Raw genomic sequence first — 112,779 nt, 5'->3', positions numbered from 1 at the left:
CCTCGCGTGACGCTTTATCACGATGTTCGCATTGGCAAGCGTGTGGTCATCCAGTCGGGCGCAGTGCTGGGCGGCGAAGGCTTCGGCTTTGCCAACGAGAAGGGCGTCTGGCAGAAGATTGCCCAGATTGGCGGTGTCAGCATCGGTGATGACGTGGAAATCGGCGTCAACACGGCGATCGATCGTGGCGCGCTGGCCGACACCCGGATCGGCAACGGCGTGAAGCTCGACAACCAGATCCAGATTGCCCACAACGTCCAGATCGGTGATCACACCGCAATGGCCGCCTGTGTCGGTATTTCGGGAAGCACGAAAATCGGCAAGCACTGCATGCTGGCTGGCGGTGTAGGTCTTGTGGGGCATATCGATATCTGTGATGGCGTATTCATCACCGGTATGACCATGGTTACCCACTCGATTACCGAGCCTGGCTCCTATTCTTCCGGTACTGCGATGCAGCCAGCCGGCGAGTGGCGCAAGAGTGCAGCGCGCATTCGCAAGCTCGACGACATGGCGCGTCGGCTGCAGAAGCTGGAAAAGATCGTCGAGACAGTGACCTGTAACGGTAATGTTTCATCTGATGGCTGATACCTTTTTCATATCAAGTGTGTACAGGCGATAAACTGCCATCCTTGATGCAGAGGAGTGTTGCGTAGTAGCGACGCACTCCCAATCTTTACTACAGGCTTCCCCTCGAAATGATGGACATTAAAGAAATTCGCGAATACCTGCCTCATCGTTACCCGTTTCTGTTGGTAGATCGCGTGACAGAGCTGGATATCGAGAATAAAAGCATTCGCGCCTACAAGAATGTCAGCGTCAACGAGCCCTTTTTCAACGGCCACTTCCCTGATCATCCCATCATGCCAGGGGTCCTGATCATTGAAGCGATGGCTCAGGCTGCCGGTATTCTTGCCTTCAAACTGCTCGACTCCAAACCTGCCGACGGCACGATTTACTATTTCGTGGGTTCGGACAAGTTGCGCTTCCGCCAGCCGGTGCTTCCGGGCGACAAGCTGGTTCTGGAAGCGAAGTTTCTGAGCAGCAAGCGCCAGATCTGGAAGTTTGAATGCCAGGCCACGGTCGACGGTAAGCCTGTATGCTCCGCAGAAATCATCTGTGCGGAACGCAAGCTATGAGTTTGATTGACCCTCGCGCAATCATCGATCCGACGGCTGTACTGGCCGACAATGTTGAGGTCGGCCCGTGGTCGATCATCGGAGCCGGTGTGGAAATTGGCGAGGGTACGGTCGTTGGTCCGCATGTCATCCTCAAGGGGCCGACGCGGATCGGCAAGCATAACCGCATCTACCAGTTCTCTTCGGTAGGTGAGGACACTCCCGATCTCAAGTACAAGGGCGAAGACACTCGCCTGGTGATCGGCGATCACAACGTGATTCGCGAAGGGGTGACGATTCACCGCGGTACCATTCAGGACCGCGCTGAAACCACTCTGGGTGACCATAACCTGATCATGGCCTACGCCCATATCGGGCATGACAGCGTCATCGGCAATCACTGTATTCTGGTCAACAACACGGCGCTGGCCGGCCACGTGCATGTGGACGACTGGGCGATCCTGTCCGGATTCACCCTGGTCCATCAGTTCTGCCATATCGGTGCTCACAGCTTTTCAGGCATGGGCACGGCGATCGGCAAGGATGTACCTGCCTTTGTCACGGTGTTTGGCAACCCGGCCGAAGCTCGCAGCATGAACTTCGAGGGCATGCGCCGTCGTGGTTTCTCCGAAGAAGCCATTCATGCACTGCGCAAGGCCTACAAGACTGTCTATCGTCAGGGGCTGACCGTGGATCAGGCGATTGCCGAGCTGGCTGAGCCTGCTTCGTTGTTTCCCGAAGTCGCGATCTTCCTCCAGTCAATCCAGACGTCGACCCGCGGTATCACCCGCTGATCATGGCCGGTTCATTGCGCATCGCTCTGGTAGCTGGAGAGGCATCCGGCGATATTCTCGGTTCGGGACTGATGCGTGCCATCAAGGCACGTCATCCCGATGTAGAGTTCATGGGTGTCGGTGGCCCGTTGATGGAAGCCGAGGGCATGGTTTCCAGCTTTCCCATGGAGCGCCTGTCGGTCATGGGGCTGGTGGAAGTGCTGGGCCGTCTGCGAGAGCTGCTGGCACGACGCAAGTTGCTGGTCCAGACGCTCATCGACGAGAAGCCCGATGTGTTCATCGGTATCGATGCACCTGACTTCACCCTCAATATCGAACTTCAGCTGCGGCGTGCCGGGATCAAGACCGTGCATTACGTCAGCCCTTCGGTATGGGCCTGGCGTCAGAAGCGTGTCCTGAAGATTCGCGAAGGCTGCGATCTGATGTTGACCCTGCTGCCGTTCGAGGCCCGTTTCTACGAAGAGAAGGGCGTGCCGGTGCGTTTTGTCGGGCATCCGCTGGCCGATACTATTCCTCTTGAGTCCGATCGTCCTGCTGCACGCGCCGAGCTTGGCCTGGCTGATGGCCCGGTGATTGCGCTGATGCCCGGCAGCCGTGGCGGTGAAGTCGGTCGCCTGGGGAGCCTGTTCTTCGAGACTGCCGAACGCCTCCTGGCTCAGCGTCCGGATTTACGTTTCGTCCTGCCTTGCGCGAGCCCTCAGCGTCGGGCGCAGGTCGAGCAATTGCTGCAAGGTCGTGATTTACCGGTCACGCTGCTCGATGGCGGTTCCCATACCGCATTGGCGGCTTGCGATGCGGTCCTTATCGCTTCCGGTACCGCGACCCTGGAAGCCTTGTTGTACAAGCGGCCGATGGTGGTTGCCTACCGTCTGGCGCCGCTGACTTTCTGGATACTCAAGCGGCTGGTCAAAAGTCCTTACGTTTCCCTGCCGAACCTGCTGGCCCAGCGCCTGCTGGTGCCTGAACTGCTGCAGGATGATGCAACCCCCGAGGGGCTGGCCCGGACTTTGCTGCCGCTGCTCGATGACGGGCAGGCGCAGACGGCAGGTTTCGACGAGATTCATCGCACCCTGCGCCGTGACGCCTCCAATCAGGCTGCCGATGCGGTGCTGAGCCTGCTTTGCCATTCGCCTTCACTGTGAGTTCCCGAGCAATGCAAATAGGTTTGGATTTCAATCTGGTCGAGGATCTGGTCGCGGGCGTCGATGAAGTGGGCCGTGGTCCGCTCTGTGGCGACGTGGTGACCGCGGCGGTGATTCTGGATCCTGCGAGGCCGATACTGGGCCTCAATGACTCCAAGAAACTCACCGAAGCCCGTCGCGAGAAACTGTACGACGAGATCTGCGAGAAGGCCCTGTGCTGGTTCGTTGCCCGCGCCGAAGTCCATGAAATCGACGAATTGAACATTCTGCATGCCACCATGCTGGCCATGAAGCGTGCCGTGGAAGGCCTGAGCATCACGCCAAAACTGGCATTGATCGATGGCAATCGTTGCCCGCAACTGTCGATTCCCTGTGCGCCGGTGGTGCAGGGTGATGCCAAGGTGCCGGCTATTGCCGCCGCATCGATTCTGGCCAAGGTCACCCGGGACCGGGAAATGGCCGCTTTCGAGCTGATGTACCCCGGTTACGGCATGGGCGGGCACAAGGGCTATCCGACCGCCGTGCATCTGGAAGCCCTGTCCCGCCTTGGGCCGACGCCTATTCATCGTCGTTCCTTCGGGCCGGTACGGGCGGCCTGGGAAGCGCGTGAGTCCATCTCGATTGCTTCGTCCTTCAGCTCGAATGGGTTGTTGCAGGACTGACGTATCGGCCAAGGCTCGCTACAATCCTGACCTTCGTTTTTTGTGTTTTCGCGCTATAGGATCACCATGCCGGCTTCTTTCGTTCATCTACGCCTGCACACCGAATACTCACTGGTCGATGGTCTGGTCCGGGTCAAACCACTGATCAAGGCCCTGGCCGGTATGAACATGCCTGCCGTGGCGGTGACCGATCAGAACAACATGTGTTCGCTGGTCAAGTTCTACAAGGCGGCCCAGGGCGCAGGCATCAAGCCGATCTGCGGTGCCGACCTGTGGCTGGCAGGCAAGGACGAAGACGCCCAGCTCAGCCGTATCAGCCTGCTGGTGATGAATCCCCAGGGCTATCGCAATCTGACCGAACTGATTTCCCGAGGCTTTATCGAAGGCCAGCGCAACGGCTTGATCATCGTCGAGCGTGAGTGGATCGCCGAAGCCAATGAAGGGCTGATTGCCCTGTCTGCGGCCAAGGAGGGCGAAATCGGCATGGCCCTGCTCGGCGGCAATCCGGGTGAGGCCGATGAGCTGTTGCGCGAGTGGATGGCGATTTTCCCTGATCGTTTCTACATCGAATTGCAGCGCACCAACCGGACCAACGACGAAGAGCATCTGCATGCTGCCGTTGCCCTGGCCGATCGTCATGGCGCACCGCTGGTTGCGACCAACGATGTGCGTTTCATCAAACAGACTGATTTCGAAGCACATGAAACCCGTGTATGCATCGGTGAGGGCAGGGCGCTGGATGACCCGCGCCGCTCCCACAACTACAGCGATCAGCAGTACCTGAAAAGCCCCGAGGAAATGGCCGAGCTGTTCAGCGATCTGCCCGAGGCGCTGGAAAATACCGTCGAAATCGCCAAGCGCTGCAATATCGACGTCAAGCTGGGCACGCACTTCCTGCCTAACTTCCCGATCCCCGATGGCATGACCATCGATGAATATTTCCGCAAGGTGTCGTTCGAGGGGCTGGAGGAGCGTCTGTCGGTTCTGCTGCCCAAGGACACGACCGAAGATTATGAGGCCAAGCGCCAGGTCTATGTCGACCGGCTGAATTTCGAGCTGGATATCATTATCCAGATGGGGTTCCCCGGTTACTTCCTGATCGTTATGGACTTTATCCAGTGGGCCAAGAACAACGGCGTGCCGGTAGGGCCGGGTCGTGGGTCGGGCGCCGGGTCGCTGGTGGCCTATGTGCAGAAGATCACGGACCTGGACCCGCTGGAATACGACTTGCTGTTCGAGCGCTTCCTCAACCCGGAACGGGTATCGATGCCCGACTTCGACGTCGACTTCTGCATGGATGGTCGCGACCGGGTGATCGATTATGTGGCCGAGAAATACGGCCGCAATGCGGTAAGCCAGATCATCACGTTCGGTTCCATGGCCGCCAAGGCTGTGGTGCGTGACGTGGCGCGGGTGCAGGGCAAGTCCTACGGGCTGGCTGATCGTCTGTCGAAAATGATTCCGTTTGAAGTGGGCATGACCCTGGAAAAAGCCTACGAGCAGGAAGAGATCCTGCGCGACTTCCTCAAGGTCGACGAGGAAGCGGCTGAAATCTGGGAAATGGCCCTCAAGCTTGAAGGGGTTGTGCGTAACGTCGGCAAGCACGCCGGGGGCGTGGTTATTGCACCGACCAAGCTGACGGACTTCTCGCCGATCTATTGCGATGAGGCGGGCGACGGTCTGGTGACCCAGTTCGACAAGGACGATGTCGAGGCGGCGGGGCTGGTGAAGTTCGACTTCCTTGGGCTGCGGACGCTAACCATCATTGACTGGGCGCTCAAGACCATCAACCGCGACCGCGCCAAGGTCAACGAAGAGCCTCTGGACATCGCTTTCATCCCGCTCGACGACATGCCGACCTACCAGTTGTTGCAGCGGGCAGAAACCACCGCGGTATTCCAGCTTGAATCCCGCGGCATGAAAGAGCTGATCAAGAAGCTCAAGCCCGACTGCCTGGAAGACCTCATCGCACTGGTGGCCCTGTTCCGTCCGGGGCCTTTGCAGTCCGGGATGGTGGACGACTTCATCAACCGTAAACACGGTCGTGCAGAGCTGTCCTATCCCCACGTCGATTACCAGTACGAAGGCCTCAAGCCGGTACTGGCACCGACCTACGGCATCATTCTGTATCAGGAACAGGTGATGCAGATCGCTCAGGTCATGGCGGGTTATACCCTCGGCGGCGCCGACATGCTGCGCCGTGCGATGGGTAAGAAAAAACCCGAGGAAATGGCCAAGCAGCGCGGCGGTTTCATCGAAGGCTGCAAGACCAACAATATCGACCCGGACCTGGCGGGTAACATTTTCGACCTGGTGGAGAAATTCGCCGGTTACGGCTTCAACAAGTCCCACTCCGCCGCCTACGGTCTGGTGTCCTACCAGACCGCATGGCTCAAGACCCATTACCCGGCGCCGTTCATGGCGGCCGTGTTGTCTGCGGATATGCACAACACCGACAAGGTCGTGACCTTGATCGAAGAAGTGCGGACCATGAAGCTGCGCCTCGATGCGCCGGACGTGAACATTTCCGAGTTCAAGTTCACGGTGAGCGACGATGGCCGGATTCTTTACGGGTTGGGCGCGATCAAAGGTGTGGGTGAGGGGCCGGTGGAGGCCATTACCGAAGCCCGTGCGGCCGGTCCGTTTAAGGACCTGTTCGATTTCTGTGCCCGCGTCGATCTCAAACGGGTCAACAAGCGGACGCTGGACGGCCTGATTCGCAGTGGCGCCCTTGATCGTCTCGGTCCTTACTTCGAGCAAGAGCCAAAAGCCTATCAGGCCAATATCGACCGCAACCGTTCAGTGCTGCTGGCGGCGCTCGAAGAGGCGATCCAGGCTGCCGAGCAGACTGCCCGTAGCCGTGACAGCGGGCACTCGGACCTGTTTGGTGGCCTGTTCGTCGAAGAGGATGCCGACGTCTATGCCAACCATCGCAAGACCCGCGAGCTGAGCCTCAAGGATCGGTTGCGTGGCGAGAAGGAAACCCTGGGGCTCTACCTGACCGGGCACCCGATCGATGAGTACGAAGGTGAGATCCGACGTTTCGCCCGCCAACGGATCATCGACCTCAAGCCCGCACGCGATACCCAGACCATCGCGGGGCTGATCATTGCCCTGCGGGTCATGAAGAACAAGAAGGGCGACAAGATGGGGTTCATTACCCTGGACGACCGCTCGGCACGAATTGAAGCTTCACTGTTCGCCGAAGCGTTCCATTCGGCGCAATCGCTTTTGCAGACCGATGCTATGGTGGTAGTCGAAGGCGAAATCAGCAACGACGATTTTTCCGGTGGCCTGCGCCTGCGCGCCAAGCGTGTCATGAGTATCGAGGATGCACGTACCAACCTGGCAGAAAGCCTGCGCCTGACCGTGCATTGCGATGCGCTCAAGGGCGACCGGCTACGCTGGCTGGGCGATCTGTGCAAGCGTCACCGGGGTGCGTGCCCTATCACGCTGGATTACACGGGACCTGATGCCAAGGCATTATTGCAGTTTGGCGAGGAGTGGCGAATTGATCCGGCAGACAGCTTGATTCAAGCTCTGCGTGACCAGTTCGGACGTGAGAACGTCTTTCTCCAGTATCGCTGAACGACTAGGCTCAGCCTGAACTTTTAATCTCGACCGGAACGCGCTCTTTCCATGGGACAGGGCGCTGACGGATCAACCGGCCGGCCTCTTGGCCGTCGACCCAAGACGGATGCCTATGAACCCGAATTTTCTTGATTTCGAACAGCCTATCGCTGACTTGCAAGCCAAGATCGAAGAACTGCGTTTGGTCGGTAATGACAACTCGCTGAACATCAGCGATGAAATTGCCCGGCTGCAAGACAAGAGCAATACGCTCACCGAAAGCATCTTCGGCAATCTGACCAGCTGGCAGATCGCGCGCATGGCGCGTCACCCACGTCGTCCTTACACCCTGGACTACATCGAACACATCTTCACCGAGTTCGATGAGCTGCACGGCGACCGTCATTTCTCTGATGACGCGGCCATTGTTGGCGGTATTGCTCGTCTGGAAGACCAGCCTGTCATGGTGATCGGTCACCAGAAAGGCCGTGAAGTCCGTGAAAAGGTGCGTCGCAACTTCGGTATGCCGCGTCCTGAAGGCTATCGCAAGGCCTGCCGTCTGATGGAAATGGCCGAGCGTTTCAAGATGCCGATCCTGACCTTCATCGATACGCCGGGCGCCTATCCGGGCATCGACGCCGAAGAGCGCAACCAGAGCGAAGCCATTGCCTGGAACCTGCGGGTCATGGCGCGTCTGAAGACGCCGATCATCGCTACCGTTATCGGTGAAGGCGGTTCCGGTGGTGCGCTGGCCATTGGCGTGTGCGACCAGTTGAACATGCTGCAGTATTCGACCTATGCGGTCATTTCCCCGGAAGGCTGTGCGTCGATTCTGTGGAAAACTGCCGAGAAGGCTCCGGATGCTGCCGAGGCCATGGGTATCACTGCCGAGCGCCTGAAGGGCCTGGGTATCGTTGATAAAGTGATCAGCGAGCCTCTGGGCGGCGCGCACCGTGACCCGGCTGCGGCGTCTGCCACCATTCGTGCAGAGCTGAGCAGCCAGTTGGCGATGCTCAAGAAGTTGGATAATGATGCCCTGCTGGCACGTCGCTATGAGCGCCTGATGAGCTACGGCCTCTGATATAGCGTTGCTTTATTCGCGGATGAATCCGCTCCTGCCAATTCCTGTAGGAGCGAATTCATTCGCGAAAAGCATTGTATCCGGCGATATGAATGGCGCTTTCGCGGATGAATCCGCTCCTATAGGGCTGCGACCTTTCTGTGTACAAGCATGACGGTCACTATCTTCCCGTCAGACTACTTCAAGTCCTGGCTCCCTGGCGTCACGCGCCTGTCTGGCATGTCGGTTTCTCCGGTGGCCTGGATTCCACTGTATTGCTGCACCTCCTGGCTGAGCTTGCTACGCGCGAGCGCTTGCCGCCTCTGAATGCCATCCATGTTCACCACGGCCTGCAGGCCGCTGCCGATGCCTGGCCGGAACATTGTCGACAGGTCTGCCTGAAACTGGGCGTTTCCTTTCAGAGCGTGGCGGTGCAGGTGAAGCCTGGCGCAAGCATCGAGCAGGCGGCCCGTGAGGCGCGTTATGCGGCTTTCACTGAATTACTGGGTGAGGGCGATCTGCTGCTGACGGCGCAGCATCGTGACGATCAGGCCGAGACATTGATGTTTCGTCTGTTGCGAGGTGCCGGTGTTCGGGGGCTTACCTGCATGCCGCAGCTGCGGGCCATAGGCAAGGCGCAGATGTTACGGCCGCTGTTATCGGTTTCCCGTGGGGAGCTTGAAGACTATGCCCGGCAGCATGGCTTGAGCTGGGTCGAAGATCCCAGCAATCAGGATCAACAACTCTCCCGCAATTTTCTGCGCAGCCAGGTCATGCCTTTGCTGGCATCGCGCTGGCCGCAGGTGTCCGCCAGCATGGCGCGTACTGCCGAGCACATGGGCGAGGCCGAGCAGTTGCTGGGTGAACTGGCGGAGCAGGATCTTGCCAATGCCCGACCCGAAACGGCCTTTGTCTGGTTAGGTAGGCCGGTGCTGGCCCTGGAGCCGCTGGTCAGTCTGTCCGCCGCCCGGCAACGCAATGCGCTGCGCCACTGGCTGGCACCGCTGACCCGTCTGCCGGATACCGATCACTGGGCTGGCTGGGAAACCTTGCGCAATGCAGCCGACGACGCACGTCCCCTGTGGCGGCTGGCCGACGGTGAATTGCATCGGGCTGACGGGCATGTCTGGTGGTTATCGGGCAACTGGTTACAGTCTCCTGGCGAAATGTCGCTCTGGCCTGATGCATCCAGTCCATTGAATCTGCCCGGTAACGGTCATGTGTGGATCGAAGGTGACGGGCCTGCCGGTCCCTTGCAGATCCGCTACCGTCAGGGCGGCGAAGTCATGCAGTTAGAAGGTCGTGGCCATCGCGATCTCAAGCGGCTGCTCAATGAACGTAGCGTGCCGCTGTTCGTGCGCGGCAGATTGCCGCTGCTCTATCGTGACGATGAACTGTTGGCCATCGCTAACCTGCCGGGGCTGGACGGCGCATCCCATGGAAACTGGCGCTTGCACTGGATTGCACCGACGAGCGACCAAAGTTTGAGCTGAAAGGCCCTTTCAGGTAGACTACGCTCCCTTCTTGATACAGCTTCTGTTGGCTCTTTTGAACCAACGCAAGTTGCCGGTTACCAACCAGTGTTTACTGGGCGATTCTTAAAATGTGGCGCCAATGGACAAGCTTCTGGCATGTCGGTTCAAACGCAGCAGTTTCGGGAGTGCACCGTGAATTTTGTCGGTAATCGGGGGCTTCGGCCTTCCTTCGCTTTCCCCGGCGGCTCTGACCGCTTTAACGCAGACTTCTAGGGTTTTTCATGACGCGCTACATCTTCGTCACGGGCGGTGTTGTTTCTTCATTGGGGAAAGGCATTGCCTCGGCTTCATTGGCGGCCATCCTGGAGGCGAGGGGACTTAAGGTCACCATGCTCAAGCTGGACCCCTACATCAACGTGGATCCGGGGACCATGAGTCCTTTCCAGCACGGTGAAGTGTTCGTCACCCACGACGGCGCAGAAACCGACCTGGACCTTGGCCACTATGAGCGGTTCATCCGCACGACCATGACCCAGAACAACAACTTCACCACTGGCCGTGTGTACGAACACGTCCTGCGCAAAGAGCGCCGTGGTGATTATCTGGGCGCGACCATCCAGGTCATCCCGCACATCACCGACGAAATCAAGCGCCGTATCATCAAGGGCGCCGGTGATGCCGACGTCGCGCTGGTCGAGATCGGCGGCACCGTGGGTGACATCGAGTCGCAACCGTTTCTGGAAGCCATCCGCCAGTTGCGCGTCGAAATCGGTGCCAAGCGCGCCATGCTGATGCACCTGACGCTGGTTCCGTATATCGCCACCGCTGGCGAAACCAAGACCAAGCCTACCCAGCACTCGGTCAAGGAACTGCGCTCCATCGGCCTGCAGCCTGACGTGCTGATCTGCCGCTCCGACCACCACGTCGATGTGTCCTCGCGCCGCAAGATCGCGCTGTTCACCAACGTTGAAGAGCGTGCGGTCATTTCCCTGGAAGACGCCGACACCATCTACAAGATCCCGGGCATGCTGCACGCCCAGGGCCTGGACGATTTCGTCGTCGAGCGTTTCGGCCTGCAATGCAACGGTGCCGACCTGTCCGAATGGGACAAAGTGGTCGATGCCAAGCTCAACCCGGAGCACGAAGTCACCATCGCGATGGTCGGCAAGTACATGGAACTGCTCGACGCCTACAAGTCGTTGATCGAAGCCATGAGCCACGCCGGTATCACCAACCGCACCAAGGTCAACCTGCGCTACATCGACTCCGAAGACATCGAGAACCAGGGCACCAGCCTGCTCGAAGGTGTGGATGCGATCCTGGTTCCTGGCGGTTTCGGCCTGCGTGGTGTCGAAGGCAAGATCACTGCCGTGCAGTTCGCTCGCGAGAACAAGGTGCCTTACCTGGGTATCTGCCTGGGCATGCAAGTGGCCGTTATCGAGTTCGCCCGTAACGTGCTGGGCTGGAAGGATGCCAACTCCACCGAGTTCGACCGTACCAGCGCTCACGCTGTCGTCGGCCTGATCACCGAGTGGGAAGACGCTACCGGTGCTGTGGAAACCCGTACCGAAGCTTCCGATCTGGGCGGCACCATGCGTCTGGGCGCGCAGGAATGCCAGCTCGAAGCCGGCTCCCTGGTTCACGATTGCTATGCCAGCGACGTTATTGTCGAGCGCCATCGCCATCGTTATGAAGTGAACAACAACCTGCTGCCGCAACTGATCGAAGCCGGCCTGAAGATTTCCGGTCGTTCCGGTGACGGCGCGCTGGTCGAAGTGGTTGAAGCTCCGGATCATCCATGGTTCGTCGCGTGCCAGTTCCACCCCGAGTTCACTTCGACGCCTCGCGACGGCCATCCGCTGTTCAGTGGTTTCGTCAAGGCTGCACTGGCTCAACATCAGAAGAACGCCTGACAGGGATATCAGAACATGGCTCAGAAAATCATCCGTGTAGGCTCCATCGAGATTGCCAACGACAAGCCAATGGTCCTGTTTGGCGGCATGAACGTGCTGGAGTCCCGGGACATGGCCATGCAGGTCTGTGAAGAATATGTGCGGGTTACCGAAAAACTCGGTATCCCTTACGTGTTCAAGGCCAGCTTCGACAAGGCCAACCGTTCTTCGGTCACGTCCTACCGTGGGCCGGGCCTGGAAGCGGGCATGCGCATCTTTGAAGAGATCAAGAAGACCTTCAATGTTCCGCTGATCACCGACGTGCATGAGCCTGAGCAGGCGGCCGTGGTTGCCGAAGTCTGCGACATCATCCAGTTGCCGGCCTTCCTGTCGCGCCAGACCGATCTGGTTGTGGCGATGGCCAGGACCGGCGCCGTGATCAATATCAAGAAAGCCCAGTTCCTCGCGCCTCAGGAAATGAAACACATCCTGACCAAGTGCGAAGAGGCCGGTAACGATCAATTGATCCTGTGCGAGCGTGGTTCCAGCTTCGGTTACAACAACCTGGTCGTGGACATGCTCGGCTTCGGCATCATGAAGCAGTTCGACTATCCGGTGTTCTTCGACGTGACCCATTCCCTGCAAATGCCGGGTGGTCGCGCCGATTCGGCCGGTGGCCGTCGCGCCCAGGTTCTGGAGCTGGCCAAGGCCGGCATCAGCCAGAATCTGGCCGGCCTGTTCCTTGAAGCGCATCCAGATCCTGACAATGCCAAATGCGACGGCCCTTGTGCTTTGCGTCTGGACAAGCTGGAGCCGTTCCTGGCTCAGCTCAAGGCTCTGGATGAACTGGTCAAAAGTTTTCCTGCAGTCGAGACCGCTTGAGTCCGGTTCTCCGGTAAAGTGCCGTTCCCCCGTCCTTGTGTCGGGGGTTGTCTCATTCAGGCCTGCCTCGTTTCTTGCCTGACAGCGGTAATCGTTTTTTCCCAGCTGCGTCGTTTTCGTCAATCTTGGAGTGTTTACAACAATGGCAAAAATCGTCGACATCAAAGGTCGTGAAGTTCTCGACTCCCGTGGCAATCCCACCGTGGAAGCAGATGTGCTCCTCGATAACGGCATCATCGGTACCGCATGCGCGCCGTCGGGTGCTTCAACCGGCTCGCGTGAAGCGCTCGAGCTGCGTGATGGCGACAAGAGCCGTTACCTGGGCAAAGGTGTTCTCAAGGCTGTAGCCAACATCAATGGTCCGATCCGCGACCTGCTGCTGGGCAAGGACCCGGTTGACCAGAAGGCGCTGGATCACGCGATGATCAAGCTGGACGGTACCGAGAACAAGGCAAGCCTGGGCGCCAACGCCATCCTCGCTGTCTCCCTGGCTGCCGCCAAGGCCGCTGCGCAGGATCAGGATCTGCCGCTCTACGCTCACATCGCCAACCTCAACGGTACACCGGGCGTCTACTCGATGCCGGTTCCGATGATGAACATCATCAACGGTGGCGAGCACGCCGATAACAACATCGACATCCAGGAGTTCATGGTTCAACCGGTTGGCGCCAAGACCTTCTCCGATGCGCTGCGCATGGGCACCGAGATTTTTCACCACCTCAAGGCTGTTCTGAAGGCTCGTGGCCTGAACACCGCAGTGGGTGACGAAGGTGGTTTCGCACCTAACCTGGCTTCCAACGAAGACGCCCTGGGCGCTATCTCCGAAGCGGTGGCCAATGCCGGTTACAAACTGGGCACCGACGTGACCCTGGCGCTGGACTGTGCAGCGAGCGAGTTCTACGAAGACGGCAAATACAACCTGTCGGGCGAAGGTCACTCCTTCGACGCAGCCGGTTTTGCCGACTACCTGGCTGGCCTGGCCAACCGTTACCCGATCATCTCCATCGAAGACGGTCTGGACGAGTCCGACTGGGCTGGCTGGAAAGTCCTGACCGACAAGATCGGTGACAAGGTTCAACTGGTCGGTGACGATCTGTTCGTGACCAACACCAAGATCCTGAAAGAAGGCATCGACAAGAAGATCGCCAACTCGATCCTGATCAAGTTCAACCAGATCGGCACCCTGACCGAAACCCTGGAAGCCATCCAGATGGCCAAGGCTGCCGGCTACACGGCCGTGATCTCGCACCGTTCCGGTGAAACCGAAGATTCGACCATTGCCGATCTGGCAGTCGGTACTTCGGCGGGTCAGATCAAGACCGGTTCGCTGTGCCGCTCCGACCGCGTTTCCAAGTACAACCAATTGCTGCGTATCGAAGAGCAACTGGGTAGCAAAGCCGTGTACCGTGGTCGCGCAGAGTTTCGCGGCTGAGTCGTAGATGGTAAAAGACAGGTGCTGCAGAAAAAGCCGGTCATGCCGACATATTTGCAGCCCTGATGCGGACGCTCCGCTGTAATCAGGAGTGATTGAGCCTGGCTTATGTCAGGCTCAATGCCCTCAGTCGATTGTTCATATTGCTGGCTCTGCAGTCTTTTTTACTGGGTACCTGATATTTCATGCGCAGTCCTAACTGGTTGTTCCTCATCCTGATCCTGCTGCTAGGTGGTCTTCAGTATCGCCTGTGGGTAGGTAACGGAAGTCTGGCGCAAGTGGCCAGCCTGACCGAGCAAATTGCAGAACAGCATGCCGAAAACGAAGTCCTGCTCGAACGAAATCGCGTTCTGGATGCTGAGGTCATGGAACTGAAAAAGGGCCTTGAAACCGTTGAAGAACGTGCCCGTCATGAGTTGGGTATGGTCAAGGACGGCGAAACTCTCTATCAGTTGGCGCAATGAAAAACTCTCTTCCTGCCTTCTGGGCAGTGATTCCTGCAGCGGGCGTTGGTGCTCGCATGGCAGCAGACCGTCCCAAGCAGTACCTGCAACTGGGCGGCCTCACTATTCTTGAACACAGCCTGCTTTGCTTTCTCGATCACCCGCGCCTCAAGGGCATGGTGATCAGTCTGGCTGTGGATGATCCTTACTGGCCAACCCTGCCGTGTGCGCTGGATTCGCGTATCCAGCGTGTGGATGGCGGCAAGGAGCGTTCGGACTCGGTGCTCAATGCCTTGCTGCACCTGCATGCCCAGGGCGCCAGCGATGACGACTGGGTGCTGGTTCACGATGCGGCACGTCCCAACCTTGCCCGTAGCGATCTGGACAACCTGCTGGGCGAACTGGCGGACGATCCGGTAGGCGGCCTGCTGGCGGTACCGGCTCGCGATACCCTCAAGCGCGCCGACGAACATGGCCGTGTGGCGCAGACCGTCGATCGTAGTCTGATCTGGCAAGCCTACACGCCGCAGATGTTCCGTCTCGGCGCCTTGCATCGGGCGCTGGCGGACAGCCAGGTGTCGAATGTCAGCATCACCGATGAAGCTTCAGCCATCGAGTGGGCAGGGCAGTCGCCTCGTCTGATCGAAGGGCGCTCCGACAATATCAAGGTGACCCGTCCCGAAGACCTTGAGTGGCTGCGTCAGCGCAGGTCCATGGGCAACTAGATTCTGTACTCTTCCCGCACAGCCAGACCTTCCTTGAGGTAATCGACCAGCTTGCGCACCTTGGGCGACAAGTGGCGCTGCTGCGGGTAAAGCGCCCAGACGGCGGTGTTAGGTGGCTGGTGCGCTTCGAGCAGGGAAATCAGGTTGCCGTTCTTCAGGTGTTCCTGCACGTAGTAGTCCGGAAGCTGGCACAGACCAACACCCTGCAATGCGGCATCCAGTACCGCCTGGCCGCTGTTGCAGCGCCAGTTGCCCTGGACCCGTTGTGAAAACTCCCTGCCGTTCTGCTGAAGCAGCCAGGTGTCACTGCCACCGATCAGGCAGTTATGACGACTCAACTCGGAAAGACTGTGCGGCCGACCGTAGCGCTCCAGATAGGAAGGCGATGCGCACAGGTACATGCGTCGCGGCGCCAGCCTTGCGGCGACAAGACGCGAATCCTGTAGCCGACCCAGGCGAATCGCCAGATCCATCCCTTCGTGAACCAGGTCCAGCGTGTCGTTGCTCAGCTCGATATCGACTCGCAGTTGCGGATACAGATCCATGAAGCGCGTGACCAGTGGCGTGATGAAGCGCTCGCCGTAGGCCACGGCGCAGGTCATGCGCAGCAGGCCTTTCGGTTCGCTGGTCAGATCGCCCACGGCGCGCAGTGCTTCCTCGCGTCCATCCTGCAAACGCTGGCAATGATGCAGAAATGTCTGACCGGCCTCGGTCAAGGCTACACGTCGTGTGCTGCGGTACAGCAAACGGGTTTGCAGGCGTTCTTCAAGGCGCACGATCTGGCGACTGATATGGGAGGAAGATACACCCAGGCGCTGGGCGGCCGCAGTGAATTGCCCGCATTCGGCCACCGCAACGAACTCGTCCAGACCTTCCCAGCGATTCGCGTACATCGATTATCCCTGTATGGCAATAATGTTTTGCTTTTGTCTGGATTATTAACTGAAAGGCACTGTACTACACTCCAGACCTTGTTTTTATCCTGCTGGAGAAGATCGATGATCAAGTCGCGTGCTGCTGTTGCCTTTGAAGCCAAGAAGCCATTGGAAATCGTTGAAATCGATGTCGCCATGCCCAAGGCGGGAGAAGTGCTGCTGCGGGTCGTGGCTTCGGGCGTTTGCCATACCGATGCCTACACGCTCTCCGGTGCTGACCCGGAAGGTATCTTCCCGGCGATTCTGGGCCACGAAGGTGGCGCGATTGTCGAAGCCATCGGCGAGGGCGTGACCTCGGTTGCAGTGGGCGATCATGTGATTCCGCTGTACACCCCGGAATGCCGCCAGTGCAAATTCTGTCTGTCGGGTAAAACCAACCTCTGCCAGTCGATCCGTGCGACCCAAGGCAAAGGCCTGATGCCGGATGGTACTGCGCGCTTTTCCTACAAGGGTCAGCCGATTTTCCACTACATGGGTACGTCGACCTTTTCCGAATACACAGTCCTGCCGGAAATCTCGGTCGCCAAAATCCAGAAAGACGCCCCGCTGGAGAAGGTCTGCCTGCTGGGTTGCGGCGTCACCACCGGTATCGGTGCGGTGCTCAATACCGCCAAGGTAAAACCAGGTGACACCGTGGCCATCTTCGGTCTGGGCGGCATCGGCCTGTCGGCGGTCATCGGTGCGGTCAAGGCCAAGGCGGCGCGCATCATTGCCATCGACATCAACCCGGCCAAGTTCGAAATCGCCAAGCAACTGGGTGCAACCGATTGCGTCAATCCGAAAGACTTTGATCGTCCGATCCAGGAAGTGATCGTGGACATGACCGATGGCGGCGTGGACTTCTCCTTCGAGTGCATCGGCAATGTGCAACTGATGCGTGCTGCTCTGGAATGCTGCCACAAAGGCTGGGGTGAGTCGGTCATTATTGGCGTGGCCGGTGCCGGCCAGGAAATCGCCACCCGTCCATTCCAGCTGGTGACCGGCCGCGTCTGGCGCGGTTCGGCATTTGGTGGCGTACGTGGTCGTACCGAGTTGCCAAGCTACGTCGACATGTCGCAAACCGGCGAAATCCCGCTGGATACCTTCATCACCCACACCATGGGGCTGGAAGACATCAACAAGGCATTCGACCTGATGCACGAAGGCAAAAGCATTCGTTCTGTCATTCATTTTTGAGGGGCAGCTTCAAGCGGCAAGTGACAAGCTGCAAGCGGGCGTACGGCTCTCTTCTTGCAGCTTGAGGCTTGAAACTTGAAGCTCAGGAGCTTCGTCCATGACACTGGAAAATATTTCCTGCCAGAAAAGCTTCGGCGGCTGGCTCAAGCGTTACAAGCATCATTCTGCCGTGCTGGGTTGTGACATGGTGTTTGCGGTCTACCTGCCGCCACAAGCAGAGCAGGGCGGCAAGTTGCCGGTGCTGTACTGGTTGTCCGGCCTGACCTGCAATGATGAAAACTTCATGCAGAAAGCCGCTGCCCAGAGGGTGGCTGCGGAACTGGGGTTGATCCTGGTTGCACCCGACACCAGCCCCCGTGGCGCGGATGTGCCGGATGATCCGGATGGTGCGTGGGACTTCGGGCTCGGGGCCGGATTTTACCTGAATGCCACGGCGCAACCCTGGGCCAAGCACTACCGGATGCACGACTACGTGGTCGATGAGCTGCCGGCTCTGGTCGAGGAGCATTTCCCGGCTTCCACGGCGCGTAGCATCAGCGGTCATTCCATGGGGGGACACGGTGCTCTGGTCTGTGCCTTGCGCAACCCGGGTCGCTATCAGTCGGTTTCGGCGTTTTCGCCGATCACCAACCCCATGGATTGCCCTTGGGGGCAGAAGGCGTTCTCCCGTTATCTGGGCGAAGATCGTTCACGCTGGCGCGAGTGGGATGCCACGGTACTGATTGCCGAAGCCAGTGAAAAACTGCCGATCCTGGTGGATCAGGGTGACCGGGATGACTTTCTGGTCAATCAGCTCAAGCCCGAAGCACTGGTCCAGGCGGCAAAGGCCGCTCAGCACCCGCTGACCCTGCGAATGCAGCCCGGCTATGATCACAGCTACTTTTTCATTGCCAGTTTCATCGAGGACCATCTGCGTCATCATGCCCAGGCTCTGAGCGGATGACTGTCAGCGACAGGCCCTAACTTGCGCCAAAGCAGGTAGAATCACGCCCTGACTTTTTTCAGGGCGTTTTTCTATGCGTATTGGCCATGGCTATGATGTGCACCGTTTCGCTGAGGGCGATTTCATTACCTTGGGCGGCGTGCGGATTGCACACGGTTTCGGCCTCCTGGCTCATTCCGACGGCGACGTTCTGCTGCATGCGCTGAGCGACGCCTTGCTGGGAGCTGCTGCGCTGGGCGATATCGGCAAGCACTTTCCGGACACTGATCCGCAATTCAAGGGCGCGGACAGCCGTGTACTGCTTCGCCATGTGCTCAAGCAGGTACAGGGCAAAGGCTGGAAAGTCGGCAATGTCGACGCCACCATCGTGGCCCAGGCACCCAAGATGGCTCCGCATATCGATGCGATGCGCGCTTTGATAGCCGCAGATCTCCAGGTTGAGTTGGATCAAGTGAACGTAAAAGCCACGACTACGGAAAAACTCGGCTTCGTCGGCCGTGAAGAAGGCATCGCGGTGCATGCCGTCGCGCTGTTGCTGCGCGCATGACCGAACTGGAGCTGCTGGGCCAGCGGGCCTATGGTGAAGCGCTGGGCAGCGCTGTTCTCAAGGCGACGGCCGAAGATTTTCAGGTTGATGAAGTGCTCGATATTCCCTTGTCCGGGGATGGCGAGCATCTCTGGCTGTGGGTCGAGAAACGCGGCCTCAATACCGAGGAAGCGGCCCGTCGTCTGGCCCGTGCCGCTGGCGTGCCGTTGCGTACCGTCAGTTATGCCGGCCTGAAAGACCGTCAGGCTCTCACTCGCCAGTGGTTCAGCCTGCAATTGCCGGGCAAGGCCGATCCGGACCTTTCAGCGGCCCAGGACGAAACCCTGCTGATCCTCAAGAGCAGCCGCCACAAGCGCAAGTTGCAGCGCGGTGCTCATGCGGCCAATGGCTTCACCTTGCGCCTGACACAATTGAATGCCGATCATGACGCGCTGAATCGGCGCCTTGAAGCCATCGCCCGCCAGGGAGTCCCCAATTACTTCGGTGCACAGCGTTTTGGCTATCAGGGTGGCAATCTGGGCGAGGCCCGGCATTACGCCGAGCGCAAGGCCTTGCCGGAGCAGCGCAATGTCCGTTCCCGGTTGCTGTCCACGGCCCGCAGCTACCTGTTCAACCGCGTGCTGGACGCCCGGGTAGCCGATGGCACCTGGGAGCGTGCCCAGCCCGGCGACCTGCTGGCGTTTACCGACAGCCGGAGCTTTTTCCCGGCTGGTGTTGCCGAGTGCAGCGATCCCCGGCTCGACATTCTGGACCTGCATCCCACTGGTCCGCAGTGGGGTGAAGGGCCTTCCCCGGCCAGCGGCGCAACCGCCGAACTGGAAAACCGCATTGCCGCTGAGCAGGCGGCTCTGTGCGAATGGCTGATAAAGGCTGGAATGGAGCACGAACGTCGCATACTGCGGCTGCCCATTGGCCGTTTGACGTGGCATTATCCCGAGCCTGACATTTTGCAACTGGAATTCGTCCTTCCGCCCGGATGCTTTGCCACTGTATTGGTGCGCGAACTCGTCGATCTGGTGCCGGTTGGGCAGACGGACAGCCCATGCGTATTCTGATTTCAAACGATGATGGGGTAACTGCACCCGGTCTCGCGGCGCTGTATGCGGCGCTGGCGGATTATGCCGACTGTGTGGTTATCGCTCCCGATCAAGACAAAAGCGGCGCCAGCAGCTCGTTGACACTCGACCGGCCTTTGCACCCGCATACGCTGCCCAATGGGTTCATCGGCCTCAATGGCACGCCGACCGACTGCGTGCATCTGGGGCTCAATGGGCTGCTGGAGCACGAGCCGGACATGGTGGTCTCGGGCATCAACCTGGGCGCCAATCTCGGGGATGATGTCCTGTATTCCGGTACGGTTGCCGCAGCCCTCGAAGGACGTTTTCTGGAACGCCCTTCGTTTGCCTTTTCGTTTCTGTCGCGCCAGCCGGACAACCTCGCGACTGCAGCGCATTATGCGCGCCTGCTGGTTGAGGCCCATGAGCAGTTGGACCTGCCGCCGCGTACGGTACTGAACGTCAATATCCCGAATCTGCCCCTCGACCATATCCGGGGGATTCAACTGACCCGCCTTGGCCATCGTGCCCGCGCTGCCGCTCCGGTGAAAGTCGTCGACCCTCGTGGTCGTGCCGGCTACTGGATCGCTGCTGCCGGCGATGCTGAAGACGGCGGGGCAGGCACCGATTTTCATGCGGTCATGCAGGGTTATGTTTCGATTACCCCGCTGCAACTGGATCGAACCTATCAGAACGGCTTCAGCAGCCTGAATACATGGCTGGAGGGACTGATCTGATGTCACGCGAGCAAGATGATCTGTTACGTCGCGGGATCGGCATGACCTCGCAGCGTACTCGCGAGCGACTGATCCAGCGCTTGTATGAAGAAGGCTTGTCCAATACCCGTGTGCTGGATGTCATCCGCAAGACGCCGCGGCATCTGTTCGTCGATGAAGCCCTGGCCCACCGTGCGTACGAAGACACGGCTTTGCCGATCGGCCACAACCAGACCATTTCCCAGCCTTATATGGTCGCACGCATGAGCGAGCTGCTGCTGGCAGCCGGTCCGCTGGACAAGGTGCTGGAAATTGGCACCGGCTCGGGCTATCAGACCGCTGTGCTGGCGCAACTTGTCGAGCGGGTCTTCTCGGTCGAGCGCATCAAGGTGCTGCAGGACCGGGCCAAGGAGCGCCTGGTGGAGTTGAACCTGCGCAACGTGGTCTTTCGCTGGGGCGATGGCTGGGAGGGCTGGCCTGCGCTGGCGCCTTACAATGGCATCATCGTGACGGCCGTGGCGACCGACGTGCCTCAAGCCTTGCTTGATCAACTGGCACCGGGAGGCAGGCTGGTGATTCCAGTCGGTTCCGGTGAGGTCCAGCAACTGATGCTGATCGTGCGTGAGGAAAACGGTTTTTCCCGGCATGTACTGGGGGCTGTGCGATTCGTGCCATTGCTCAACGGGCCTCTGGCCTGAAACGTTAATGGAACTTCAAGTGAATTCTGAGCACACTCATCGGTCTACTTACCCGGTATGGCAGCATGGCATCACTTCACCAAAATGATTCATGCATGACAAGGGCTTGGCATTGTTAATTACTGGCTGCCCGCCGTTGTTGCGGCACAATAGGCATCTTTCGAATTCAGTCACCAGTAAAGGGAGTGGCGGGTGAGTCACAGAGTCATTCGGCAGCTAAATTGTTCAACAAGTTATCAGCGTCTGGTGATTGGCATTGTGCTCAGTGTCCTCTTGGTCGGCTGCGCCAGTTCTCCGTCGGGCGGTGTTCGTGTCGTTGATCGCAACGGCAACGTAACGTCACAGCGTCCTGCCGTCACGACCGGACAATATGTCGTGCGACGTGGCGACACGCTCTTTTCCATTGCATTTCGTTACGGCTGGGACTGGAAAGCACTCGCTGCGCGCAACCAGATCCCCGAGCCCTACACGATTAAACCCGGTCAGACGATTCGCTTTGACGGGCGTTCAAATTCAACATCCGAGGCTGTGGCTTCCGCTCCTGTCGTAGCACAACCGGGTCCGGTGACCTCGTCTACATCCACCCGTACCAGCAGCTCCGGCTCGGTGAAAACGACGGTCCTCTCCAAACCGGTCGCGGTTACACCTGTGGTTATACCTCCCGCTGGTGATACTCCCGTGGGCGTTGCGGGTAAGTCCCCGACAGGTTGGGCATGGCCAGCAAGTGGTATTTTGATAGGAAAATTTTCCTCAAACGGCAGTTTGAATAAAGGAATTGATATCGCAGGTGATTTGGGACAGCCTGTTTTAGCCGCGTCTGATGGATCAGTTGTATACGCCGGAAGTGGATTACGGGGCTACGGCGAATTGATAATCATCAAACACAGCGATACCTACGTCAGTGCCTACGGTCACAACCGCAGGCTTTTGGTACGGGAGGGGCAACAGGTCAAGGCGGGACAGACAATTGCCGAGATGGGGTCCACAGGAACTGACCGGGTGAAGCTGCATTTCGAGATTCGCCGCCAAGGAAAGCCTGTAGATCCATTGCAGTTTTTGCCACGTCGTTGATAGTTGTCAGCCTGTTCCTGACGCAGAGGGAATGGGCTCAAGCGTTGCCACGGATATAGGCGGCGCTGAGCTTGAGGTCGAACTCACCAAAGGACTATAACAATGGCTCTTAGCAGCGAAGCGCCGGAGTTTGACATCGATGATGAAGTGCTCCTCATGGAAACCGGCATTGTCCTGGAGGACAACTCGAACGAGAAGCAGCCGTCTACTGCCGCATCGGATCGAACGAAAGCCAAGCACAATTCATCGCTCAAACAACATAAATATATTGATTACACTCGGGCGCTCGATGCTACCCAGTTGTATCTCAATGAAATAGGGTTCTCACCCCTGCTGTCCCCGGAAGAGGAGGTCCACTTTGCGAGATTGTCGCAACGTGGGGATCCGGCTGGACGCAAACGCATGATTGAAAGCAATCTGCGGCTGGTGGTCAAAATTGCCAGGCGCTATGTCAATCGTGGGTTGTCATTGCTTGATTTGATCGAAGAAGGCAACCTGGGCTTGATCCGGGCTGTTGAAAAATTCGATCCGGAGCGCGGTTTCCGCTTCTCGACTTACGCAACATGGTGGATTCGTCAGACCATCGAGCGTGCAATCATGAATCAGACCCGGACCATCCGGCTGCCGATTCATGTGGTCAAGGAGCTGAATGTCTATCTGCGTGCCGCTCGTGAACTCACACAGAAGCTCGATCACGAACCCTCTCCCGAGGAGATCGCCAACCTGCTGGAAAAACCCGTCGGCGAGGTCAAGCGCATGCTTGGGCTCAACGAGCGTGTTTCCTCGGTGGATGTTTCTCTGGGGCCGGATTCGGACAAGACGCTGCTCGACACACTGACTGATGATCGCCCTACGGACCCCTGTGAGCTTCTGCAGGACGATGATCTCTCCCAGAGTATTGACCAATGGCTGTCCGAGCTGACCGACAAGCAGCGTGAGGTGGTGATACGCCGCTTTGGTTTACGCGGGCATGAAAGCAGTACGCTCGAGGATGTAGGTCTCGAGATTGGTCTTACCCGTGAGCGTGTGCGTCAGATTCAGGTCGAAGGTCTGAAGCGTCTCCGTGAAATCCTCGAAAAGAATGGTCTTTCGAGCGAGTCCCTCTTCCAATAATCCTCTCCCTCTGCGTGCGAAAGGCCGATGTAAACATCAAATGTTTGCATCGGCCTTTTACATGATTACCATCCTATAAAGTTGTCTGATCTCTTTGCTATTTCTTCAGGGGAAGAGTCATGGGAGGCTCTACAGGTCTTTGCCAGAGATATGCGCAAGATGCGTAAGCCTTTGCTTACCCGTGTCGTAAGTTATCAAGGGTTTATTGGGGCGGATAAAAGATTTTTCTGTACAGGAGTTCTGCTACTTCAATGAATTTAAAAGAGTTTTATTTTTTATACGGCGCCGTAAGAAATGTTTTTGCGATTTTTTGGGTGTTGCCCACGGCCTGAAAATCACTAATATCAGAACTGTGCCAACGGACAGGCACAGGCAGTCAAGGAAGACAGTCAAGGACATCGCAAGAAGCGATTCATCAGGATGATGAAAAGGATTACAGGGATTAGGGAAGAAATGTGGGCGGGTCATACCGCCCCTTTTTTTTGCCCATGAAAAAGGCCCCGAAGGGCCTTTCTGGCAATGCCGGAACTCAGCGTTCCAGATCTGCGATCTTGCCTGTCTTCCCGTCCCATTCTTCTGCGTCGGGCAGTGCATCTTTTCTTTCGGTGATGTTTGGCCATACTTCAGCGAGTTCGGCGTTGAGCTCGATGAAGTTTTCCATGCCGGCAGGAATCTCATCTTCCGAGAAGATGGCTTGCGCAGGGCATTCAGGCTCACAAAGCGCGCAATCGATGCACTCATCCGGGTGAATCACCAGGAAGTTCGGGCCTTCGTAAAAGCAGTCCACCGGACAGACTTCTACGCAGTCGGTGTACTTGCACTTGATGCAGTTGTCGGTGACGACGAAGGTCATTTCTAATTTTCTCCTCAGGCGGCTGCGGCATCGCCCTTCCAGATAGGGGCTGCCAGGTTCGGGGCGTTTCCCGGCCTTGTGAAAAACACGTGCTTGGAGTGAGCGGCATGACTGTATTGTCTTCCGCTCGATCCTTGGTTCGCTGCGTTTTCACGCGGCTCGATTAGCTGCCCAACCAGGCTAAAAGCTGAGAGCATCCCAAACCGCGCGGGATTCTAACAGCTTGTATCACTTCGCGTCAGATCCGAGTTTGCAATGAATACAGCAACTCTAGTGCCTGACGAGGTGTCAGGTCGTCGACTTTCACCTTCGACAGTTCTTCCAGTACCGGGTGAGGCAGGCTGGCAAACAGGTCACTTTGCATCGGCGCCGCCGGTTTTCCGGGTTTTGGCCGTGGTTGTTCGTGGGGCAGGCTGGTGGTTTCCAGCCGTTGCAAATGCTCCTTGGCGCGAGTGATGACCTTGCCTGGAACCCCCGCCAGTTGTGCCACAGCCAAGCCGTAGCTCTGGCTTGCCGGCCCCGGAAGAACCCGGTGCAGGAACACGATCCGCTCGTTGTGCTCGGTGGCATTCAGATGCACGTTGGTGACCAGTGGTTCACTCTCGGGCAATACCGTCAGCTCGAAATAGTGCGTGGCGAACAGGGTGTAGGCGCGCAATTGGGCGAGACATTCTGCCGCAGCCCAGGCCAGGGAAAGACCGTCGAAGGTACTGGTGCCGCGGCCGACCTCGTCCATCAGCACCAGACTGCGATCAGTCGCGTTATGCAGGATATTGGCGGTTTCGCTCATTTCCACCATGAAGGTCGAACGTCCACCCGCCAGATCATCGCTGGAGCCGATACGGGTGAAGATCCTGTCCACCAGAGACAGCTCGCAACTGGCAGCCGGTACAAAGCTGCCAATGTGGGCCAGCAATACGATCAAGGCGGTCTGACGCATGTAGGTCGATTTACCGCCCATGTTCGGGCCGGTGATCACCAGCATGCGGGTGCTGTCATCCAGAGACAGGTCGTTGGCCACGAAAGGCGTGGACAGCACTTGCTCGACGACCGGATGACGACCCTGGTCGATGCGCATGCACGGCTCGCTGACAAAACGCGGACAGTTGAGGTCCAGATTCAGTGCCCGCTCGGCCAGGTTGCTCAGGACGTCCAGCTCGGCCAAGGCCGCGGCGGTGTCCTGCAGCGGTGCCAGATGGCCGATCAGGTCTTCCAGCAAGGCCTCGTAAAGCATTTTTTCCCGGGCCAGGGCGCGGCTCTTGGCCGACAGTGCCTTGTCCTCGAACTCTTTGAGCTCGGGCGTAATGAAGCGCTCGGCACCTTTGAGGGTCTGGCGACGGATGTAGTCGGCGGGCGCCTGTTCGGCCTGTTTGCTGGGCAGCTCGATGAAGTATCCGTGTACGCGGTTGTAGCCGACTTTCAGGTTGGCCAGGCCGGTACGGGCCTTTTCACGGGCCTCCAGGTCGATCAGGAACTGGCCGGCGTTCTCGCTCAGCGATTGCAGATCGTCCAGCTCGGCATCGTAGCCGGTCTTCAGCACGCCGCCGTCGCGGATCACCGCAGGCGGGTTATCGATGATCGCCCGTTGCAGCAGGTCTGCCAGTTCCGGGTAGGTGCTGGTGGTTCTGGCCAGTTGTTGCAGGTGCGGCGCTTCCAGGCTGGTCATCGCTTCTTGCAGTGCCGGCAGGGCGCCCAGTGCGTCGCGCAGGCGAGCCAGATCGCGAGGACGGGCGTTGCGCAGGCCGATACGCGCCAGAATGCGTTCGATATCGCCGATTTCCTTGAGCTGCGGTTGCAGGCTCTCGAAGCGGTAGCTTTCCAGGAAGCAGCCGATGGAAGTCTGGCGCGCCTGGAGAACGGTCAGGTCACGCAGCGGACGATTGAGCCAGCGAGTCAGCAGGCGCGTGCCCATGGCAGTCTGGCAGCGGTCCATGACCGATTGCAGGGTGTTGTCGCGACCTCCGGCCAGATTGGTGTCCAGCTCGAGGTTGCGGCGGCTGGCGGCATCCAGCACCACGGTATCGTCCAGACGCTCGTGACGCAGGCTGCGCAAGTGCGGCAATGCGGTGCGCTGGGTTTCCTTGGCATAGCTCAGCAGGCAGCCTGCGGCACCGATGGCCAGTGTCAGGTTTTCACAGCCAAAGCCTTTGAGGTCCTGAGTCGAAAACTGCTGACACAGGCTTTTATGTGCCGAATCACGCTCGAAATCCCAGGGCGCGCGACGGCGAGAGCCACGACGTTTTTCTGCCGGAAGGCCTTGAGGCCAGTCATCGGGGATCAGCAGTTCGACAGGGTTGATACGCTCAAGCTCGGCCAGCAGGTTTTCCCAGCCCTTGATTTCAAGCACGCTGAAGTTGCCGCTGGTGATGTCCAGCACCGCCAGACCAAACAGACGTTCGTCACCCAGCACGGCGGCGAGCAGGTTGTCCCGGCGCTCGTCCAGGAACGCTTCGTCACTGATGGTGCCCGGCGTGATGATACGCACGACCTGACGTTCCACCGGCCCCTTGCTGGTTGCCGGATCGCCGACCTGCTCGCAGATCACCACCGATTCGCCCAGCTTTACCAGCTTGGCCAGATAGCCTTCGGCGGCATGGTAGGGAATGCCGCACATGGGGATGCTCTGGCCTGCTGACTGACCGCGTGCAGTCAGGGTGATATCCAGCAGCTTGGCGGCTTTTTTTGCGTCTTCGTAGAAAATTTCATAGAAGTCGCCCATGCGATAGAACATCAGTTGATCGGGATGCTGGTTCTTCAGCTTCCAGTACTGCTGCATCATCGGGGTGTGCGAAGAGAGATCGGAAATTGCTTTATTCATCAGTAGGTTAGGCAAGTTCGTTAGAAGGGTGGGGCAAATTTCAGGGGGCGACATGGGCTCCCTCTCGTGCCGAGGGTTGTCTGCCGTGTCTTTGCGATGGGCGCAAGGTTACCACGCACACCTCCACAACGCAGGCGCGGCTGACACTTCCTGTATCGTCACCGAAGGTTTCAGGGCGCCCAAGGGTGCGGATGGCCTGTATAGACTTCCAGCGTCGCCGCTCGATAACGGGCGGCATCTTATAAAAAGGGACTTTTATATGAAGAACAAACGAGCAAGGGATTCCGGTAACGGGCGCTTCATTACGGTGGATGAAGCCAGGCGCAGGCCCAAAGAAACAACCGTTGAGACGATCCGCAAACCCTCTCCCAGGAAAAAAGAGTCATAGTTGGCTTATCTGGCTGGCGGTTGCCCAGGTAACCGCTTTGCCCGCTTCGTTCGGTTGGTACAGGAAAAGATCGTGGATGAAATAACCCGGCTTGCTGCCTCTCTCGGCAAGCATCTGCAAGCCATCAAGGCTCAGGTGACGACCGCCGAGTCCTGCACGGGCGGCGGGATTGCCGAAGCCATTACCCGTATCGGCGGTAGCTCTGCCTGGTTTGAGGCAGGCTATGTAACCTATTCCAATACTCAGAAAACCCGCCAGCTCGATGTGCCTGCCGAGCTGTTTGTGACGCATGGTGCAGTCAGCCAGCCCGTCGTGGAAGCCATGGTGCGTGGTGCGCAGGAGAAAAGTGGTGCTCGTTTCGCCGTTGCCGTCAGTGGCGTGGCAGGGCCTGGCGGTGGTTCGGTTGAAAAGCCGGTCGGCACTGTATGGCTGTCCTGGGGCATGGGAGAGACGCTTGTCGCTCAGCGTCGACAGTTCGACGGCGATCGCGATGAAGTGCGCCGACAAACGGTGAAGGCCGCGCTAGAGGGGCTGATACAGCTTGCTGTTGGAGAAATGCCAAAACAGGGGTAGGCGAGCGCTCATCGCTGTGGAATAATACTGTCTACTTATACAGGTGTTCTGATCGCTCAGGCCCTAAATTGAATTTGATTACGTGAGGACTTCAATGGACGACAACAAGAAGAAAGCCTTGGCTGCGGCCCTGGGTCAGATCGAGCGTCAATTCGGTAAAGGTGCCGTAATGCGCATGGGTGACCATGACCGTCAGGCTATTCCTTCTATTTCCACCGGTTCGCTGGGTCTGGATATCGCGCTGGGTATCGGCGGCTTGCCTAAAGGCCGGATCGTTGAAATCTACGGTCCAGAGTCTTCGGGTAAAACCACGCTGACCCTTTCGGTCATCGCTCAAGCCCAGAAAGCAGGTGCAACCTGTGCGTTCGTCGATGCCGAGCACGCACTGGACCCTGAATACGCCGGCAAGCTGGGCGTCAATGTCGACGACCTGCTGGTTTCGCAGCCGGACACCGGTGAGCAGGCGCTGGAAATCACCGACATGCTGGTGCGCTCCAATGCCGTTGACGTCATCGTCGTCGACTCCGTGGCTGCACTGGTACCCAAGGCCGAAATCGAAGGCGAAATGGGTGACATGCACGTGGGTCTGCAGGCTCGCCTGATGTCCCAGGCGTTGCGCAAGATCACCGGTAACATCAAGAACGCCAACTGCCTCGTCATCTTCATCAACCAGATCCGTATGAAGATCGGCGTGATGTTCGGCAGCCCGGAAACCACCACCGGTGGTAACGCCCTGAAGTTCTACGCCTCGGTACGTCTGGATATTCGCCGTACCGGCGCCGTGAAAGAAGGCGATGAAGTGGTGGGTAGCGAAACCCGTGTCAAGATCGTGAAGAACAAGGTGGCTCCGCCGTTCCGTCAGGCAGAGTTCCAGATTCTTTACGGCAAGGGCATCTACCTCAACGGTGAGATCATCGACCTGGCTGTGTTGCATGGCTTTGTCGAGAAGTCCGGCGCGTGGTACAGCTACCAAGGCAGCAAGATCGGTCAGGGTAAAGCCAACTCGGCCAAGTTCCTGGCGGATAACCCGGAAATCGGTTCGGCACTTGAGAAGCAGATTCGCGACAAGCTGCTGACTCCAGGCGTCGACACCAAGGCTGTAGGCTCCCGTGAATCAGCCGATGCCGATGACATGGCTGAAATCGACGCCGATATCTGATCAGCCTCATGCCAGTTGTGCTCGATACCACTGTCGCTGTACGACGAACCGCAATGGACCTGCTCGCTAGGCGCGAGCACGGTCGAGTCGAGCTGACGCGCAAATTGCGTCAGCGCGGCGCTTCTCCAGAGCATATCGAGTCCGCCCTTGATCGTCTGGTCGAGGAAGGTCTGCTCTCTGAATCCCGCTACCTTGAAAGCTTCGTTTCCTCCAAAGCGCGTTCTGGCTATGGGCCTTTGCGTATCCGTGAGGAACTGGGGCAGCGTGGCTTGCAGCGTGGGGATATTGAAGAAGCGCTCAGAGAGTGCGGTGTCGACTGGCAAGCCCGCTTGTACGAAACCTGGCAGCGCAAGTTCGCTGGCAGGTTGCCTGCTGATGCGCGAGAGCGTGCCCAGCAAGGCCGCTTCCTGAGTTATCGCGGGTATCCGCTGGATATGATCGGCCGCTTGTTGAGCGGCCGAGGTGAGGATGATTAGCCAGGTATCCAGTACGGATATCAGGCTTTTCGGGCAAGGCTCTCCGGCAGGTTGATGTAGTCGATCAACTCGCGAAGCCGGCCCTGATTACGCCCTGTGAATGCGAAGGCGAGGCGTGTCAGGTTACTGAATTGCGCTTCGTCGTGCTCTTCCCCCTGATAACTGTGCTGATGGAAGTCCTCGCTGCTGCAGATATCGGCAAAGGCTTTCTGGATGTGCGCCATTGCCTGCTCGCTGAGCGGGTGATGCATGCGAATCACGAACGTGTTCTTCAGCCAGCGACTGGAGTGGAAGTTGCTGTAGAACCGGTTGATTTCTTCGACTGCTTCATCGGTGCTGTAAACCAGCCGCATCAGTTTCATGTCGGCTGGCAGAATGTAGTGGTTGTCCTCCAACTGATTCTTGATGAAGTCCAGTGCGCTCTGCCAGAAGTTTCCGCCCGGTGTATCCAGCAAAACCACAGGCACCAGCGGGCTTTTGCCGGTCTGGATCAGTGTCAGCACTTCAAGTGCTTCGTCCAGAGTGCCGAAGCCGCCCGGGCATAGCACCAGCGCATCGGCTTCCTTGACGAAGAACAGCTTGCGGGTAAAGAAGAAGTGGAACGGCAGGAGGTTTTCAGTGCCTTCCACCGTCGCGTTGGCATGCTGCTCGAAGGGCAGGGTGATATTGAAGCCCAGGCTGCTGTTACGTCCGGCACCTTCATGTGCGGCAGCCATGATGCCGCCACCGGCACCGGTGATGACCATCATGTCGGAACGCGCCAGCTTTTCCCCCAGGTTTCTGGCCTGTGCATACAGAGGATGTTCCACCGGCGTGCGTGCCGAGCCGAACACCGTCACCTTGCGGCGCCCCTTGAAACGTTCCAGCACCCGGAAGGCTCTGTCCAGTTCGCGCAGGGTTTGCAGCGTTATCTTGGCGTCCCAGCGATTTCGGCCATCTTCGGCCATGCGTAGTACGGTGAGGATCATGTCCCGATAAAGGGGCAGGTTGGGACTGTCGGGAGCGACCTGCTTGATGTGCTCTTCGATCTTGCTGGTGATATCCAGACCATTGCTCTGAAAGTGTTGCGATAGAACATCGTTAGGTACATACGGCATTCAAGATTTCTCCTCCTGCAGAATGATTTGATCCTGACAAGACTCGTCCCAGGATCGCAAAGCATCGTACGTTGCCGATGATTGAAGCTCTCTTCAGGTTATATGATGGCTCGATAATGTCCCGCTTTCCTCTAAAAGGCTATCGATTATCGGTTGGTGGCAAGGGGCTGGAAGGGGGCTTTGCGAAGGAGCGCGCCGCCTTCAGGGCTGCGCGCAATGAAGCGAGGGAGTTGCTTACTTGCCGGATTTCTTGACCGCGCAGTCCGAAGCCTGGAATGTCTGGCTGATGACCGGACGATTGGTCTTGTATTCAGTGAATTGATATTTCAGCACGGCACCTTTGGTCATCAACTGACGATAACCGTTGTTGTGGCAAACGCTGTTGCCCAGCTGGCTGCGGACGGCGTCCGGATTGGCACGCATCTGCTGCGCCTGGCCTGCACGCACGCTCAGGTGGTTGATCAACTCCTTGCCGTTGACGGTGTAACCCTGGTCCAGGATGTCTTCGTTGATTGCCCGTGGCGTGCCGACGCTGCTTTCCTTCGCGACTTTTTCCAGCATGGTGCTGAGTTCGAATTCCTGCTTTGACGCTGCCTGCGCGGCCAGAGGGGCGACGAGCAAAAGCGTAAGGGTTGGGGCGATGAGGCGCAGCATCAAACTCTCCTGATTCAGTGGCTGGCGGTTTTGACCAGCGACTTCAACGTGTGTTCCGGATAACCTGCCCACGGCGCGGCTCCAATGGCGCGCCAGTATAGGATAGGAGCAGTCGGCTCGAAAGCAGGTTGAACCGCCGGGGCTCTGGTAAACTGCGCGGACTTTTTACCCCTGTCGAGTTCTTGCTGTGTCGATGCCTTTCTTCAGCGGGCGTGTCTTTCCATGAGCCATGCTGTTTCCCGCCTGCGCGATCAGCGTCTGGCCCGTAGCACCAAGCCCTTCATTGCCCGTGGTTCCCGGGCACCACGCTGTCCGGATTGCCGGGTGATTTCCAGCTATTGTCTGTGTGGGTGGCGGCCTAAAGTCGCGGCAACCTCGGGCATGTGCCTGCTGATGTATGACACCGAGCCGTTGAAGCCGACCAACACCGGCTGGCTGATCGCTGATGTCATCGAGGACACCCACGCCTTTGGCTGGTCGCGCATCGAAGTCGACGAGCAATTGTTGGCCTTGCTGGATGACCCGCAGTGGCAGCCCTATATTGTCTTTCCGGGTGAGTTCGTCGCCAAAGAGCGGGTCGTGACCCGTGTGGCTCTTGAAGAGGGCAAGCGTCCGCTGTTCATTCTGCTGGATGCGACCTGGACCGAAGCGCGCAAGATGTTCCGCAAGAGCCCTTACCTTGAGCGGTTTCCGGTACTGAGCCTGGAGCCGGAGCAGATTTCGCGTTACCGGTTGCGTCGTTCCCGTCGCGATGACCATTTCTGTACGGCCGAGGTCGCCGCGCTTTGTCTGGAGCTGGCTGAAGACACCAGTGCCAGCAGTGTGCTGGATGCTTATCTGGACGTATTCAGCGCCCATTATCTGGGTGCCAAGTTCCAGAGACCGATCGATCCGGACGATGCCGCTCACCGTTATCTGAAGGCTTTTCTTTGAGGAGCCGAGTGCCTGTCGTGCGGATAGAGGCCGATTGCCATTTCGGATTGGGCTCAAGGCAGTATCAAGCTTGACCACCATTGCCGGGCTGGGCATGCTTGGCGCCGCCTGAGCGCTGAACTTGCTGGTCTGGCGTGAATGTGCCCCGGGCGCTCACTATAAAAACAGGATCAAAAAATGACCTACGACATCCTGATCGCCGATGATCATCCGCTGTTTCGTAGCGCGTTGCATCAGGCGTTGAGCATCGGCCTGGGGCCTGATGTGCGGCTGGTCGAGGCAGAGAGCATTGCCCAGATCGAATCTCACCTGGCGCAGAAGACTGACTGGGATCTTGTCCTGCTGGATCTGAACATGCCGGGTGCCTATGGTTTTTCCGGGCTGGTCTTGCTGCGGGGTCAGTATCCGCAGATTCCGGTGGTCATGATTTCGGCCCAGGAAGAGGCTTCAATCGTGGTGCGCTCCCGTGAGTTCGGCGCCAGCGGCTTCATTCCCAAGTCCAGTCCCCTGGAAACCATCCAGCAGGCGGTACGCACCGTGCTTGAGGGGGATGTCTGGTGGCCGCCGCAAGTCAATGAAGTGGTCAGTGTGTCGGATGAAGCCAAGGCGGCCAGTGCCGGCCTTGCCAGCCTGACGCCGCAGCAGTTCCGCGTATTGACCATGGTCTGTGAAGGCTTGTTGAACAAGCAGATCGCCTATGAGCTCAGCGTTTCCGAAGCAACCATCAAGGCTCATGTCACGGCGATTTTCCGCAAGCTCGGCGTTCGCACGCGCACTCAGGCTGCGTTGTTGCTGCAACAGCTGGAATCGGTTTCGGCCAATTGAGCATCGGTTCTTCACGCTTTTTTGACCCGTGTTGCCTTAGATTTCCTCACCTTTCGACACAGTAGTCTATCCATGCCTTCACCCTTCAAGGGCCAGACCGGCCTGAAACGTATCCTCAATGCTGCAGGTTATTCCTTTGACGGTCTGTCGGCCGCCTTCAAGGGGGAAGCGGCCTTTCGTCAACTGGTGCTGCTCAATGTCGTGCTGATTCCGTTGTCCTTCGTGATCAACGTCAGCCGTGGCGAGCATGCCCTGTTGATTGCCGTATGCCTGCTGGCCCTGATCGTCGAGCTGCTCAACTCGGCAGTCGAAGCGGCCATTGACCGCATTTCTCTGGATCTGCACCCGTTGTCCAAGAACGCCAAGGACATGGGCAGTGCCGCCCAACTGGTCGCGCTGAGCATGATCGCCGTGGTCTGGGGAGTGATCCTGCTCGGCTGACCTTCTCAGTACAGGCTGGGTATCACGATTTCGTCGCTGCGCTGGACCCCGGCGGTAAAGGCGCGGCACAACTCGAGAAACTCTCGCATGGCAGAGGTCTGGTACTTCTGCTTGTGCCAGATGAAGTAGAACTGCCGCGACAGATCCAGTTCCGGCGTATCCAGAGCCACGAGGCTGCCACGTCGAAACGCATCGCGCAGGGCCAGCCGGGAAATACAGCCGATGCCCAGCCCCGATTCCACCGCTCGCTTGATGGCTTCGGTGTGTTCCAGCTCAAGACGCACATTCAACCCGTTACGGTGATGACGCATGGCCTGATCAAAGGTCAGCCGTGTGCCCGAGCCCTGTTCACGCAGAATCCAGGCTTCACGTGTCAGTTCCGCCAGGCTGGCATGGCCGCGTTTGGCCAGTGGATGCTGGGGAGCGCAGAACACCACCAGCTCATCTTCGACCCAGGACTGCACTTCGATATCGGGGTGGCTGCAATCGCCTTCGATCAGACCCAGATCAATTTCGTAATGCGCCACCTGCTGCACGATATGCGCAGTGTTCTGGACATGCAGCTTGACCTGGCTTTCCGGGTGACGCTGCATGAACCCGCCGATCAGCAGGGTCGCCAGGTAATTGCCGATGGTCAGTGTGGCGCCGACTGCCAGTGAGCCGAAGCCGGACTTGCCGTTCAGCAGGTCTTCGATTTCCTTGGCCTGATCCAGCAGAGCCACCGCCTGGGGCAGTAACTGGCGTCCGGTCGCGTTGAGGCTCAATCGCTTGCCGGCGCGATCGAACAACTGGCAGCTGGACTGGCGCTCCAGCTCGGTGATGGATGTGCTGGCCGCCGATTGCGAGAGAGAGAGCATGACCGCTGCCCGGGACACGCTTTCCTGCTGGGCAACGGCGACGAAGACTTGAAGCTGACGAAGAGTAAATCGCATATCTATATAACCGATAACCCATATCTTGATAATTAATTTAACAGATATTGTGTCTGCCACTAGAATGTCGCGCAATAGCGCTTATGCCCAGCGCAGAAGAATTTTTCAGGAGTTCCCACGTACATGAGCAACATGAACCACGAGCGTGTCCTCAGCGTCCATCACTGGAACGACACTCTCTTCAGTTTCAAGTGCACCCGCGATCCGGGTCTGCGTTTCGAGAACGGTCAGTTCGTGATGATCGGTCTTCAGCAGCCTAACGGTCGTCCGCTCATGCGCGCCTATTCGATTGCCAGCCCGAACTGGGAAGAGCATCTGGAATTCTTCAGCATCAAGGTGCCTGATGGTCCGCTGACCTCGCAGTTGCAGCACCTCAAGGAAGGCGACGAGATCATCATCAGCAAGAAGCCTACGGGCACTCTGGTTCTGGATGACCTCAAGCCTGGCAAGCATCTGTACCTGCTGAGCACCGGTACTGGTCTTGCGCCGTTCATGAGCGTCATTCAGGACCCGGAAACCTACGAGCGTTTCGAGAAGGTCATCCTGTGCCACGGCGTACGTTACGTGAACGAAGTCGCTTACCGCGAATTCATCACCGAGCACCTGCCGCAGAACGAGTTCTTCGGTGAAGCGCTGCGCGACAAGCTGATCTACTACCCGACCGTTACCCGTGAGCCTTTCGAGAACGAAGGCCGCCTGACCGATCTGATGCGCAGCGGCAAGCTGTTCAGCGACATCGGTCTGCCACCGATCAATCCTCAGGACGATCGCGCCATGCTGTGCGGTAGCCCGAGCATGCTTGATGAAACCAGCGAAGTGCTGAACAGCTTCGGCCTGACAGTCTCCCCACGCATGCGTGAGCCGGGCGACTACCTGATCGAGCGTGCATTCGTCGAGAAGTAAGTTGTTTTGATAAAAGCCGCCTCCCTCTTCCTGAGCGAGGCGGTTTTTTATTGGGCGGGATTTTTAGCTGGCACAACCTCAAGCACCCGGATCATCCCCGGCTGCGGATAATGCCAGCGCACGTCCATATCCCAGAACTGCGCGCCGTAGCGACGTTCCGGCGCAGGCACCTGATAGGCCGGACGCGGGTCCTGAGCCAGGCATTGCTCGATCAGTTCCACCAGTGGCTCGTCAAGGCGTTGTGCGTGCTCACGGGCTTGCAGCAGCGCGCTGTCCTCCCAGTGAACAGGGATCAGTTCCGGTGCCGCACTAGCAATGCGGTTGCTTGCATGGGGCAGGGCATCGGCATAAGGCACATAGGGCTTGATATCCAGCACCGGCGTGCCGTCAAGCAGGTCGATACCGGAAATCCAGAGCCGCCCCGCCTCGACCTTGTCCAGCCTGACCACGGATTGCCCGATGCCATTGGGCCGGTGCGTTGCACGGGTGGCGAACACGCCCATGGACTGGTTGCCACCCAGGCGTGGCGGACGCACCTTGAGGCGTGGCTTGTCTTCCAGAGCCTGATGGAACAGAAACAGCAGCCACACATGGCTGACCTGTTCCAGGCCTTGTACGGCTTCACCCTGATCAAAGGGCGCAACCAGCTCCAGGCAGCCACGGGCGGCGGGAGCCAGTTGTGGCTGGCGCGGAATCGCGAATTTCTCCTTGAAGCAGGAACGCACGAAACCGACAGGAGAGACGTTGTAGGTCACGAATCAGCCGCGTACGCGCAAGGTCAGGCCCTTGAGGAAGTTGCGCAGCAACTGGTCGCCGCATTCGCGGTAGTTGTTGTGGCCGACCTTGCGGAACAGGGCACTGAGCTCCGGTTTGGACACCGGGAAGTTCACGGACTTGAGGATGTCGTGCATGTCGTCTTCCTTGAGTTCAAAGGCGACACGCAGTTTCTTGAGCACGATGTTGTTGGTGATCGGCAGTTCGATGGGCTGTGGTGGACGGCTGTCGTCCTTGCCGCGCTTGAAGATCACCAGTCCATCGAGAAAATGGGCCATGATTTCATCGCTGCAATCGAGGTAGCCTTCTTCCTCTTCCTTCTTGGTGAAAGCGATCACGTCGTTTTTGGTGATTTCAAAGCCGGTGAGCCTGGTGATCTCGACAATCTTGTTGTCGCTGATATCCAGCATATAGCGCACGCTGCGCAGTACATCGTTGTTCATCATGAGGCGTGAGTCCTGGTAAGTCGTTGTAACGGCGCACGAGTTGTCGTGCGCTGCAAAAAATGAAGGTTAGAATTTTTCCTTGGCCGTCATGTAGCGCCACTGGCCCTCAGGCAGTTTGCCCATGGAGACGCCACCGATGCGGATGCGCCGGACTGCGACGATCTTGAGGCCCACGGCCTCGCACAGTTGGGCAATAATGCCGGGCTGCGGGTTCTTCATGGCAAAGCGCAGGCGGTTCTCGTTCTGCCAGCTGGCTTTGACGGCAGGCAGTTCCTTGCCTTTGTAGCTAAGGCCATGGTTCAGACGGTTGAGGCCATGGGCAACCATCTCGCCCGAGACTTCCACGACATATTCCTGCTCTATCTTGCTGCGGTCGTCGGTGAGCTTGCGCAGGATTTTCCAGTCCTGGCTGAACACCATCAGGCCGCTGGCATTGGCTTGCAGGGTCGAAATCGCTTCAAGGCGCAGGAAGTGCCCCTTGAGCGGGCGCTTGCCGAAGCTGTGTTCCTGGGAAAGGGTACCCGGGGTAATCATTTGCAGCGCGCTTTCGACACTGGCCGAGGCCGGTTTGTGCAGAATGATCGTGACGGCTTCCGGGGTTTCGGCCCTGGCGTCGGGGCTGAGTTCGACCTTCTGGTTTTCGACCTTGAACTGCGGCTCTTCGACCACCTCGCCATCCACGGTCACCCAGCCGCCCTCGATATACAGTTCAGCCTCGCGACGGGAGCAGCCGACCAGTTCGATAAGGCGTTTGGAAAGGCGAATGGGGTCTGTCATGAAAAAGAAGCCGTTACTGATGGGAAAGACGCCATTGTACCTGCGCACGCCTGATAATCGGTGCGAATAATTAATGGATGCCTTGTCGCGGCCAGGGCTTTTCCCGCGTTTGGTGGATCAACTCAAGCAGGGTAGCGCTTCTAGCGCCGCATTCTCAGGATCGGATAAGGTTGCCCAAGCCCGTCCAGTTCGCTGCGGTGGATCACCTCGAAACCTTGCCTGCGATAAAACCCCAGGGCTTGCGGGTTTTGTTCGTTGACGTCCAGCTCGTTGATGTTGAAATACTCGATGGCATGGTCAAGCAGGTACTTGCCCAGGCCCTGACCGCGATGTTCGGGATCGACGAACAGCATTTCCAGCTTGTACAGGCTGATGCCTGCAAAGCCTGTGATCTTCAAGTGTGCGTCGCGGGTGCAGAACAGGGTGACCGAACCCAGGTACTGCGTGAGCAGCAGCTCTTTGAGCATGGCGATGTAGCTATCGGGCAGGAAGTCGTGGGTCGCACGTACCGAGCGTTCCCAGAGGTTGGCCAGTTCCTGAAAGTCGTTTTGCTCGGGCGTGTACAGGTCCATTTCGATGGGCTCTTGTGGTGGGCTGCATGAGTAGACAACCCGGACCGATAAAAAAGCCCCGCCGTTTTCAAGGGCGGGGCTGATTCGGTTTCAACTTCAGTCGATGATTTCGGCCCACAGATCGTATTCGTCGGCGTCTGTCACGCGGCACATGATCTTGTCACCGGGTTTGACCGGACTGTCGTCTTCAAGACCGATATAGACGTTGCCGTCGATTTCCGGCGCATCGAAGAAGCAGCGGCCTACTGCACCGCGCTCGTCCACTTCATCGATCAGGACTTCGATGTCCTTGCCGATCTTCATCTGCAGACGGGCAGCGCTGATTGCCTGTTGATGCGCCATGAAGCGATCCCAGCGATCCTGCTTCACGTCGTCCGGTACGATTTCTGCGTCCAGCAGATTGGCAGGCGCGCCTTCAACCGGCGAGTACTGGAAGCAGCCGACGCGGTCGAGTTGTGCTTCGGTCAACCAGTCCAGCAGGTACTGGAAGTCTTCTTCGGTTTCGCCGGGGAAGCCGACGATGAAGGTGGAGCGGATGATCAGGTCCGGGCACTGTTCGCGCCAGTTCTTGATGCGCGCCAGGGTCTTGTCTTCAAAGGCCGGGCGCTTCATGTTCTTGAGCACTTTCGGGCTGGCGTGCTGGAACGGGATGTCCAGGTACGGCAGGATTTTCCCGGCGGCCATCAGCGGGATCAGCTCATCGACGTGCGGGTACGGATAAACGTAGTGCAGACGAACCCAGACGCCCAGGGAGCTGAGAGCCTGGCACAGTTCGGTCATGCGGGTCTTGACCGGCTGGCCGTTCCAGAAACCGGTGCGGTATTTGACGTCGACGCCGTAGGCGCTGGTGTCCTGGGAAATCACCAGCAGCTCTTTCACGCCGGATTTGACCAGACGCTGGGCTTCATCGAGCACATCGCCTACCGGACGGCTGACCAGTTTGCCGCGCATCGACGGGATGATGCAGAAGCTGCAACTGTGGTTGCAGCCTTCGGAAATCTTCAGGTAGGCGTAGTGACGTGGCGTCAGCTTGATGCCTTGTGGCGGTACCAGATCGATCAGCGGGTTGTGGTCCAGCTTCGGTGGCACGACCTGATGCACGGCATTGACCACCTGCTCGTATTGCTGAGGGCCGGTGACCGACAGCACGCTCGGGTGCACGTTGCGAATGACGCTTTCGTCCACGCCCATGCAACCGGTCACGATCACCTTGCCGTTTTCGGCAATGGCCTCGCCAATCACTTCCAGGGATTCCGCCTTGGCGGTATCGATGAAGCCGCAGGTGTTGACCACAACCACGTCAGCATCTTCATAGGTCGGAACGACTTCGTAACCTTCCATGCGCAGTTGGGTCAGGATGCGCTCGGAGTCGACCAGAGCTTTCGGGCAACCCAGGGAAACGAAGCCTACCTTGGGGGCGGACGGCGTGGTGACGGTGGACATGGCAAACCTCGGCGTGAAGGGTGCCTGGCTCAATACGCGGGCACCGATTGGGCGCTTGGTGCGCCTCTGATCAAAAAGTGCGCAATTCTAGCGATGAGTGCGTGCGATGACCAGTGTTAAACAGAGAATTACGACGAGTGCTGCGCTATGCTTCGCGGCATTGCGCCAACGCATGTCAATAATTGGCGCGATCGGAATTGTTACGTGGTGTGAAGTTCATAGTGCTTTGGGCCTCAAGTCTTGTTTCAGGAGTATTGGATGAGTCAGGCAAGCAGTCATGCTGAGACTGGAAGCACTGCAAAACCCTTGGGGCTGCTGATTGCGGCTGTGGGCGTGGTGTATGGGGATATCGGTACGAGCCCGCTGTATACGCTCAAGGAGGTCTTTCAGGGGGGATATGGGGTTGATGTCACCCATGACGCGATACTGGGCATCCTGTCGCTGATTTTCTGGTCGTTGATCTGGGTGGTGTCCTTCAAGTACATGGCCTTCATTCTGCGCGCCGATAACCAGGGCGAAGGCGGGATCATGGCCCTCACGGCTCTGGCGCGACGCGCAACGGCTCACTACCCCAGGCTGCAAATGCTGATGGTGGTATTCGGTCTGTTCGGCGCGGCTCTGTTCTACGGCGACAGCATGATTACCCCGGCGGTGTCGGTGCTGTCGGCGATGGAAGGGCTGGAACTGGCCTTCGACGGGCTTGAGCACTGGATCGTGCCCATGGCGCTGGTGGTGCTGGTTGGCCTGTTCCTGATCCAGAAGCACGGGACGGCACGCATCGGCGTATTGTTCGGGCCGGTGATGGTGACCTGGTTTCTGGTGCTGGGTGCGCTCGGGATCTACGGCATCATGCATTCGCCTGAAGTGCTCAATGCCGTGAATCCGATGTGGGCGATCCGGTTCTTCATTCTGCATCCGGGTATCGGAGTCGCCATTCTCGGTGCCGTCGTGCTGGCACTGACCGGTGCCGAGGCGCTGTACGCCGACATGGGGCACTTCGGGCGCAAGCCTATCTCAAGGGCCTGGTTCATCCTGGTGCTGCCTGCGCTGCTGCTCAACTACTTCGGGCAGGGCGCGCTGGTGCTGGAAAACCCCGAGGCGGTGCGCAACCCGTTCTATCTGCTGGCACCGGGCTGGGCGTTACTGCCGCTGATCGGGCTGTCGACACTGGCAACGGTCATTGCTTCCCAGGCGGTGATCTCCGGTGCGTTCTCCATGACCTTGCAGGCCATTCAGCTCGGTTACATCCCGCGCATGTACATTCAGCACACTTCCAGCGATGCACAGGGCCAGATCTATATCGGTGCCGTGAACTGGGCGTTGATGGTGGGTGTGGTGTTGCTGGTGATCGGCTTCGAGTCTTCCGGCGCGCTGGCTTCGGCTTATGGCGTTGCCGTGACCGGCACCATGCTCTGCACCACGATTCTGGTGTCTTCGGTGATGCTGCTGTTGTGGAAGTGGCCAGCAGTGCTGGCGGTTCCCTTGCTGCTGGGCCTGTTGCTGGTGGACGGCCTGTTCTTTGCTGCCAACGTGCCGAAAGTCGTGCAGGGCGGTGCCTTCCCTGTGCTGGCGGGTGCGGTGCTGTTCATCCTGATGACCACCTGGAAGCGTGGCAAGCAGTTGCTGGCCGATCGTATCGACGAGGGCGGCCTGCCGCTGCCGATCTTCATTGGCAGCATTCGTGTGCAGCCGCCGCACCGGGTTCAGGGCACTGCCGTGTTCCTGACGGCGCGCAGCGACGCGGTGCCCCATGCGCTGTTGCATAACATGCTGCACAATCAGGTGCTTCACGAGCAGGTGGTATTGCTGACCGTGGTCTATGAAGACCGGCCAAGGGTCCCGGCCCATGAGCGTTTTGAAGTGGAGTCCTACGGCGAAGGTTTTTACCGGGTGATCCTGCACTTCGGCTTTATCGACGAGCCGGACGTACCGGCTGCGCTGGCGCTGTGTCATCTGGACGATCTGGATTTCAGCCCGATGCGCACCACTTACTTCCTGAGCCGCGAAACCGTCATTCCGTCCAAGATGATGGGTATGGCGCGCTGGCGTGAAGCCCTGTTCGCTTTCATGCTCAAGAACGCCAACGGTAACCTGCGCTTCTTCAAGCTGCCGTACAACCGGGTGATCGAACTGGGTACCCAGGTCGAGATGTAGCGTTTCTCCTGGTGTACAAAAAATCCCGGTCACCTCGCGGTGCCGGGATTTTTCATGTCTGCCTATCAGGACTTATTGAGCGGCAGGCTTGCCTTGCCATTTGTTGATCGCATTGATCAGACGCTTGGCCAGTGCCGGGTAGTTCTCATCGAAGTGATGGCCACCCGGTAGCTCGATCACTTCACCGACTGCGGTGGTATCGGTGCAGCCGCTGGTTTTCTTCTCTTCCAGGCCATAGACGCACAGCACTTTGGAAGCTGGCAGCTTGGCCATTTCCTGGCCTGTAGTCGCTTCCTTGCCTGCATTGCCGAGCCAGCCGTCTACGTGAATCTCGAAGCTGCCGGAGCGTGCGAAGGCCAGCAGAATGATCCCGTCGATACGGTTCTGGTCTTCCGGTGCGAGGCGGTTATAGACCGCAGGCATGACATCCGCACCGAAGGAGTAGCCAGCCAGGATGAAGCGCTTGGTGCCCCATTTCTGACGGTAGTGATTCATCAGGTCGGTGAGGTCGATAGCGGTCTGTTCCGGCGTCTTGTGCTCCCAGTAATAGCGCAGCACATCGATGCCGACCACCGGATAACCCATCTTCGCCATATCGCCAGCCACGACCTTGTCCAGATCGCGCCAGCCGCCGTCACCTGACATGAACAGGGTTACGGTGTCGGCGCTCTGGTTGGCTGCCACAGGCACTTCAACCGTCGGGATGCCCAGGCCGCCTGCGTCATTTTCACCCAGCAGCAGGTGACGAAGCTCGGTGTTGAGCACTTGCGGCAGAGAGATGTCGTAGTCGCTGATGCTGGTTTCGGCGTTCGTCTGATCGCGTACGAAAGCAGCGCTCGGATCGTCCGGTGCGTCGTTCCAGGCGGCCAGCCAGTGGCCGTGTGGTGCCTTTTGCGGCAGCGGTACGTCGCAGATCTGCGGCGGGGTTTCATCCTCTTCCACCACCGGAGGAGGGTTGGAAACATGCTCCAGGGCAAAACCGACCGAGATGGCCTGGGCCTTGTCGTCCTTCTGTTCGGCCAGCCAGCGCCATGCCAGCGTAGCGCCCGGGCCAATGCCGCCAACAACCAGAGGCGCACCCTCAAGCTTTTGCAGGGCGTTCTGGAACGTCTTCTGTTGCAGGACGCAGTCATCCTTGGGCAAGACCACTTGAATGATGCGCGCCGAGGCGTCCTTGCTGATGGCCAGCAGTTGCTTGTCAGTCAGCATTTCTTCAGCGGTCACGGCCAGGGCAATCCGGGTCTTGACCTTGGTTGCCGGTGTGACGCTGGTCAGTGGCGTGCCATCGTCAAGGCTCAGGCGTTCAAGGCTGGCAGGTGGAGCAGGGCGGGTCCATAGCCAGAAGCCGAGTGCCGCCAGCAGAACAACACCCAGAGCAGCAAGCAAATAGCGCGAAAAGCGTCGAATCATCAGCGTTTCACCAATCCAGTCAGGCCGCCCGCAATCAGGGCGGCGGTGTCAGCCAGTGCCACAAGCGGATCGAGTCCGGCAGGCACGGCCATATAGCGAGGTTCCCAGTCCGGTTGGAACTTGTCCTTGAAGCGGCGCAGACCCTGGAAGTTGTAGAGCTGTTCGCCACGGCGGAACACCATCGAGCCCAGGCGCTGGGTCAAGGGGGCGCCGCGTCTTGGCTGCAGGCCTGACAACGGCACCATGCCCAGGCTGAAGCGTGCATAGCCCTGCTGTTTGTAATGCAGGATCAGGCCGACCATCATGAACTCCATGGTCAGCTTGGGGGCGTCCGGGTGTGAGCGCATCAGGTCCAGGCTGGCGAGTTCGAGGCTGGAGGTTTCCAGCAGGTTGGCAAACGCCACCGGCTTGCCTTCAAAGTGGATAATCGCGATGCGGAAATACTTCAGGTACTCAGGGCTGAAACGGCCCAGGGAGAAGCCTTTTTCGCGCACATTCTTGCCGGTCAGCCAAGCATCGGAAATAGCTTTCAGCTCATCCAGCGGCGCCTGACCGGCTTCGTAGATCTCCAGCGACAGACCGTCGCGGCCACCCCGGTTCCAGGTGTAGCGCAGGTCTTTCATTTCCTTGCCCTTGGCGTCGATGTCGAAGCGCCGCAGGTCTACCCGTGCTTCCTCGCCCAGCTTGATCGCTGTCAGCCCGATGTCCATGTAGTACGGCAGGTTCTCTGCACGGACCTGATAGAACACGGGGCGGGCATGGTGAACGTCGCACAGGTCACGGAATTGCCAGATCAGTTCGGCGCGCTGCTGAGTCGGGCCGATCGGGTCATACAGGGCCACGAGGCTGCGTCCGCGATGGGAGTACATCAGGAAAGCGTTTTCGTTGGGGTGGAACAGAATCGCCTTGTCACCGGTCAGCACCAGTCCGCCATCGGGCTGGCTGGAGGCCTTGAGGATTTCGGCAGCCTTGTCCAGCTCGGCGGCGTTCGGTAGCTTGATGACCGGGCGAGCGGTGCGCAGCAGCCAGGTCAGGGACACGACCACCAGCAGCACCGCACTGCCCAGAGCGGAGCGCAGGCCCCGTGGAGCATCGGCGTCGAGGGTGAACTGCCACCAGAGCTGATGGCTGTAAGGCACGTCCTGATAGGCAAACAGCAGCAGCCAGATCGAGGCGCCTACCACGCAGGCACTGGCGATCAGGTAAAGCGGCGAGAAGGGCAGCTCAAGCAGGCGGCTCGGACGGTAGAAAGAGCGGCGGAAAGTAGCCAGCAGAGCGGCTGTCAGCAGCAACAGGCTGGCTTCTTCCCAGTCGAAGCCCTTGAGCATCGACAGGACTGCGCCCACCAGCAGCAGAATGACCGTCAGCATCCACGCCGCCGACAGGCGACGCCGCAAGCCTTGAGCCAGCAACAGGCACAGCACACCTACCAGACTGGCGCCAAAGTGCGAGGCGTTGATCAGGCGATGGGGAATCATGAAGCCGACGTTTTCCAGGCGGGTGTCGATTTCCGGTGTGGCGCCGGAGAACAACAGCACAACACCTGACAGAAATACCAGCAGCGCCAGGATCGGCGCGGCGAGCCCGGAGGCTACGCGCATGGCCTGGCGGGTGGGCAGCAGGCGCTGGGCTTCGGTAAAGAGCAGCGTCAGGCATGCCAGCAACAGTGGCAACACCACGTAGATCAGGCGATACAGCAGCAAGGCAGCCGCCAACGGCGCGGCGCCCAGTTCGTTGGCGAAGGCTGCCAGCAGAATCGCCTCGAAAACCCCTACGCCGCCCGGTACATGACTCAGTACGCCTGCGGCCAGGGCCAGCAGGTAGATGAGGATGAAAGCACCCAGCGGCGGTGCTGACGGCAGCAGCAGGTAAAGCACCATGGCTGCGGCGACCACGTCCAGAGCGGTGATGACCAGCTGTATCAGCGTCAGGCGCAGGTCGGGAAGACGCAAGGTGCGTCGGCCGGCCCTGACCAGAATATTGTGGGGAATGGTCTGTTCCGGCAGACGACGGCGATAGACCGCAACCGCCAGCAGAACGCTGGCGACCAGCACCGCGGTAGCGATAACGGCCAGTACATCCACCGGCAGTTTCAGTGCCAGTGACGCGCCGGACAGGTTACTCAGGGTTGCTACTGCTGCCAGTGGTGGCAAGGCGCAGCCCAGCGACAGGCTGGCGAACAGGGTCATGCGGGCGATTTCCATCGCCCCGATGCCATGACGCGAATACAGTCGGTAACGCACCGATCCGCCGGAGAGCATGGAAAGGCCCACGGCATTGCCAATCGCAAAAGAGGTAAAGCCCCCAAGCAGCAAGGTGCGGGTCGGCAGGTTGACGTTGGCGTAACGGCTGGCGGACAGCTCGTAGCCCATCAAGATGACGAAGCCGATGATCGCAGCCAGCAGAGCGCCACCCAGCGATGGAAGGGGCACGGCGAACAGCGAGTCGCGCAGCGCAAAGAAGTCCATCTCGATCAGCATGTGTCGACAGGCGATCAAGGCCATGCCGAAAAGCAGCAGCATGACGGCCAAACCGATGGGTTGCCGGTACTTGCTGAGCAGTTCCAGCCAGCGGAAGCGGACAGGTTTTATCGAACTATTTGCAGCAACTGCTTCGTTGGTATCTGACGGGTTGTCGCGCATCAATCACTCCTTGGATCGTGCGCGACAGGATGGAGGTATGCAGCCAAGTTACCAATCCCTACGCAAAAAATATTTCGAGATGTTATCGCGTCAACGTCTCATGGGCGAACTGCTAATGGCTTGAGCGGGTACCGTTCAGCTTTGATTCAGCTTAGGCGTATGTAACAAAAATGACTACGTTGTGTCATGCCGTATTGAAGAGTGACTGGGGCGCCGGGCATGACGATCGCGTGCCGATCTTTCCTACTACGTCTCGTAATGATTCTATCGGCAGCCCATCGAAAAACTGTCGGACACAGAAATATTACGTTACGTACGTGATGATAGGGTTTCAGGGGGGAGGGGAAATAGTCTTTTTTTGTCAGACAGTTAGCATGGCTGGTCCCATGCTTTTTCAGCAGGCACAAAAAAGGCCAATCTTTCGATTAGCCTTCTTTGATGTTGGTTGCGGGAGCCGGATTTGAACCGACGACCTTCGGGTTATGAGCCCGACGAGCTACCAGGCTGCTCCATCCCGCGTCTGTGTGGCGGCATTCTACAGCCGAATCCAGAAGTGTCAACCTTTAATGCAGAAAACATGAAAATTAATACTGTTTGCTGCTGGTTGACGGATGTTGGCATCAGAATGCAAAAGGCCCGCTTTGTGGGCGGGCCTTCTACTTTACTGCATTTGGTTGCGGGAGCCGGATTTGAACCGACGACCTTCGGGTTATGAGCCCGACGAGCTACCAGGCTGCTCCATCCCGCGTCTGATAGGGCGGCATTCTACAGGGGAAGCTGATCCTGTCAATCATTAGTTTCAAAAAATGCTTTTTTCTTCAAATGGTTAGCGCTGTAAGGCCAGTGCTACAGGGGATATGACGGTTTGTCTGACAATCCGAAAGGGCAGTGGTGTAGGGAGCGCACGCTTTTCTGATGCATTCATTTGGCGTCATGAGTGTCACTTCCTGATACCAGTGCGATACTGCACGACCATTGATTGCAAATCGCCGTTCATGACTCAGCGCAAAATCATCCACATCGATTGTGACTGCTTCTATGCAGCCATCGAAATGCGAGACGACCCGAGCCTGGCCACCAAGCCGCTGGCTGTCGGCGGGTCGCCGGACAAGAGAGGGGTGATTGCGACCTGTAATTATGAAGCACGAGCCTATGGGGTGCGTTCGGCGATGTCCTCGCGTCACGCCTTGAAGCTGTGCCCGGAGCTGACCATCGTCAAGCCGCGCATGGATGCCTATAAGGAAGCGTCCCGGGAAATTCAGGGCATCTTTCGTGATTACACCGACCTGATCGAGCCGCTGTCGCTGGACGAGGCGTTTCTGGATGTCTCCGATGCCAGTCATTTTTCCGGCAGTGCGACCCGTATCGCCCAGGATATCCGGCGTCGGGTTTCAAATCAGTTGCACATCACGGTCTCGGCTGGCGTTGCGCCCAACAAGTTTCTTGCCAAGATTGCCAGTGACTGGAAGAAGCCCAACGGTTTGTTCGTGATTACTCCGGATCAGGTCGAGGATTTTGTCGAATCCCTGCCGGTCAGCAAGTTGCACGGCGTCGGTAAGGTGACGGCTGACAAGCTGGGACGGCTGGGGATCATTACCTGCATGGACTTGCGTCGCTGGAGCAAGCTGGCGCTGGTGCGCGAGTTCGGCAGCTTTGGTGAGCGGCTCTGGAGTCTGGCGTTCGGGATCGATGAGCGTCCCGTGCAGACGGACAGCAGGCGTCAGTCCGTGAGCGTCGAAAATACCTACGATACGGATTTGCCCGATCTGGCCAGTTGCCTGGAAAAACTGCCAGCCTTGCTGGAGACCCTGGCTGTGCGCATGGAGCGAATGGCCGGGCAATATCGCCCCGGCAAGCCATTCGTGAAAGTGAAATTCCATGATTTTACCCAGACCACGCTGGAGCAGTCGGGGGCAGGGCGGGATCTGGCCAGTTACGAGCAATTGCTGACCCAGGCTTTCGCACGTGGTGCCAAACCGGTGCGATTACTGGGTATCGGCGTGCGCCTGCATGATTTGCGTGGCGCTCATGAGCAACTGGAGCTGTTTACCCAATAGTTGCAGGCTCCTTGCAAGGAGCCTGGTTGTCATTCGCTATCAGGTTCTGTGGCGGGTGCCACAAGGCGGCCAGCATCCTTGGCCAGAGACTTCAGAAACTCGTTCTGCAGTTGTGGGTCGTTGCGTGTCAGCTCGATCAGGCTCTGCTCCAGTTCGCTGGCTTCTTCTTCAAGACCCAGTTCTGAAAGACGCTTGACGCGATGCACCCACTGTTTGACTTCATCGTCTTCCAGGTCGTCGTAGATCAGCTCGTGAGCTTCGAGCAGCTTGCCCCGCAGCGACTGGCTGATCGGCAGGCTGGCATTGGCGTGAGCATTGTCCTGATCGTCCTCGATGTTGAGGTACAGGCGCGTGACCCGGCTCAGGTCCTGTTCGGCAAACGGGCTGTCGAGCAGGTTGAGGCGCAGAATCCCGTTGCGATCGGTATTCAGCTCATGGGTTTCGTTACCCGCTTTCACCATGACCGGACGCTCGTTCCAGGGCAGGGTGGAGTTCTCGATTCTCTTGTCCTTCTGGACTTCATCGATACTGGCCAGGTTCTGCTGCGCACGGCCATGGGACGGTGCGTTCATGAACGGGTTGAGGCCTGCCACGCCGTAATTGATCCAGTCCTTGGTCACGCTGTCCGGCAGGCTGCCGAGAGTGAAGACGTTGACCACGTTGGCGCCGATGCCGGCGACCACTGCGACTGCTCCCAGCGGAATCTCATAGATTTCCCGCCAGGGTTGATAGGGGGTGTAACGGTCGTAATGACGGGTTACTTCAAAGTCGGTGACCTCGAAGGATTTATGCTCGTGAATCCGCACCCGGCGTTGTGGCAGCTCAAGGGTCTTGGGCTCGCCGATATCGATCTGCAGGGTGTGTTCCAGCAGTTTGCGCTCTATGCGTTCTTCGTGCTCGCTGCGCTGTGACAGCTGATTGGCACAACCGCTGACGAGGAAGGTGCCGCACAGAACGGCGCTGCCGAGGCTTAGGGTGCTTCGTCTGAACATGGGATCTCTTGATGCAGATTGGGGCGTGTGATGAGTGGCGCGCCCGCACAGCGAGCGCGCCTTTGACTCAGCGTTTCACGCGACCCTGGATGAACGACAGCACGTCGGCGACCGCAATGGCTTGCGGTTGCGACTCGGTTCGGCTCTTGTATTCCAGATTGCCTTCGGCCAGACCACGATCACTGACCACGATGCGATGCGGAATACCGATCAGCTCCATGTCGGCGAACTTGATGCCCGGGCTGGTTTTCTTGTCGCGGTCATCGAGCAGGACTTCAAAGCCCGCGGCAGTCAGTTCGGCATACAGCTTGTCGGTCGCTTCGCGAACGGCGTCCGTTTCATAGCGCAGTGGAACCAGGGCGATATGGAAAGGCGCCAGGGTATCGTTCCAGATGATCCCGTTTTCATCGCTGTTCTGCTCGATGGCAGCCGCCACGACGCGGGAGACGCCGATACCGTAGCAACCCATGGACAGGTTGACGGGTTTGCCGTTTTCGCCCAGCACCTGGCACTTCATGGCTTCGCTGTACTTGGTGCCCAGCTGGAAGATGTGGCCGACTTCGATGCCGCGCTTGATTTCAAGCGTGCCTTTGCCGTCCGGGCTCGGGTCGCCGGCGACGACGTTGCGCAGGTCGGCAACGGTCGGTACAGGCAGGTCGCGTTCCCAGTTGACGCCGAAGTAGTGCTTGTCATCGATGTTGGCGCCGACCGCGAAGTCGCTCATCAGCTCGACCGAACGGTCGATGATGCACGGCAGTGGCAGGTTCAGCGGGCCCAGGGAGCCTGCGCCTGCGCCGATGGCGTCACGCAGTTCGGCTTCGGAGGCCATCACCAGCGGATTGGCGACCTGCTCCAGCTTGGTGGCCTTGATTTCGTTGAGTTCGTGGTCGCCACGAATGATCAGCGCGATCAGCTTGCCTTCTTCGGCAGCGTGGACAACCAGCGTCTTGACCGTCTTCTCGATAGGCAGGTTGAAGCCTTCGACCAGTTGCGCGATGGTCTTGGTGTCAGGTGTATCCACCAGACGCAGCTCTTCGGTTGCAGCACCGCGAGCCTTCTCGCGAGGTACGGCTTCGGCCTTCTCGATGTTGGCGGCGTAGTCGGAGCCATCGCTGAACACGATGTCGTCTTCACCGGAATCTGCCAGCACGTGGAATTCGTGGGAGCCGGCACCGCCGATGGAGCCGTTGTCGGCTTCTACAGGACGGAATTTCAGGCCCAGACGGGTGAACACGTTGCTGTAGGCCTGATGCATGCGGTCGTAGGTTTCCTGCAACGAAGCATGATCGGCGTGGAAGGAGTAGGCGTCCTTCATGACGAACTCGCGGCCGCGCATCAGGCCGAAGCGTGGGCGGATCTCGTCACGGAATTTGGTCTGGATCTGGTACATGTTGATCGGCAACTGCTTGTAGCTGTTGAGCTCGTTGCGGGCCAGATCGGTAATGACTTCCTCGTGGGTCGGGCCCAGGCAGAAGTCACGGTTGTGGCGGTCGACCAGGCGCATCAGCTCGGGGCCGTACTGCTCCCAGCGGCCGGATTCCTGCCACAGTTCAGCGGGCTGGATGCCCGGCATCAGGATTTCGAGTGCGCCGGCAGCGTCCATTTCTTCGCGAACGATGGCTTCGACCTTGCGCAGCACGCGCAGGCCCATGGGCAGCCAGGTGTAGAGGCCGGAAGCCAGCTTGCGGATCATGCCAGCGCGCAGCAGCAGCTGATGGCTGACCACGACTGCATCGGAAGGGGTTTCTTTCTGTGTGGCGAGCAAAAATTGACTGGTGCGCATGGTTGGCCGTTGTCTGTTGCTGGGACTGGAAATGACCCGGCATTGTACGGTGGTGTGCCGGTCGCGTACAGGGCGCGGCTGGCGCTGAGTCACAGGGAGGTGCTTTTCGGGCGCATGAAAAAGCCCGGCATTTGGCCTGCCGGGCTTTTTGAGTAGCCGATACCTGAGTTGCGGTTACAGAACCGAAATCGGGTAGTCGACGATCAGGCGGAACTCGTTGACGTCGCCGTCTCCCTGGGCAGTGTCGCCACGGTGCCATGCTTGACGGATACGGAAGGACAGGTCCTTGGCTGGGCCGGCCTGTACGACATACTTGGCTTCAAAGTTGGTTTCGTGGTGTTTGCCGTCTTCGCCATAGATACCAGCATATGAGCTGCCAGCTGGAGTCTTGGTGCCGTCGATGTCATAGCCGCGCAGGTAGCGAGTCATGAAACTCAGGCCGGGCACGCCGTAAGGAGCCATGTTCAGGTCGTAGCGAACCTGCCAGGACTTCTCGTTAGGGGCGTTGAAGTCGGAGTACTGAACGGAGTTGTTCAGGAAGATCGAGTCGCCACCGCGGTTGTTGTCGCCGATACCGATATAGTCGAACGGAGTATCACCGTCGACCTTCTGGAAGGCCAGCGTTACGGTATGTGCCGCTGCGAAGGAGTAAGCAACCGAGCCGGAAGCGGTGGTGTTATTGATTGAGCCTGCTTCTGCGCTGCCTTCATCGAGTGTGCGATAGATATTGGCATCAAATGCCAAGGACTGGTCGCCGCTCAGAGGCAATGCGTAGTTCACGTTGGCGTAGTACTGGTTCCAGATGTCTTCCAGCTTGGAAGCGTAGAACGCAACACCCAGGTTATCGGTGATGGCATATTTGCCGCCAACGAAGTCAGCGCTGTCAGACTCTACGAAAGCGTAGTTCGCATAAATCTTGCCGCTACGGTTGGTCTCATCTTGGCTAGTGCCAGAGTAGTAGTGACCTGCTTCCAGATCCAGGCCTTTGAACTCGCTGCTTTGCAGGCTGATACCGCTGGCAGTTTGAGGCAGAAGGCGGCTACCGCCGACTGCAAATACAGGGCTGGTAGGTTGCAAGTCGCCTACTTTCAGCTCAGTTTTCGAGATGCGGAATTTGACTGCGCCGCCACCTTTGCCAAAGCTGTCTTCGTTGGAGCCGTCGGAACTGGTCACCAGGTTGCCGGAGCCGGAGTATTTTTTCTGACCGTCCAGTTTCAGGCCGAAGTAGCCGAATGCTTCTACGCCCACACCAACGGTGCCTTGGGTGTAGCCGGAGCTGTAGTTGACCCACAGACCTTGAGTCCAGTCTTTATCATCGCGACGGTTAGGGCCGGTGGTGTTTTTCTTGTCACGGTCGTAATAGTAGTTGCGCAACTTCAGGTCAAGAGTGCTGCCTTCGACAAAGCCCTTGGCTTCAGCCTGGTCACTAACAAACGGTGCTGCTGTTGCCATCTGGGCGCTGGCTGCAGTAACTGCCAGTGCGATTGCGCTCCACTTCATCACTCTCATCGTGATTGCTCCTTTGGTTTTAAGAAGTTTCAGGCCGTCCCACCTGTTTTTTATCTGGGCGGCTCTTTCTTTTTTTGTCGGCGAAAATCTATATCACGCTGACCGTGGTTACGATAGTTGCAAACCTGTCTTTCCGAAATCTTTACGGCGATGTCGTTAAACGTTTCGCACAGGTCGCATGTGCATCATTCCTTATCTCACCCTCAGCCTCGATACCATTGAAATCTCGTATCCGGTTTGCAACAAAACGGCTACAGAGAGGCTTCAGGGTGTGTGCTCGAAGCTGCGAGCTGTTGCTTCCCTTGGTCCTGATGCCTGTGTTTTCCGCCAGAAGCATCGTGACCATGCTGAGGGTTAAAGCAACAAGCGTGCACAAAGTTCAATTTTTTCGAAAAAAAATGTGAAATTTCAGTTTTTACCGGGTGTTATGACCATAACCTCATGATTTTGATCGGGTTGTCCGAGCAGATGAAAACGATGGTGTGCAAGCTGCTGGACAATCGCTCGAGGGGTGAGATGCAATAAAATGTTACTGCCTGCACCGGGATTTGAGTAAATCCCGTGTCATTGCTCCGGTTGGTATACCAAAGTGTTTCTTTTTGGTGCATTGACTCGCAGCGCTGCCACAACCTGGATCTTGGTTTTCATCTGCCAATAGGGTTGGCATGAGGTTGTTTCATTTTTATGTCTGTGTGTCGTTTTTTGCCGCTTTTGCGTATCGAAGGCAAGCTCACAGGGCTGGCCGGTGAGTGAGGTGGGTGGATCAAGTTGGTGCAATTGCCAGGGGCGAGTGAGCAAGTTGGTGCGCAGGTCCTGAAGGCGTGCTCGTCGCTTCGCGATAAAATGCATCCAGCAGGGTGAAGCATGGCTCGATCCTGCGTATCCTGCGTGGCAGACATTCAACCTGGGAGCTTTATCGTGTTCGTTCTGGATTCACGTCTCAAGCAGGACACCTTGCCTGTCGGCGATTTCCCGTTGTGCCGGCTGTTGCTGTCTAATGATTCCCGTTACCCATGGTTCATCCTGGTGCCGCGTCGCCCGGAGATCAGTGAAGTCTTTCAGCTTGAGGCGCAGGATCAGTTGCAGTTGTGGCAGGAAACCACCGTTCTGTCTCAAATCCTGAAGGGCGTGTTCGACGCTGATAAACTCAATGTCGCGGCGCTGGGTAATGTTGTCAGCCAGCTTCACATGCACGTCATTGTTCGCAAGCGTGACGATGCTGCCTGGCCAGCGCCTGTATGGGGCAAACATCCGGCTCTTCCTTATACGGACGAGCAGTTCGCAGCGGTTCTCGAACGCTTGAGGCCGGTGTTGACGCAAGACTTTCGATTTGAGGGTGAATGACCATGAATCTTGAAGAGCGAGTCATGGAGCTGGAAAGCCGCCTGACCTTTCAGGAGGATACGCTTCAGGCGTTGAATGATGTGCTGGTGGTGCAGCGACGTGAGCTGGATCGTCTGCAATTGCAAATGAGCGCGATGCTCAAGCGTCAGGAAGAAATGGGCAGTCAGTTCGATACGTTCGTCGAAGACGCTCCGCCACCTCATTACTGAGGGTTGCTGCATAAAAAAACCGCGCTTTCCCGGAGGAAGGCGCGGTTTTTTATTGGGCGGCAGAAATCAGCGGCGTGGCAATGCGGCGATGACGTCTTCGGCCTGCAGGCCTTTGTCGCGGTTCATTACGGAGAATTCGACACGCTGGCCTTCGACGAGTACGCGATGACCTTCGCCGCGAATGGCGCGAAAGTGCACGAAGATATCGTCGCCCGAGTCACGGGAGATGAAGCCGAAGCCCTTGGACGTGTTGAACCACTTCACGGTGCCAGTATCGCGATTGCCCAGATCCTGGCTTTGAGGTGCTGGAGAAGGAGAGGATCTGTAGAAGCTCACTCCCAGGTGCAGGGCAACGGCAGCAACAGCGACAATCAGGCTGATCATGACGGCTGGTAGACCGGCGATTCTATCGAGCGGAACGAGCAGGGTGAGAATTTGGATGATGACGGCAAGAACAAGCAGAGCACTGACCAGATTTTGCAGGTTGTGACGTGGTCCCCGGTTCCAATAGGGGATCACAGGAGCGAGTACAAGATTGAGCAGTCCGAAGAAAGCGAGATAAAGCGCATCGGGCTGGAGCATTTCACTACGCAGGCTGGGTATGAGGGACAACAGCAGGGCTGCTGCTCCTGTTACCAGATGGACGATTTTCAACATTTTTAAAAAGCTCACATTAAGAAGGATCACAAGGAAATAGCTGGTAGCGCCCGGTACGCTTCTGAAAAAGTGGAGGCGTGATGCACGAGCGATGGTCCAGCCTATGCGCTACAGCCGGATGGCAGGATCGGTAGCGACACGCGGTGTATTTAACAGCAAAGCCGAACTCTACTCAAATCAAGTACCTGTGAGGCCTCGCCGGTTTTGTTGGCGCCAGTAAAACGTCTGCTTCAATGGCCGCTGGCGGCCTTGAGCCAGAGCCCCTGGCTGGCCTTTGACGAATTCATGGAACTCGTTTTGTCGGGGCGGGGTCAGACAGGCTTGACGATTCAGGCGCTACTTTCCTGTATGGATGTGCCTATTTGAGCGAGTGCACCAATAGAAGGCTGCGCCCGTTGGCGTCTCTTGATAAAGTAGCTCTGTTACTGCTTTCCAATCCTCATTAAAAGGGCATGAAACATGGCAATCGATATCGGTATCAGTGAAGAGGATCGCAAATCGATCGTAGACGGTCTTTCGCATCTGCTTGCGGATACTTATGTACTTTACCTCAAGACTCACAACTTTCACTGGAACGTCAGTGGGCCGATGTTTCGCACGCTGCACCTGATGTTTGAAGAGCAATACAACGAACTGGCACTGGCCGTCGATTCCATTGCCGAGCGTATTCGTGCTCTTGGCTTCCCGGCGCCAGGTACATATTCGACTTATGCTCGTCTGTCTTCGATCAAGGAAGAAGAAGGCGTGCCGAGTGCTGAAGATATGATCAGAAGTCTGGTTCAGGGCCAAGAGGCTGTTGTCCGAACGGCTCGTAGTCTTTTTCCTCTGCTGGATAAAGCAAGTGATGAGCCGACTGCAGACCTGTTGACCCAGCGCATGCAGGTTCACGAGAAGACTGCATGGATGTTGCGCTCGATGCTCGAGTCCCGCTGACAGCAGGGCTGTTGCCCTTCTGCCCGGAGCGCGTTGCCGTCCCCCCTGGCAACGCGCTGCAGTCGAGCCTTCCTGCGTTCGACCTGATGCTGCACTTGCAGCCCGTTTTTAAAATGTAAAAGTATAAATATTAAACACATTGGCGAACTTTTCTTAAGTTATAGCGTTTTTGGTGTTTCCTTATTCTGTATTCTTTTGTAGTCATCTCCTACAGAAACAAGGTAATGGTTCCGCTGGATATAAGATCTTTAATCGGGCCTTATAGGAGTCGCATTTATTTATTTTTAAATGTTTCTTATCGGGATTCGAATTGATTTTGTAGAGGTGGAATAGCCATGGTCAGAGGTGTTGAGCGTGAGGTCAAAGATTTAAGCAGGCATTCGTCCATACGCAATGATCCTTTTGTCGAGGATTTCAATATGAATCTGGCACAGCCGCACTCCAAGTCGGTACGCCTTAATGGTCTGGCGACGTGTCTGCGTCTGGAAAAGGTCTACTGGAATATATTGTCGGCGATTGCCCGATCCAATAACTGCTCCGTGAATGCAGTGCTTTCCTATATCGACAGGGAGGTTCATCTGCGTTACGGCGGTGTGAAGAACTTCAGCGGGCTGATCCGCGTCGTGTGTGTTGCGCACCTTTTGAAGGCTGATCGCCTTGAGCAGGTTCAAGCCTGATATTTCTCCGGACTCGCTGCTGACGGGTCCTTTCGAGCAGTGTCGCAAGCCTGTTGCCCGGCACTAATACGAACTTATCCAGACAGGATGAGTTCGTTCGGCTGCACGGCCTCGATTAACTCTATATAATCCTTCGCCTTGCTGACGGGCATGGCTCCGCGTGGCAGGGACTGGCTTGAACTGGAGGCCGGTGCCTTGCACTATTGAGCGGCCAGGAGCGAAAGCCCCCACCGAATTTCGAATTACGAGAAGTGAACACACCATCATGATGCGCAGCCATTATTGCGGCCAACTGAACGAAAGTCTGGAAGGTCAGGAAATTACCCTTTGCGGATGGGTCCACCGTCGTCGTGACCACGGAGGCGTGATATTCCTCGATATCCGCGACCGTGAAGGCATGGCCCAGGTGGTGTTCGATCCCGATCGTGCCGATACCTTTGCCGCTGCCGACCGTGTGCGCAGCGAGTATGTCGTCAAGGTCGTCGGCAAGGTGCGTGCCCGTCCGGCCGGTGCCGTCAATGCCAACATGGCTTCCGGCGCCATCGAAGTGCTGGGCTACGAGCTGGAAGTCCTGAACGAGTCCGAGACTCCGCCGTTCCCGCTGAACGAATACTCCGACGTCGGCGAAGAAACCCGCCTGCGCTATCGCTTCATCGATCTGCGTCGTCCGGAAATGGCCGAGAAGCTGCGTCTGCGCTCGCGCATCACCAGCAGCATCCGTCGCTACCTCGATGACAACGGCTTTCTGGATGTCGAGACTCCGATCCTGACTCGCGCCACGCCTGAAGGCGCTCGCGACTATCTGGTACCAAGCCGCACGCACCCTGGCAGCTTCTTTGCCTTGCCTCAGTCGCCTCAACTGTTCAAGCAGTTGCTGATGGTTGCCGGCTTCGACCGCTACTACCAGATTGCCAAATGCTTCCGTGACGAAGACCTGCGTGCCGACCGTCAGCCTGAGTTCACTCAGATCGACATCGAGACCAGCTTCCTCAATGAAGAAGACATCATCGGTCTGACCGAGAAGATGGTTCGTCAGTTGTTCAAGGAAGTCCTGGACCTGGAATTCGGTGAATTCCCGCACATGACCTTTGAAGAAGCCATGCGCCGCTATGGTTCCGACAAGCCTGACCTGCGCAACCCTCTGGAACTGGTCGATGTTGCCGATCAGCTCAAGGACGTCGAGTTCAAGGTCTTCAGCGGTCCTGCCAACGATCCGAAGTGCCGGATTGCCGCATTGCGCGTTCCAGGCGGGGCAAGTATTCCGCGCAAACAGATCGACGATTACACCAAGTTCGTCAGCATCTACGGTGCCAAGGGCCTGGCGTACATCAAGGTCAACGAGCGCGCCAACGGCGTTGATGGCCTGCAATCGCCTATCGTCAAGAACATCCCGGAAGCCAACCTCAATGTGATCCTCGATCGCGTTGGCGCGGTTGATGGCGATATCGTGTTCTTCGGCGCGGACAAGGCCAAGATCGTCAGCGAGGCCTTGGGCGCGCTTCGTATCAAGGTGGGTAACGACTTCAAGCTGCACACCTGCGAGTGGGCACCGATGTGGGTTGTGGACTTCCCGATGTTCGAAGAGAACGACGACGGCAGCTTCAGCGCGTTGCACCACCCCTTCACGGCGCCAAAGTGCACCCCTGAAGAGCTGGAAGCCAACCCTGGCAAGGCGCTGTCCCGCGCTTACGACATGGTGCTCAACGGTACCGAGCTTGGCGGCGGTTCGATCCGTATCCACCGCAAGGAAATGCAGCAGGCTGTATTCCGCCTGCTGGGTATCGCCGAAGACGAGCAGCAAGAGAAGTTCGGCTTCCTGCTCGACGCACTGAAATACGGCGCACCACCCCATGGTGGCCTGGCTTTCGGTCTGGACCGTCTGGTGATGCTGATGACTGGTGCCCAGTCGATTCGTGAAGTGATTGCCTTCCCGAAAACCCAGAGCGCTGCCGATGTCATGACCCAGGCTCCTGGCGTCGTTGATGCCAAGGCTCTGCGTGAACTGCACATTCGCCTGCGCGAGCAGCAGAAGGCCGAGTGATGCGGGGCAGGGCGCATTTTTGATGCGCTCTGCAGTGTGCCTGTCGAGTAAAAAGCCTTTTGCCCGTTTACGCGGGTAAAAGGTGACGGTGTTTCAAAAAGAATCTGGAGCGAGAAATGGCAGGTCATTCTAAGTGGGCGAACATCAAGCACCGCAAAGAGCGTCAGGATGCCAAGAAAGGCAAGATTTTCACCAAGTGGATTCGTGAGCTGACTGTCGCTGCCCGTCAGGGTGGTGGTGATCCAGGTTCCAACCCGCGTCTGCGTCTGGCGCTGGACAAGGCGCTTGGCGCCAACATGACCCGCGACACCATCGACCGTGCTGTTGCACGTGGCGTCGGTGCCGACGATGGCAACGATGTCGAGGAGCTGGGTTACGAGGGCTACGGCCCCGGTGGCGTTGCCATCATGGTTGAAGCCATGACCGATAACCGCAACCGTACCGCCGCTGCCGTTCGTCATGCGTTCACCAAGTGTGGCGGCAACCTGGGTACTGACGGTTCCGTGGCTTATCTGTTCGATCGCAAGGGGCAGATCTCCTTTGCGGCCGGTGTCGATGAAGACGCACTGATTGAAGCGGCTATGGAGGCTGATGCCGACGATGTCGTGAGCAACGAAGATGGCTCCATCGACGTGTTCACCTCGTTCGCCGGTTTCTATGCCGTGCGTAACGCACTGGAGGCGGCGGGCTTCAAGGCTTCTGACGCGGAAATCGTCATGTTGCCCACTACCAGTGCCGTGCTCGATCTGGAAACCGCTGAAAAGGTGCTCAAGCTGATCGATATGCTTGAAGACCTGGATGACGTGCAGAACGTCTACTCCAACGCGGAAATTCCGGATGACGTTCTGGAGCAGCTTGGCTGATTGCAGGCTGCTTCGCTGTACATTGGAGGCCGGAGGCAGGAAGCGGTGATGATCACGCCGCTATCGGCCTCCGGCTTCTGCCTTTATGCTGCATCAATTGTTTTGCGTTACTTTTCAAGTTGCGGGCGTTATGACTCTTATTCTTGGCATCGACCCCGGTTCGCGAATCACCGGTTATGGCGTTGTGCGTGATACCGGGCGCGGCTGTGTCTATGTGGCTTCGGGTTGCATTCGCACGGGAGCCGGTGAGCTGCAAGAGCGGCTGCAGATTGTGTTTCGCGGTGTGCGTGAAGTCATCCAGACTCATGGTCCTGTCACCATGGGGATCGAAAAGGTCTTCATGGCGCGCAATGCCGATTCTGCGCTGAAACTGGGCCAGGCCCGGGGCGCGGCCATTGTGGCGGGTGCCGAGGAAGGGCTGGAGATTGCCGAATACACGGCCACTCAGGTCAAGCAGGCAGTTGCCGGCACGGGTGGTGCCAACAAGGAGCAAGTGATGATGATGGTCATGCATTTGCTCAAGTTGACCCAGAAACCCCAGATCGACGCCTCCGATGCACTGGCCATCGCGCTGTGTCATGCGCACACGCGCTCAAGTCTTATTCCCCATGGTCTGGGGACTGCACGCAGTCGCGGTGGTCGGCTGCGTCTCTGACTGCATCATCCGCACGCATATTTTTGCTTGCAGGTCTGGCTACTCCTGTGATGATGGTGTTCATATTTTTGCACTGGCGACGCCAGCGATGGGCAACACGAAAGGATCTGATACGTGATTGGACGTTTACGTGGCTTTCTCGCCGAGAAGCAGCCACCGCATCTGGTACTGGACGTCAATGGCGTCGGCTATGAGCTGGAAGTACCCATGACAACGCTTTATCGTTTGCCGCATGTGGGTGAGCCGGTGACTTTGCATACCCATCTGGTGGTTCGCGAAGATGCGCATCTGCTCTATGGTTTTTACGAGAAGCGCGAGCGTGAGCTGTTTCGTGAGCTGATTCGCCTCAATGGCGTCGGCCCGAAACTGGCGCTGGCGTTGATGTCGGGTCTTGAGGTCGATGAACTGGTACGTTGCGTCCAGGCGCAGGATACTTCGGCCCTGACCCGGATTCCGGGGGTCGGCAAGAAGACCGCCGAGCGTCTGCTGGTCGAACTCAAGGATCGCTTCAAGGCCTGGGACGCGCTGCCGGGCACGTTTGCTCTGGTTTCCGATGGCCCGAATCAGGCCGAACCTGTGGTATCTGCCGAGTCCGATGCGGTCAGTGCGCTGATTTCTCTGGGCTACAAACCTCAAGAGGCGAGCAAGGCCGTCTCTGCGATCAAGGAAAAAGGCTTGAGCAGTGCAGATCTGATCCGACGTGCTTTGAAGGGGATGGCGTAAGTGATTGAAGCGGATCGCCTGATTACCGCCAGCAGTGGCCGTGATCGTGAGGAACAACTGGACCGTGCCATTCGTCCTCTGAGCCTGGCTGACTACATCGGTCAGCCGACCGTGCGCGAGCAGATGGAGTTGTTCATCCAGGCTGCGCGTGGGCGCAACGAATCCCTGGACCACACCTTGATCTTCGGCCCGCCGGGGCTGGGCAAGACCACACTGGCCAATATCATTGCCCAGGAAATGTCGGTGTCGATCAAGAGCACGTCCGGCCCTGTGCTGGAGCGTCCGGGTGACCTGGCGGCGATTCTGACCAATCTCGAACCTCACGACGTGCTGTTCATCGATGAAATCCATCGCCTGTCGCCTATCGTCGAAGAAGTGCTGTATCCGGCCATGGAAGACTTCCAACTGGACATCATGATTGGCGAAGGTCCTGCCGCACGCTCCATCAAGCTCGATCTGCCTCCTTTCACCCTGGTGGGGGCGACGACTCGCGCAGGCATGCTGACCAACCCGCTACGTGACCGTTTCGGGATCGTTCAGCGTCTGGAGTTCTATAACATCGCCGACCTGTCGACCATCGTGTCACGCTCCGCCGGTATTCTGGGGCTGGCCATCGAGCCGGAAGGGGCTTTTGAAATTGCTCGTCGCGCTCGTGGCACTCCCCGTATCGCCAACCGCTTGTTGCGACGCGTGAGGGATTTCGCCCAGGTTCGCAGTAATGGCCACATCACCCGGCAAACGGCCGACAAGGCACTGAACCTGCTGGATGTCGACGAGCACGGTTTCGATCATCAGGACCGGCGTCTGCTGCTGACCATGATCGAGAAGTTCGACGGCGGTCCTGTTGGCGTAGACAGCCTGGCGGCTGCCATCAGCGAGGAACGGCACACCATCGAAGACGTGCTGGAGCCCTATTTGATCCAGCAAGGCTATATCATGCGCACACCGCGTGGACGGGTCGTTACCCGGCATGCCTACCTGCATTTCGGGTTGAACATTCCTTCGCGAATGGGCGAAATGCCAGCACCGGAGGACTTTGCTGATGGCTCGACGTATTAATAGTGGCCATCAGCGACTTATTTGCACTTTTGGTGGTCAGACTGCCAGCGTGATGGCAGAAGCCATCAATAAGTGGCCAAACCATGAAAAACAGTTGCCTGACCCGATTGGCAACCCGAGGAGTAAGCACTAGAGTATGCGCGCGCAAAACGGGGCTCCGTCGTTCGCACATCGCTGTCGCGTTTATTACGAGGACACCGATGCAGGCGGCATCGTCTACTACGTCAACTATTTGAAATTCATGGAGCGGGCTCGTACCGAGCAACTGCGAGAGCTGGGTTTTGCCCAGTCCGAGCTTGCGAAGGAGGACCTGCTGTTCGTCGTGCATTCCAGTGAGGCTCGTTATCACAAGCCTGCGCGTCTGGACGATGAGCTGCTGGTAAGCGCTGAAGTAATCGAATTGAACCGTGTCAGCCTGCGCTTCAAGCAGCAGGTCAGGCTGGCTGCGGATGCAACGCTGCTCTGTGAGGGGCAGTTTTTGGTGGCGTGTGTACGCGCCGATAGTTTGAAACCCCGGGCCATTCCCGAAGCTTTGCGAGCGGCCTTTGCCGACCAGAGCGGCGCGGGCATACATTCAGAGCAGGAGATAAAGCGTGGAAGCTAACGTAGTCGACCATTCCTCCATGTGGAGTTTGGTCAGCAATGCCAGCATTGTTGTTCAGTTGGTGATGCTGATGCTTGTGGCTGCTTCAGTCACTTCGTGGATCGTGATTTTTCAGCGCGGCAACATGCTGCGTGCCGGTCGACGCGCACTGGACAGCTTCGAGGAGCGTTTCTGGTCGGGCATCGATCTGTCCAAGCTGTATCGCCAGGCGGGCAGCAACCCTGATCCGGATTCCGGCGTAGAGCAGATCTTCCGTGCCGGCTTCAAGGAATTCTCCCGTCTGCGTCAGCAGGCTGGCGTCGATCCAGATGCCGTGATGGAAGGCGTGGCTCGTGCCATGCGCGTTGCGATCTCCCGTGAAGAAGAAAAGCTGGAAGCCGGCCTGCCGTTCCTGGCTACCGTAGGTTCCACCAGCCCTTATATCGGTCTGTTCGGTACGGTCTGGGGCATCATGAACTCTTTCCGCGGTCTGGCGACTGCGCAGCAGGCAACCCTGGCTACTGTGGCTCCCGGCATTGCCGAGGCATTGATCGCAACGGCCATCGGCCTGTTCGCGGCAATCCCTGCTGTTATCGCTTACAACCGTTTTGCCGCTCGCAGCGAGACTCTGATCAGTCGTTACTACACGTTCGCCGACGAATTCCAGGCGATCCTGCACCGTAAAGTGCATACCAGCGAAGAGTGAGCAGGTAATTCCCCATGGCTTTAATCGCTCGAGATCGTCGCAGAAAACGCAAGCCGGTCGCCGAAATGAACGTAGTGCCATACATCGACGTGATGCTGGTGCTGCTCGTCATCTTCATGGTGACCGCTCCCATGATCAATCAGGGCGTGAAAGTCGACTTGCCCAAGGTCTCCAGCGAGGCTTTGCCGCAAGACAACAACAATCAGGTCCTGACCATTTCGATCAAGGCTGACAAGACCTACTACTGGAACCTTGGCAGCGAAGTCGATACCGACAAACAGATGGACAAGGCAATGACCCTGCCGCAATTGACCGCTGCCGTGACCAAGATAGTCGCTGCCGGTCGTGATGCCGGCAAGCAGACGCAGGTGTTCATTCGTGGTGACAAGACCGTTGATTACGGTTCTGTCATGGGCACGATGGGCGGGCTGCAGAAAGCTGGTGTAGGGAATGTTGGCTTGATTACTGAGGCCCCCTGATGCAGCCGATTCGAGAGCCGTCTGCCTCGGAAAGCTACTTCTGGCCCTCTGTCTGGGCCGTTGGCCTGCATATCCTGATTTTTGGCATGCTTTTCGTGAGCTTTGCCATGACTCCCGAGTTGCCGGAGGCCAAACCTGTGGTTCAGGCTACTCTGTATCAACTCAAGTCCAAGAGTCAGGCGACGACCCAGACCAACCAGAAGATTGCCGGCGAGGCAAAGAAAGCCGCTGCACGACAGACTGAAGTCGAGCAGCTGGAGCAGAAGAAGATCGAGCAGCAGAAACAGGAAGCTGTAAAGGCTGCGGAACAAAAGAAAGAAGAGGCTGCTCAAAAAGCCGAAGAACAGAAGGCTGCTGACGAGGCCAAGAAAGCCGAACAGAAAGCCGAGGAAGCCAAAAAGGCCGATGACGCCAAGAAAGCTGCCGATGCGAAAAAGGCCGAAGAGAAACAATTGGCTGATGTAGCCAAGAAGAAAGCCGAAGAAGAAGCGAAGAAAAAAGCCGAGGAAGACGCCAAGAAGGCCGCCGCCGAGGAAGCCAAGAAACAGGCTGCCGATGAAGCGAAGAAAAAAGCGGCTGAAGACGCGAAGAAAAAGGCTGCCGAGGACGCCAAGAAGAAAGCTGCTGCCGACTCAGCCAAAAAGGCTCAGGAAGCTGCGCGCAAGGCTGCCGAGGACAAGAAGGCACAGGCTCTGGCTGACCTGCTTTCCGACAAGCCTCAGCGTCAACAGGCTCTGGCCGATGAAGTGGGCGATGAGGTAGCGGGTAACTTCGATGACCTGATTCGTCTGCGTGCATCCGAAGGCTGGGCTCGCCCACCATCGGCGCGCAAAGGCATGGCAGTGGTATTGCAGATCGGCATGTTGCCGGACGGCACAGTGACTTCGGTGACTATTGCCAGGTCCAGTGGTGACGGTCCGTTCGACAGTTCGGCAGTGGCAGCGGTCAAGAATATTGGTCGTTTGACAGAAATGCAGGGTTTGAAGCCAGCGGACTTCGCTCCCTATCGTTCATTCAAGATGACATTCACACCTGAGGATCTAGCCTTGTGATTAACCTTCTTCGAGGACTGCTTTTGGTTCTTTGCTGTGCGGCGGGCTTAGCCGTTGCGGAAGAAAAGAACATCATGGTCACCAGCGGAAGTGACCGCGCCACTCCGATTGCCGTGGTGCCTTTTGGCTGGCAGGGCGGCAATGTGCTGCCTGAAGACATGGCCGATATCGTGAGTAACGACCTGCGCAACTCGGGTTACTACTCGCCGATTCCAAAACAGAACATGATCAGCTTGCCGACCCAGGCAAGCGAAATCATCTTCCGTGACTGGAAGGCCCTGAATGCGCAGTACGTCATGGTCGGTAACATCGTCCCGGCGGGCGGTCGTCTGCAGATCCAGTACGCTCTGTTCAACGTTGCCACCGAGCAGCAGGTCCTGACCGGCAGCGTGTCGGGCACCAATGACCAGTTGCGGGACATGGCGCACTACATTGCCGACCAGTCGTTTGAAAAACTGACCGGCATCAAGGGCGCGTTCTCCACCCGCATGCTGTACGTGACTGCCGAACGTTTCTCTGAAAGCAACACCCGTTACACCCTGCAACGTTCGGACTACGACGGTGCGCGTGCTGTAACGCTGCTGCAGTCCCGCGAGCCGATCCTGTCGCCACGCTTTGCGCCGGATGGCAAGCGTATCGCCTACGTATCGTTCGAGCAGAAGCGTCCACGTATTTTCGTGCAGCACATCGATACCGGTCGTCGTGAGCAGATCACCAACTTCGAAGGCCTCAACGGCGCGCCTGCATGGTCGCCCGATGGCGGCAAGCTGGCGTTCGTACTGTCCAAGGATGGCAACCCCGAGGTTTACGTGATCAACCTGGCTTCCCGTCAGCTGACTCGCGTGACCAACGATTCGTCCATCGATACCGAACCGTTTTTCGGCAAGGACGGCTCTACGCTGTACTTCACGTCGGACCGTGGCGGCAAGCCACAGATCTACAAGACCAACATCAATGGCGGTGGTGCCGAGCGTGTAACGTTCGTGGGTAACTACAATGCCAACCCGAAATTGTCAGCCGATGAAAAGACGCTGGTAATGATTCACCGGCAGGACGGCTTCACTAATTTCAAGGTAGCTGTACAGGATTTGGCTCGCGGAAGTGTAAAAATCCTCACAGATAGCAACCTTGATGAGTCGCCTACTGTTGCGCCCAACGGCACCATGGTAATCTACGCCACCCGCCAGCAGGGCCGGGGAGTCTTGATGCTCGTGTCCATTAACGGACGCGTAAGGCTCCCGCTTCCTACCGCTCAAGGCGAAGTCAGAGAACCTTCCTGGTCCCCTTACCTGAACTGACGCGGCGCTACACGATTTGCTTAACACACTGGGGTTCATTAGGAGTTTCAAGATGGAAATGTTGAAGTTTGGTAAGTTTGCTGCGCTGGCTCTGGCCATGGCTGTAGCTGTTGGTTGCTCGTCCAAAGGCGGCGATAACGCTGGCGCTGGCGCTGTTGACCCTAACGCTGGTTACGGTGCCAACACTGGCGCTGTAGATGGCAGCCTGAGCGAAGAAGCTGCTCTGCGTGCAATCACCACCTTCTACTTCGAATACGACAGTTCGGATCTGAAGCCAGAAGCACTGCGTGCTCTGGACGTGCATGCCAAGGACCTGAAAGCAAACGGCGCTCGCGTCGTTCTGGAAGGCAACACCGACGAGCGTGGTACTCGTGAGTACAACATGGCTCTGGGCGAGCGTCGTGCGAAAGCCGTTCAACGCTACCTGGTTCTGCAAGGTGTTTCCCCAGCTCAGCTGGAACTGGTTTCCTACGGCGAAGAGCGTCCAGTTGCTACCGGCAACGACGAGCAGTCCTGGGCTCAAAACCGTCGCGTCGAACTGCGTAAGTAATTTGACATGCGAACGTGCCGACGTGCTCTAACCGTTTTGGCCCTCACCCTCCCGCTTTCAGCGTGGGGTGCGGTTCCTGTGGTCGATGACAATTCTGGCTCTGGCAGCAGCAGTTATCCGCCAGCTGGTTATGGCACGTCCGGCGCCTATGCCGGGGGAGGGGTTTCGGCCCCGACCTCGGCAAATGGTCAGCTGTTCATGCAATTGCAGCAAATGCAGGAAGAAATCGCGCGCTTGCGTGGTCTCGTTGAAGTCCAGCAGAACGATATTCAGCGCATGAAGCAGGAAGCGCTGGAGCGTTATCAGGATCTCGACTCGCGTATCTCCAGTGGCGCAGCCGCTGCAGCTACCAATAATTCCCAACCTTCTGGCGGCAGTATCGACGCCAGCGGGACGCCTTCAGCCCCAGCGGCTCAGGCTCCGGCAGCAGGCACAGAGCCTCCTGACCCGGCGAAGGAAAAGCTCTATTACGAAGCTGCCTTCGATTTGATCAAGGCCAAGGATTTCGATAAAGCCAGTCAGGCTTTTACCGCTTTCCTGCGCAAGTACCCAAACAGCTCGTATGCGGGCAACGCCCAATACTGGCTGGGTGAAGTGAATCTGGCCAAAGGCGATCTTCAAGGCGCTGGTCAGGCATTTGCCAAGGTCAGTCAGTTGTACCCAAAGCACGCCAAGGTACCTGATTCGCTTTACAAGCTGGCCGATGTCGAGCGTCGCCTCGGCCACACCGACAAGGTCAAAGGCATCCTGCAGCAAGTCGTGGCCCAGTATCCGGGCACTTCGGCTGCACAATTGGCACAGCGGGATCTTCAGCGTCTCTGATGCCTGAGCCCGCCATTCAAGAAAGCCGCGCTTGTCGCGGCTTTTTTCGTTAGAATTTCGCACCCGAAATTCCGGTAATCATTACGCTTCACTGGATTCTGCGAGTGCAGGGTGCCTTGAAGTGCCTGACGGAGGCGGACGGCCTGTTTAGCTGTTACGCCCGTGGCCCATATGCAAGACACATTACGTATCACCGAAATCTTTTACTCGTTGCAGGGTGAAACTCGTACGGCTGGGCTACCCACCGTATTCGTGCGCCTCACGGGTTGTCCGCTGCGCTGCCAGTATTGCGACAGTGCCTATGCATTCAGCGGCGGAAAGATCCTGTCGCTGGAAGACATCCTTGAGCAGGTCGCTGCCTATCGTCCGCGTTATGTCTGTGTAACCGGTGGTGAACCGCTTGCCCAGCCCAATGCCATTCCCTTGCTCGAGCGCCTGTGTGATGCCGGTTACGAGGTTTCGCTGGAAACCAGTGGTGCCCTGGATATCTCGGCTGTAGACAGTCGTGTCAGTCGCGTCGTCGACCTGAAGACCCCAGGCTCCAAGGAAGTTGCTCGCAATCGCTACGAAAACATGGAATTGCTGACGCCCAACGATCAGGTCAAGTTTGTGATCTGTTCCAGGGACGACTATGACTGGGCTGTGTCCAAGCTGATTCAGTACGGGCTGGACAAGCGCGCTGGTGAAGTGCTGTTTTCTGCCAGCCACCATGAGCTGAAAGGCCGTGATCTGGCCGACTGGATCGTGGCAGACAACCTGCCGGTCCGCTTGCAGATGCAGTTGCATAAAATTCTTTGGGACGACGAGCCGGGGCGCTGAAAATGAGTGAATTGACCATGACCGAGAAACGAGCCGTAATCCTGCTGTCCGGCGGGCTTGATTCAGCCACTGTCGTTGCCATGGCTCGTGCCGAGGGCTACGCCTGTTACACCATGAGCTTCGACTATGGCCAGCGCCACCGCGCAGAGCTGAACGCTGCTGCACGTGTCGCACGGGACCTGGGCGTCATCGAGCACAAGGTCATCGGCCTTAACCTCAATGGCATCGGTGGATCGGCATTGACCGACAGCTCCATTGCCGTTCCGGAGGCACCGACTGAAGGCATCCCGGTCACCTATGTGCCCGCGCGCAATACCGTCTTCCTGTCCTTGGCCCTCGGCTGGGCAGAAGTGCTGGAAGCACGCGACATCTTTATCGGCGTCAATGCCGTGGACTATTCGGGTTACCCGGATTGCCGCCCCGAGTTCGTCGAGTCGTTCGAGCGCATGGCCAATCTGGCGACCAAAGCCGGTGTGGAAGGGCAGGGCTTCACCATTCGTGCGCCGCTGCAAAACCTCAGCAAGTCCGACATCGTCAAGGCGGGTGTTGCTCTGGGCGTCGATTACGGACTGACCGTTTCCTGCTACCAGGCCGATGACGAAGGTCGTGCCTGTGGCAAATGCGACAGCTGTCGTCTGCGCGCAGAAGGCTTCGCCGCCGCCGGTATTGCAGACCCGACACGTTATTTTTAATCTTTTTACAAAAAGGTGTTGAATTACTGATAAAAATCAGTAATATACGCGCCACACAACAGAGGGTCGTTAGCTCAGTTGGTAGAGCAGTTGGCTTTTAACCAATTGGTCGTAGGTTCGAATCCTACACGACCCACCATTTTTCTGGCCTTGAGCGACATGCTCAAGGCCTGTCAAAAAGATACAGATCACTCGATCTGATACGAAACAAAATCCTTCTAGCACTCTTCAATGAAAGCAAAATCTCTGCTTTAGATGCTATAGGTTTGCCTGCAATACCTCCAACCCCGATCTTTTTGCAGCTTGCAGCTTGCAGCTTCGCCAGACTCACAAGCCTGGCGAAGCGTTAGCTTCAATTGCCGGCGTTGCCGCCATGAGCTTTTGCCAGCTCTTTCGCATGAACGAGATGCTCCTTCAGCTTGGGCAGCGTATCTGCAGCGAAAGCCTTGAGTTCGGCATCCTCACCGTTTGCCGCTTCCTCCTCGAAGAGAGCGATGGCTTCCTCATGGGCCTTTACCTGGTTGTTGGCGTAGGCCTGGTCGAAAGACTTGGCGCTGCGTAGCTCCAGCACCATCGACTTCGCTTTGTCCATCATTTGCGCGTCGCTGGAAACCTCCAGATTCTTGCTTTCGGCCAGAGCCTTGAGCTTATTGTTGGCTGCCGTGTGATCTTTGATCATCTTGTCTGCGAAGCTTTTCACATCGGCAGAGCTGCCTTTTTCCTGCGCAAGCTTGCCGGCTTCCACTTCGGCAATACCTTTGGCAGAAGCATCCTCCACGAAATCGTCGCTATCCTGAGCGGCGAGGGCCGTCTGGCCAGCCAGGGAAATCAACAGTGCGAGTGCGGATGTTTTGATTAGGTGAGCCATTTGATCCTTCCTTTTATCAGTCTTATGGGGCGTGTATTTACGGCTTGTATGAGTTCGGACTGAGGGCTTTCCCGATTCGTTCAGCCTTTTTCCCGAAGTGCATGTGCCTGACCGGCCCGGTTTCATGCCTGCTGTTCCCTGTCTGGCAGAAAGTCGAAACCTGTCGGTGTGCGAGGGTTCTCAACCTTGTTGCCGTCACCGGTACGACCTCGAACGGTCAGGGAGGGGAAGATGAAGGGTTTCAATTGGCGTATAGCGCTGGAGTGTTCAACCGTTTCGCTGTGTCTGGGGATGTTGCTGGCATGTGGCGAGAGCAATACAGAATCTGCAGTGGTGGCGCCGGGGGAAGCCAAGGCGCCGCTGACCCAGGCTCTTGATGTCGGGGCGGATGCGTTGCAGAGCCGTCCGCCCATCAATGAGCTGAATGCCTACCTCAACGGCTTCCATTTTTACAATGGCCGCATGCAAGACCAGATGGAAGCCCATCATTACTGCTCGATCCTCAATGAAGAGGTCATTCAGTGCGCGATTTTCGACGGCAACATGAAAGATGCCAAGTTGATGGGCGTGGAGTACATCATCAGCGAGCAACTGTTCACCACGCTTCCCGAGCAGGAAAAGGCGCTCTGGCATAGCCATGCGCACGAGGTCAAATCAGGACAGTTGTTCGCGCCGGGTATCCCGCAGCCGGCAGAGCATGCTTTGATGGAAAAGCTTGTGGGGACCTACGGCAAGACTTGGCATACCTGGCATACCGATATGGATAAGCAACTGCCGCTGGGCGTTCCTCAATTGATGATGGGCTTTACCGCTGATGGCCAGGCAGATGAGAGGAGGGTGTCAGAGCGTGATGAGCGGTTTGGCATCAGGAGTGCTGAACGAAAGGCTGCCAGGGACGATATCGTCGCGCCCGCGGTGTTGCCGGGCGCTGATGCGTGGCGCGAAGGGCGGGTGATACAGATTCAGGACCCGACGGTTAACCAGTCTCACAAACCAGGCTCGCCTGGGCCGAAAAAGTAAGAGATGTGCCCGACCAGCGCTTCGACGGGCCGAGTAGTGCTGGCCGGTTTCATGAAAATTCAGGTTTTCCTATAGCACATGTGCACTATGGAGTGATCTTTTTGCTGCTGATAGCCTTGCCCGCTTGCGTCGAATTCCTGAATCTCCTCACGAACTCTTCTCTGATTGCCATGAATGGACTCACTCTCGGCAAGACGCCGACCCATGGCGGCAATATGGACATCTGACGATGTTTCGCCGCTGACGAATGACGAGTTCCATAAATCGAAATGACCATGCTCAAGACTTCCCTTGGCCTCACCGTTGCACTTGTATCGACTCAACTGCTTGCGGGAGGCTTTGCCCGAACCGAACAAAGTATCAGTGGCATGGGGATCGGTCAGGCCGGGCGTGCGTCGGCGGCTGAAGAGGCCAGTACGGTCTATGGCAACCCCGCCGGCATGGCTCGTCTTGAAGGCCTGCAAATCACGGCGGGTGCGGTTTTCATCGATGCGTCCACTGACATCAGCCATGTCAGCGGCCGCTCCAGTGGCAGCAATGACGGCGACATGGTGCCGTTCAGCAGCGTTCCGTTCGGTTTCTATACCCGGCAACTCGATGAGCACTGGGCGTTCGGCTTCGGGGTCTACGCGCCGTTTGGACTGTCGACCGATTATGAAAACGGTTTTCAGGGCCGCATGTTTGCCAGCAAGAGTGACCTCAAGGTCGTGACCTTGCAGCCCACTATCAGCTACGCCTTCAATGACAGGTTGTCGATTGGCTTTGGGCCGACCTTGAACCGGATTGCGGGCACCCTGGAGTCTGACATTACCCTCAGCCCGGCGATTCCCGACACCCATGTGAAGGTCAAGGGCGACGATACGGCCCTGGGCTTCAATGTCGGCGTATTGTTCAATGCGACCGATACCACTCGGGTCGGGCTGACCTACCACTCCAAAGTGGACTACAAGCTGGATTGCCACACCCAGGTGGCTACGGGTGCCGGAACCCCGCCGCTGTTACTGGCCAGCAATCGTTATGACTGCACCCTGAAAGTGACCACGCCCGAGTCCTACGATTTTTCGGTCACCCAGGAACTGAGCGATGCCTGGACGCTTTATGCCAGCGCGACCTGGACAGGCTGGAGTCGCCTGCAGGACCTGAGTCTGCGTAATCAGCCGATTTCCGCTGCGCAAGGTGGCTCGCTGGCCTCGGCCTTGACCGGTTCGATCCAGGAAGGCCTGAACTGGCACGACACCTGGGCCTATGCCATCGGCACCGCTTACCAGTTGAGCCCGCAATGGGTGTTGCGCACCGGCTTGATGTTCGATCAGTCGCCGACCAGCAATACCAACCGTTCGCCGCGTACACCGACTGGGGATCGGCGCATATTCAGCCTGGGCGTCGGCTACAACGTGACGCCGCAACTGACGATTGATCTGGCTTACTCTTACCTCAGGGAAGAAAGTGTCGATGTGAGTCGTGCCAATGCGCTGGGCAGTTACAGTGCCACTTATCAAAGCGATGCCAGTCTGTTTGGCGTGGGGGCAACATACCGCTTCTGATCCGGGCATTTATTCAAGCTGTGAACGACAGCGTTCTGCAAAATCCCGGTGCAGCGCTTCATGCCGAGGCGCGCAACAGCCTCATCCTGAAACTCAACAGCAGCGAACGCAGTTCTGCCGGGCGCAGAGGTTTGGAGAGGACCGGGATCTGTGGATCGTTCAGCGATTGTTGAACGTGCTGGATTTCGTGGCCGGTGATCACGATGGCGGGTATCTGTCGACCGTGCAACTGGCTCAGGTAAGCAATGCAGTCTGCGCCGGTGGCGCTGCGATCAAGGTCGAAGTCGGTGACCACAAGGTCGCAATCGACACGGGTCTTGGGGGTGGCCGAGGCAGTCTGCACTTCGCATCCCCATTTGCGCAGCAGCATGGCGGTCGCTTGCAGCACGTTGATGTTGTCCTCGATCAGCAAGACGCGCAAACCGTTCAGCAGGCGCTTGTTCCAGTCGATATCAAGGGTTGGTGCGGCAGGGCTTGCGGCTACTGTTTGCAGGCCGCTGATGACCACTGCCGTGCCGCGCTCGGGGCGCGATCCGATATTGACCTTCAGTTCCAGCAGTCGGGCAATACGGTTGACGATGCTCAGGCCCAGCCCGACGCCTTCAATGTCCTGATCCCGCTCTTCGCGCACCCGGTAAAACTCGTTGCACAGATGAGGCAGGTGTTCCGCCGGGATGCCGCGGCCCAGGTCATAGACACCGATGCTCAGTCTGCCCTTGTGGTGTCGGCAGCCGATCAGCATCGGTTTGCCGGGAGCATATTTGAAGGCATTGGAGATCAGGTTCTGCAACAGGGTGCGCAACAGCGCCGGGTCGCTGTGGACATGCTGCTGACAGGGGCGTACGCGGATTTCCACGCCGGCCCAGTTGGCGGCTTCGCTGTTCTGGCTGACCAGATCGTTCAACAGTGCATCGACATCCACGGTTTCCGGGCGTGGCGTCACTTCGCCCTGATTGAGTGTGTGGCTGTCCAGCAATGAACGGAAAAGCTGCTCGACCGCGCTGAGCGCCCGGTCGATATTGTCCACCAGACGGCGCTCGTCCGTACCCAGTTTCGCGTCTCGCAGGCAGGCGGTGAACAGGCTGATGGAGTGGATGGGCTGACGCAGGTCATGACTGGCTTGAGCCAGAAAGCGCGATTTGGCCTCATTGGCCGCCTGGGTTTCTTCCAGAGCGATATGCAGGCGTGAGAGCAGGAAGTACACGAACAGTGGCAGCACCAGCATGGTCAGGATCATCAGTACCGCGACGGCGGGATGTTCCTGCAGAAAGGGCGTGAGCTGGATGATGATTGCCAGCGAAGCCAGGGCAAAGCCGGTGGCCAGCAACAGGTAGTTGCGCCCGTAACGCATGCCGTAACCGACGGTCATGCTGAGCATCACCGAATACACCGGCAACATCGGTTCGCCGCCCACGGTAATGGTGACAATCCCGGCCATATTGTCGAGAACCAGTGCGAATACCCGGCGTCTTGTGGATGCGCCCGGTCGCTGGGCGATGCGCACGATCAGGCCCGTGCCGACGATACCGAAGCCCAGGCAATAGACCAGAATCACCCACATCCGGGTTTCGGACATATCATCCAGGGCAAACATGATCAGCGCGTAGAGTGCGGAGGTGGCGATGACCGCCATGCGCAGCAGGGCCTGGATCATTTCCAGGTCTTTGCATTTGGAGAGTATCGACATCGCGGTTCCTGGCTGGCAGTGAGGCGAAGAGTTACTTGATGGCGAGGCTGGAGAACTGCGCCGCGGCGGCAGAGCGTGTGGATACGCCAAGCACCTTGAGCAGGCTGGACACATGGATGCGCACCGTGAAAGGCGAGATACCCAGTTCCTTGGCAATTTCCTTGTTGGTCTTTCCGGCGGCGACCAGGCCCAGCACCTGTTTCTGACGGAAAGTGAGCGCACTGATAGCGCTGATCGTCGAATCGCTCAGAATCGAGCCTTCGGACTTGTACTTGACCACAACTTCGCCCTGACGAATGGCGATAATGGACTCGGTTATTTCCAGCGGGTCTATGTTCTTGCCGATAAAACCATCTGCACCATGAGCCATGACTTGGGAAATGGTTTCCATATCATCGATCATTGAAACAACTATGATCGACGTGCGCCGGAATTCGTCCCTTAGTTCGGCAATATTCTGCATCGAATCCAGGCCGGGAAAGCGCAGGTCGAGAATCAGCGTATCGACTTCATCACCCGAGCGTGCAAGGGTCAGGACTTCATTGAGATTACCGGCTTGCTCGATGATCGCTTCAGGCAGCAGCCGCTCGATGGTGCGTAGCATGCCTTCACGAAATAAGGGGTGGTCGTCGGCCACGATGATTCTGCACGACATGCCTCTGCTTCCGAATTTAAGTGCGCTTATCATACTCGATAGAGACAATATGTATCATAAGTGATACGCCTTTAACTTGATTCTTTATCGTTTAGCGGCATTGTCGAACCGTTTCTTTTTAAGTGATATTAGGACGCCAGTATTTGTTTTGAGTTCAGGAAAGGTTGTTCAACTTTTCCGGCCTGAAATCAGGAGTAAACATGCAGGAGCGGAAAAACGCCGAACTGGATCAGGCGACGCTGAGACTGATCGTTGCCACGGTTGCCATCGTCTATGTGGGGTCGATCGGTTTCCTGCCGAATTTCGACGTCGCTCAGTATGAGCCGATCCTTGCCTACTACTCGGTCTTCCTGGTGGTTTCCTTGCTCCTGCGTCATCACATCGTCCGCTATCCGGGCGTGTATCCGGTGCGCCGCGTGCTGGGAATGCTGCATGACTACACCGGTATTTCCGTCGGGCTGATCGTCGGCGGGGAGGCGACCTTGCCGATCTTCAGTGTGATGGTCTGGGTCACGCTCGGTAACGGCATGCGCTTCGGCTCGCGCTACCTGGCGATTGCCGCGGGGCTGGCGATGCTCTCGATCCTGATCACTTACCAATTGACGCCGTATTGGCAGTCACAGCCGTTCATGGTCCTGATGCTGATTTCGGTGACCATTCTGGTGCCGGGCTATGCCCATATCCTGCTGGTCAGAGCCCGGGAAGCTTCGGAACAGGCAACCGTGGCCAACCAGGAGAAAGAGCGCTTTCTGGCTCAGGCCAGTCATGACCTGCGCCAGCCCATTCACTCCATCGGCATGTTTACCGCGTGCCTGCGTTCAAGTTCGCTGGGCGACTATGAGCGGAAACTGGTCGACAGCATTGATCGTTCCCTGCACAACGTTTCGCAACTGTTTCGCTCCATTCTGGATATCTACACCCTGGACAGCGGCAAGGTCTCGGCCAGCTCGGATCAGGTGAATCTGGACGAGATGCTGGCCGAGATCGTCCAGCAAAACAGTGCGGCGGCACGTTGGGCGGGTGTCGAGCTTCGGGTCCGGGCCTGTCGGCTCTGGGTAAGGACCGACGGCACGTTACTCAGCACTATGGTCCAGAATATTCTCTCCAACGCACTCAAATATGCTCCCGGGCAGCCAGTGCTGATCGGTGTCCGCAAACGCAGGGATGGCTTGTCGATCAGCATTCATGATCAGGGCCGTGGCATGGCCGCCGAGCATCTGCCCAAGGTCTGCGACGAGTTCTACCGGATCCGCCACGAGCGTGACAAGGACGTTGAAGGCGTGGGACTTGGATTGTCTATCGTCAAGCGGCTCAGTCAGATTCTCGGCGTGCAGGTGAGTATCGATTCGCGGGTGGATCGTGGCACGACGGTGACGATTCACGGGCTTGAAGAGGTGGCCGCGCCTGCGCAGCCTGCACGCAGGAAGACGCTGGGCGACAGCCTGCTCAATGGCGTGAAAATCTGCCTGGTGGAAGATGACAGCAACGTCTTGATGGCCACTGCTGCGCTACTGGAAAAGTGGGGCTGCGAGGTGCAGATGGCCAATTCTGCGGAAGGCCTGACCACCGATTGCGACATCATCGTCGCCGATTACGATCTGGGGACCACCGCCAATGGTCTGGACTGCATCGACAGAATACGGGCTGATCGTGGCTGGGATGTTCCGGCCCTGATCGTCACCGGGCGCGAGGTGGAAATGGTCCAGGCAGCCTTGCAGGGCCGTAAAGTCTCTGTGCTGTCCAAACCGCTGCGACCTTCGGAGTTGCGCCTGAGCCTGCTGGAGATGCGCGAGAAGTCTTGAACCGGCCAGTTTTGATGATTCTGGCTCATGACTCCATTCGCTCTGGTCGGCTGTCTTGTATCAGGCAGTTCGGTTAAATAGGACGTGATCATCCCTTTTTCAGGAGCCATTCATGTCAGTCCGGATTGCTGTTCTGGTGGTCTCTCTGCTCGCGACTGCCGGTATCGTTGGCGCGATGGCTCAGGAGCAGGCAACCGGTACTCGCCAGGAGAACCCAGTGCGCATCAATATTGAAATGAATGGCAAGACCCTCACTGCCACGCTGGAAGACAGTGAAGCGGCCAGGGATTTCGCCTCGCTGTTACCTCTGACGCTGACTCTCAAGGATTACGCGGCGACCGAGAAGGTCAGCGATCTGCCCAGACCTTTGTCCACTGCCGGAGCGCCTGAAGGCGTGACGCCTCGCACTGGCGACCTTGCTTTCTATGCGCCCTGGGGCAATCTGGCGATTTACTACAAGGATTTCAGTTATTCCAAGGGGCTGGTGAAACTGGGGCATCTCGATTCGGGGATTGAAGCGATGCGTCAACCCGGGCCTTTCAAGGCCACAATCAGCAGGGCTTTGCCGTAAGCGCATGCAGTGATAAGGCTACTGTTCGTAGCGCAGCTCATCGATAAGCGTCTGCATCGCCCGTGATTTTTCCCGTTTGCTTGAGTAATAGAGGTGCAGACCCGGAAAGCGCGGCCACCAGCTTTCCAGGACCGGGATCAGTGTGCCGTCATCGAAATGCGGCTGGGCCATGTCTTCGGGCACAAAAGCCAGCCCAAAGCCCGATACGGCGGCATTGAGGATCTGCTTGATGCCGTTGAAAATCAGTTTGCCTTTGACCCTCACGTTGATCTCGTGATCGCCATTCTTCAATTCCCAGGCATACAGCCCACCGCGAGTCGGCAGGCGCATGTTGATGCATTCATGATCCGTCAGGTCCTGAGGCCGGGCGGGCATTGTGCGCGACTCAAGGTAGGACGGTGCGCCGACGATCACCAGGCGCATGTCGGGTGCGATGCGCACGGCCTCGGTCTCCTTGGTCAGCCCGTCTCCCAGGCGAACACCGAAATCGAAGTTTTCCGCCACGATATCAGTCAGGCCATAGTCGATGACCATTTCCACACTGATTTGCGGATACTTGGGCAGAATCTGCGCGAGCTTGGGCCAGAGCAGGGTATCGATGGCATGGTCAGTGGCCGTGATACGGATATTGCCGGCGGGTGTGTTGCCGAATTCGACCACGGCGATCAGTTCGGACTCGATGGCCTTGAGGCGCGGTTCGACTGTCTGTAACAGACGCTCCCCGGCCTCGGTTACCGAGACACTGCGCGTGGTGCGAGTCAGAAGGCGCACGCCCAGCCGTGCCTCCAGCCCCTGGATGGTATGGCTGAGCATGGATTGAGAAATCCCCAACTGAGAGGCCGCTCGCGTGAAGCTGCGTTCGCGCGCAACTGCAATCAGGGCGAGCAGGTCGCTGTAGTTTTCCTTGGGCATTAATCAATTCTCTGCATGGTAGGCGAGCCACTGTATCAAGACAGACACAGCACCGCAGCACTCATGACTGCAGTATTTCTGCTTCAATCCATGAGGACGATATTGATTGATATGGCTCATGACTCTATTCGGTTTCAGGGGCTTTCCTCAGAGGCATCACGGCCTTTTAATGAGTCATGACCCGCAAAGGGCAGGGCGCTGATTGCAGTCCTGTCCGCTTTTCTTATTTCTCGCTATGAGCACACACATGGACCAGGCTTTTCGCCGCATATTGAATAGACAGGACGTTGATCATGGCGAGCATTGATGTCTTGGTATTGCGTACGGCCTGTGACTGGCTTGCCAGCGGTCACAGGGTTCTGCTGGCCACCGTGGTACGTACTTGGGGCTCATCGCCCCGGCCTGTCGGTTCGATGATGGTGCTTCGTGATGATGGCCGTGCCGTTGGCAGTGTGTCCGGTGGTTGCATCGAGGACGACCTGATCCACCGTTACACTACGGCTTACAGTGCGGGCAGTCTTCCCCTGACGCCCCCTGAAGTGGTGCGTTATGGCGTCAGTGCCGACGAAGCTCACCGGTTCGGGCTGCCTTGTGGCGGTACGCTGGAACTGGTCTTGGAATTCAGTCCTCTGCTGCAAACTCTGGAGCAACTGGTTACCCAGCTTGAACAGGGTTCTCTGGTGCGGCGCAACGTGAACCTGGCCGATGGCAGCGTGAGCCTGGAAACGACGCCGATCCCTGAGGAGCTCAAGTTCGACGGTGAGCGTCTGGTCAACACCCTTGGCCCAGGCTATCGCATGCTGCTGATCGGTGCCGGTGCCCTGGCTGAATATGTATCGATCATGGCGCTGTTCAACGGGTTCAAGGTAACCGTGTGCGACCCGCGCATCGAATACATGGATACCTGGGCTGTGCCGGGCGTGGAGAAGAGCAGCGGCATGCCTGACGATGTGGTGGCCGTGTTTCGCCCTGACCTGCGGACCTGCATTATCGCTCTGAGCCACGACCCCAAGCTGGATGACCTTGCGCTGCTGGAGGCGCTGAAAAGTCAGGCGTTCTACATTGGCGCAATCGGCTCGCGGCGCAACAACCAGAGTCGCAGAGAGCGGCTGATGACCCACTTTGGCGAAACCGAGGCGTCATTACAGCGCCTGCGCGGCCCCATCGGCGTCTATATCGGCAGCAAAACCCCGGCGGAAATCGCTGTCAGCGTCATGGCCGAAATTCTCGCGGCCAAGAACAACGTTCCACTGCCCCGAGAGTCCTCGGTCGCCATAGCCAAGCAGCGTGAGGAAACGTTGGTTCAAATGTAGGAGATCACCCGCCGCCTCGGCGCCGCGCTGTCGCGCAGCAAACAGGAGCAGGTGTTTCCAGATTCATGGTTCGGCTTGAGGCCGCCTTGCGCCTTTACGGCGCGTTCTGCGGCGCTCTCACGATTGTTGTGTAGGAGCTTCATTCGCTCCTACCGGGATGAGCAAAAATCTTCCAGACACCGCCGATTGCGACGTGGGTGACGGCCGAGTGGAGGTATTGCGTAGTGGGGTGCGAGGCAGGACGCCGAGCAAGCGCCGCAGGGCCATGGAAGGCCCGTCGGCGCGTACCCACGGAGCAATGCCGGAGCGAGGGAACCCCGCCCCAAGGCGGGGCCGAACCGGAGCGGATGGTTTTCCCCCCTTTTGCCGAAACAAAAGGGGGCCGCCGTAAAGGCGGAACCAGTAGGACCAACACATGCCGATAATGGATATGTACGCCGGATAACGTTTTTACCCTACATAAAATACGTTCTAATTCATGGTCTTGCGTCTTGTTTGATGAGGGCGAATTTATTCGCGACCTTTCGCGAATGAATTCGCTCCTGCGGGTTCTTCATACCTTAACGCGGCGATCAGCAGGGACATTGCTCCTGAAGGCTGTCTGCGGCTCGGGTAGTACAGGTGAAACCCCGACCACAGCGGGCACCATTCTTCCAGGCACTGGATGAAATGCCCGGAGCGGATATAGGGGCTGGCCATGTCTTCGGCGATATAGGCCAGGCCCAGGCCGGCAATCGCAGCGTCCAGGACTTCATACATGCTGTTGTAGACAAGCTGGCCTTCGACACGCACGTTGAGTATGTTGCCATCGCGTTCGAGTTCCCAGGGCCACAGACCGCCATGGGTGGCGAGCCTGAGGTTGATGCAGTTCTGGGCAATCAGATCGTCGGGAGTCTTGGGGATCGGGTACCGCTCGAAGTACGCCTTGGTGCCCACCACTGCAAAGCGGATATCGGGACTGATACGGACTGCAATCATGTCCTGATCAAGAAACTCGCCGAGCCGCACACCTGCGTCATAGCGTTGTGCCGCGATGTCCACTATCTGGTTTTCTGAGCAAAGCTCGACCTTGATGGCAGGATATCGGGGCAGAAATTTCTTTAGTTTTGCAGACAGCACGCTGCGGATGGCATGGTCGGAGGCCGTGATGCGGATCGTGCCGGTCGGGGTATCCTGCAGTTCCTGAAGCGCGGCCAGTTCCGCGTCGATCTCCTCGAACTGCGGGGCAACACTTCGCAGCAGCCGCTCACCGGCCTCGGTGGGGATCACGGTGCGGGTATTGCGCGCCAGCAGGCGTACGCCAAGAGAGGTTTCCAGCCCTCGCACTGCATGACTGACTGCGGATTGCGAGAGGCCCAGTTGTGCGGCGCCACGAGTGAAACTGCGCTCGCGGGCCACGGCAATGAATGCCAGCAGGCCGCTGAAATAGTCGCGCAGTGCGAAATCCCTGATCATCGATGGCTCTCTTGTGTGGTTCCGGGCTCCTCCCGGCTCGGCAGCATACCCCGATTGCTCATGAGCCTGAAAAGCCTGCGCGATTGCATAAGGTCATGAATCAGATTGATCAATGGAAAGGGTTAAGTGATTTTTTGAACGCGAGTAAGATGCTCCCTGCAATTGCCATGAGAACCCGATGCTAATCATCTCCAACAATGTTCACCTGCCGGACGCCGAGATCGAGTGGACAGCCATTCGTGCGCAAGGCGCGGGTGGGCAGAACGTCAATAAGGTGTCGAGTGCGGTGCATTTGCGTTTCGACATCAACGCTTCGTCGCTGCCGCCGTTCTACAAGGAGCGCTTGCTGGCCCTGCGCGACAGCCGCATCACCGGTGACGGTGTGATCGTGATCAAGGCGCAGCAGTACCGCACCCAGGAGCAGAACCGGGCTGATGCGTTGCTGCGTTTGAGCGAGTTGATCGTCAGCGCCACCAAGGTTGAAAAGAAGCGCCGCCCGACCAAGCCGACGCTGGGTTCCAAGACCCGGCGCCTGGATTCCAAGAGCAAGCGAGGCTCCATCAAGGCCGGGCGCGGCAAGGTGGATTTTTAAGAGACGTTGAGGTTTTTCTGTTCGCGCAGCATCTGCGCCTGTTTATACAGATAGATGCTCAGGACCAGTCCACTCAGGGATGCCAGCGCAGCAAACAGGAAGATCGAGACAAAGCCGAATCCGGCTGCAATGGCGCCGGCCAGCGGGCCGGTAATCCCCAGGGACAGGTCAACGAACAGCGAATAGGCGCCGACTGCCGCGCCACGACTGGATGCCGGAACCAGATTCACGGCTTCGACCCCCAGCGCCGGAAATACCAGTGAGAACCCGAAACCGCTCAAGGCGGCGCCCGCCAGCGCAAGGCTTGGGGTGGGCGCGATCCAGAGCAGCAACAGGCCCAGGCTTTCCACCGACAGGCAGGCAATGGCGACGCGAAAGCCGCCCAGGCGATTGATGAGGTTGCCGAACAGCAGGCGCGCGATGATGAAGCAGGCGCCGAACAGGCTCAGGCACAGGACCGCATCGGGCCAGTTATTGCTGGCGTAATACAGCGTGATGAAGGTCGCGATGGTGCCGAAACCGATAGCGCCCAGCGCCAGGCCCATTCCGTGAGGGAAAACCAGCTTCAGTACGTGGGTAAACGCCAGGCGTTCGCCCTGCACGATAGGCGCTGCCTGTTTTTTCAGGGTCAGCAACAGCCCGAACGAAGACAGGGCAATGATGCTGACGCCCATGGTCCAAAGGCCCAGGGATTTGACCAGCCATACACCCAGCGGGGCGCCAATCGCCAAGGCGCCATAGCTGGCGATACCGTTCCAGGAAATGACCTTGGCGGTGTTGTGTGCGCCAACCCGGCCGATGCCCCAGCCAATGGAGCCTGAGCCCACAAGGCTTTCCGCGCTGCCCAGCAGAATACGGCCGACAAACAGGCTGATCAGGCTCGCAACAGGCCAGTTGGGCATGGCTATGGGCAGCAGCATGAAGACGCCACTGAGTCCGCATCCTGCCAGACCGTATTGCACGGCTTTCTTGCAGCCCAGGTTATCGATGATGCGCCCCGCCCAGGGCCTGCTGACCAGTGTCGCCAGATACTGCACGCTGATCACCAGCCCAGCGGTTATCGCGCCGAAGCCCAGATCGGTGTGGACATAGCCCGGCAGCACCGCGAGAGGGATGCCGATATTCAGATAACCAATGAAGGTGAACAGTACGATGGAGACGACCTGCAGCGTCACCATCAGGCGTGGTGTGTCTTGTATCTGGGACATGGGAGTAGCGGACCCTTCTGGCGGCGGGTTGGCGAAAGGCGCAGGTAAAACCCTTAGCAAGCTTTCGAAGTTGCCATGATAACGATCCAGCGGGCGATGCAGGGGATAAAAGCGAAATTTAAAGTGCAGGCGTAGACGTTCAGCCTTTGCTGGAGCCTACAAGCTGGGTGGTGATCAAGGCCGCCAGTGCGTTTTCCTGGGTACCGAAACGTGCGAGCAGGGCGCTCTGTTTCTCCGGGCTGAGGCGTTCCCAGATATCGATCATCTTTTCGGCAGCGCCAATGAGGGCCTTGGCCTGGTGTTCGGTGAAGTCGGTCATGAATCCGCTTTCTTGTGTTGGTTTTTCAGGCGTATCGAAACCTGATCAGACCGGTTTCCATACGCCTGAAAACAGTTGCCTTCAGTCTTTGCGTCGGGCTTTTTGGCTGGTTTGAGCCAGCGATGCTGCTTTCATTGCGGCAGTTTGACCAAGCTCCTGTTGAGCCAGGGGAGACTGCTTTGGTTCCTGTTGACTTGGGAAGGGGAAGTTTGGAATTTCATGCATCGTCGTCGCCTCACAAGGGTTTGCAGATTGAACCGTGCTTTAAAAAGCTTCTGCAGGATACAACACTGAAAATGACAAACCGGATATTTTTTTCACTCCGTTCGTCCATTGGTGAAACAAAAAACGATTTTCAGTGTCTTGCCCAAGGTGCCTCAATGCTGGCAAAACCCCCTACTTGCGGCCTTCGGCGTCCTGCGCCACCTGATCAGTGCGGGCTGCCATGATGAAGTCGTTGCGATGCAGTCCCTTGATCGAATGGCTCCACCAGGTCACGGTCACTTTGCCCCATTCGGTCAGTAGTCCCGGATGATGACCTTCTGCTTCGGCAATGGCGCCCACCGCATTGGTGAAGGCCAGAGCGAATCTGAAATTCTTGAAGAGATAGACCTTCTCCAGTTGCATCACGCTGTCGCGTACTTCTATGTTCCAGTCGGGGATCTGTTTGATCAGCTCGGCCAGTTCAGCTTCGCTGACCTGCGGAGCATCAGCGCGGCAGGCTTCGCAATGGGCTTGGTTAAGAGATGACATGCCAGGACTCCTGTTCAGGCCGCATGGTTTCTGGGCCGTGGTTCGAATTTGGGTGAATGCAGGCCCAACTGCGTGGCCTGATGAACCAGTCCCATGATGTCTTCATGGGCAAGTTCAAACAGGTGTTTGAGCTCGGGCAGGACGAAATACACGGGTTGCAGGATATCGATGCGATAAGGCGTACGCATCGCTTCCAGTGGATCGAAAACCTGGTGTTCCGGCGTTGTGGATAAACTGTAAACCGCCTCTTTGGGCGAAGAGAGAATGCCACCGCCATAGATCCTGCGACCCTGAGCGGTATCCACCAGACCGAACTCGATGGTCATCCAGTACAGTCGCGCCAGATAGACGCGCTGTTCCTTGCTCGCGCTCAGGCCCAGCTTGCCGTAGGTGTGGGTGAATTCGGCAAACCAGGGATTGGTCAGCAGCGGGCAGTGGCCGAATATCTCGTGGAAGATATCGGGTTCCTGAAGGTAGTCGAGTTCTTCCGGGGTGCGGATGAAGGTTGCCACCGGAAAGCGTTTGCTGGCCAGCAGCTCGAAGAAAGTCTGGAAGGGAATCAATGCCGGAACCCGCTCGACCTGCCAGCCGGTGGTGGCGCCCAGTACCTTGTTGATCTCGCCCAGTTGCGGAATGCGATCGTGGGGCAGGTTCAGCTGTGCGATACCGTCCAGATATTCCTGGCAGGCACGGTTCTCGATCACCTTCATCTGACGGGTGATCAGGGTGTTCCAGACTGCGTGTTCGGCAGGTGGATAATCGATGAAGCCTTTGTCGTCGGGTTCACGGGCCACGTATTGCGTCTGGCTCATGCTGACCTCCCAAGGGAGTTATTGTTTTTTACAGGGTAGCCTGATTGCCTTGGCGGCGACACAGGGTTATCAGCCTTTTCTTTGGCGTGTCCCCCTTGCGTATGGGAGTGTGAAAGAGTAGGGCGGTAAGACCATCGTCGAATGGCCCCACAGGATATGGCGGGATACAACAGAGTCATAAAACAACAACTATTCCACCGAGGTATCCAAGATGAGTGCAGCTTCTCTGTACCCCGTGCGCCCAGAAGTCGCAGCGAGCACGCTGACCGACGAGGCGACCTACAAGGCCATGTACCAGCAGTCCGTGGTCAACCCGGATGGTTTCTGGCGCGAGCAGGCCGAGCGCCTCGATTGGATCAAACCCTTCACCCACGTCAAGCAGACCTCCTTCGACGATCACCGTGTCGATATCAAATGGTTTGCCGACGGCACACTGAACGTCGCTTACAACTGCCTGGATCGCCATCTCGAAGAACGTGGCGACAGCATCGCAATCATCTGGGAAGGCGATGATCCTTCCGAACACCGCAACATCACCTACCGCGAACTGCATGAGGAAGTCTGCAAGTTCGCCAACGCCTTGCGCGGCCAGGATGTGCATCGTGGTGATGTCGTCACCATTTATATGCCCATGATCCCCGAAGCTGTGGTCGCCATGCTGGCCTGTGCCCGTATCGGTGCGATTCACTCGGTGGTGTTCGGCGGCTTCTCGCCAGAGGCGTTGGCCGGCCGGATCATCGACTGCCATTCCAAGGTCGTCATCACCGCCGACGAAGGTCTGCGTGGCGGCAAGAAGACCCCGCTCAAGGCCAACGTCGACCGTGCGCTGACCAACCCTGAAACCAGCAGTGTGCAGAAGGTCATCGTCTGCAAACGCACTGGTGGCGAGATCGAGTGGAACCGTCACCGTGACATCTGGTACCACGCGCTGCTGGAAGTGGCATCGAGCACCTGCGCGCCGAAAGAGATGGGCGCCGAAGAGTCGCTGTTCATCCTTTATACCTCCGGCTCCACCGGCAAACCCAAGGGCGTGTTGCACACCACCGCCGGATACCTGCTGTATGCCGCGCTGACCCACGAGCGTGTGTTCGACTACAAACCGGGCGAAATCTACTGGTGCACGGCGGACGTGGGCTGGGTCACTGGCCACAGCTATATCGTCTACGGCCCGCTGGCCAATGGTGCGACCACTCTGCTGTTCGAGGGCGTGCCGAACTATCCGGACATCACTCGCTTGTCGAAGATCGTCGACAAGCACAAGGTCAATATTCTCTACACCGCTCCGACCGCGATTCGCGCCATGATGGCCGAAGGCACCAAATCCATGGAGGGGGCAGACGGTTCCAGTCTGCGTCTGCTGGGTTCGGTGGGCGAGCCGATCAACCCCGAGGCCTGGGGCTGGTACTACGACACCGTGGGCAAGAAAAACTGCCCGATTGTCGATACCTGGTGGCAGACCGAAACCGGCGGCATCCTGATCAGCCCGTTGCCGGGTGCAACGGCGCTGAAACCCGGCTCGGCAACACGTCCGTTCTTCGGTGTGATCCCGGCGCTGGTGGACAACCTGGGCAACCTGATCGAAGGTGCGGCTGAAGGGAATCTGGTGATTCTGGATTCCTGGCCAGGTCAGTCACGTTCGCTGTATGGCGATCATGACCGCTTCGTCGATACCTACTTCAAAACCTTCCGTGGCATGTATTTCACGGGTGACGGTGCCCGTCGCGATGAAGACGGCTACTACTGGATCACCGGGCGCGTGGACGATGTGCTCAACGTTTCCGGTCACCGCATGGGGACCGCCGAAATCGAGAGCGCGATGGTTGCGCACCCGAAAGTCGCCGAAGCCGCTGTGGTGGGCGTGCCTCATGATCTGAAAGGGCAGGGCATCTACGTCTACGTCACCCTCAATGCCGGTGAGGTGCCGGACGAAGCGTTGCGTATCGAACTGCGCAACTGGGTGCGCAAGGAAATCGGTCCGATTGCCTCGCCTGACTTCATCCAGTGGGCACCTGGGCTTCCGAAAACCCGCTCGGGCAAGATCATGCGCCGAATCCTGCGTAAGATCGCCACCGGTGAGTACGATGCGCTGGGCGATATCTCGACCCTGGCCGACCCTGGCGTGGTTCAGCATCTGGTCGATACTCACAAGACCATGAGCGCGGCATGATCCCTTGAGTCACCGAAGCGCCCCGTCCGGTACGGGGCGTTTTCATGTCTGCTTTCTGAAAATGATCGGGGCACTCGGCTGATACTGCTGCTCACTCATTTCAAAAAGGGATATATATCGATGTGTTACCTGTTCACCCAGACTGTGCTTGGGTGTGCTTCTTTGTAGGACGAGTTGCTAGGTATTTGTAGGATTACGGTGCATTTCCCAGCGCTTTGTCAGTCGTATGCAATGCTGGACTTGCCGTATTAGAAGGCTTTGCCAATAATGGGCGCGCTTTTTGCTGCATCAACTGCTTTTCTTGAATTTCTAAGATCACGAAGTTTTTGCCAAGTCAATGGGGTGGGGTGGTTTTCTCGATGCATCTGTAACTAGTTGTCGCATTGAAGAAATATCGACTTCGTACCTGCCGCTAAAATGCCCCTCACTTAGTCAGGGGGTCTCTGACCGGAATTTCGGTATCAGTTGCCTGGCGTCGCTCTCTCCGGATTGTTCTTTTGCATCTTGGGCTATCGCTCACTTTGCCATTTGTCGTGTTTCATCGATGGAGTCCTGTAAATGAAAAAGCTCATGCTTCTTGGCGCGCTGGCGTTGTCTGTGCTTGCCCAGCCGGTTTTCGCCGATGAAAAACCGCTCAAGATCGGTATCGAAGCCGCTTACCCTCCGTTCGCCTCCAAGGCGCCGGATGGCAGCATCGTGGGTTTCGACTACGACATCGGCAATGCACTTTGTGAAGAAATGAAGGTCAAGTGCACCTGGGTCGAGCAGGAATTCGACGGCCTGATCCCGGCGCTCAAGGTACGCAAGATCGACGCGATTCTGTCTTCGATGTCCATCACGGATGATCGCAAGAAGTCCGTGGACTTCACTGGCAAGTACTACAATTCCCCGGCTCGTCTGGTGATGAAGGACGGCACGAAAGTCAGCGACAGCCTCGCTGAACTCAAGGGCAAGAAGGTCGGTGTGCAGCGTGGTTCGATCCACGAGCGCTTCGCTCGCGAAGTCCTGGCTCCGCTGGGTGCAGAAGTCACGCCTTACGGTTCCCAGAACGAAATCTATCTGGATATCACCGCAGGTCGCCTGGATGGCACCGTGGCTGACGCGACCCTGCTGCAGGACGGCTTCCTGAAAACCGACGCTGGCAAGGGCTATGCTTTCACCGGTCCTTCGTTTACCGACCCGAAATACTTCGGTGAAGGCATCGGTATCGCTGTTCGCAAGGGCGACAAGGCCAATCTGGACCGTATCAACGCCGCCATCGCCGCGATTCGTGCCAACGGCAAGTACAAGGCAATCCAGGACAAGTACTTCGATTTCGATATCTACGGCAAGTAACGTCAGGTTCCTGATCTGGATGGCGCAAACAGGGCAGCCTGGATTGCGCCATTTTTTATACCCACGCTTGAGGACCGCACAAACATGTTGAAAGGCTACGGGGCTGTAATCCTCGAAGGTGCCGGGCTGACCTTGCAGTTGGCTCTGTCATCGATGGCCCTGGCAATCATTCTCGGTCTGATTGGTGTGGCGTTGCGTCTGTCGCCGCTGCGCTGGCTGGCGTGGTTGGGCGATCTGTACTGCACGGTGATTCGCGGTATTCCCGATCTGGTGCTGATTCTCCTGATCTTCTACGGCGGGCAGGATCTGATCAACCGTGTCGCGCCCTTGCTGGGCTTCGACGACTACATCGACCTCAACCCGTTGCTGGCCGGTATCGGCACCCTGGGGTTCATTTTCGGTGCCTACCTTTCCGAAACCTTTCGCGGTGCTTTCATGGCGATTCCGAAGGGGCAGGCCGAGGCTGGCATGGCCTATGGCATGAGCCGCCTGAAGGTGTTTTTCCGGATACTGGTACCGCAGATGATCCGCCTTGCGATCCCCGGTTTTACCAATAACTGGCTGGTACTCACCAAGGCGACCGCGCTGATTTCCGTGGTCGGTCTGCAAGACATGATGTTCAAGGCCAAGCAGGCGGCAGATGCCACCCGCGAGCCTTTCACTTTCTTCCTGGCGGTTGCTGCGATGTATCTGGTGATTACCAGTGTCTCGCTGCTCGCCTTGCGTTATCTGGAAAAACGCTACTCCGTAGGCGTAAAGGCGGCTGACCTATGATCTTCGACTACAACGTCGTCTGGGAAAGCCTGCCGCTGTACGTTGGCGGCTTGCTGGTGACCCTGAAACTGCTCGGTATTTCCCTGGCATTCGGTCTGCTGGCGGCATTGCCGCTGGGTTTGATGAGGGTCTCGAAACGCCGTTGGGTCAACTTCCCTGCCTGGCTGTACACCTACGTGATTCGCGGCACGCCGATGCTGGTGCAACTGTTCCTGATCTACTACGGGCTGGCCCAGTTTGAAGCGGTGCGCGAGAGCTTTCTGTGGCCGATGCTGTCCAGTGCCAGCTTCTGCGCCTGCCTGGCCTTTGCCATCAATACCAGTGCCTACACGGCCGAGATCATTGCCGGCAGCCTCAAGGCAACACCAGCTGGCGAAATCGAAGCGGCCAGGGCCATGGGCATGTCGCCGCTCAAGATGTATCGCCGCATTCTGCTGCCTTCCGCGCTGCGCCGTGCGCTGCCGCAATACAGCAATGAAGTCATCATGATGCTGCAGACGACAAGTCTGGCGTCCATCGTGACCCTTATCGACATTACCGGTGCGGCCCGCACGGTCAATGCCCAGTACTACCTGCCTTTCGAGGCTTATATAACTGCAGGCGTTTTCTATTTGTGCCTGACATTCATTCTGGTGCGGTTGTTCAAGCTGGCGGAGCGTCGCTGGCTGGGCTACCTGGCTCCGCGGAAGGTCTGACATGCAAAGAATCGATCATGTATTGCCGTGGGGAAGCCTCGGCACCGAGCGTCAACTGAGTGTTTTTCGTTTCGGCAGCGGCGAGCGCAAGGCCTATATCCAGGCCAGCCTGCATGCTGACGAGTTGCCAGGCATGCGTACGGCCTGGGAGTTGAAAAAACGCCTGGGTCAGCTTGAAGAACAAGGCGCACTCAAAGGGGTTATCGAGCTGGTGCCGGTGGCCAATCCCCTGGGCCTGGGCCAATTGCTGCAAGGCGCTCACCAGGGGCGTTTCGAGTTTGGCAGCGGCAAGAACTTCAACCGCGATTTCACCGAATTGAGCGAACCTGTCGCCGAGTTGCTGGAAGGGCAGCTGGGTGACGATCCACGCGCCAATATTCAACTGATTCGGCAGGCCATGGCGGCTGCGCTCGATCGCTTGCCTGCTCCGCAAGGCGAACTGCAAGCCATGCAGCGCCTGCTGCTCAGTCATGCCTGCGTCGCAGATGTCGTGCTTGATCTGCATTGCGATGCCGATGCCGCTCTTCACATGTATGCCTTGCCGCAACACTGGCCGCAGTGGCGTTCGCTGTCTGCGCATCTGGATATCAAGGTCGCGCTGCTGGCCGAGGATTCCGGTGGCAGTTCCTTTGACGAGGCTTGTTCGCTGCCCTGGCTGCGTCTGTCGCGGATTTTCCCCGAAGCGCAGATTCCCCTGGCCTGTCTGGCCACGACCATCGAGCTGGGCGGTCAGGCCGATACCGGCAAGTCTGAAGCCGAGGCGCATGCCGAAGGCATCCTGGCGTTCCTGGCCGAGCAGGGCTTTATCAGTGGCGACTGGCCAAAGCCTGGGCGGGAGGCCTGCGAGGGCATGCCGTTCGAGGGCACCGAGTTGCTGTATGCGCCTCATCCCGGCGTGGTGACGTTCCTGCGCGCTGCCGGTAGCTGGGTCGAAGTCGGTGATCCGCTGTTCGAAGTCATCGATCCGTTGTCCGATCGGGTCAGCACCATCTGTGCGAATACTGCCGGTGTGTTATTCGCCATCGAGCGGCTTCGCTATGCTCAACCGGGTTTCTGGCTGGCCAAAGTGGCGGGGCGCACCGCGCTGCGTCACGGGCGTCTGCTCAGTGACTGACTGTCTTGTGAGAATCGAAAGCATGAACAAACTGGAAGTCCAGGACCTGCACAAGCGTTATGGCAGTCATGAAGTGATCAAGGGCGTTTCCCTGACAGCCAAGGCAGGCGATGTCATCAGTATCATCGGCTCCAGCGGCTCGGGTAAAAGCACATTTCTGCGTTGCATCAATCTGCTTGAACAGCCCCATGCCGGCAAGATCCTGCTCAACAATGAAGAACTCAAACTGGTGCCGAACAAGGAAGGCGGCCTGAAGGCTGCCGACCCCAAGCAGTTGCAGCGCATGCGCTCGCGTCTGTCCATGGTGTTTCAGCATTTCAACCTGTGGTCGCACATGACGGCCTTGCAGAACATCATCGAAGCGCCGGTGCATGTCCTGGGTGTTCCGAAAAAAGAGGCGCTTGAAAAGGCCGAGTATTACCTGGCCAAGGTCGGCGTGGCTCATCGCAAGGAAGCCTATCCGGGTCATATGTCCGGTGGCGAGCAACAGCGTGTGGCGATAGCCCGCGCCCTGGCCATGGAGCCGGAAGTCATGTTGTTCGATGAACCGACGTCCGCGCTGGACCCGGAACTGGTTGGCGATGTGCTCAAGGTCATGCAGGGCCTGGCCCAGGAAGGCCGGACCATGGTGGTGGTCACTCACGAAATGGGTTTTGCCCGTGAGGTGTCGAACCAGTTGGTCTTTCTGCACCAGGGTGTGGTACTGGAGCGTGGCGATCCCCGCGAGGTCCTGGCCAATCCTCAGTCCGAGCGGTTGCAGCAGTTCCTCTCGGGCAGCCTCAAGTAATCAGCGGCATCGCCTCGGCGATGTCTTTTACAACAGAACAGGGCATGCTGCGCACCACGCAACATGCTCTGGCTACTCCAGTGCTAGCCTGTTGAGGTTCGGCCCTTGAGGCGATACGTATCGGATGTCCCAATGACTGCCCATCGAATAGGTTTCCTTGTCTGGCCCGGCACCAAAGCCTTGACCCTGGCGTTGGCCGAGGAAGCCTTGCGCGTTGCCCAGAGCGTTCACCCTGAAGTGGTCTATGAGTTGTCATTCCTCCAGGCCGAGGTTGCCGATGAGCCTGCTGTAGCGGGTGCATGGCAATTGCCGGGAGAGCCGTGGACCGGTCGCATCGACGGTTTTCAGAAGCTGTTCCTGCTGGCGGACGAGCCGCCTGCTCCCATGTCGGCGGCCTTGGCCAGTGCTCTAAAGCAAGTGGTGCGCGCCGGATGTGCGATTGGCGGGTTGTCCGCTGGCGTGTATCCGTTGGCCCAGCTTGGCTTGCTCGACGGTTATCGGGCTGCCGTGCACTGGCGCTGGCAGGATGATTTCAGCGAGCGCTTCCCCAAAGTCATTGCCACCAGTCACCTGTTCGACTGGGATCGTGACCGGCTGACCGCCTGTGGTGGCATGTCGGTGCTGGACCTGCTGTTGGCGGTTCTGTCCCGTGATCATGGTGCCGAACTGGCCGGTGCTGTTTCCGAAGAGCTGGTGGTCGAGCGTATTCGTGAAGGTGGCGAGCGTCAGCGCATTCCGCTGCAGAATCGCCTGGGCTCCAGCCATCCGAAGCTGACCCAGGCGGTCCTGCTGATGGAGGCGAATATCGAAGAGCCGCTGACCACCGATGAAATCGCCCAGCATGTCTGCGTGTCGCGTCGGCAGCTGGAGCGGATCTTCAAGCAGTACCTCAATCGGGTGCCGAGCCAGTATTACCTGGAGCTGCGCCTCAACAAGGCGCGGCAGATGCTGATGCAGACCAGCAAGTCGATCATCCAGATCGGCCTGTCCTGCGGCTTCTCCTCCGGCCCGCATTTCTCCAGCGCCTACCGCAACTTCTTTGGCGCCACGCCTCGCGAAGACCGCAACCAGCGTCGCAGCAACAGCCCCTTCGAGCTGTCTTCCGTTCCTGCCGAGCGTGGTTGAGCAGCTTCGCGAGCGGAGCGCCGTCCGATCGCTCCCCACGTTGGAGCGAATTCATTCGCGAAAGCAGATAAACTGCGCCTTTGTGACGCAATATGTCGCATTGCCGAAAACTGTGAAAAGAAACCGGTGTTGCGCTGTAACAAGATGTCGCCTGGCGACAAGGCCGAACAGAAATCAGTCCTTACAATCTTCCCATCGCTTGCCGGTTTCAGGCAGGCGTTCCTCTTCAGGAGACTCCGATGTCCGTTGAGCATGCTGCGGTGCAACGCGCCGATTTCGACCAGGTGATGGTCCCCAACTACGCACCGGCCGGGTTTATCCCCGTGCGTGGCGCGGGCTCCCGTGTATGGGATCAGGCGGGACGCGAACTGGTGGATTTCTCCGGCGGGATTGCCGTCAACGTGCTGGGCCATTGCCATCCGGCGCTGGTGGGTGCCTTGACTGCGCAGGCCAACAATCTGTGGCATGTCTCCAACGTCTTCACCAATGAGCCGACCTTGCGTCTGGCCAGAAAACTGGTGGACTCGACCTTTGCCGAGCGCGTGTTCTTCTGCAACTCCGGCGCCGAGGCCAACGAAGCCGCCTTCAAGCTGGCGCGTCGTGTTGCCCACGACCTGCATGGTCCTGAGAAGTACGAAATCATTGCAGCCTTGAACAGCTTCCACGGCCGTACCCTGTTCACGGTGAGCGTTGGTGGGCAGCCCAAGTACTCCGATGGTTTCGGGCCGAAGATCACCGGCATCAGCCACGTGCCGTACAACGATCTGGAAGCGTTGAAAGCCGCCGTGACCGACAAGACCTGCGCCGTGGTTCTGGAGCCGATCCAGGGCGAAGGCGGTGTCCTGCCGGCTGAGCTTGAATACCTGCAAGGCGCCCGCAAACTGTGCGACGAGCACAACGCACTGCTGATCTTCGATGAAGTGCAGAGCGGCATGGGCCGTAGCGGCCATCTGTTTGCCTACATGCACTACGGCGTGACGCCGGACATCCTGTCCAGCGCCAAGAGCATTGGTGGCGGTTTCCCTCTGGCGGCGATGCTGACCACCGAGAAACTGGCCAAGCACTTTGCGGTCGGCGTACACGGCACCACTTACGGCGGCAACCCGCTGGCTTGTGCGGTGGGCGAGGCGGTGATCGACGTCGTCAACACCCCTGAAGTCTTGAAGGGTGTTCAAGACAAGCATCAGAAATTCAAGGCTCGCCTGGAAGCGATCGGCGAGCAATACGGCGTATTCACTGAAGTGCGCGGCCTTGGGCTGCTGATCGGCTGCGTGCTGTCCGATGCCTGGAAAGGCAAGGCCAAGGACATCTTCAACGCTGCTGAAGCTCAGGACCTGATGATCCTGCAAGCCGGCCCGGATGTGATTCGTTTCGCGCCAAGCCTGGTGATTGAAGACGCTGATATCGACGAAGGCCTGAACCGCTTCGAGCGCGCCATTGCCAAGCTGACAGCCTGATACATTGCTGGACTTTCCGGTGTTCGCTTCTTGGCGGGCGCCGGACATTTTTCCTGTGCCGGGCGGCTTCCAGGCTGCGCGGTGCTCTTTTTAGTGCCGGTGTTTCCGGCCTGTGATCTGGTAAGGAGTGGCACCATGCTGGTGATGCGCCCCGCGCAAATGGCTGATCTGGCAGAAGTCCAGCGCCTCGCCGCCGACAGTCCGATTGGTGTGACGTCCTTGCCTGACGATGCTGGTCGCCTGGGCGACAAGATCGGCGCTTCGGAGGCATCGTTCGCCGCCGAGGTCAGTTTCAATGGCGAAGAAACCTACTTCTTCGTGCTTGAAGACAGCGAGAACGGTCGTCTGGTGGGCTGTTCCGGCATCGTCGCTTCCGCAGGCTACTCCGAGCCGTTCTACAGCTTTCGTAACGAAACCTTCGTGCACGCCTCACGCGAGCTGAAGATCCACAACAAGATCCACGTCCTGTCCCAATGCCATGACCTGACAGGCAACAGCCTGCTGACCAGCTTCTACGTGATCCCTGAACTGGTGGGCACCGCCTGGTCGGAGCTCAATTCTCGCGGCCGCCTGCTGTTTGTCGCCAGCCACCCCGAGCGTTTCGCCGATTCGGTGGTGACCGAGATCGTGGGCTACAGCGACGAGAACGGCGACTCACCGTTCTGGGATGCCATCGGGCGCAACTTCTTCGACCTGAACTACGCTGAAGCCGAACGTTTGTGTGGCCTGAAAAGCCGCACATTCCTGGCCGAGCTGATGCCGCATTATCCGATCTATGTCCCGCTCCTGACCGACGCTGCTCAGGAAGCCATGGGGCAAGTGCATCCGCGTGCCCAGATCACCTTCGACATCCTGATGCGCGAAGGTTTCGAGACCGATCATTACATCGACATTTTCGACGGTGGTCCGACCTTGCACGCTCGGGTTTCCGGGATTCGTTCGATTGCCCAGAGCCGTCTGGTGCCGGTCAAGATCGACACCAGCGCAACGGACGATGCCGGCAAGGGCGCACGCCTGTATCTGGTGACCAACGGGCTGCTGCAGGATTACCGTGCAACCCTGCTGGAGCTGGACTGGGCACCCGGCCGGCCGGTGGTGCTGAGCCTGCAGGCCGCCGAGGCCCTGGGTGTCGGTGAAGGTGCCAGCGTGCGCCTGGTCGCCGTCTGAGCCTGATCGTCCGAACATAGCGGATTAGCCAGTTTTCCGGGCTCCAGAGGAGTCCGGTCGAGGAGATAACATGATCGTTCGTCCCGTACGCAGCAGTGACCTGCCCGCGCTGATCGAGTTGGCGCGCAGCACCGGCGCAGGCCTGACGACATTGCCCGCCAATGAGCAGCGCCTGGCGCATCGGGTGGGCTGGGCGGAGAAGTCCTTTCGTGGCGAAGCCGAGCGTGCGGATGCCGATTACCTGTTCGTGCTCGAAGACGATGACGGACGTGTGATCGGTATTTCTGCCATCGCGGGTGCCGTTGGCTTGCGTGAGCCTTGGTACAACTATCGCGTCGGGCTGACGGTCAGCGCCTCTCAGGAACTCAATATCTACCGTGAGATTCCGACCCTGTTCCTGGCCAACGACCTGACCGGCAACTCCGAACTGTGCTCGCTGTTCCTTCACAGCGATTCGCGTACCGGCCTCAATGGTCGCCTGCTGTCCAAGGCGCGGATGCTGTTCATTGCCGAGTTTCCGAAGCTGTTCGGCAACAAGATCATCGCCGAGATGCGTGGCATGTCGGACGACAAGGGGCGTTCGCCATTCTGGGAAAGCCTGGGTCGCCACTTCTTCAAGATGGAGTTCAGCCAGGCCGACTACCTGACCGGCGTGGGCAACAAGGCATTCATCGCCGAACTGATGCCCAAGTTTCCGCTGTATACCTGCTTTCTTTCGGAAGATGCGCGCAGCGTCATTGGCCGGGTTCACGCCGATACCGAGCCTGCTCTGACGATGCTCAAGAGTGAGGGTTTCAACTATCAGGGTTACGTCGACATCTTCGATGCCGGCCCGGCCATCGAGTGTGAAACCACTAAAATCCGCGCTGTGCGTGACAGCCAGACGCTGGTGCTGGCTATCGGCACGCCGGGTGATGATGCGCCGAAATTCCTGATCTACAACCGAAAGCGTGAAGAAGGCCGGATTACCATCGGGCAGGCTCGCATGGCGGCCGGCGCGCTGGTGGTTGATCCGCTGACGGCCCGACGCCTGCGCATGAGTCCTGGCGACAATGTGCGTGCTGTGCCTTTGTCGGCGGTGCGGGAGGGCGCTTGATGAGCACGCTGTATATCGCAGGTGTCTGGCAGGACGGGCAAGGTGACGCATTCGACTCCTTGAACCCGGTGACCCAGCAGGTTCTGTGGTCAGGCCGGGGCGCAAGTGCCTCTCAGGTCGAAACCGCCGTGCAGGCGGCGCGTCAGGCTTTTGCGGGCTGGGCTTCGCGCTCGCTGGAAGATCGTATTTCGGTGCTGGAAGCGTTTGCCGCCAGCCTCAAGAATCATGCGGACGAACTGTCGCATTGCATGGGTGAGGAAACCGGCAAGCCACTCTGGGAGTCGGCCACTGAAGTGACCAGCATGGTCAACAAGATTGCCATCTCGGTGCAGAGTTACCGTGAGCGAACCGGCGAAAAGAGTGGTCCGCTGGGCGATGCCACAGCGGTGTTGCGCCACAAGCCCCATGGCGTTGTAGCGGTCTTCGGCCCTTACAATTTCCCCGGCCATTTGCCCAATGGGCATATCGTGCCGGCACTGCTGGCGGGCAATGCGGTGCTGTTCAAGCCCAGTGAGCTGACGCCAAAGGTTGCCGAGTTGACGGTCAAGTGCTGGATCGAAGCCGGCTTGCCCGCTGGTGTATTGAACCTGCTGCAAGGCGGGCGCGAAACCGGTATCGCCCTGGCGGCCAATCCGGGTATCGATGGCGTGTTCTTTACCGGTTCCAGCCGTACCGGCAATGCCTTGCATCAACAGTTCGCCGGGCGTCCGGACAAGATTCTGGCCCTGGAAATGGGGGGTAATAACCCGCTGGTGGTCGATGAGGTCCAGGATGTCGACGCAGCGGTGTACACCGTGATTCAGTCAGCCTTCATTTCGGCTGGCCAGCGCTGTACCTGTGCCCGGCGTTTGCTGGTGCCGCAAGGTGCCTGGGGCGATGCATTCCTGTCCCGGCTGGTGGCAGTGACAGCCACCCTTGAAGTCGGCGCTTTCGACCGCCAGCCTGCGCCTTTCATGGGCTCGGTGATTTCTCTGCAGGCCGCTGCCGCTTTGCTGGCTGCCCAGCGTGATCTGCTGGGCAAGGGCGCCAATGCGTTGCTGGAAATGACTCAGCCGCAGGAACAGGCCGCCTTGCTTACGCCGGGCATTATTGATGTGAGCGCTGTCAGCGAGCGTCCTGACGAGGAGCTGTTCGGCCCGTTGTTGCAGGTGATCCGCTACGCCGGTTTCGATGCGGCCATCGCAGAGGCCAACGACACGCAATATGGTCTGGCGGCGGGGCTGTTGTCGGATTCCGAAGCGCGTTACAAACAGTTCTGGCTGCAAAGCCGTGCCGGGATCGTCAACTGGAACAAGCAACTGACCGGGGCGGCGAGCAGCGCACCTTTCGGTGGCGTCGGTGCTTCGGGTAACCATCGGGCCAGCGCCTATTACGCCGCCGATTACTGCGCTTACCCGGTTGCGTCCCTGGAGGCCGCAGCATTGACCTTGCCTGCGACACTGACGCCGGGTATCAGGCTCGATTGATAGCAATGCGATGCACCTATAAAAACAGATCTACGGAGCCTTGCCGATGAAATCCTGTGAAGTCAATTTTGACGGTCTGGTTGGGCCTACTCACAACTACGGCGGTCTTTCGTACGGCAATGTGGCTTCCCAGCGCAACAGCCATCAGTGTTCTAACCCTCGCGAAGCGGCATTGCAGGGGCTGGCGAAGATGAAGGCGCTGATGGACATGGGGTTTACCCAGGGTGTACTGGCTCCTCAGGAGCGCCCTGATGTTGCCGGGTTGCGTCAACTGGGTTTCAGCGGCAGCGATACTGAGGTGATCGAGCAGGCGGCAAGACATGACATGCCGCTGCTGGTCGCCAGTTGCTCGGCGTCGAGCATGTGGGTCGCCAATGCCGCGACTGTCAGCCCGAGTGCCGATACGGCCGATGGTCGCGTGCACTTCACGGCGGCCAACCTGAACTGCAAATATCACCGCAGCATCGAGCATCCGACTACCAGTCGTGTGCTGAAAGCGATGTTCGCCAATGAGCAGCATTTTGCCCATCACGCAGCACTGCCAGCGGTTGCGCAGTTCGGCGACGAAGGGGCGGCCAACCACACGCGCTTCTGCCACGACTATGGTCAGGCGGGGGTGGAGTTTTTCGTGTTCGGGCGCAGTGCTTTCGACACCCGCTACCCGGCACCGCAGAAATACCCGGCCAGGCAGACCCTTGAAGCTTCCAGGGCTGTGGCGCGTCTGCATGGCCTGAGCGACAGCGGCGTGGTCTATGGTCAGCAGAACCCGAGCGTGATTGATCAGGGCGTGTTTCACAACGACGTCATTGCGGTAGGCAATGGCGAAGTGCTTTTCTATCACGAGGATGCGTTTCTCAATACCGAGTCGATGCTGGGCGAGTTGCACGAAAAGCTCGGCCGTGCAGGCGGCCTGTTCCAGGCGATCTGTGTGCCGCGCGACGAGGTTTCGGTCGAAGATGCCGTGCGTTCCTATCTGTTCAACAGCCAGCTTTTGTCTCGCGCCGATGGTTCGATGCTGCTGATCGTGCCGCAGGAGTGCCAGGCCAATCTTCGTGTCTGGAATTACCTGCAGCGCCTGCTGGCCGATGGCGGTCCGATTCGCGAAGTGAAGGTCTTCGACCTCAAGCAAAGCATGCAGAACGGCGGCGGTCCGGCGTGCCTGCGCTTGCGCGTGGCCCTCAATGAAACCGAGCTGGCAGCGGTCAATCCCGGCGTCGTCATGACCCCGTCGTTATACGAAACCCTGACTCAATGGGTCGACAGGCACTATCGTGATCGTATGAGCGAAAGCGATCTGGCCGACCCGCAATTGTTGACCGAATGCCGTACGGCATTGGATGAGCTCACGCAAATCCTTAAACTGGGCAGCGTTTATCCCTTTCAACTGGTTTGAAAGTTCTGACGCGCAGGCCTTTATGTCCTGCGCGTGATTTCCATCTTTATAGAGAATCCGAACATGAGCGACGCCCTGCAATTAATCCTCGAAGACACTGATGGCACCCAGCTGGAAACTTCCTGCACCCGCGTAGCCGTCCTCTGGCAGGGTAAAGAGCTGTGGATCCAGCAAGATGGCCGTGGCCAGTTGCTGATCGGTGTCGACGTCGAAGAAGGCGATGCCGAATACGCCAACCTCCTGTTGCGCCCACTGGCCACCAACCTGGTCAGCCTGCAACTGGAAATGGAGCCGGCTGATCCGGGTGAAGAAGATGGTCACGTACACGGACCGGACTGCAATCACTGATCAGGAGCCGCCTATGCTCGCCCTCGGTAAACTGCTTGAACTGACTCTGGCCGGGCGCGAGCCCACGGAAAAGACTCAACTGACCGTCGGCGGCGTACGCATGCGCTGGCTGGGGGAGGGCGCACTCGAAGTACGTGCGCCTCAGGATCGGGACAATGGCACCGATTTGCTGTTGTCTGCCGGTATCCATGGCAACGAAACAGCCCCCATCGAGCTGCTGGACGAATTGATCCGCAGCATCGCACGCGGCGATCTCAAGCCGCGTGCCCGTATTCTGTTCCTGTTCGGCAACCCCGAGGCCATGCGCCGCGGCACACGTTATGTCGAGCAGGACGTCAACCGGCTGTTCAGTGGTCGTCACGAACAGGCGGGCGGTTCAGAGGCCTTGCGCGCCTGCGAGCTGGAGCGTCTGGCCGCCAGCTTCTTCAGCGTGCCGGACCGCTATCGCCTGCATTACGACCTGCACACCGCCATTCGAGGCTCGACCATTGAGCAGTTTGCGCTGTATCCCTGGAAAGAAGGCCGACAGCATTCCCGTCGTGAACTGGCGCGTCTGCGCACTGCCGGCATGAGCGCGGTGCTGCTGCAGAACAAGCCTTCCATCGTATTCAGTGCCTATACCTACGATCAGCTCGGTGCTGAGTCTTTCACGCTGGAACTGGGCAAGGCCCGGCCATTTGGCCATAACCAGCAGGTTAACCTCACGGCACTGCGCAAGGTTCTGGAGCAGATGATCGAAGGTGTCGAGCCTGAGTCGAGCGAGGACCTGGAGGGCTTGCAGCTATTCAGCGTGGCTCGGGAAATCATCAAGCGCAGCGATGCATTCATCCTGAACTTGCCTGACGATGTGCAAAATTTTGCGCCGCTGGAAAAAGGCTACGTGCTGGCCGAAGACGCGGGTGGTTCGCGCTGGGTGGTGGAAGAGGAAGGGGCGCGGATCATTTTCCCCAATCCAAAAGTGGGGAATGGTTTACGGGCCGGGATTTTGATTGTTCCGGCGGTCTGACTTCATCGGCCTCTTCGCGAATGAATTCGCTCCTGCAGAGTCGGCGTAGGAGCGAATTTATTCGCGAAAATCAGCTAGCGGCTTTCTGCAGCGTCTCAAGACGGCGCAGGGCGCGGACCTTGTTCAGGGTGTCGGCACAGGTCTTGGCGGCTTCCTCGCCCTTGTGGACGAAATGCTCGAAGAAGAATTTGTGATGCTCTTCGCCTGCATGGAAATGATGCGGGGTCAGGACCACTGAGAAAACTGGCACTTCGGTTTCCAGCTGGACCTGCATGAGCGCGCTGACCACCGATTGCGCCACGAACTCGTGACGGTAAATGCCGCCATCCACCACCAGGCCGGCAGCGATGATGCCCGAGTAGCGACCGGTATTGGCCAGCAGTTTTGCATGCAGAGGGATTTCAAAGGCACCGCCGACTTCAAAGAAATCGATATCGCTCTCGGTGTAACCATGGTTGGCCATTTCGGCGACGAAGCCTTTTCGGCTCTGATCTACTATATCCTTGTGCCAGCAGGCCTGGATGAACGCGATACGTTCGTTCGAGTGATTTTTGCTCTTGCTGTCGATTGCAGTGGGTTGCACGTGTTCTGACTCCTGTTTATGAAAAAAACAGGGCATTGGATCGAAAGGGATTCAGGTTGCGTATGAAAGCCCCATGAACTCATGTAGTCCATGCAGAGGTTTGCACACGGTCCTGATGGTACATCCCGTTCTCTCTTCATCCGGACTATGACCGTCGGCCCCGGAATCACACCGGGTCTGCTGACCTTGAAGCGCTTCAGTTCAAGCCTGAAACTCCCCAAGCGCTCGCGGGCTAGACGCATTGCGCGCCATTACCGCCGGTGGGGAATTACACCCCGCCCTGAGAACGTTGCCGACATTGTTCATGTCGGGGCGGGATTTTTATCACAGTTTTTTCCATCCTGCATGGACACTTTCGTACGGTGTCCCTACCTTTTGCTTATAAGAGGATCGGAGTGCCCCAGGCCCTGGACCTTGATTATCATGGCAAACCTCAGTAATGCCTTGTTGCAACCTTGAGGTTGCCTGCATTATCGGTCTTCGAGTTTTCAGGGAGCGTATTCGTGACTGTTATCGATCTGCGTAGTGACACGGTGACCCAGCCAACCGCGGGCATGCTTGAGGCCATGGCCCATGCGCCTGTCGGGGATGATGTTTATGGTGAGGACCCGACAGTCAATCTTCTTGAAGCCACACTGGCCAGGCGTCTGGGTTTTGCAGAGGCTCTGTTCGTCCCATCGGGCACTATGAGCAATCTGCTGGCCTTGATGGCGCATTGCGAGCGCGGTGACGAGTACATCGTCGGTCAACAGGCTCACACCTATAAATACGAAGGTGGCGGGGCGGCTGTGCTGGGTTCGATCCAGCCTCAACCGCTGGAAGTCCAGGCCGATGGTTCGCTGGATCTCGGCCAGGTGCTGGCCAGCATCAAGCCCGATGACTTTCATTTTGCCCGCACCCGTTTGCTGGCCCTGGAAAACACCATGCAGGGCAAGGTATTGCCCATGAGTTATCTGGCGGCAGCGCGCAAGTTCACCGAAGAGCACGGCTTGTCTCTGCATCTGGACGGTGCGCGTTTATACAACGCGGCGGTCAGGCTGGGCGTCGATGCCCGGGAAATCACTCGCCATTTCGATTCGGTGTCTGTGTGCCTGTCCAAAGGGCTCGGCGCGCCAGTGGGTTCTGTGCTGTGCGGCTCCCCGGAGCTGATCGCCAAGGCCCGTCGCCTGCGCAAGATGGTCGGTGGGGGCATGCGTCAGGCCGGGATTCTGGCAGCGGCCGGGCTGTATGCGCTGGATCATCAGGTCGAGCGACTGGCCGACGACCACGCCAATGCGGCATTCCTGGCAGCAGGGCTTAGCGAGCTTGGGTACGAAGTCGAGCCTGTGCAGACCAACATGGTGTATGTGCAAATGGGCGAGCGTGCCGATTCGCTCAAGGTATTCTGTGCCGAACGCGACATCAAGCTCAGCGCCGCGCCACGTCTGCGCATGGTCACGCATCTGAATGTGTCCCGTGACCAGCTTGAGCGTGTCATCGCAGTATTCGCTGAGTTTTCACGCATATAAGATGCCGATAGTCCAGTTACTGGTTTCTATCGTACAAACACGCTGTACCGAGGACGCAACGCCTATATAATGCGGCCCTTTGCCGTCGCTACGTCATTTTGACGTTATGCACTGCCTCTGGCCGCAGTCTCCGTGGAAGAACCTATGAAAAGCGCAGAAATCCGTGAAGCCTTCCTTGGCTTCTTCGAAGAGCAAGGCCACACACGTGTCGCCTCCAGCTCCTTGATTCCGGGCAATGACCCAACCCTGCTGTTCACCAACGCAGGCATGAACCAGTTCAAGGATTGCTTCCTGGGCCAGGAAAAGCGTGCCTACACCCGCGCTGTCACCAGTCAGAAGTGCGTGCGTGCCGGTGGCAAGCACAACGACCTGGAGAACGTCGGCTACACCGCCCGTCACCACACATTCTTCGAAATGCTGGGCAACTTCAGCTTCGGTGACTATTTCAAGCGCGACGCGATCACTTACGCCTGGACCTTCCTCACCTCTGAAAAGTGGCTGAACCTGCCCAAGGAAAAACTCTGGGTCACGGTCTACGCCACCGATGACGAAGCCTACGATATCTGGACCAAAGACATCGGCGTTCCGGCCGAGCGCATGGTTCGTATCGGCGACAACAAAGGCGCGCCTTACGCGTCCGACAACTTCTGGACCATGGGCGATACCGGCCCGTGCGGTCCTTGCTCCGAGATTTTCTTCGATCATGGCCCTGAAATCTGGGGTGGCCCACCGGGCTCGCCTGAAGAAGACGGCGACCGTTACATCGAAATCTGGAACAACGTTTTCATGCAGTTCAACCGTACTGCCGATGGTGTACTGCACCCGCTGCCAGCGCCGTCGGTGGATACCGGCATGGGCCTGGAGCGTGTCAGCGCTGTCTTGCAGCACGTGCACTCCAACTACGAAATCGACCTGTTCCAGAGCCTGCTGGCCGCTTCGGCCAAGGCCATCGGTTGCAGCAACGACAATCAGGCATCGCTCAAGGTCGTGGCGGATCACATTCGCTCCTGCGGCTTCCTGATTGCCGATGGCGTACTGCCGTCCAACGAAGGCCGTGGTTATGTATTGCGCCGCATCATTCGTCGGGCCTGCCGCCACGGCAACAAGCTGGGCGCCAAGGGCAGCTTCTTCCATCAGATCGTGGCCGCTCTGGTTGCCGAGATGGGCACAGCATTCCCGGAACTGACTCAGCAGCAGGCGCACATCGAGCGTGTGCTCAAGGCTGAAGAAGAGCAGTTCGCCAAGACCCTGGAGCAGGGCCTGAAAATCCTCGAGCAGGATCTGGCCGAGCTCAAAGGCTCTGTGGTACCGGGCGAAGTCGTGTTCAAGCTGTACGACACCTACGGTTTCCCGATGGACCTGACAGGGGATATCGCCCGTGAACGCAACCTGACCCTCGACGAGGCAGGTTTCGAGCGCGAGATGGACGCCCAGCGTGAGCGTGCCCGTTCCGCCAGTTCGTTCGGCATGGACTACAACAGTCTGGTCAAGGTTGATGTCGCTACACAGTTCACTGGCTATACCGCCACCAGCGGTGCTGCACAGGTCGTTGCTCTTTATAAGGACGGTCAGTCGGTCGAGCAGTTGAGCGAAGGCGAAGAGGGCGTCGTGATTCTCGACACCACGCCGTTCTATGCCGAATCGGGTGGCCAAATCGGTGACAGCGGTTACCTGCAGGCTGGCGCCGTACGTTTCGACGTGCGCGATACCACCAAGACCGGCGGCGCATTCCTGCACCACGGCGTTGTGGCGTCTGGCAGCCTGAAAGTCGGTGAAAAGCTTGAAACCCAGGTAGCTGCCGAAGTGCGTCAGGCGACTTCCCTGAACCACTCGGCCACTCACCTGCTGCACGCGGCATTGCGTCAGGTGCTGGGCGAGCACGTTCAGCAGAAGGGCTCGCTGGTGGACAGTCAGCGTCTGCGCTTCGACTTCAGCCACTTCGAGGCCATCAAGCCCGAGCAACTGCGTGCCCTGGAAGATATCGTCAACGCCGAAGTGCGCAAGAACACTGCGGTGGTCACCGAAGAAACCGACATCGAAACCGCCAGGAAGAAGGGCGCCATGGCGCTGTTCGGCGAGAAGTACGGCGACAGCGTGCGCGTACTGAGCATGGGCGGTGAGTTCTCCGTTGAACTGTGTGGCGGTATTCACGCCAACCGTACCGGCGATATCGCGCTGTTCAAGATCGTCAGCGAAGGCGGCGTGGCTGCAGGCGTGCGTCGTATCGAAGCCGTGACCGGTGCAGCCGCACTGGCCTGGCTGAACTCGGCTGAAGATCAACTCAAGGAAGCCGCTACCCTGGTCAAAGGGAATCGCGACAACCTGCTGGACAAACTGTCGGCTGTGCTGGAGCGCAACCGTCAATTGGAAAAACAACTGGAACAACTGCAGGCCAAGGCCGCCAGTGCGGCGGGCGACGATCTGTCTGCCGCTGCCCTGGATGTCAAAGGGGTCAAGGTCCTGGCCACTCGCCTGGATGGTCAGGATGGCAAGGCGCTGTTGGCGCTGGTCGACCAGTTGAAGAACAAGCTCGGCCGCGCAGTGATCCTGCTCGGCAGTGTTCATGAAGACAAGGTTGTCTTGGTTGCAGGCGTGACCAAGGACCTGACTGGCCAACTCAAAGCCGGTGATTTGATGAAGCAAGCGGCCGCTGCCGTGGGTGGTAAAGGTGGCGGGCGTCCTGACATGGCTCAAGGTGGTGGTGTGGATGCCGCGGCGCTGGATACAGCGTTGGCTCTGGCCGCTCCTTTTGTAGAGCAGGGTATTTGAGTCGAACCTCCAGGCTTGTCAGTGCATGACAGGCCCGGCACTTGGATTTGAATGTTAATGGGTGCCCTTAACGGGTTCTGAGGCGGCTTTGAGATGGCTTTGATCGTACAGAAATTTGGAGGCACCTCGGTTGGCTCTGTAGAGCGTATCGAGCAGGTGGCCGACAAGGTTAAGAAGTTCCGCGAAGCGGGCGATGATCTGGTGGTCGTATTGTCGGCCATGAGCGGCGAAACCAATCGCCTGATTGAGCTGGCCAGACAGATCAGCGATCAGCCGGTTCCTCGTGAGCTGGATGTGATCGTGTCCACCGGCGAACAGGTGACCATTGCCTTGCTGGCAATGGCATTGATGAAGCGCGGCGTGCCGGCGGTGTCCTACACCGGCAATCAGGTGCGTATCCTGACCGACAGCGCACACAACAAGGCCCGTATCCTGCAGATCGACGATCAGAAGATCCGTTCCGACCTGAAGGCCGGCCGTGTCGTGGTGGTCGCCGGTTTCCAGGGTGTCGACGAAAACGGCAATATCACGACCCTGGGTCGTGGCGGTTCCGATACGACGGGCGTGGCGCTGGCAGCAGCCTTGAAGGCTGATGAATGCCAGATCTACACCGACGTGGATGGCGTGTACACCACCGATCCGCGTGTGGTTTCGCAAGCTCAGCGTCTGGACAAGATCACTTTTGAAGAGATGCTGGAAATGGCCAGCCTCGGTTCCAAGGTGCTGCAGATCCGTGCCGTAGAGTTCGCAGGCAAATACAACGTCCCGCTGCGCGTTCTGCACAGCTTCAAGGAGGGGCCGGGCACCCTCATTACCATTGATGAAGAGGAATCCATGGAACAGCCGATCATTTCCGGCATCGCCTTCAACCGCGATGAAGCCAAGCTGACTATCCGTGGTGTGCCAGACACGCCGGGTGTTGCCTTCAAGATTCTCGGCCCGATCAGTGCCGCCAATATCGAAGTCGACATGATCGTGCAGAATGTCGCCCACGATAACACCACCGATTTCACCTTCACGATCCATCGCAACGACTACCAGTCGGCATTGCAGGTTCTGGAAACCACCGCCCGCGAAATCGGCGCTCGTGAAGTTTCCGGCGATACCAAGATTGCCAAGGTTTCCATCGTCGGCGTCGGCATGCGTTCCCACGCAGGTGTCGCCAGCCGCATGTTCGAAGCCCTGGCAAAGGAAGGCATCAACATCCAGATGATCTCCACATCGGAAATCAAGGTTTCTGTGGTGATTGAAGAGAAGTACCTGGAACTGGCTGTGCGCGCATTGCACACGGCTTTCGAGCTGGATGCTCCTCGGCAGGGTGAGTGATCTGCCAGGAGGGCGCGGTCTGACCGCGCCTTTCGTTTTCCTGTGCTGCGCGCAAAGACTGTTCTTTTCTTCGCGCTAGTCAATACTCAGGCTTGGCCGTGGCTTATTCGTCGCAGGCTGATGCCTACTGGTTTTGCAGACTGTTGTTCCTGAAATGCATAAGGAGAAAGGTATGCTGATTCTGACTCGTCGGTGCGCAGAAAGCCTGATCATTGGTGATGGTGAAATCACTGTGACTGTGCTCGGCGTCAAAGGTAATCAAGTGCGAATTGGTGTCAATGCGCCCAAGGAAGTCGCTGTGCATCGTGAAGAAATTTACCTGCGCATAAAGAAAGAGAAGGACGAAGAACCAAGCCATTAATTTTTATTGAATTTTTGGTTTGCAAACGGGGAAAAGGGTGGTTATTATACGCCCCGTGTTGCGGAGAGCTGGCCGAGTGGCCGAAGGCGCTCCCCTGCTAAGGGAGTACACCTCACAAGGGTGTCGGGGGTTCGAATCCCCCGTTCTCCGCCATTATTTCTGTAGTGCGTTGGATCTGGCTTCTTCTGTAAGTTGTTGAAATTACTAGAAAAAGTGCTTTACAAAATGATTTAACGACCTATAATGCGCGGCACCAACACATGCACTCGTAGCTCAGCTGGATAGAGTACTCGGCTACGAACCGAGCGGTCACAGGTTCGAATCCTGTCGAGTGCACCATTTAAGGTTAACTGGTCTGATGTAGTCAAATACAGACTTCCAGATAATCGGCTTCAACCAGAGGTGATCTGGTATAAAAATACCAATGCACTCGTAGCTCAGCTGGATAGAGTACTCGGCTACGAACCGAGCGGTCACAGGTTCGAATCCTGTCGAGTGCACCATACACCAGAAAGCCCACATCGAAAGATGTGGGCTTTTTGCTTTCTAGCGTTTTCCTTTCACGCATCCGTTTTCATCGAATGTCACATTGTTGCTGCGACCCTTTTTCAGGTTGTAGGTGTAGCGCAGCTCTCCGTTGCGGTTTGTGATCTTGTCCGGGCGGCCCAGCAGGCTTTCCACATCTCGTTTGGTCATGCCGGGCGGCGTGCGCTGGTTGATGATGGCCTGCCGACGCTGTTCCGGGCTCAGGCGATTGCCACAGCCATCTTCCTGCTGGCCGACCACCACTATTTCCTTGCTGGCCTGAGTGCTTCGCCTGTCTGCGCTCGGAAGAAGGGGCGTTATGCTTCCGGGAGGTGCATTGAAGGCTTCCTGCAACTGGCTGGTGTGGCCGACCGGACAACCCAGGGTGGTGAACGTGATCTTGCCGGTCGGGTCTTCGCAGCGCTGAACCGTATTGGCTTGTGTGTAAAACGGCAGGCAGAGCAGGTTGCTCCATAACAAAAGGCGAGGCGTGATACGCATTGCCGAGTCCTCCATGACGTGGTTCGTCATCCTAGTCAGGGGCTTGCTCCCCGGCGAGCGTGTTTTCTTCGCTGAATGTGACGTCGTAACTTCGTTGCCTCGCAAAATCTTCAGGTTTGCCTCGCAAGCGCCTGTTCTTGCCTGAATTTTCTCGCGTGCGATCCGCTCAAAGCGGTGTATCATTGCGCCCGTCAGCCCCGCCGGGGCTTGTGGAATACCTCCATGGACTTACCCAGTAGTTACTCAATAGCTCGTTTCACCAATCAAGAATCAACTGATTGATCCTCCCGGCGTGCTCCGCTGCTGGGAGTGGAGTTCGCCTATGACTGAAATAGAAGTAAAAAAAACGCAGGAAAGCTTGCAGGATCGCCTTGCTCAAGTGGTCGATCTGCTGCAGCGCCAGCGTGTGGTCGAAGACCTGATCCATCGCCAGGAAGGTCAGAATCAGGATCGCGTAGAAAACCTCGTTCATCGTCAGAACCTGGTCGAGCTGCAACGCAAGCTCGATGACCTGCACTCTGCTGACGTCGCCTACATCCTCGAGGCATTGCCTCTTGAGGAGCGCCTGACTGTCTGGCAATTGGTCAAGGCTGAGCGTGACGGCGATATCCTCCTTGAAGTGTCCGACTCCGTCCGGGAAACCCTGATCGCCGACATGGACGATCACGAGTTGCTGGCGGCGGCCAGGGAGATGGACGCCGACGAACTCGCTGACCTGGCGCCTGAGCTGCCTCGCGATGTCGTTCATGAGCTGATGGAAGCGCTGGACGTCCAGCAGCGCGAGCGTGTCCGCTCCGCGCTTTCCTACGACGAGGAGCAGGTCGGTGCGCTCATGGACTTCGAGATGGTGACCATCCGTGAGGATGTCAGCCTGGAAGTCGTATTGCGTTACCTGCGGCGTTTGAAGGAGCTGCCGAGCCACACCGACAAACTCTTCGTGGTTGATCATGACGGCGTTCTCAAGGGCGTGCTGCCGATCAAGCGTCTGTTGGTCAATGACCCCGACAAGCAGGTCGGTGAAGTCATGGCTGACGACCCTGTCAGTTTTCACCCGGAAGACGATGCCTACGACGCTGCCCAGGCATTCGAGCGTTATGACCTGATTTCCACGCCGGTGGTCGACAAGAGCGGCAAGCTGATCGGCCGTCTGACCATCGACGAAATGGTCGACCTGATTCGTGAGGAGAGCGAGAGCGAAGTCCTCAGCATGGCGGGTCTGCGTGAAGAAGAAGACATCTTCGCTTCCGTATGGCGCTCGCTGCGTAACCGCTGGGCCTGGCTGGCGGTCAATCTGATCACGGCGTTTCTGGCTTCGCGTGTGATCGGCCTGTTTGAAGGTTCGATCGAGAAGCTGGTGGCTCTGGCGGCATTGATGCCGATTGTGGCCGGCATCGGCGGCAACTCGGGGAACCAGACCATTACCATGATCGTGCGCGCCATGGCGCTGGACCAGGTCAGCACCGGCAATACCTCGCGCCTGTTACGCAAGGAGCTGGCGGTTGCGTTGCTCAATGGCCTGATATGGGGCGGGGTCATTGGTGTGGTGGCTTATGTGCTCTACGACAGTTGGTCACTGGGCGTGGTCATGACGGCTGCCATGACGCTCAACTTGCTGCTGGCCGCTTTCATGGGTGTCCTGATTCCCATGACGCTCGCACGCCTTGGGCGCGATCCGGCCATGGGGGCGAGTGTCATGATCACTGCGATGACTGACAGTGGCGGGTTCTTCATTTTCCTGGGGCTGGCGACCATCTTTCTGCTTTGATAACCGTCACCATAAAAAAACCGCCTGTTCAGGCGGTTTTTTGTTTTCGGGGGCCACAACTGATCATTGCCCGGCTTTGACTTCTTTCCATGTGCGCAGCCTCAGCGCTTCACTGTCGGCAGGTATCGCTTTTTGGGCGAACAGTGTGCCGAAGGTTTCTTCGTCGGGGTAGATTCTGGGGTCGCTGTGCACTGCTACGTCCAGCAGTGCTTCTGACTTCTCGTTGCCGTTCGCATAGTGCAGATAGTTGGAGATGCCGGCGATCACCTTGGGTGCCAACAGGTAGTTCATGAAGGCGTACGCGGCTTTTTCATTGGGGGCATCGACAGGCATGGCGACCATATCGAACCACATCGGCGCGCCTTCCTTGGGGATCACATAGTTGATGTCGATGCCGCTGCCTGTTTCCTTCGCTTTGCGCTCTGCCAGCATGACATCTCCTGAATACCCGACCGCCACACAGATCTTGCCGCTGGCCAGGTCTGCTATGTAGTTGGTTGAATGGAAGTAGCTCACGTAAGGCTGTATCGCCATCAAGGCCGCTTTGGCCTTGGTGTAATCCCCGGCGACTTCGCTTTGTGGAGGCAACTGCAGGTAGTTGAGTGCGATGGGCAAGACACTGGGCGCGCTGTCGATAAAGGCAACACCGCATTGAGCCAGCTTTTTCATGTTCTCGGGCTTGAAGACCAGGTCCCACGAGTCGAGCGGCGCATCGTTGCCCAGAGCAGCCTTGACCTTGGTCACGTTGTAGCCAATGCCGGTGGTCCCCCACAGATAGGGAAAAGCATGCTCGTTGCCCGGATCGATGCCTCTGAGCACCTTGAGCAGAACCGGGTTGAGGTTTTTCCAGTTGGGTAGCTGGCTTTTGTCCAGCTTCTTCAGGTCGCCGCGCTGAATCTGGACACCCATGAAATGACTCGACGGCACCACGATGTCGTAACCGGAATGCCTGGCCCTGAGCTTTTCGTCCAGAGTCTCGTTGCCGTCGTAGGTGTCATAGGTGGCTTCAATGCCGGTGTCTTTCTGAAAGTTTTTCAGTGTGTCCGGAGCAAAGTAATCCTCCCAGTTGAACACCTTGACGGTCTGGGCGGCCTCGCTCATCGAGGTGACCAGCATCAGGGGTACGAAGGCTTTGGCAAGCATTTCGTGGCTCCTTGGAGGATTTGATGATCGCGATGCACGAACAATCATCGCCTCGGGAGCAGTGATCATGAAATGCATACCTATAGGAAATAATCTTATAGGCATTTGGAGAGGGGACCACAATAAAAAAGCCAGCTTTCGCTGGCTTGAATGCTTTTTTTCTCTGATTTCTTACGACTCTTCTGAAGCAAGTTCCGTGTCGTGAGCGATCAGGGACACCAGTGCATTCTGCTGGCGGTGTGAGAGTTGACGAAAACGCTGCAGCAGCTCGCGTTCGTGCAGGGACAGCTCAGGACTATCAAGACGCAGATTTGGCTCATCGCCAAGTGCACCTTCCTGAATCAGGCTCTGCTCGAGTCGAGCGATGATTTCCGAGTTCATGCTGCGGTGATGGTTTTTGGCTACCTCTTGCACACGATTACGCATGCCATCTGGTAGGCGAACGACGAACTTGTCAGCCGTGCGGCTGGAATAAGTAGCCTGTTTCATAGGGCTCATATATTTAACCGGTTAGTTCAGGGGGAAGCGGTTCTCGCAAGTGGCCGCCAGATTGCCATTATGGGACAGTCGTTTTGGCCAAATGTTCCAACCGAGTTATCCAAAGGGTGAGGCATCATGCCCTATTACGTCGAATCCTTGGCGTCAATTCTGTGACAAATATTGACTCAGATAAAGGCGTTTAGCCAGCACCAATTGTCAGAATTGCGAGAGGTTTTGCAAAGCTTGCCAATTCCTGCTCATCCAGGTGACACGACGAACGCCTGACTACTTTTTGCCATGATGGCTATCTGTCTTCAGCTTAGATGCTTATCCTCAACAAGACGAAGAATGCCGACGGGCGTGCTATGGCGGGGGAGGGGAACAGTACTTCAAGAAGCCGATGACCCAGTCAGCAATGGCGTGCAGCCCTACCGACCAGTACAACCATCAGCGTGTATCAGTCAGCGCAGAACCGGATCGAACTTGAAGCGACGCCCAATGACCATGGCCGCTACAAAAAGACTGCCAAACATCCCGGCGGCGATTTTCGAGGCGATATTCAATACATACGCCTGCTCAGGGAGAAGAAGATCAACGGCAACAGCCATCAGTGCCAGGATCATGAATGACAATGCGGATTTTGACATGGCTACTCTCTCGTGAAGGTGGGCTATGTGACGATCTCAGAAGACCCAACGCTCTTCAGCACGATTTGGCAGCGGGGCTTCCTTGACCTCATGACCCAGCGTAGCTGCATTGAAGCGCCTGTCACCCATGACCGCCAGTTGCGGTGCCTGACGGATCACCTCATGGGGCTGAGCATGCTTGGTTATCTGGTCGTCCTGAATGCGCGTGTCCTGAAAATGAAATGCCACCAGAGCTACCAGAGCGGCTGCATTCAACACTGAGAGAGTCATGTTCATTTTCAGGTACCTTGCGTGGAGTGTCGTCACATGCACTGATAATGCAGCCTGCATGCCAATTTTATTTCAATAAAAAATCCTTATAAAACAATGGCTTGTGTTTGTTTTTAGGCGGCTGGATATTGCGTTTTGCAATGATGGCTTTTTGGGGTAATGCAAAATGCACGACCATGCCTGCAAACGCTCTACGCCGGGATGTGGACTACGATTACCGGAGGTAATGACGACATGACAAAATCCCTCCATGCCGTTAACATGCACGCCGTCCTCGCTGGCACCAGTCGGTGTGCTGGCAACTCAGTGTCTCAGTAGCTCAATTGGATAGAGCATCCCCCTCCTAAGGGGAAGGTTGGCAGTTCGAACCTGCCCTGGGACACCATATTTTGCAGGGTTTTTTATTGGTTTCTTGTACGGCACGGCAAATCAGTCACTACTTCGGTCACTACTTCTTTTTTGTCTCTTTTGCATTCTGCAAGCGTTCGATTCCGCCCCCCCCCCTCCAATGATGTAGCTTGGCCGTCATTCACAAAAGGTTTTGTCCACAGGGCTTGGCTAATTCATAGCGTGTCTATCAAAAAGACGTAAGCTCTGAGGTCTGTAAGCTTCGCTCCGAGTCTTGCGATAGCCCTGCGTCGATTCTGTCCGTCTCAACCGCAAAAGCCATGGGAAATCCATTGGTCAACAGTGCGCCGATCATTCTATGCGAATGGTAGGTAACTGACCCTGGATGCTGTCTCCCGATTCATATGACCGCGTTAGATTGATGAAAATGTCTGCCGCTCCGAGAACCACTCCAGAGCCTTCGCTTTGAATGCTTCTGCCGCTGGGGTTAGAGGGTAACGCTGGTCATAGGCCAGGACGATTCGCTGAGGCGGAAGTGCTTGCTTGATGGGGCGACAGACCAGAGGCAAGCCATCGTAGCTTCGGTCACCGAAGGGCCTGGTATAGGTCAGAGCTACACCAAATGTTAGCGCTGATTGAAAACTGACCCACCCTGCCGATTGAAAATTGACCCAGGATGGATTGCTGATTTTTGCCCCAGCAATTGTGAATAAGCTTAGCAGCAGTGTGCCGATTCAAGACGCATCAAGCCCCACCGCATGCAGCAGGGCATTTATGGTGCGGATCAACATGGCTCATCGTCCTCGACATCATCTCCGTCCTTGCGCTTTCGTTCCCGTGACTTGATCTTTGTCTGCGCGGCCAAGGTGCTGTGTTGTAGTCGGTAGGAC

Annotated in this window: 105 protein-coding genes, 7 tRNA genes, 3 pseudogenes and 1 riboswitch (1 of these 116 only partly in view); of the genes and pseudogenes, 78 read left to right on the top strand and 37 right to left on the bottom strand. The window is 57.8% G+C overall.

The window, feature by feature from the left end:
• From lpxD to ispD, 13 genes are all read left to right on the top strand, one after another.
• A protein-coding gene (gene lpxD, locus CKW23_RS03555; protein WP_095067036.1) for a UDP-3-O-(3-hydroxymyristoyl)glucosamine N-acyltransferase crosses the window boundary here: on the top strand, positions 1-588 show its 3' portion. It extends 468 nt beyond the left edge of the window; the window shows 588 of its 1,056 coding nt (coding positions 469-1,056); its start codon lies off the left edge, out of view; it ends in the stop codon at positions 586-588.
• A 110-nt stretch (positions 589-698) separates the two neighbouring features.
• A complete protein-coding gene (gene fabZ, locus CKW23_RS03550) occupies positions 699-1,139 on the top strand; it encodes a 3-hydroxyacyl-ACP dehydratase FabZ (protein ID WP_025258955.1) in 441 nt (146 codons plus the stop codon).
• Positions 1,136-1,912 (top strand): acyl-ACP--UDP-N-acetylglucosamine O-acyltransferase, encoded by a 777-nt coding sequence (lpxA, locus tag CKW23_RS03545; protein ID WP_025258956.1) that lies wholly within the window; start codon positions 1,136-1,138, stop codon positions 1,910-1,912. Before fabZ ends, lpxA begins: the two co-directional genes overlap by 4 nt.
• Positions 1,913-1,914: 2 nt before the next feature.
• Entirely contained in the window at positions 1,915-3,054 is a 1,140-nt protein-coding gene (gene lpxB / locus CKW23_RS03540; RefSeq protein ID WP_095067035.1) for a lipid-A-disaccharide synthase, read from the top strand.
• An 11-nt stretch (positions 3,055-3,065) separates the two neighbouring features.
• Complete coding sequence (gene rnhB, locus CKW23_RS03535) at positions 3,066-3,716, top strand: ribonuclease HII (RefSeq protein WP_025258958.1); 651 nt, start codon at positions 3,066-3,068, stop codon at positions 3,714-3,716.
• A 66-nt stretch (positions 3,717-3,782) separates the two neighbouring features.
• Entirely contained in the window at positions 3,783-7,304 is a 3,522-nt protein-coding gene (gene dnaE, locus CKW23_RS03530) for a DNA polymerase III subunit alpha (RefSeq protein WP_025258959.1), read from the top strand.
• Positions 7,305-7,419: 115 nt separating this feature from the next.
• Positions 7,420-8,367, top strand: coding sequence for an acetyl-CoA carboxylase carboxyltransferase subunit alpha (locus CKW23_RS03525; protein ID WP_025258960.1), 948 nt, complete (start codon positions 7,420-7,422; stop codon positions 8,365-8,367).
• A 140-nt stretch (positions 8,368-8,507) separates the two neighbouring features.
• Positions 8,508-9,839, top strand: a complete 1,332-nt coding sequence (gene tilS, locus CKW23_RS03520; protein WP_038399761.1) for a tRNA lysidine(34) synthetase TilS — start codon at positions 8,508-8,510, stop codon at positions 9,837-9,839.
• 263 nt (positions 9,840-10,102) lie between these two features.
• Positions 10,103-11,734 carry a CTP synthase gene (locus tag CKW23_RS03515; RefSeq protein WP_025258961.1) on the top strand — a complete coding sequence of 544 codons (1,632 nt, stop codon included), beginning with the start codon at positions 10,103-10,105 and terminating at the stop codon, positions 11,732-11,734.
• A 15-nt stretch (positions 11,735-11,749) separates the two neighbouring features.
• A complete protein-coding gene (kdsA, locus tag CKW23_RS03510; RefSeq protein ID WP_025258962.1) occupies positions 11,750-12,595 on the top strand; it encodes a 3-deoxy-8-phosphooctulonate synthase in 846 nt (281 codons plus the stop codon).
• A 142-nt stretch (positions 12,596-12,737) separates the two neighbouring features.
• Complete coding sequence (eno, locus tag CKW23_RS03505) at positions 12,738-14,027, top strand: phosphopyruvate hydratase (RefSeq protein WP_025258963.1); 1,290 nt, start codon at positions 12,738-12,740, stop codon at positions 14,025-14,027.
• Positions 14,028-14,212: 185 nt separating this feature from the next.
• Positions 14,213-14,491: a cell division protein FtsB gene (gene ftsB, locus CKW23_RS03500; protein WP_025258964.1), complete on the top strand. Its 279-nt coding sequence runs from the start codon at positions 14,213-14,215 to the stop codon at positions 14,489-14,491.
• Complete coding sequence (gene ispD / locus CKW23_RS03495) at positions 14,488-15,195, top strand: 2-C-methyl-D-erythritol 4-phosphate cytidylyltransferase (protein WP_025258965.1); 708 nt, start codon at positions 14,488-14,490, stop codon at positions 15,193-15,195. The genes ftsB and ispD overlap by 4 nt, the downstream gene beginning before the upstream one ends.
• Here the strand turns inward: ispD and CKW23_RS03490 are convergent.
• Complete coding sequence (locus CKW23_RS03490) at positions 15,192-16,088, bottom strand: LysR substrate-binding domain-containing protein (RefSeq protein WP_025258966.1); 897 nt, start codon at positions 16,086-16,088, stop codon at positions 15,192-15,194. The genes ispD and CKW23_RS03490 overlap by 4 nt on opposite strands.
• Before the next feature lie 105 nt (positions 16,089-16,193).
• Between CKW23_RS03490 and CKW23_RS03485 the strand changes: the two genes are divergently transcribed.
• The 8 genes from CKW23_RS03485 to rpoS all read left to right on the top strand — a co-directional run bounded on the left by CKW23_RS03485 (position 16,194) and on the right by rpoS (position 23,449).
• The gene (locus tag CKW23_RS03485; protein WP_025258967.1) at positions 16,194-17,306 is read left to right on the top strand and encodes an S-(hydroxymethyl)glutathione dehydrogenase/class III alcohol dehydrogenase; all 1,113 of its coding nucleotides are present in this window, start codon (positions 16,194-16,196) and stop codon (positions 17,304-17,306) included.
• Positions 17,307-17,403: 97 nt separating this feature from the next.
• Positions 17,404-18,249, top strand: a complete 846-nt coding sequence (gene fghA, locus CKW23_RS03480; RefSeq protein ID WP_095067034.1) for an S-formylglutathione hydrolase — start codon at positions 17,404-17,406, stop codon at positions 18,247-18,249.
• A 73-nt stretch (positions 18,250-18,322) separates the two neighbouring features.
• On the top strand, positions 18,323-18,796 hold the full coding sequence (ispF, locus tag CKW23_RS03475) for a 2-C-methyl-D-erythritol 2,4-cyclodiphosphate synthase (protein WP_025258969.1): 474 nt from the start codon (positions 18,323-18,325) through the stop codon (positions 18,794-18,796).
• On the top strand, positions 18,793-19,851 hold the full coding sequence (gene truD, locus CKW23_RS03470) for a tRNA pseudouridine(13) synthase TruD (protein ID WP_095067033.1): 1,059 nt from the start codon (positions 18,793-18,795) through the stop codon (positions 19,849-19,851). Before ispF ends, truD begins: the two co-directional genes overlap by 4 nt.
• A complete protein-coding gene (gene surE, locus CKW23_RS03465) occupies positions 19,839-20,588 on the top strand; it encodes a 5'/3'-nucleotidase SurE (RefSeq protein WP_025258971.1) in 750 nt (249 codons plus the stop codon). The genes truD and surE overlap by 13 nt, the downstream gene beginning before the upstream one ends.
• Before the next feature lie 41 nt (positions 20,589-20,629).
• Positions 20,630-21,265 carry a protein-L-isoaspartate(D-aspartate) O-methyltransferase gene (locus tag CKW23_RS03460; RefSeq protein WP_176767549.1) on the top strand — a complete coding sequence of 212 codons (636 nt, stop codon included), beginning with the start codon at positions 20,630-20,632 and terminating at the stop codon, positions 21,263-21,265.
• A gap of 192 nt (positions 21,266-21,457) precedes the next feature.
• The gene (locus CKW23_RS03455) at positions 21,458-22,336 is read left to right on the top strand and encodes a peptidoglycan DD-metalloendopeptidase family protein (RefSeq protein ID WP_038399762.1); all 879 of its coding nucleotides are present in this window, start codon (positions 21,458-21,460) and stop codon (positions 22,334-22,336) included.
• A 102-nt stretch (positions 22,337-22,438) separates the two neighbouring features.
• Positions 22,439-23,449, top strand: coding sequence for an RNA polymerase sigma factor RpoS (gene rpoS, locus CKW23_RS03450; RefSeq protein WP_025258973.1), 1,011 nt, complete (start codon positions 22,439-22,441; stop codon positions 23,447-23,449).
• 529 nt (positions 23,450-23,978) lie between these two features.
• Here the strand turns inward: rpoS and fdxA are convergent.
• Positions 23,979-24,302, bottom strand: coding sequence for a ferredoxin FdxA (fdxA, locus tag CKW23_RS03445; RefSeq protein WP_012270863.1), 324 nt, complete (start codon positions 24,300-24,302; stop codon positions 23,979-23,981).
• A 238-nt stretch (positions 24,303-24,540) separates the two neighbouring features.
• On the bottom strand, positions 24,541-27,108 hold the full coding sequence (mutS, locus tag CKW23_RS03440; protein WP_162883726.1) for a DNA mismatch repair protein MutS: 2,568 nt from the start codon (positions 27,106-27,108) through the stop codon (positions 24,541-24,543).
• Between the two features lie 472 nt (positions 27,109-27,580).
• On the opposite strand from mutS, the gene CKW23_RS03430 reads away from it, so the two are divergent.
• The 3 genes from CKW23_RS03430 to recX all read left to right on the top strand — a co-directional run bounded on the left by CKW23_RS03430 (position 27,581) and on the right by recX (position 29,716).
• Complete coding sequence (locus CKW23_RS03430; RefSeq protein ID WP_095067207.1) at positions 27,581-28,081, top strand: CinA family protein; 501 nt, start codon at positions 27,581-27,583, stop codon at positions 28,079-28,081.
• Between the two features lie 94 nt (positions 28,082-28,175).
• Positions 28,176-29,240 carry a recombinase RecA gene (gene recA / locus CKW23_RS03425; protein WP_025258976.1) on the top strand — a complete coding sequence of 355 codons (1,065 nt, stop codon included), beginning with the start codon at positions 28,176-28,178 and terminating at the stop codon, positions 29,238-29,240.
• A gap of 8 nt (positions 29,241-29,248) precedes the next feature.
• Entirely contained in the window at positions 29,249-29,716 is a 468-nt protein-coding gene (recX, locus tag CKW23_RS03420) for a recombination regulator RecX (RefSeq protein ID WP_095067032.1), read from the top strand.
• A gap of 20 nt (positions 29,717-29,736) precedes the next feature.
• Here the strand turns inward: recX and CKW23_RS03415 are convergent, their stop codons facing one another.
• Positions 29,737-30,813, bottom strand: a complete 1,077-nt coding sequence (locus CKW23_RS03415) for an LOG family protein (protein ID WP_025258978.1) — start codon at positions 30,811-30,813, stop codon at positions 29,737-29,739.
• 234 nt (positions 30,814-31,047) lie between these two features.
• Entirely contained in the window at positions 31,048-31,467 is a 420-nt protein-coding gene (locus tag CKW23_RS03410; protein WP_025258979.1) for a quorum-sensing-regulated virulence factor family protein, read from the bottom strand.
• A 222-nt stretch (positions 31,468-31,689) separates the two neighbouring features.
• Between CKW23_RS03410 and CKW23_RS03405 the strand changes: the two genes are divergently transcribed.
• The 3 genes from CKW23_RS03405 (at position 31,690) to CKW23_RS03395 (ending at position 33,666) form a co-directional block, all read left to right on the top strand.
• A complete protein-coding gene (locus CKW23_RS03405) occupies positions 31,690-32,400 on the top strand; it encodes a tRNA-uridine aminocarboxypropyltransferase (RefSeq protein ID WP_025258980.1) in 711 nt (236 codons plus the stop codon).
• A 177-nt stretch (positions 32,401-32,577) separates the two neighbouring features.
• Positions 32,578-33,225, top strand: a complete 648-nt coding sequence (erdR, locus tag CKW23_RS03400) for a response regulator transcription factor ErdR (protein ID WP_025258981.1) — start codon at positions 32,578-32,580, stop codon at positions 33,223-33,225.
• Between the two features lie 72 nt (positions 33,226-33,297).
• Positions 33,298-33,666, top strand: a complete 369-nt coding sequence (locus tag CKW23_RS03395) for a diacylglycerol kinase (RefSeq protein WP_025258982.1) — start codon at positions 33,298-33,300, stop codon at positions 33,664-33,666.
• A 5-nt stretch (positions 33,667-33,671) separates the two neighbouring features.
• Here the strand turns inward: CKW23_RS03395 and CKW23_RS03390 are convergent, their stop codons facing one another.
• Positions 33,672-34,598, bottom strand: coding sequence for a LysR family transcriptional regulator (locus CKW23_RS03390; protein ID WP_025258983.1), 927 nt, complete (start codon positions 34,596-34,598; stop codon positions 33,672-33,674).
• 123 nt (positions 34,599-34,721) lie between these two features.
• On the opposite strand from CKW23_RS03390, the gene fpr reads away from it, so the two are divergent.
• Entirely contained in the window at positions 34,722-35,501 is a 780-nt protein-coding gene (fpr, locus tag CKW23_RS03385) for a ferredoxin-NADP reductase (RefSeq protein WP_002554680.1), read from the top strand.
• Positions 35,502-35,548: 47 nt separating this feature from the next.
• Here the strand turns inward: fpr and tsaA are convergent, their stop codons facing one another.
• The 5 genes from tsaA to rimO all read right to left on the bottom strand — a co-directional run bounded on the left by tsaA (position 35,549) and on the right by rimO (position 39,513).
• On the bottom strand, positions 35,549-36,256 hold the full coding sequence (gene tsaA / locus CKW23_RS03380; RefSeq protein WP_025258984.1) for a tRNA (N6-threonylcarbamoyladenosine(37)-N6)-methyltransferase TrmO: 708 nt from the start codon (positions 36,254-36,256) through the stop codon (positions 35,549-35,551).
• 3 nt (positions 36,257-36,259) lie between these two features.
• Complete coding sequence (locus tag CKW23_RS03375) at positions 36,260-36,721, bottom strand: DUF1456 family protein (protein ID WP_025258985.1); 462 nt, start codon at positions 36,719-36,721, stop codon at positions 36,260-36,262.
• A gap of 66 nt (positions 36,722-36,787) precedes the next feature.
• Positions 36,788-37,498 (bottom strand): rRNA pseudouridine synthase, encoded by a 711-nt coding sequence (locus CKW23_RS03370; protein ID WP_025258986.1) that lies wholly within the window; start codon positions 37,496-37,498, stop codon positions 36,788-36,790.
• Between the two features lie 140 nt (positions 37,499-37,638).
• The gene (locus tag CKW23_RS03365; protein ID WP_095067031.1) at positions 37,639-38,070 is read right to left on the bottom strand and encodes a GNAT family N-acetyltransferase; all 432 of its coding nucleotides are present in this window, start codon (positions 38,068-38,070) and stop codon (positions 37,639-37,641) included.
• Positions 38,071-38,166: 96 nt separating this feature from the next.
• Positions 38,167-39,513, bottom strand: a complete 1,347-nt coding sequence (rimO, locus tag CKW23_RS03360; RefSeq protein ID WP_095067030.1) for a 30S ribosomal protein S12 methylthiotransferase RimO — start codon at positions 39,511-39,513, stop codon at positions 38,167-38,169.
• A gap of 258 nt (positions 39,514-39,771) precedes the next feature.
• On the opposite strand from rimO, the gene CKW23_RS03355 reads away from it, so the two are divergent.
• Positions 39,772-41,667: a potassium transporter Kup gene (locus tag CKW23_RS03355; RefSeq protein WP_025258988.1), complete on the top strand. Its 1,896-nt coding sequence runs from the start codon at positions 39,772-39,774 to the stop codon at positions 41,665-41,667.
• Between the two features lie 72 nt (positions 41,668-41,739).
• Here CKW23_RS03355 and CKW23_RS03350 read toward each other — a convergent pair whose 3' ends face one another.
• The 4 genes from CKW23_RS03350 to CKW23_RS03335 form a co-directional block, all read right to left on the bottom strand.
• The gene (locus CKW23_RS03350; protein WP_025258989.1) at positions 41,740-43,077 is read right to left on the bottom strand and encodes a virulence factor family protein; all 1,338 of its coding nucleotides are present in this window, start codon (positions 43,075-43,077) and stop codon (positions 41,740-41,742) included.
• Positions 43,077-45,719, bottom strand: a complete 2,643-nt coding sequence (gene mprF / locus CKW23_RS03345; protein ID WP_025258990.1) for a bifunctional lysylphosphatidylglycerol flippase/synthetase MprF — start codon at positions 45,717-45,719, stop codon at positions 43,077-43,079. Before mprF ends, CKW23_RS03350 begins: the two co-directional genes overlap by 1 nt.
• A gap of 442 nt (positions 45,720-46,161) precedes the next feature.
• A tRNA-Met gene (locus tag CKW23_RS03340) sits at positions 46,162-46,238 on the bottom strand.
• 152 nt (positions 46,239-46,390) lie between these two features.
• Positions 46,391-46,467: transfer RNA gene (locus CKW23_RS03335), tRNA-Met, on the bottom strand.
• 247 nt (positions 46,468-46,714) lie between these two features.
• Here CKW23_RS03335 and dinB point away from each other — a divergent pair.
• On the top strand, positions 46,715-47,776 hold the full coding sequence (gene dinB / locus CKW23_RS03330; RefSeq protein WP_095067029.1) for a DNA polymerase IV: 1,062 nt from the start codon (positions 46,715-46,717) through the stop codon (positions 47,774-47,776).
• 29 nt (positions 47,777-47,805) lie between these two features.
• Here dinB and CKW23_RS03325 read toward each other — a convergent pair whose 3' ends face one another.
• From CKW23_RS03325 to CKW23_RS03315, 3 genes are all read right to left on the bottom strand, one after another.
• A complete protein-coding gene (locus CKW23_RS03325) occupies positions 47,806-48,768 on the bottom strand; it encodes a hypothetical protein (RefSeq protein WP_025258992.1) in 963 nt (320 codons plus the stop codon).
• 67 nt (positions 48,769-48,835) lie between these two features.
• The gene (locus CKW23_RS03320; RefSeq protein WP_095067028.1) at positions 48,836-50,551 is read right to left on the bottom strand and encodes a proline--tRNA ligase; all 1,716 of its coding nucleotides are present in this window, start codon (positions 50,549-50,551) and stop codon (positions 48,836-48,838) included.
• Positions 50,552-50,725: 174 nt separating this feature from the next.
• A complete protein-coding gene (locus CKW23_RS03315; protein ID WP_095067027.1) occupies positions 50,726-52,060 on the bottom strand; it encodes an OprD family porin in 1,335 nt (444 codons plus the stop codon).
• A 918-nt stretch (positions 52,061-52,978) separates the two neighbouring features.
• Here CKW23_RS03315 and CKW23_RS03310 point away from each other — a divergent pair.
• Together CKW23_RS03310 and CKW23_RS03305 are read left to right on the top strand one after the other, a co-directional pair.
• Positions 52,979-53,404 carry an HIT domain-containing protein gene (locus tag CKW23_RS03310; RefSeq protein ID WP_095067206.1) on the top strand — a complete coding sequence of 142 codons (426 nt, stop codon included), beginning with the start codon at positions 52,979-52,981 and terminating at the stop codon, positions 53,402-53,404.
• 2 nt (positions 53,405-53,406) lie between these two features.
• On the top strand, positions 53,407-53,613 hold the full coding sequence (locus CKW23_RS03305) for a SlyX family protein (RefSeq protein ID WP_095067205.1): 207 nt from the start codon (positions 53,407-53,409) through the stop codon (positions 53,611-53,613).
• 66 nt (positions 53,614-53,679) lie between these two features.
• On the opposite strand, the gene CKW23_RS27140 is transcribed toward CKW23_RS03305, so the two are convergent.
• Entirely contained in the window at positions 53,680-53,901 is a 222-nt protein-coding gene (locus CKW23_RS27140; protein ID WP_004667445.1) for a cold shock domain-containing protein, read from the bottom strand.
• A gap of 108 nt (positions 53,902-54,009) precedes the next feature.
• Positions 54,010-54,270: pseudogene (locus CKW23_RS27135) on the bottom strand (cold shock domain-containing protein membrane protein); the annotation flags it as partial.
• Positions 54,271-54,729: 459 nt separating this feature from the next.
• Between CKW23_RS27135 and CKW23_RS03290 the strand changes: the two are divergent.
• From CKW23_RS03290 to CKW23_RS03210, 17 genes are all read left to right on the top strand, one after another.
• On the top strand, positions 54,730-55,203 hold the full coding sequence (locus CKW23_RS03290; RefSeq protein WP_025258998.1) for a Dps family protein: 474 nt from the start codon (positions 54,730-54,732) through the stop codon (positions 55,201-55,203).
• 335 nt (positions 55,204-55,538) lie between these two features.
• Positions 55,539-55,880: a ribbon-helix-helix domain-containing protein gene (locus tag CKW23_RS03285; protein ID WP_051427717.1), complete on the top strand. Its 342-nt coding sequence runs from the start codon at positions 55,539-55,541 to the stop codon at positions 55,878-55,880.
• A 265-nt stretch (positions 55,881-56,145) separates the two neighbouring features.
• Positions 56,146-57,921, top strand: coding sequence for an aspartate--tRNA ligase (aspS, locus tag CKW23_RS03280; protein ID WP_095067025.1), 1,776 nt, complete (start codon positions 56,146-56,148; stop codon positions 57,919-57,921).
• A 116-nt stretch (positions 57,922-58,037) separates the two neighbouring features.
• Entirely contained in the window at positions 58,038-58,784 is a 747-nt protein-coding gene (locus tag CKW23_RS03275) for a YebC/PmpR family DNA-binding transcriptional regulator (protein ID WP_025259001.1), read from the top strand.
• Between the two features lie 130 nt (positions 58,785-58,914).
• Positions 58,915-59,439 (top strand): crossover junction endodeoxyribonuclease RuvC, encoded by a 525-nt coding sequence (ruvC, locus tag CKW23_RS03270; protein ID WP_025259002.1) that lies wholly within the window; start codon positions 58,915-58,917, stop codon positions 59,437-59,439.
• Positions 59,440-59,553: 114 nt separating this feature from the next.
• Positions 59,554-60,162: a Holliday junction branch migration protein RuvA gene (ruvA, locus tag CKW23_RS03265; protein WP_025259003.1), complete on the top strand. Its 609-nt coding sequence runs from the start codon at positions 59,554-59,556 to the stop codon at positions 60,160-60,162.
• The gene (gene ruvB / locus CKW23_RS03260; RefSeq protein WP_025259004.1) at positions 60,163-61,221 is read left to right on the top strand and encodes a Holliday junction branch migration DNA helicase RuvB; all 1,059 of its coding nucleotides are present in this window, start codon (positions 60,163-60,165) and stop codon (positions 61,219-61,221) included.
• Positions 61,222-61,357: 136 nt separating this feature from the next.
• Positions 61,358-61,825, top strand: coding sequence for a tol-pal system-associated acyl-CoA thioesterase (ybgC, locus tag CKW23_RS03255; protein ID WP_025259005.1), 468 nt, complete (start codon positions 61,358-61,360; stop codon positions 61,823-61,825).
• Positions 61,815-62,510, top strand: coding sequence for a protein TolQ (gene tolQ / locus CKW23_RS03250; protein WP_025259006.1), 696 nt, complete (start codon positions 61,815-61,817; stop codon positions 62,508-62,510). The genes ybgC and tolQ overlap by 11 nt, the downstream gene beginning before the upstream one ends.
• Before the next feature lie 14 nt (positions 62,511-62,524).
• Positions 62,525-62,989 carry a protein TolR gene (tolR, locus tag CKW23_RS03245; RefSeq protein WP_002554654.1) on the top strand — a complete coding sequence of 155 codons (465 nt, stop codon included), beginning with the start codon at positions 62,525-62,527 and terminating at the stop codon, positions 62,987-62,989.
• Positions 62,989-64,041 (top strand): cell envelope integrity protein TolA, encoded by a 1,053-nt coding sequence (gene tolA / locus CKW23_RS03240; protein ID WP_025259007.1) that lies wholly within the window; start codon positions 62,989-62,991, stop codon positions 64,039-64,041. The genes tolR and tolA overlap by 1 nt, the downstream gene beginning before the upstream one ends.
• The gene (tolB, locus tag CKW23_RS03235; RefSeq protein WP_025259008.1) at positions 64,038-65,339 is read left to right on the top strand and encodes a Tol-Pal system beta propeller repeat protein TolB; all 1,302 of its coding nucleotides are present in this window, start codon (positions 64,038-64,040) and stop codon (positions 65,337-65,339) included. The genes tolA and tolB overlap by 4 nt, the downstream gene beginning before the upstream one ends.
• Positions 65,340-65,391: 52 nt before the next feature.
• A complete protein-coding gene (gene pal, locus CKW23_RS03230; protein ID WP_025259009.1) occupies positions 65,392-65,889 on the top strand; it encodes a peptidoglycan-associated lipoprotein Pal in 498 nt (165 codons plus the stop codon).
• Positions 65,890-65,895: 6 nt separating this feature from the next.
• Positions 65,896-66,711 (top strand): tol-pal system protein YbgF, encoded by an 816-nt coding sequence (gene ybgF / locus CKW23_RS03225; RefSeq protein ID WP_038399765.1) that lies wholly within the window; start codon positions 65,896-65,898, stop codon positions 66,709-66,711.
• Positions 66,712-66,882: 171 nt separating this feature from the next.
• Positions 66,883-67,530: a 7-carboxy-7-deazaguanine synthase QueE gene (queE, locus tag CKW23_RS03220; RefSeq protein ID WP_025259011.1), complete on the top strand. Its 648-nt coding sequence runs from the start codon at positions 66,883-66,885 to the stop codon at positions 67,528-67,530.
• Positions 67,531-67,547: 17 nt separating this feature from the next.
• A complete protein-coding gene (queC, locus tag CKW23_RS03215) occupies positions 67,548-68,222 on the top strand; it encodes a 7-cyano-7-deazaguanine synthase QueC (protein WP_038399766.1) in 675 nt (224 codons plus the stop codon).
• Positions 68,223-68,285: 63 nt separating this feature from the next.
• Positions 68,286-68,361 (top strand) — tRNA-Lys (locus CKW23_RS03210).
• 213 nt (positions 68,362-68,574) lie between these two features.
• Here CKW23_RS03210 and CKW23_RS03205 read toward each other — a convergent pair.
• Complete coding sequence (locus CKW23_RS03205; RefSeq protein ID WP_025259013.1) at positions 68,575-69,090, bottom strand: DUF4142 domain-containing protein; 516 nt, start codon at positions 69,088-69,090, stop codon at positions 68,575-68,577.
• Positions 69,091-69,321: 231 nt separating this feature from the next.
• Here CKW23_RS03205 and CKW23_RS03200 point away from each other — a divergent pair, with 231 nt between their 5' ends.
• The gene (locus CKW23_RS03200; protein ID WP_025259014.1) at positions 69,322-70,110 is read left to right on the top strand and encodes an OBAP family protein; all 789 of its coding nucleotides are present in this window, start codon (positions 69,322-69,324) and stop codon (positions 70,108-70,110) included.
• A gap of 275 nt (positions 70,111-70,385) precedes the next feature.
• Positions 70,386-71,654: an OmpP1/FadL family transporter gene (locus CKW23_RS03195; protein ID WP_095067204.1), complete on the top strand. Its 1,269-nt coding sequence runs from the start codon at positions 70,386-70,388 to the stop codon at positions 71,652-71,654.
• Between the two features lie 58 nt (positions 71,655-71,712).
• On the opposite strand, the gene CKW23_RS03190 is transcribed toward CKW23_RS03195, so the two are convergent.
• Positions 71,713-73,308 carry a hybrid sensor histidine kinase/response regulator gene (locus CKW23_RS03190; RefSeq protein WP_162883725.1) on the bottom strand — a complete coding sequence of 532 codons (1,596 nt, stop codon included), beginning with the start codon at positions 73,306-73,308 and terminating at the stop codon, positions 71,713-71,715.
• 64 nt (positions 73,309-73,372) lie between these two features.
• Positions 73,373-73,996 carry a response regulator transcription factor gene (locus tag CKW23_RS03185; protein WP_025259016.1) on the bottom strand — a complete coding sequence of 208 codons (624 nt, stop codon included), beginning with the start codon at positions 73,994-73,996 and terminating at the stop codon, positions 73,373-73,375.
• Positions 73,997-74,196: 200 nt separating this feature from the next.
• Here CKW23_RS03185 and CKW23_RS03180 point away from each other — a divergent pair, with 200 nt between their 5' ends.
• Together CKW23_RS03180 and CKW23_RS03175 are read left to right on the top strand one after the other, a co-directional pair.
• Positions 74,197-75,798 carry a hybrid sensor histidine kinase/response regulator gene (locus CKW23_RS03180; protein WP_025259017.1) on the top strand — a complete coding sequence of 534 codons (1,602 nt, stop codon included), beginning with the start codon at positions 74,197-74,199 and terminating at the stop codon, positions 75,796-75,798.
• Positions 75,799-75,910: 112 nt separating this feature from the next.
• Entirely contained in the window at positions 75,911-76,369 is a 459-nt protein-coding gene (locus CKW23_RS03175; protein ID WP_025259018.1) for a cyclophilin-like fold protein, read from the top strand.
• A gap of 18 nt (positions 76,370-76,387) precedes the next feature.
• On the opposite strand, the gene CKW23_RS03170 is transcribed toward CKW23_RS03175, so the two are convergent.
• Positions 76,388-77,281, bottom strand: a complete 894-nt coding sequence (locus CKW23_RS03170; protein WP_025259019.1) for a LysR family transcriptional regulator — start codon at positions 77,279-77,281, stop codon at positions 76,388-76,390.
• A gap of 293 nt (positions 77,282-77,574) precedes the next feature.
• On the opposite strand from CKW23_RS03170, the gene CKW23_RS03165 reads away from it, so the two are divergent.
• Complete coding sequence (locus CKW23_RS03165) at positions 77,575-78,594, top strand: XdhC family protein (protein WP_095067024.1); 1,020 nt, start codon at positions 77,575-77,577, stop codon at positions 78,592-78,594.
• A gap of 510 nt (positions 78,595-79,104) precedes the next feature.
• Here CKW23_RS03165 and CKW23_RS03160 read toward each other — a convergent pair.
• On the bottom strand, positions 79,105-80,049 hold the full coding sequence (locus CKW23_RS03160; protein WP_218250560.1) for a LysR family transcriptional regulator: 945 nt from the start codon (positions 80,047-80,049) through the stop codon (positions 79,105-79,107).
• A 178-nt stretch (positions 80,050-80,227) separates the two neighbouring features.
• Between CKW23_RS03160 and arfB the strand changes: the two genes are divergently transcribed.
• A complete protein-coding gene (arfB, locus tag CKW23_RS03155; protein WP_025259022.1) occupies positions 80,228-80,641 on the top strand; it encodes an alternative ribosome rescue aminoacyl-tRNA hydrolase ArfB in 414 nt (137 codons plus the stop codon).
• Here arfB and CKW23_RS03150 read toward each other — a convergent pair.
• From CKW23_RS03150 to phhA, 4 genes are all read right to left on the bottom strand, one after another.
• Positions 80,638-81,849, bottom strand: coding sequence for an MFS transporter (locus CKW23_RS03150; RefSeq protein ID WP_025259023.1), 1,212 nt, complete (start codon positions 81,847-81,849; stop codon positions 80,638-80,640). The genes arfB and CKW23_RS03150 overlap by 4 nt on opposite strands.
• A gap of 139 nt (positions 81,850-81,988) precedes the next feature.
• On the bottom strand, positions 81,989-82,168 hold the full coding sequence (locus tag CKW23_RS03145) for a hypothetical protein (protein WP_025259024.1): 180 nt from the start codon (positions 82,166-82,168) through the stop codon (positions 81,989-81,991).
• A 396-nt stretch (positions 82,169-82,564) separates the two neighbouring features.
• Positions 82,565-82,921 carry a 4a-hydroxytetrahydrobiopterin dehydratase gene (locus tag CKW23_RS03140; protein ID WP_025259025.1) on the bottom strand — a complete coding sequence of 119 codons (357 nt, stop codon included), beginning with the start codon at positions 82,919-82,921 and terminating at the stop codon, positions 82,565-82,567.
• A gap of 14 nt (positions 82,922-82,935) precedes the next feature.
• On the bottom strand, positions 82,936-83,733 hold the full coding sequence (gene phhA / locus CKW23_RS03135; protein WP_025259026.1) for a phenylalanine 4-monooxygenase: 798 nt from the start codon (positions 83,731-83,733) through the stop codon (positions 82,936-82,938).
• A 211-nt stretch (positions 83,734-83,944) separates the two neighbouring features.
• On the opposite strand from phhA, the gene acs reads away from it, so the two are divergent.
• The 14 genes from acs (at position 83,945) to astE (ending at position 99,663) form a co-directional block, all read left to right on the top strand.
• On the top strand, positions 83,945-85,900 hold the full coding sequence (acs, locus tag CKW23_RS03130) for an acetate--CoA ligase (protein ID WP_025259027.1): 1,956 nt from the start codon (positions 83,945-83,947) through the stop codon (positions 85,898-85,900).
• A 558-nt stretch (positions 85,901-86,458) separates the two neighbouring features.
• Entirely contained in the window at positions 86,459-87,235 is a 777-nt protein-coding gene (locus CKW23_RS03125) for an ABC transporter substrate-binding protein (protein WP_025259028.1), read from the top strand.
• A gap of 84 nt (positions 87,236-87,319) precedes the next feature.
• Positions 87,320-88,009 carry an ABC transporter permease gene (locus tag CKW23_RS03120; protein ID WP_025259029.1) on the top strand — a complete coding sequence of 230 codons (690 nt, stop codon included), beginning with the start codon at positions 87,320-87,322 and terminating at the stop codon, positions 88,007-88,009.
• Entirely contained in the window at positions 88,006-88,704 is a 699-nt protein-coding gene (locus CKW23_RS03115; protein ID WP_025259030.1) for an ABC transporter permease, read from the top strand. The genes CKW23_RS03120 and CKW23_RS03115 overlap by 4 nt, the downstream gene beginning before the upstream one ends.
• A 1-nt stretch (position 88,705) precedes the next feature.
• On the top strand, positions 88,706-89,818 hold the full coding sequence (locus CKW23_RS03110; protein WP_025259031.1) for a succinylglutamate desuccinylase/aspartoacylase family protein: 1,113 nt from the start codon (positions 88,706-88,708) through the stop codon (positions 89,816-89,818).
• A 22-nt stretch (positions 89,819-89,840) separates the two neighbouring features.
• On the top strand, positions 89,841-90,605 hold the full coding sequence (locus CKW23_RS03105) for an ABC transporter ATP-binding protein (RefSeq protein WP_025259032.1): 765 nt from the start codon (positions 89,841-89,843) through the stop codon (positions 90,603-90,605).
• A gap of 132 nt (positions 90,606-90,737) precedes the next feature.
• Positions 90,738-91,730 carry a transcriptional regulator ArgR gene (argR, locus tag CKW23_RS03100; protein WP_025259033.1) on the top strand — a complete coding sequence of 331 codons (993 nt, stop codon included), beginning with the start codon at positions 90,738-90,740 and terminating at the stop codon, positions 91,728-91,730.
• Between the two features lie 239 nt (positions 91,731-91,969).
• The gene (locus CKW23_RS03090) at positions 91,970-93,187 is read left to right on the top strand and encodes an aspartate aminotransferase family protein (protein WP_095067021.1); all 1,218 of its coding nucleotides are present in this window, start codon (positions 91,970-91,972) and stop codon (positions 93,185-93,187) included.
• Positions 93,188-93,322: 135 nt separating this feature from the next.
• A complete protein-coding gene (aruF, locus tag CKW23_RS03085; protein ID WP_025259035.1) occupies positions 93,323-94,354 on the top strand; it encodes an arginine/ornithine succinyltransferase subunit alpha in 1,032 nt (343 codons plus the stop codon).
• A gap of 70 nt (positions 94,355-94,424) precedes the next feature.
• Positions 94,425-95,450, top strand: coding sequence for an arginine N-succinyltransferase (astA, locus tag CKW23_RS03080; RefSeq protein WP_025259036.1), 1,026 nt, complete (start codon positions 94,425-94,427; stop codon positions 95,448-95,450).
• Entirely contained in the window at positions 95,447-96,916 is a 1,470-nt protein-coding gene (astD, locus tag CKW23_RS03075) for a succinylglutamate-semialdehyde dehydrogenase (protein WP_162883713.1), read from the top strand. The genes astA and astD overlap by 4 nt, the downstream gene beginning before the upstream one ends.
• A gap of 46 nt (positions 96,917-96,962) precedes the next feature.
• The gene (gene astB / locus CKW23_RS03070; protein WP_025259038.1) at positions 96,963-98,309 is read left to right on the top strand and encodes an N-succinylarginine dihydrolase; all 1,347 of its coding nucleotides are present in this window, start codon (positions 96,963-96,965) and stop codon (positions 98,307-98,309) included.
• A 63-nt stretch (positions 98,310-98,372) separates the two neighbouring features.
• Positions 98,373-98,657 carry a hypothetical protein gene (locus tag CKW23_RS03065; protein WP_025259039.1) on the top strand — a complete coding sequence of 95 codons (285 nt, stop codon included), beginning with the start codon at positions 98,373-98,375 and terminating at the stop codon, positions 98,655-98,657.
• A gap of 13 nt (positions 98,658-98,670) precedes the next feature.
• Entirely contained in the window at positions 98,671-99,663 is a 993-nt protein-coding gene (astE, locus tag CKW23_RS03060; protein ID WP_025259040.1) for a succinylglutamate desuccinylase, read from the top strand.
• Positions 99,664-99,733: 70 nt separating this feature from the next.
• Here the strand turns inward: astE and CKW23_RS03055 are convergent, their stop codons facing one another.
• Positions 99,734-100,246: a 6,7-dimethyl-8-ribityllumazine synthase gene (locus CKW23_RS03055; protein WP_025259041.1), complete on the bottom strand. Its 513-nt coding sequence runs from the start codon at positions 100,244-100,246 to the stop codon at positions 99,734-99,736.
• A gap of 123 nt (positions 100,247-100,369) precedes the next feature.
• Positions 100,370-100,538: riboswitch (FMN riboswitch) on the bottom strand.
• 211 nt (positions 100,539-100,749) lie between these two features.
• On the opposite strand from CKW23_RS03055, the gene ltaE reads away from it, so the two are divergent.
• The 7 genes from ltaE to CKW23_RS03020 all read left to right on the top strand — a co-directional run bounded on the left by ltaE (position 100,750) and on the right by CKW23_RS03020 (position 106,713).
• Positions 100,750-101,754 carry a low-specificity L-threonine aldolase gene (gene ltaE / locus CKW23_RS03050; protein ID WP_025259042.1) on the top strand — a complete coding sequence of 335 codons (1,005 nt, stop codon included), beginning with the start codon at positions 100,750-100,752 and terminating at the stop codon, positions 101,752-101,754.
• Between the two features lie 144 nt (positions 101,755-101,898).
• A complete protein-coding gene (gene alaS / locus CKW23_RS03045) occupies positions 101,899-104,523 on the top strand; it encodes an alanine--tRNA ligase (protein ID WP_025259043.1) in 2,625 nt (874 codons plus the stop codon).
• A gap of 93 nt (positions 104,524-104,616) precedes the next feature.
• Positions 104,617-105,849: an aspartate kinase gene (locus CKW23_RS03040; RefSeq protein WP_025259044.1), complete on the top strand. Its 1,233-nt coding sequence runs from the start codon at positions 104,617-104,619 to the stop codon at positions 105,847-105,849.
• A 172-nt stretch (positions 105,850-106,021) separates the two neighbouring features.
• The gene (gene csrA, locus CKW23_RS03035) at positions 106,022-106,210 is read left to right on the top strand and encodes a carbon storage regulator CsrA (protein ID WP_002554426.1); all 189 of its coding nucleotides are present in this window, start codon (positions 106,022-106,024) and stop codon (positions 106,208-106,210) included.
• Between the two features lie 62 nt (positions 106,211-106,272).
• Positions 106,273-106,363, top strand: a tRNA-Ser gene (locus CKW23_RS03030).
• Between the two features lie 109 nt (positions 106,364-106,472).
• Positions 106,473-106,549 (top strand) — tRNA-Arg (locus tag CKW23_RS03025).
• Between the two features lie 87 nt (positions 106,550-106,636).
• Positions 106,637-106,713, top strand: a tRNA-Arg gene (locus CKW23_RS03020).
• Between the two features lie 43 nt (positions 106,714-106,756).
• On the opposite strand, the gene bamE is transcribed toward CKW23_RS03020, so the two are convergent.
• Positions 106,757-107,236 (bottom strand): outer membrane protein assembly factor BamE, encoded by a 480-nt coding sequence (gene bamE / locus CKW23_RS03015; RefSeq protein ID WP_025259045.1) that lies wholly within the window; start codon positions 107,234-107,236, stop codon positions 106,757-106,759.
• A gap of 322 nt (positions 107,237-107,558) precedes the next feature.
• Between bamE and mgtE the strand changes: the two genes are divergently transcribed.
• Positions 107,559-109,001 (top strand): magnesium transporter, encoded by a 1,443-nt coding sequence (gene mgtE, locus CKW23_RS03010; RefSeq protein WP_025259046.1) that lies wholly within the window; start codon positions 107,559-107,561, stop codon positions 108,999-109,001.
• Between the two features lie 63 nt (positions 109,002-109,064).
• Here the strand turns inward: mgtE and CKW23_RS03005 are convergent, their stop codons facing one another.
• The 4 genes from CKW23_RS03005 to CKW23_RS02990 form a co-directional block, all read right to left on the bottom strand.
• Positions 109,065-110,144, bottom strand: coding sequence for a polyamine ABC transporter substrate-binding protein (locus CKW23_RS03005; protein WP_025259047.1), 1,080 nt, complete (start codon positions 110,142-110,144; stop codon positions 109,065-109,067).
• A 171-nt stretch (positions 110,145-110,315) separates the two neighbouring features.
• Entirely contained in the window at positions 110,316-110,642 is a 327-nt protein-coding gene (locus tag CKW23_RS03000) for an Arc family DNA-binding protein (RefSeq protein ID WP_025259048.1), read from the bottom strand.
• 443 nt (positions 110,643-111,085) lie between these two features.
• Complete coding sequence (locus CKW23_RS02995) at positions 111,086-111,271, bottom strand: PA3371 family protein (RefSeq protein ID WP_025259049.1); 186 nt, start codon at positions 111,269-111,271, stop codon at positions 111,086-111,088.
• A gap of 36 nt (positions 111,272-111,307) precedes the next feature.
• Complete coding sequence (locus CKW23_RS02990; RefSeq protein ID WP_025259050.1) at positions 111,308-111,547, bottom strand: hypothetical protein; 240 nt, start codon at positions 111,545-111,547, stop codon at positions 111,308-111,310.
• Positions 111,548-111,849: 302 nt separating this feature from the next.
• On the opposite strand from CKW23_RS02990, the gene CKW23_RS02985 reads away from it, so the two are divergent.
• A tRNA-Arg gene (locus tag CKW23_RS02985) sits at positions 111,850-111,926 on the top strand.
• 376 nt (positions 111,927-112,302) lie between these two features.
• Here CKW23_RS02985 and CKW23_RS27130 read toward each other — a convergent pair.
• Positions 112,303-112,512: pseudogene (locus CKW23_RS27130) on the bottom strand (LysR family transcriptional regulator); the annotation flags it as partial.
• A gap of 161 nt (positions 112,513-112,673) precedes the next feature.
• Positions 112,674-112,779, bottom strand: a pseudogene (locus CKW23_RS02975) (AAA family ATPase); the annotation flags it as partial.

The organism is Pseudomonas sp. Irchel 3A18 (assembly GCF_900187465.1).
Taxonomy (GTDB): Bacteria; Pseudomonadota; Gammaproteobacteria; order Pseudomonadales; family Pseudomonadaceae; genus Aquipseudomonas; species Aquipseudomonas cichorii.
This window is presented reverse-complemented; position numbering and strand designations above follow the sequence as displayed.

What these genes read in the sequence shown, in the direction of transcription:
- fabZ (WP_025258955.1), top strand. Translation starts at nt 699, where the DNA reads ATGATGGACATTAAAGAAATTCGCGAATACCTGCCTCATCGTTACCCG.
- lpxA (WP_025258956.1), top strand. Translation starts at nt 1,136, where the DNA reads ATGAGTTTGATTGACCCTCGCGCAATCATCGATCCGACGGCTGTACTG.
- lpxB (WP_095067035.1), top strand. Translation starts at nt 1,915, where the DNA reads ATGGCCGGTTCATTGCGCATCGCTCTGGTAGCTGGAGAGGCATCCGGC.
- rnhB (WP_025258958.1), top strand. Translation starts at nt 3,066, where the DNA reads ATGCAAATAGGTTTGGATTTCAATCTGGTCGAGGATCTGGTCGCGGGC.
- dnaE (WP_025258959.1), top strand. Translation starts at nt 3,783, where the DNA reads ATGCCGGCTTCTTTCGTTCATCTACGCCTGCACACCGAATACTCACTG.
- CKW23_RS03525 (WP_025258960.1), top strand. Translation starts at nt 7,420, where the DNA reads ATGAACCCGAATTTTCTTGATTTCGAACAGCCTATCGCTGACTTGCAA.
- CKW23_RS03515 (WP_025258961.1), top strand. Translation starts at nt 10,103, where the DNA reads ATGACGCGCTACATCTTCGTCACGGGCGGTGTTGTTTCTTCATTGGGG.
- kdsA (WP_025258962.1), top strand. Translation starts at nt 11,750, where the DNA reads ATGGCTCAGAAAATCATCCGTGTAGGCTCCATCGAGATTGCCAACGAC.
- eno (WP_025258963.1), top strand. Translation starts at nt 12,738, where the DNA reads ATGGCAAAAATCGTCGACATCAAAGGTCGTGAAGTTCTCGACTCCCGT.
- ftsB (WP_025258964.1), top strand. Translation starts at nt 14,213, where the DNA reads ATGCGCAGTCCTAACTGGTTGTTCCTCATCCTGATCCTGCTGCTAGGT.
- ispD (WP_025258965.1), top strand. Translation starts at nt 14,488, where the DNA reads ATGAAAAACTCTCTTCCTGCCTTCTGGGCAGTGATTCCTGCAGCGGGC.
- CKW23_RS03490 (WP_025258966.1), bottom strand. Translation starts at nt 16,088, where the DNA reads ATGTACGCGAATCGCTGGGAAGGTCTGGACGAGTTCGTTGCGGTGGCC.
- CKW23_RS03485 (WP_025258967.1), top strand. Translation starts at nt 16,194, where the DNA reads ATGATCAAGTCGCGTGCTGCTGTTGCCTTTGAAGCCAAGAAGCCATTG.
- fghA (WP_095067034.1), top strand. Translation starts at nt 17,404, where the DNA reads ATGACACTGGAAAATATTTCCTGCCAGAAAAGCTTCGGCGGCTGGCTC.
- ispF (WP_025258969.1), top strand. Translation starts at nt 18,323, where the DNA reads ATGCGTATTGGCCATGGCTATGATGTGCACCGTTTCGCTGAGGGCGAT.
- truD (WP_095067033.1), top strand. Translation starts at nt 18,793, where the DNA reads ATGACCGAACTGGAGCTGCTGGGCCAGCGGGCCTATGGTGAAGCGCTG.
- surE (WP_025258971.1), top strand. Translation starts at nt 19,839, where the DNA reads ATGCGTATTCTGATTTCAAACGATGATGGGGTAACTGCACCCGGTCTC.
- CKW23_RS03460 (WP_176767549.1), top strand. Translation starts at nt 20,630, where the DNA reads ATGACCTCGCAGCGTACTCGCGAGCGACTGATCCAGCGCTTGTATGAA.
- rpoS (WP_025258973.1), top strand. Translation starts at nt 22,439, where the DNA reads ATGGCTCTTAGCAGCGAAGCGCCGGAGTTTGACATCGATGATGAAGTG.
- fdxA (WP_012270863.1), bottom strand. Translation starts at nt 24,302, where the DNA reads ATGACCTTCGTCGTCACCGACAACTGCATCAAGTGCAAGTACACCGAC.
- recA (WP_025258976.1), top strand. Translation starts at nt 28,176, where the DNA reads ATGGACGACAACAAGAAGAAAGCCTTGGCTGCGGCCCTGGGTCAGATC.
- recX (WP_095067032.1), top strand. Translation starts at nt 29,249, where the DNA reads ATGCCAGTTGTGCTCGATACCACTGTCGCTGTACGACGAACCGCAATG.
- CKW23_RS03415 (WP_025258978.1), bottom strand. Translation starts at nt 30,813, where the DNA reads ATGCCGTATGTACCTAACGATGTTCTATCGCAACACTTTCAGAGCAAT.
- CKW23_RS03410 (WP_025258979.1), bottom strand. Translation starts at nt 31,467, where the DNA reads ATGCTGCGCCTCATCGCCCCAACCCTTACGCTTTTGCTCGTCGCCCCT.
- CKW23_RS03405 (WP_025258980.1), top strand. Translation starts at nt 31,690, where the DNA reads ATGAGCCATGCTGTTTCCCGCCTGCGCGATCAGCGTCTGGCCCGTAGC.
- erdR (WP_025258981.1), top strand. Translation starts at nt 32,578, where the DNA reads ATGACCTACGACATCCTGATCGCCGATGATCATCCGCTGTTTCGTAGC.
- CKW23_RS03395 (WP_025258982.1), top strand. Translation starts at nt 33,298, where the DNA reads ATGCCTTCACCCTTCAAGGGCCAGACCGGCCTGAAACGTATCCTCAAT.
- CKW23_RS03390 (WP_025258983.1), bottom strand. Translation starts at nt 34,598, where the DNA reads ATGCGATTTACTCTTCGTCAGCTTCAAGTCTTCGTCGCCGTTGCCCAG.
- fpr (WP_002554680.1), top strand. Translation starts at nt 34,722, where the DNA reads ATGAGCAACATGAACCACGAGCGTGTCCTCAGCGTCCATCACTGGAAC.
- CKW23_RS03375 (WP_025258985.1), bottom strand. Translation starts at nt 36,721, where the DNA reads ATGATGAACAACGATGTACTGCGCAGCGTGCGCTATATGCTGGATATC.
- CKW23_RS03370 (WP_025258986.1), bottom strand. Translation starts at nt 37,498, where the DNA reads ATGACAGACCCCATTCGCCTTTCCAAACGCCTTATCGAACTGGTCGGC.
- CKW23_RS03365 (WP_095067031.1), bottom strand. Translation starts at nt 38,070, where the DNA reads ATGGACCTGTACACGCCCGAGCAAAACGACTTTCAGGAACTGGCCAAC.
- rimO (WP_095067030.1), bottom strand. Translation starts at nt 39,513, where the DNA reads ATGTCCACCGTCACCACGCCGTCCGCCCCCAAGGTAGGCTTCGTTTCC.
- CKW23_RS03355 (WP_025258988.1), top strand. Translation starts at nt 39,772, where the DNA reads ATGAGTCAGGCAAGCAGTCATGCTGAGACTGGAAGCACTGCAAAACCC.
- CKW23_RS03350 (WP_025258989.1), bottom strand. Translation starts at nt 43,077, where the DNA reads ATGATTCGACGCTTTTCGCGCTATTTGCTTGCTGCTCTGGGTGTTGTT.
- mprF (WP_025258990.1), bottom strand. Translation starts at nt 45,719, where the DNA reads ATGCGCGACAACCCGTCAGATACCAACGAAGCAGTTGCTGCAAATAGT.
- dinB (WP_095067029.1), top strand. Translation starts at nt 46,715, where the DNA reads ATGACTCAGCGCAAAATCATCCACATCGATTGTGACTGCTTCTATGCA.
- CKW23_RS03325 (WP_025258992.1), bottom strand. Translation starts at nt 48,768, where the DNA reads ATGTTCAGACGAAGCACCCTAAGCCTCGGCAGCGCCGTTCTGTGCGGC.
- CKW23_RS03320 (WP_095067028.1), bottom strand. Translation starts at nt 50,551, where the DNA reads ATGCGCACCAGTCAATTTTTGCTCGCCACACAGAAAGAAACCCCTTCC.
- CKW23_RS03315 (WP_095067027.1), bottom strand. Translation starts at nt 52,060, where the DNA reads ATGAGAGTGATGAAGTGGAGCGCAATCGCACTGGCAGTTACTGCAGCC.
- CKW23_RS03305 (WP_095067205.1), top strand. Translation starts at nt 53,407, where the DNA reads ATGAATCTTGAAGAGCGAGTCATGGAGCTGGAAAGCCGCCTGACCTTT.
- CKW23_RS03290 (WP_025258998.1), top strand. Translation starts at nt 54,730, where the DNA reads ATGGCAATCGATATCGGTATCAGTGAAGAGGATCGCAAATCGATCGTA.
- CKW23_RS03285 (WP_051427717.1), top strand. Translation starts at nt 55,539, where the DNA reads ATGGTCAGAGGTGTTGAGCGTGAGGTCAAAGATTTAAGCAGGCATTCG.
- aspS (WP_095067025.1), top strand. Translation starts at nt 56,146, where the DNA reads ATGATGCGCAGCCATTATTGCGGCCAACTGAACGAAAGTCTGGAAGGT.
- CKW23_RS03275 (WP_025259001.1), top strand. Translation starts at nt 58,038, where the DNA reads ATGGCAGGTCATTCTAAGTGGGCGAACATCAAGCACCGCAAAGAGCGT.
- ruvC (WP_025259002.1), top strand. Translation starts at nt 58,915, where the DNA reads ATGACTCTTATTCTTGGCATCGACCCCGGTTCGCGAATCACCGGTTAT.
- ybgC (WP_025259005.1), top strand. Translation starts at nt 61,358, where the DNA reads ATGCGCGCGCAAAACGGGGCTCCGTCGTTCGCACATCGCTGTCGCGTT.
- tolR (WP_002554654.1), top strand. Translation starts at nt 62,525, where the DNA reads ATGGCTTTAATCGCTCGAGATCGTCGCAGAAAACGCAAGCCGGTCGCC.
- tolA (WP_025259007.1), top strand. Translation starts at nt 62,989, where the DNA reads ATGCAGCCGATTCGAGAGCCGTCTGCCTCGGAAAGCTACTTCTGGCCC.
- pal (WP_025259009.1), top strand. Translation starts at nt 65,392, where the DNA reads ATGGAAATGTTGAAGTTTGGTAAGTTTGCTGCGCTGGCTCTGGCCATG.
- ybgF (WP_038399765.1), top strand. Translation starts at nt 65,896, where the DNA reads ATGCGAACGTGCCGACGTGCTCTAACCGTTTTGGCCCTCACCCTCCCG.
- queE (WP_025259011.1), top strand. Translation starts at nt 66,883, where the DNA reads ATGCAAGACACATTACGTATCACCGAAATCTTTTACTCGTTGCAGGGT.
- queC (WP_038399766.1), top strand. Translation starts at nt 67,548, where the DNA reads ATGACCGAGAAACGAGCCGTAATCCTGCTGTCCGGCGGGCTTGATTCA.
- CKW23_RS03205 (WP_025259013.1), bottom strand. Translation starts at nt 69,090, where the DNA reads ATGGCTCACCTAATCAAAACATCCGCACTCGCACTGTTGATTTCCCTG.
- CKW23_RS03200 (WP_025259014.1), top strand. Translation starts at nt 69,322, where the DNA reads ATGAAGGGTTTCAATTGGCGTATAGCGCTGGAGTGTTCAACCGTTTCG.
- CKW23_RS03195 (WP_095067204.1), top strand. Translation starts at nt 70,386, where the DNA reads ATGCTCAAGACTTCCCTTGGCCTCACCGTTGCACTTGTATCGACTCAA.
- CKW23_RS03190 (WP_162883725.1), bottom strand. Translation starts at nt 73,308, where the DNA reads ATGATCCAGGCCCTGCTGCGCATGGCGGTCATCGCCACCTCCGCACTC.
- CKW23_RS03185 (WP_025259016.1), bottom strand. Translation starts at nt 73,996, where the DNA reads ATGTCGTGCAGAATCATCGTGGCCGACGACCACCCCTTATTTCGTGAA.
- CKW23_RS03180 (WP_025259017.1), top strand. Translation starts at nt 74,197, where the DNA reads ATGCAGGAGCGGAAAAACGCCGAACTGGATCAGGCGACGCTGAGACTG.
- CKW23_RS03175 (WP_025259018.1), top strand. Translation starts at nt 75,911, where the DNA reads ATGTCAGTCCGGATTGCTGTTCTGGTGGTCTCTCTGCTCGCGACTGCC.
- CKW23_RS03170 (WP_025259019.1), bottom strand. Translation starts at nt 77,281, where the DNA reads ATGCCCAAGGAAAACTACAGCGACCTGCTCGCCCTGATTGCAGTTGCG.
- CKW23_RS03165 (WP_095067024.1), top strand. Translation starts at nt 77,575, where the DNA reads ATGGCGAGCATTGATGTCTTGGTATTGCGTACGGCCTGTGACTGGCTT.
- CKW23_RS03160 (WP_218250560.1), bottom strand. Translation starts at nt 80,049, where the DNA reads ATGATCAGGGATTTCGCACTGCGCGACTATTTCAGCGGCCTGCTGGCA.
- arfB (WP_025259022.1), top strand. Translation starts at nt 80,228, where the DNA reads ATGCTAATCATCTCCAACAATGTTCACCTGCCGGACGCCGAGATCGAG.
- CKW23_RS03150 (WP_025259023.1), bottom strand. Translation starts at nt 81,849, where the DNA reads ATGTCCCAGATACAAGACACACCACGCCTGATGGTGACGCTGCAGGTC.
- CKW23_RS03145 (WP_025259024.1), bottom strand. Translation starts at nt 82,168, where the DNA reads ATGACCGACTTCACCGAACACCAGGCCAAGGCCCTCATTGGCGCTGCC.
- CKW23_RS03140 (WP_025259025.1), bottom strand. Translation starts at nt 82,921, where the DNA reads ATGTCATCTCTTAACCAAGCCCATTGCGAAGCCTGCCGCGCTGATGCT.
- phhA (WP_025259026.1), bottom strand. Translation starts at nt 83,733, where the DNA reads ATGAGCCAGACGCAATACGTGGCCCGTGAACCCGACGACAAAGGCTTC.
- acs (WP_025259027.1), top strand. Translation starts at nt 83,945, where the DNA reads ATGAGTGCAGCTTCTCTGTACCCCGTGCGCCCAGAAGTCGCAGCGAGC.
- CKW23_RS03125 (WP_025259028.1), top strand. Translation starts at nt 86,459, where the DNA reads ATGAAAAAGCTCATGCTTCTTGGCGCGCTGGCGTTGTCTGTGCTTGCC.
- CKW23_RS03120 (WP_025259029.1), top strand. Translation starts at nt 87,320, where the DNA reads ATGTTGAAAGGCTACGGGGCTGTAATCCTCGAAGGTGCCGGGCTGACC.
- CKW23_RS03115 (WP_025259030.1), top strand. Translation starts at nt 88,006, where the DNA reads ATGATCTTCGACTACAACGTCGTCTGGGAAAGCCTGCCGCTGTACGTT.
- CKW23_RS03110 (WP_025259031.1), top strand. Translation starts at nt 88,706, where the DNA reads ATGCAAAGAATCGATCATGTATTGCCGTGGGGAAGCCTCGGCACCGAG.
- CKW23_RS03105 (WP_025259032.1), top strand. Translation starts at nt 89,841, where the DNA reads ATGAACAAACTGGAAGTCCAGGACCTGCACAAGCGTTATGGCAGTCAT.
- argR (WP_025259033.1), top strand. Translation starts at nt 90,738, where the DNA reads ATGACTGCCCATCGAATAGGTTTCCTTGTCTGGCCCGGCACCAAAGCC.
- CKW23_RS03090 (WP_095067021.1), top strand. Translation starts at nt 91,970, where the DNA reads ATGTCCGTTGAGCATGCTGCGGTGCAACGCGCCGATTTCGACCAGGTG.
- aruF (WP_025259035.1), top strand. Translation starts at nt 93,323, where the DNA reads ATGCTGGTGATGCGCCCCGCGCAAATGGCTGATCTGGCAGAAGTCCAG.
- astA (WP_025259036.1), top strand. Translation starts at nt 94,425, where the DNA reads ATGATCGTTCGTCCCGTACGCAGCAGTGACCTGCCCGCGCTGATCGAG.
- astB (WP_025259038.1), top strand. Translation starts at nt 96,963, where the DNA reads ATGAAATCCTGTGAAGTCAATTTTGACGGTCTGGTTGGGCCTACTCAC.
- CKW23_RS03065 (WP_025259039.1), top strand. Translation starts at nt 98,373, where the DNA reads ATGAGCGACGCCCTGCAATTAATCCTCGAAGACACTGATGGCACCCAG.
- astE (WP_025259040.1), top strand. Translation starts at nt 98,671, where the DNA reads ATGCTCGCCCTCGGTAAACTGCTTGAACTGACTCTGGCCGGGCGCGAG.
- alaS (WP_025259043.1), top strand. Translation starts at nt 101,899, where the DNA reads ATGAAAAGCGCAGAAATCCGTGAAGCCTTCCTTGGCTTCTTCGAAGAG.
- CKW23_RS03040 (WP_025259044.1), top strand. Translation starts at nt 104,617, where the DNA reads ATGGCTTTGATCGTACAGAAATTTGGAGGCACCTCGGTTGGCTCTGTA.
- csrA (WP_002554426.1), top strand. Translation starts at nt 106,022, where the DNA reads ATGCTGATTCTGACTCGTCGGTGCGCAGAAAGCCTGATCATTGGTGAT.
- bamE (WP_025259045.1), bottom strand. Translation starts at nt 107,236, where the DNA reads ATGCGTATCACGCCTCGCCTTTTGTTATGGAGCAACCTGCTCTGCCTG.
- mgtE (WP_025259046.1), top strand. Translation starts at nt 107,559, where the DNA reads ATGACTGAAATAGAAGTAAAAAAAACGCAGGAAAGCTTGCAGGATCGC.
- CKW23_RS03005 (WP_025259047.1), bottom strand. Translation starts at nt 110,144, where the DNA reads ATGCTTGCCAAAGCCTTCGTACCCCTGATGCTGGTCACCTCGATGAGC.
- CKW23_RS03000 (WP_025259048.1), bottom strand. Translation starts at nt 110,642, where the DNA reads ATGAGCCCTATGAAACAGGCTACTTATTCCAGCCGCACGGCTGACAAG.
- CKW23_RS02995 (WP_025259049.1), bottom strand. Translation starts at nt 111,271, where the DNA reads ATGTCAAAATCCGCATTGTCATTCATGATCCTGGCACTGATGGCTGTT.
- CKW23_RS02990 (WP_025259050.1), bottom strand. Translation starts at nt 111,547, where the DNA reads ATGAACATGACTCTCTCAGTGTTGAATGCAGCCGCTCTGGTAGCTCTG.